Below are 114,268 nucleotides of genomic sequence, written 5' to 3'. Positions count from 1 at the left end.
GACGCCGAGCCGGTCCACCGCCGCCGGGTCGGCCAGGTCGATCCCGACCGCCCGGCCGCCGGCCTCGGCGGCCACCGCCTCGGCCGCCGTCACGTCGCGGTCCAGCACCACGACCGTCGCGCCGGCCGCCGCCAGGCGCAGGGCACAGGCCCGTCCGATGCCGCCGCCACCACCTGTGACCAGCGCGGTGCGACCGGTCAGGTCGACGTGTACGACGTGGGGGACCGCCACGGGTTCTGCCGTCATGGCGCATGAACGTACGAGCCGGTTGCCCCCTGGCACATGGGGCGGCGACACATACTCCACCGCCCGCCTGTGTGGTGCGCCGGGTCACCGTCCGCACCCGGCGTGTCCGGCGGTCCCGGCGTCGGCGGGCACCAGTAGGGTGTGTCGAACACACGTACTGCTGGCGGCTCGGGGAGGAGGCGGCGTGCGCGTGCTGGGCGTCGACCCGGGGCTGACCCGGTGCGGGGTCGGCGTGGTCGAGGGCGTGCCGGGCCGTCCCTGCACGCTCGTGGCCTACTACGTGGTCTACACCGACCCGGAGGACGACCTCGCGCTGCGCCTGCTGCACCTGGACCGCTCGCTGACCGACCTGGTCACCGAGCACCGGCCGGACGCGGTCGCGGTGGAGCGCGTGTTCAGCCAGCACAACGTCCGCACCGTGATGGGCACCGCGCAGGCCAGCGGCGTCGCGGTGCTCGCCGGGGCCCGGGCCGGGCTGCCGGTGACGACGTACACGCCGAGCGAGGTCAAGGCCGCGGTGACCGGGTCGGGGCAGGCGGACAAGAAGCAGATGACCACCATGGTCACCCGGCTGCTGCGGCTGCCCGAGCCGCCGAAGCCGGCCGACGCCGCCGACGCGCTGGCGCTGGCCATCTGTCACGTGTGGCGCGGCGGCACCCGGTCCAAGCTGGCCGAGGCCGCGCAACGGGCCCGACGAGGAGGGACGCGATGATCGCGAGCGTACGCGGCACGGTGACCGCCACCGGCCCGGATCACGCGGTGGTGGAGGTGGGTGGCATCGGCCTGGCCGTGCAGTGCGCTCCCGGCACGATCGCCGACCTGCGCGTGGGCCAGCCCGCCCGGCTCGCCACCAGCCTTGTCGTCCGGGAGGACTCGCTCACCCTCTACGGCTTCGCCGACGACGACGCCAAGCAGCTGTTCGAGCTGCTCCAGACCGCCAGCGGGGTCGGTCCCCGGCTGGCCCAGGCGGTACTCGCCGTGCACACGCCGGACGCGGTCCGCAAGGCCATCGCCAACGCCGACACCGCGGCGCTGACCCGGGTGCCCGGCATCGGCAAGAAGGGCGCCGAGCGGCTGGTGCTGGAACTGCGCGACCGGGTCGGCCCGGTGCCGGTGGGCGCCGACGGCGCGGCCGGGGTGACCGCGGGCGCCTGGCCGGAGCAGGTCCGCCAGGCCCTCGTCGGCCTCGGCTGGACGACCGGCCAGGCCGAGCAGGCGGTGGCCGCGGTGGCGGAGACCGTCGACGGCGAGACCCCGCCGGTGCCGGTGCTGCTCAAGCAGGCGATCCGCCTCCTGGGCCGGACCCGATGACCGGAGAGAACCTGGTCTCGGCGTACGTGAACGACGCCGAGCGGGACGCCGAGGCCAGCGTCCGGCCGAAGCGGCTGGCCGAGTTCATCGCCCAGGACCGCGTCCGCGACCAGCTCGACCTGCTGTTGCAGGGCGCGATGCGGCGCGGCTCGCCGCCGGACCACATCCTGCTCTCCGGTCCGCCCGGCCTCGGCAAGACCAGCCTGGCCAACATCGTCGCCGCCGAGCTGGGCACCGGGATCCGGGTGACCAGCGGCCCGGCCATCGAGCGTTCCGGCGACCTGGCCGCGATCCTGACCGGCCTCGCCGAGGGCGACGTGCTGTTCATCGACGAGATCCACCGGATCGCCAAGCCGGCCGAGGAACTGCTCTACAGCGCCATGGAGGACTTCCGCGTCGACGTGGTCGTCGGCAAGGGCCCGGGTGCCACCGCCATCCCGCTCGACGTGGAGCCGTTCACGCTCGTCGGCGCCACCACCCGCTCCGGCCTGCTGACCGGCCCGATGCGCGACCGGTTCGGCTTCGTCGCGCACCTCGACTTCTACGCGCCGGCCGACCTGGAGACGCTGCTGCACCGGTCGGCCCGGATCCTCGGCGTGCCGATCACCGCCGACGGGGCGGCGGAGGTCGCCGGCCGGTCCCGGGGCACCCCGCGCATCGCCAACCGGCTGCTGCGCCGGGTCCGCGACTACGCGGAGGTCCGCGCCGACGGCGTGGTCACGCTGGAGACCGCACGGGCCGCGCTGACCGTCTACGACGTGGACGCGCTCGGCCTGGACCGGCTCGACCGGGCGGTGCTGACCGCGCTCGTCGACTCGTTCCGGGGCGGACCGGTAGGCCTGTCCACGCTCGCCGTGGCGGTGGGCGAGCAGCCGGACACGGTCGAGGAGGTCTGCGAGCCGTTCCTGGTCCGGGCCGGGCTGCTGGCCCGGACGCCCCGCGGCCGGGTGGCGACCGAGGCCGCTTGGCGCCATCTGGGCCGTACGCCCCCGAATGGTACATTTGGTGCGGATGCCCCTCCGGGGCCCGATCTGTTCTCGGTGCAGACCGATCAGCCGTGATCCGTTCGTGATCTGTGCCGCATTCGGTCTTCTCAGGAGCAGGGACTAGACTTCGCCGCGGTTTGTACAGGACGTGAGAATCCGCTTCCGCTGCGGCGCCCTCCGGCGCCGGGGCGGACGCCAACCGGAAGGTCTACACCGTGCTTTACGCAGCAGCGAGTGGCGGGGGAGCCGGCAGTCTGACGCCGATCCTCATGATCGCTCTGCTCTTCGTCGTCATGTACTTCATGATGATCCGTCCGCAGCAGAAGCGCCGCCGCGAGGCCGAGCAGATGCAGGCCGCCCTCTCCCCGGGCGACGAGGTGGTCACCATCGGCGGCCTGCACGGCACGGTCACCGCGGTCGAGGACGAGACGGTCCTGCTCGAGGTCGCCCCGGGCGTGCAGACCCGGTACGCCCGCCCCGCCGTCGCGCGGGTGATCAAGCGCGCCGAGGCGCCGGCGGCCGAGACGATCACCGAGGAAGCCGAGCCGGTCAAGGAGTGACCACCCGTCCCGGACGGGGCAGCGGATTCATCCGTACAAGTGGATAGTTGGGGTCGGCGCGCGGCGTCGGCATCCGGCCGGGCCGTGCGGCGCCCCCGCGCCGCGCTCCAGTCGGCGTGCCGTCCTCCGGTGCCGACCCGCCGGAGCAGTCGGGCGGACACCCCCGGCCCGACAGTTGTCGCCGCCGTGGAAACGGCGCGACCGTACAGGGAGACAGGACAGCCGTGGCACCACCTCAGGGACAGATGCGGCCCGGACGGCAGCTCGCCGTGCTCGGGCTCATCTTCGTCGTCCTCTATCTATTGGTGTTCTTCTCGGGCGGCGCCAGCGGTGGCTGGAAGGACCGGCTGGAGCCACGGCTCGGCCTGGACCTCGTCGGCGGCACCCGGCTGACGCTCGAGGCCACCAACACGGTGGACGGCAAGCCCCCGACCGCCGACAACCTCGAGGAGGCCCGCCAGATCATCGAGAGCCGGGTCAACGCCTACGGCGTGGCCGAGGCCGAGGTGGTCACCGAGGGCAACCGCAACATCGTCATCTCCCTGCCCGGCCAGAACCGCGACCTGACCGACGTCGGTGAGGCCGCCGAGCTGCGCTTCCGCAAGGTGCTCAAGGCCACCGACGGCAGCGGTGCCGCCGCCGCGCCCGCGCCGGTCCCGAGCGCGACCCCGTCCGGTGCCGCCAGCCCGACGCCGTCGGGCAGCGCGTCGCCGAAGGCGAGCACGAGCCCCAAGGTGAGCGGATCGCCGAGCGCCGGTGGGCAGGGCGGCATGGCCCCGGCCTCTCCGTCGGCGACGCCGAGCGCCGCCGCGCCGAGCGCGAGCCCGAGCGCCGCCGCGCCGAGCCCGAGCGCCAGCGCCGAGCCGGTGCCGCAGAGCATCGAGCAGCAGCGCAAGGCCGTCGAGCAGAAGGTCGGCGCGGCCGCCTGGGCCGCCGCCTCGGGCCTGCAGGCCCCGGCGGACCTGACCACCGACCCGTCGCTGGCCGACAAGCTCAAGCCGTTCGGCACGCTCTCCCCGCAGGAGATCGCGGTCCTGCCGGTGGAGATGCAGTTCAACGTCCCGACCATCACCTGCGCCCAGCTCGACGCGCGGCCCGCCGCCTCGATCAAGGACGAGAAGCAGAAGGCGGTCGCCTGCGAGTCCGGCGCGAAATACCTGCTCGACGTGGCGAAGGTGCTCGGCACCGACGTCAAGAACGCCTCCGCCCAGCTCGACCAGACCAGCTCCTGGGTGGTCAGCCTGAACTTCACCGGCAGCGGCCAGGAGAAGTGGACCGCGCTGACCCGCGAGGCGTTCAACAACGAGGGCCAGGCCTGCGACCAGACCGCACTCGGCCAGGACGGCAAGTGCCGGGTCGCCGTGGTGCTGGACAACGAGATCGTCTCGTCCCCGGAGATCCAGGGCGTGCTGACCGGTGACTCGCAGATCACCGGAAGCTTCGACAACAAGGCCGCGAACGCGCTCGCCAGCCAGCTGCGCTACGGCGCGCTGCCGGTGACGTTCGAGCCGCAGGAGCAGCAGAACGTCACCGCGACGCTCGGTGACAGCCACCTCAAGGCTGGTCTGCTGGCCGCCGGCATCGGCATGCTGCTGGTCATCATCTACTCGTTCTTCTACTACCGGCTGCTCGGCTCGGTCATCTTCCTGAGCCTGGTGCTCTCCGCGCTGCTGGTGTTCGGCGCGCTGGTGGTGCTCGGCCGGTCGATCGGCTTCACGCTCACGCTCGCCGGCATCGCCGGCATGATCGTCTCGCTGGGCGTCGCGGCGGACTCGTTCGTCATCTACTTCGAACGATTGAAGGACGAGATCCGGGAGGGCCGCAGTCCACGCAGCGCGGTGCCGCGCGCCTGGATCCGCGCCCGCCGGACGATCATCTCGGCGAACGCCATCACGCTGATGTCGGCGGTGGTGCTCTACATCGTTTCCGTCGGCGCGGTGAAGGGCTTCGCCTTCGCGCTCGGCCTGGCGACAGTGCTCGACCTGGTCGTCGTGTTCCTGTTCCGCCACCCGATCATGACGATGTTCGCCCGGACCCGGGCGTTCCTGTCGCCGCGGGTCAGCGGTCTGGGCCGGGCGCTGCCGGCCCGGTCGGCCGAGCCGGGCACCGCCCGCAACCCGCGTGTGAAGGAGGCCTGAGATGGCTAAGAGCGGTCTGGCCGCCCGGCTCTACCGGGGCGAGGCGGATCTCAACATCGTCGGGCGGCGCAAGCTGTGGTTCGGCGTAGCCGGCGTGCTCGTGCTGATCGCCGTGCTGAGCTTCGCGATCAACGGCTTCAAACTGGGCATCGAGTTCGCGGGCGGCAACTCGTTCCAGGTGCCGGCGAGCGTCGGCACGCTGGACCGCGCCGAGCAGGTCGTCGACGAGGTGCTGGCCGACGAGGCGCCAGGCGTCGAGGTGGTCAGCGCGCAGAAGGTCGGCGGCACCAGCGGCGAGTTCTACGAGATGCGGACCGGCCAGCTCTCCGCGGAGCAGGCCAACGCGGCCAAGACCGCGATGGCGCAGGAGTTCGGCATCCAGGCCGACCAGATCAGCGGCAGCCAGGTCTCCGAGGCGTGGGGCAGCCAGGTCACCTCCCGCGCCTTCCTCGGCCTGCTGATCTTCATCGCGGTGGTGTCGATCTACCTGGTGCTGCGCTTCGAGTGGCGGATGGCGGTCGCGGCGATCGTCTCGCTGCTGACCAACCTGGCCCTGACCGCCGGCATCTACTCGCTCGTCGGCTTCGAGGTCACCCCGTCGACGATCATCGGCTTCCTCACGATCCTGGGCTTCGCGCTCTACGACGTGGTGGTGGTCTTCGACAAGGTGCAGGAGAACACACGCGGCATCACCGCGAACAACAACGTCACCTACGGCGAGGCGTCCAACCTGGCGCTCAACCAGAGCCTCATGCGGTCGCTGAACACCTCGGTGGTGGCGCTGCTGCCGGTCGGCGGTCTGCTCTTCATCGGCGCCGGCCTGCTCGGCGCGGGCACGCTGAAGGACCTCGGCCTGGTGCTGTTCGTCGGTATGGCGGTGGCGTTCCTGACCTCGATCCTGCTGGCCACGCCGCTGCTGGTGCTGCTGAAGAACATGGACCCGCGGATCAGCGCGCACAACAAGCGTGTGCTGTCCCGCCGGGCCGCGATCGCCAAGGGCGAGATCACGCCGAAGGGTCGGCCGGCGACCGCGCCGGCCGCCGACGCGCCGATCGACGCGGAGGCGGCCGCGCTGGCCGGCGCCGCACCCAAGGTGGGCGCCCGGCCCGCGGGCAAGCGCCCCAGCGGCGCCCGTGGCGGCCGTCCCGCCGGGGGCGGCGGCAACCGGCCCGGCGGCAAGCGCCGCTGACCGCGGGGCCGGACGGAATCGGTCCGACGGCGTCCGTCATGCTGTTGTCACGGCATGACGGACGCCGTCGTCGTTTCGAGAGGACATGGGACGAACCGTGACGGAGACCCACACCACAGGGGTACGGGGAGACAGCGGCCCGGAGGTCGCCCAGCTCGTCGCCAACCGGCTGCTGGACGTGCCGGACTTCCCCAAGCCGGGTGTCGTGTTCAAGGACCTGATGCCACTGTTCGCCGACGGTGAGGCGTTCCGGGCGGTGATCGACGGCATCATCGCGTACCACGGGCCGGACTCGTTCGACACCGTCGCCGGCATCGAGGCGCGCGGGTTCGTGCTGGCGGCAGCAGTCGCGTACGCCACCGGCGTGGGCGTGGTGCCGGTGCGCAAGGCCGGCAAGCTGCCCCGCGCCACGCACTCGGCGTCCTACGCCCTCGAATACGGCGAGGCGACGCTGGAGGTGCACCAGGACGCCTTCACCGCCGGCCACCGGGTGCTGGTGCTCGACGACGTGCTCGCCACCGGCGGCACCGCCGAGGCCACGCTCGACCTGGTGGAACGCGCCGGCGGGACGGTGGCCGGGTTCACCGTGCTGCTGGAACTGGGCTTCCTGGAGGGCCGTAAGCGGCTGGCCCAGCGTCCGGTCCATGCCCTGCTGACCGTTTGACCAGGCCGCGCCGGTCGGGCCGGTCGGCGCCGACCGTCCGGGGGAGCGGTGGCGTACCCTGCGTACGGGTAGCATTGCCCTTTGCCCGCCCCGGCCGAGCTGTCCGGAGCGGCGAAGGCGCCGGGGCCCGGCCCCGGTGACCGCGTGGAACAAGACCGGCCTCCGGGCCGGTTGAACCAGACGTCGGCCGGACGGCCGGCGCATCCCGGCGAGCGGTGAGGAGGCCGGTGTCCCACGATGTCGTCCCTCCGGTGGAGGGCACGGTGCACCCGACAGGCGACGCGGACGGCTCGGTGACCGAGCGCAGCGGCAACCCGCCGGCCCGGGCGACCGGCGCCACCGGCGGCGCGTCCGACGCGACGGCCGACGGCGGGGCGGTCGTGGTGCCGTTCCCCACCGAGGGTTCCACCGAATCCACGCCCGGCAGCGGCTTCGCCCTCTCCAACGCGCCCACCGGCCGGCGGGTACGCGCCCGGCTGGCCCGGTTCAACGCGCCCTGGCAGACCTCGCAGGTCAGCGAGGTGCTGGAGCCGCTGATCGCGACGCACCGGGAGAACCACCCAAAGGCCGACGCGCGGCTGCTGCAGCGCGCGTTCGACACGGCCGCGCGGTGGCACTCGGGGCAGTACCGCAAGTCCGGCGACCCCTACATCACGCACCCGCTCGCCGTGGCGACCATCCTGGCGAACCTGGGCATGGACACCACCACGCTGGTCGCGGCGCTGCTGCACGACACCATCGAGGACACCGAATACACGCTCGATGCGATGCGCGCCGACTTCGGCGGTGAGGTCGCGCTGCTCGTCGACGGCGTCACCAAGCTCGACAAGGTCAAGCTCGGCGACGCGGCCAAGGCCGAGACCATCCGCAAGATGGTCGTGGCGATGGCGAAGGACCCCCGGGTCCTGGTGATCAAGCTGGCCGACCGGCTGCACAACATGCGGACCCTGACCTTCCTGCCCCGCCCGAAGCAGGAGCAGAAGGCCAAGGAGACGCTGGAGATCCTGGCCCCGCTGGCGCACCGCCTCGGTATGAACACGATCAAGTGGGAGCTGGAGGATCTGGCCTTCGGCACGCTGTTCCCGAAGCGGTTCGAGGAGATCAACCGGCTGATCGGGGAGCACCAGCCGCAGCGCGAGGCGCTGCTGCGTCAGGTGACGCAGAAGGTGTCCACCGACCTGAAGGCCGCCAAGATCAAGGCGGAGACGACCGGCCGGCCGAAGCACCTCTACTCGATCTACCAGAAGATGATCGTGCGGGGGCGCGACTTCAACGACATCTACGACCTGGTGGGTGTGCGGATCCTGGTCGACACGGTTCGGGACTGCTACGCGGCGCTGGGGGTCATCCACGCCAACTGGCAGCCGGTGCCGGGCCGGTTCAAGGACTACATCGCCATGCCCAAGTTCAACATGTACCAGTCGTTGCACACGACTGTCATCGGGCCCACCGGCAAGCCGGTGGAGATGCAGATCCGCACGTACGCGATGCACCGCACCGCCGAGTTCGGCATCGCCGCGCACTGGAAGTACAAGGAGCACAAGGGCACCCCGGTGGTGGGCCCGCCGGCGCACATCGACGAGATGACGTGGCTGCGGCAGCTGCTGGACTGGCAGCGCGAGGCGGCCGACCCGAGCGAGTTCCTGGACGCGCTGCGGTTCGACCTGTCCAGCCAGGAGGTGTACGTCTTCACCCCCAAGGGCGACGTCATCCCGCTGCCGACCGGGTCGACGCCTGTCGACTTCGCGTACGCGGTGCACACCGAGGTCGGGCACAAGTGCATCGGCGCACGGGTGAACGGCAAGCTGGTGCCGCTGGAATCGACGCTGTCGAACGGCGACGTGATCGAGATCTTCACGTCGAAGTCCGACACGGCCGGGCCGACGCAGGACTGGCTCGGCTTCGTCAAGAGCCCGCGGGCGCGTACGAAGATCCGCCAGTACTTCAACAAGGAGCGGCGCGAGGAGGCGATCGAGGCCGGCAAGGACGCGATCGTCAAGGCGATGCGCAAGCAGGGCATGCCGTTGCAGCGGATGCTCACCTCGGACGCGCTGATGGCGATCGCCCGGGACCTGCACCTCGCCGACGTGGCCTCGCTGTACGCGGCGGTCGGCGACAGCCAGGTCTCCGCGCAGTCGGTCGTACAGAAGCTGATGGCCTCCTACGGCGGCGAGGAGGGCGCGGCGGAGGACATCGCCGAGACCGCCGTCGCCACCCGGCCGCCGCGCAGCCGGCAGAGCAGCGCCGACCCGGGTGTGGTGGTCCGCGGCGTCAGCGACGTCTGGATCAAGCTGGCCCGCTGCTGCACGCCCGTACCGCCGGACTCGGTGTTCGGGTTCGTCACCCGCTCCGGCGGGGTGAGCGTGCACCGGGACGACTGCGCCAACGCCGAGGACCTGCGCGCCCAGCCCGAGCGGGTGGTCGAGGTGAGCTGGAAGCTCACCTCCGCCTCCACGTTCCTGGTGGCCATCCAGGTCGAGGCGCTGGACCGGCACAAGCTGCTCGCTGACGTGACGAGGGTGCTGTCCGAGGAGCGGGTGAACATCCTCTCCGCGACCGTCACCACCACCCGCGACCGGGTGGCGGTCAGCCGGTTCAGCTTCGAGATGGCCGACCCGAAGCACCTCGGGCACCTGCTGGCCGCGGTCCGCAAGGTCGACGGCGTGTTCGACGCGTACCGGGTCACCTCGGGGGCCTGAGCCACCACGCACGCGAAAGCGCCCGTCGGCTGCGATCAGCCGGCGGGCGCTTCGTCGTCGTACGGGTGCGGTCAGCCGCCCTCGACCGGGCTCATCGTCACCTTGGTCATGGTGATCTCCTTCTTCGGGTGACCACCGCCGGCCTGCTTGGCGAACGCGCCGTCGTCACCGGCCGCGGCGACCTGCTTCACCACGTCCATGCCGCCGGTGATGGTGCCCAGCACGGTGTAGTTCGGGTCGAGCGGCGAGTCGCCGTACACGATGAAGAACTGGCTGCCGGTGCTGCCCGGCTGGCCGGAGTTGGCCATCGCGATGACACCCTCCGGGTACGGCGGGCGCTTGTCGGTGGGGAGGTTCTCCTCGGCCAGGTTGTACGACGGGCCGCCGGTGCCGTCGGTGTCCCGCCAGCCCTTGCCGGTGGCGCTCGGGTCGCCGCACTGGAGCACTTTGATGCCCTCGGTGACGAGCCGGTGGCACTTGGTGTTGTCGAAGAAGCCCTTGCTCGCCAGGTGCGTGAAGCTGCCGGCGGTGCAGGGCACCTTGGTGCGGTCGATCTTGGCGGTGATCGGGCCCAGGTTGGTGTCGATGGTCATCGTCTGGGTGCCCTTGCCCGGCTGCTGGGCCGGCGGCAGGCCGACGTCCTTGATCTGCGCCGGACGGCCCTCCTTTGGCACCTCCGTGTACGCGCACTGGACGGCCCCGGCGGCGGCGGTGGTGCCCTGCTCGTCGTCGTCGTCGCCGAGCGCGGCGACGAGCCAGACCGTGCCTGCTACGACGAGCACCAGCACCGCCGCGGCCCCGACGATCGCCTGGGTCTGCCGGCGCTTACGGGCCCGGCCGGCCCGTTCCGCCATCTCCCGCTCGAGCTTGGCCCGCGCCGCCGCGCGCTGGCGGTCTCTGGTGGACGTCACGGTCACTCCTCACCTGCTGCGTATGGGTTCGGCACGCGCGCCGCCGGGTCAGCCGACGGCCCGCCGCCTGCTCGCCTGTGTTCTCAGCCCGCGCTGGCGCTGGGCGACGGCGCGGGACTGCCGGCCGGCGCCGCACCGGGCTCGCCGACGGTGACGCTCTGGACCAGCACCTGCGTCTTCGGCTTGACCTTGGCGCCGTTGCCATTGTCCACCGTCGGCATGGCGCCGATCTTCTCCACCACGTCGAGCCCGCCGGTGACCTTGCCGACCACCGAGTAGGCCGGCTTGGCCGGGCTGGCGTCCTTGAAGAAGATCAGGAACTGGCTGCCGTTGCTGCCGGGCGGGTTGCCGATCATGGCGACCGTGCCCTTCGGGTACGTCGCCGGCTGCCCGGGCGCCGGCGAGGCCGACGGGCTGGGCTCCGCCGCGGCCGGAACGTTCTCGTCGTAGAACGAGTAGGTCGGGCCGCCGAGGCCGGTGCCGGTCGGGTCACCGCAGCGCAGCGCGCCCTCGGCGGTGATCTCGTGGCAGGTGGTGTTGTCGAAGAACGACCGGCCGGCCAGGTAGCTCAGGCTCGCCGCGCCGCACGGCGCGTCGGTCTGGTCCAGTTCGACGGTGATCGGCCCACCCTGGTTGGTGGTGATCGTCATCGGGCGGGTGCCGGAGGTGGGCAGGCCGGTGGTGGGCGGCTCGCCGACGTCCTTGAGGTTGGTGTTGACGGCGCCGTCCTGCGCGGTCCAGAGGCAGACGTCGTCGGCGGTCTTCTTCTCCGGCTCGGAGTCGAACGCGCCGAGCGCCCAGGCGGAGCCGGCCACGATCAGTACGAGCACCACCGCGGCGCCCACGCCGGCCCGGATCTGCCGGCGCCGCTTCGCGGCCGCCGCCCGCCGGGCGAGCTGCCGGTCGAGCTTGGCGCGCGCCAGTTTGCGCTGCCGGTCCCTGCTGGAAGCCACGCGCGCTCCCCTTCCTCTGCCTGATCGCCGCCGGCGCCGGGCGCCGTCCGCCGTTCCGATCGGGGTGCGCCACGCCACACGCCCGCCAGAGTGTACGGGTAGCGACTGTGAATGTGGTGTACGAGGTCCCGCCGTCTCAGACCGGCCGGGGCGGACGGGCCGGTGGCGGACGGAACCCGCTGGCCCCTGCGACTAGGCTGCAGGGGGACGACGACCGGACGGAAAGGGGAGCGACGTGCTCGTGGCCGGCTTTCCCGCGGACGCCTTCGGCACCAACTGCTACGTGGTGGCGACCGCTCCGGGGGAGCAGTGCGTGGTGGTCGACCCCGGCATCGGGGTGCTCGACCGGCTCGACGCCGTGCTCGCCGAGCACCGCCTGCACCCGGCCGCCGTGCTGCTCACCCACGGCCACCTCGACCACACGTTCTCCGTCGCCCCGGTCTGCGGCGCGCGGGGCATCCCCGCGTACGTCCACCCGGACGACCGGGAGCTGCTGGCCGACCCGAGCAAGGCGCTGTCGATGGACCTGACCCAGCTGTTCGGCGGCCGGCTGCCGTACGCCGAGCCGGACGACGTGGCCGAGCTGACCGACGGCGCGACGCTGTCGCTGGCCGGGTTGGAGATCACCGTCGACCACGCACCAGGCCATACCGGCGGGTCGGTGCTGTTCCGGTTGCCCGGCGCCGGCTCGCCCTGGGAGGCGGAGCAGATCTGCCTCTCCGGTGATGTGCTGTTCGCCGGCTCGATCGGCCGTACCGACCTGCCGGGCGGCAGCATGCCCCGGATGCTGTCCAGCCTGCGGGAGAAGGTGCTCCCGCTGGCCGACGACACGGTCGTCCTGCCCGGCCACGGCCCCGCGACCACGATCGGCCGCGAGCGCGCGACCAACCCGTACCTCGTCGAGGTGGCGGGCACCGGCGGCGCGCGCCCGGCCGCGCCCACCCGAGGCCTCTAGACCCTCACCCGCGCCCGCGCGGGTTCTCAAGGAGTTCGTGATGAGCAAGCCCACGCCCATTTCCGGCTTCCCCGAGTGGACGCCGGCGCAGCGGATGATCGAGCAGTTCGTGCTCGACCGGATCCGCGCCACGTTCGAGCTGTACGGCTTCGCCCCACTGGAGACCCGTTCGGTCGAGCCGTTGGACCAGCTCCTGCGCAAGGGGGAGACCTCCAAGGAGGTCTACCTGCTGCGCCGGTTGCAGGCCGACACCGACGGTCCGGCCGGTGACGACGCGCTCGGCCTGCACTTCGACCTGACCGTGCCGTTCGCCCGCTACGTGCTGGAGAACGCCGGCAAGCTCCAGTTCCCGTTCCGCCGCTACCAGATCCAGAAGGTGTGGCGGGGTGAGCGCCCCCAGGAGGGCCGCTACCGGGAGTTCCTCCAGGCCGACATCGACATCGTCGACCGGGACACCCTGCCGGCCCACTACGAGGCCGAGATGCCGCTGGTCATCGGTGACGCCCTGCGGTCGCTGCCGATCCCGCCGGTGCGGATCCAGGTCAACAACCGCAAGATCTGCGAGGGCTTCTACCGGGGCATCGGGCTGACCGACGCCGAGGCGGCGCTGCGCGCCGTCGACAAGCTCGACAAGATCGGCCCGGCCGGGGTGACGGAGCTGCTGGCGAGCACCGCCGGGGCGAGCGAGGCGCAGGCCAAGGCCGTGCTGTCGCTGGCCGAGATCTCCGCGCCGGACGCCTCCTTCGCCGACGCGGTGCGCGGCCTCGGGGTGAGCGACCCGCTGCTGGACGAGGGCGTCGCGGAGCTGACCGCCGTGGTGGAGACCGCCGCCGCGCACGCGCCCGGCCTCTGCGTGGCCGACCTGCGCATCGCGCGGGGCCTGGACTACTACACGGGTACGGTCTACGAGACGCAGATGATCGGCTACGAGCGGTTCGGCTCGATCTGCTCCGGCGGCCGGTACGACAACCTGGCCAGCTCCGGCAACGTCCGGTTCCCCGGCGTGGGTATCTCGATCGGGGTGACCCGGCTGCTCGGTCTGCTGTTCGGCGCCGAGGCGCTGTCGGTGTCCCGTTCGGTGCCGACCTGCGTGCTCGTGGCGGTCACCGCCGAGGAGGACCGGGCAGCCAGCGACGCGGTAGCGGCGGCCCTGCGCTCGCGCGGTGTGCCGACCGAGGTGTCCCCGTCGGCGGCCAAGTTCGGCAAGCAGATCCGGTACGCCGAGCGGCGTGGCATCCCGTACGTCTGGTTCCCGGGCGCGGACGGCGACGAGGTCAAGGACATCCGTTCCGGCGAGCAGGTGCCGGCCGCGGCGGGCGAGTGGACGCCGCCCCGGGCGGACCTGAAGCCGCTGGTCGGCCCGGCCGGCACTGGCGTCTGAAGGCGTTTCGACCTACGGTGGCGTAAGTTACGCCACCGTAGGGAGAACGTCGTGACCGTGCTCAGCCAGACCGCTCTGCTCACCGAACTCGAGCCGGTGGTCGAGAAGAACCTCGACCGCCACCTGTCGCTGGCCAAGGAGTGGTTCCCGCACGAGTACGTGCCGTGGAGCGAGGGCCGCACCTTCGACGGCCCGCTGGGCGGCGAGGCCTGGTCGCCGGAGGACTCGACGCTGCCCGAGGTGGCGCGTACCGCGCTGATCGTCAACCTGCTCACCGAGGACAACCTGCCCTCGTACCACCACGAGATCGCCACCCTGTTCGGGCGTGACGGCGCGTGGGGCACCTGGGTGCACCGGTGGACCGCCGAGGAGGGGCGGCACGGCACGGCGATCCGCGACTACCTGACCGTGACCCGGGCGGTGGACCCGGTGGCGCTGGAGCGGGCCCGCATGGTGCACATGTCGGCCGGCTACCAGAACGTCCACGACCAGGAGATGCTGCACTCGCTGGCGTACGTGTCGTTCCAGGAACTGGCGACCCGCATCTCGCACCGCAACACCGGCCGGGCCACCGGCGATCCGACGTGCGAGGCGCTGCTGGCCCGGGTCGCGGCGGACGAGAATCTGCACATGGTCTTCTACCGCAACCTGCTCGGCGCGGCGTTCGAGCTGGCGCCGTCGCAGGCGATGCGTGCCGTCGCCGACGTGCTCGCCAACTTCCAGATGCCGGGTGTCGGCATCGACGGCTTCGCCCGCAAGTCGGTGGCGATCGCGCTGGCCGGGATCTACGACCTGCGCCAGCACCGTGACGAGGTGGTGATGCCGGTGCTGCGCCAGTGGAACCTGTTCGACGTGACCGGCCTGAACGCCGACGGCGAGGCCGCCCGCGACCAGATCGCCGCCCACCTGGACACCCTGGAGACCCAGGCGTCCCGCTTCGAGGAGCGCCGCGCCGCCCGAGCCGCCCGCACCGCCGCCAAGGCCTGACGCCCGCCCCTCACTCCCGCGCGATCTTGCACTTACGGCCCCCGCGAATGCCGCGAAACCGGCACTGCGGGGGCCGAAACTGCAAGATCGCCGAGAACAGGGGCGGCGGCGGTCAGGGGAGGGGGAAGATGAGGCAGGTCGAGGTGGCGTGGGCCACCAGGCGGTCGGCCGGGTCCGTCAGGCGGGCCTCGGCCAGGGCGGTACGGCGGCCCCGTTGGAGCACGGTGCCCTCGCAGCGCAGCGTGCCGGTGTCGACTGTCACCGGGCGCAGGAACTTCACGTTGAGGTCCAGCGACGTGTAGCCGACCCCGGCCGGCAGCGTGGTGTGCACGGCGCACGCCGCGGCGGTGTCGAGCAGCGTGGAGAGGACGCCGCCGTGGACGGTGCCGAGCGGGTTGTAGTGGAACTCCTGCGGCAGCAGTTCGACAGCGACGCGCCCCTCCTCGGCCTCCATCCGGGACATGTCGACGAGGTGCATGATCGGCGGCGCGGCCAGCTCGCCGACGATCATCGCCTGCATCAGTTCCAGGCCGCTGCGCCGGCCCAGGTGTGCGGCGCCGGCCGCCGGGTCGGACCAGGTGAACGTACGGGTGCGCTCCTGCGTCTGCGTCATGGACTCAGCCTCGCAGCGCGTTGCTGAGTCTGTCAATCAGACCTAGCCTGGCGGCATGAGACCCGCGGCACTGGACTGGTCGGTGGAGAACTGCACCATCGCGCGCGCGATGGAGATCCTCGGCGAGCGGTGGACCCTGGTCGTGCTGCGCGAGGTCTTCAACGGCGTACGCCGGTTCGACGACATGCGGGTGCGCACCGGCATCCCGCGCCAGGTGCTCACCAACCGGCTCGCCATGCTCGTCGAGCGCGGCGTGCTGCGCCGGGTGCCGTACCGCGAGCCGGGCAGTCGGCCGCGCCAGGAGTACCGGCTCACCGAGATGGGCCTGGACCTGTGGCCCGTGCTCGTCGCGGTGCTCGGCTGGGGTGACCGCTACCTGGCCGACCCGGAGGGCTCGCCGCTGAGTGTCGCGCACCGCGACTGCGGCGCCGAGGTCCGGGTCGCGTTGCGCTGCGCCGAGGGGCACGAGATCACCGAGGCGCGGGACGTGCTGCCCCGCCCGGGCCCGGGGGCCCGCAGCCGCAACCTCTGAATCGGCTCTGACAGATGATGTCGATGTTGTTGCTCCGGCGTTACATCGGGCGCTGGTGCGAATCCGGGCAAAGCCATGTCTTGCTTACGATCTTAAATGTGTGAATACTTTGGGCACCCGGGCGGTTTCCCCAGGTCGCCCGGGTTGTCCTCGGGCGCGCCCCCATGACAGCGCCCGTTCACCCCCATTCGGAGGTTGTTACATGCGACCCACGAGGTCCACGCTCCGCCGCGCCGCCGCAGTAGCCGTCGCCGGCACCCTGGTCACCGGCTCGCTGCTCGGCGCACCCGCGCAGGCCGCCCCCACGGCCCTCTCGCCGGACGCCGCCGCCACCCTCGTCGAGAAGCTCGGCGCCCGCGCGGCCGGGACGTACGCCGACGCCAGCGGCAAGATGGTCGTCGCGGTGACCGACACCGCGACCGCCCGCCAGGTGCGGAACGCCGGCGCCATCCCGAAGATCGTGGCGCGCGGCGCGGACAAGCTCAACGCCGCCACCAGCGAGCTGGAGCGCTCCGCGAAGATCCCCGGCACCGCCTGGTGGACCGACCCGGCCACGAACCAGGTCGTCGTCTCCGTCGACAGCACCGTCACCGGCGCCAAGCTGGAGCGGGTCAAGGCCGCCGCCGCCCGGCACAACGGCGCGATCCGCATCGAGGCCGAGGCCGGCACGCTGAGCACCCGGATCTCCGGCGGCCAGGCGATCTACGCCAGCGGCGGCCGGTGCTCGCTCGGCTTCAACGTGCGTAGCGGTTCGACGTACTACTTCCTCACCGCCGGGCACTGCACCAACATCGGCTCGACCTGGTACTCCAACTCCAGCCGCACCACCGTGCTCGGCACCCGGACCGGCACCAGCTTCCCGGGCAACGACTACGGCATCGTCCGGCACAGCAACTCGGCCAACGCGGCCGGCAACGTCTCGCTCTACAACGGCAGCTTCCAGGACATCACCTCGGCCGGCAACGCGTACGTCGGCCAGTCCGTCCGCCGTTCCGGCAGCACCACCGGCCTGCGCAGCGGCAGCGTCACCGCGCTCAACGCGACCGTGAACTACGCCGAGGGCAGCGTCTCCGGCCTCATCCGCACCAACGTCTGCGCCGAGCCCGGCGACAGCGGCGGCTCGCTGTTCAGCGGCACCACCGCGCTGGGCCTCACCTCCGGCGGCAGCGGCAACTGCTCCTCCGGCGGCACGACCTACTTCCAGCCGGTCACCGAGGCGCTCAGCCGCTACGGCGTGAGCGTCTTCTGATCCGCGCACCGCAGTGGACGGGCCGCCGGTCACCCGGCGGCCCGTTCCGCGTACCCGGTCAGGCGCCCGCTCCGAGGCGGCCCGGACCGACCGGCGGCCCGTCCGGGCGCGGCGGCTCCGCCGGCTGGGCCGTCCAGTGCCGGTGGGCCCGCCGGGCGGACAGCACCGCCGCCAGCGGCCAGAGCGTCACCGCGAGCGCGGCCACCCGCTCGGCCAGCCCGGTCCGGGAGCCGCCCGTCACCTCGGCCACCGACCAGCCGAACAACGCCAGCAGGACGGCCGTCACGGCCAGCGCCACCGGCCGGCGGAACGCCCACGGCGGCCGGCCCGCCGGGGAGGCGGCCACCTCGCGCGGCACTCTGCGGGGCAGCCGCAGCGCCGTACCGGCCGGCCACAGCGACAGCGCGAGCACCGCCACGGTGGCCACCACGCCGTGCGCCGGGGAGCCACCCACCTGCGGCCGGGGGAACGCGATGAGCGCGACGGTGGACACCCCACCCACCGCGAGCAGGAAGCGACTGGGCAGCCCGGCGGCGTGCAGCGCGGCGGCGGTGGCGCAGTAGCAGCAGCCGAGCAGTACCAGCGCGCCGCCCATCAGCCACGGATCGGTGGCGCCCTCGCCGGCCAGCTCGCTGATCGTGTCCCGCACCGGGTCGTACCCCGGCCCCTGGCGGGCGCCCGCCACCGTCCAGCCCGCCACCAGCAGCGCGGGCGCGGCGGCCGCGGTGGCCACGGCCCAGCTCGGTACGGCACGCACCCGGTCACGGTAGACCGCCGGACCCGGCCCGCAGGGCGCTTTCGCCACCGCCGAGGCGGACCGGCTCGACGGGTGCCCGGGAGCGGGCCCGCCCGCCCTGACAGAATGCGGGGGAGCAGTGAGTGGACCAGATTGAGGAGACGCCAGCCGTGATCCGTACCCACAATGCCGGAAGCCTGCGCGCCGCGGACGCCGGCTCGACGGTGACGCTCGCCGGGTGGGTGGCCCGCCGGCGCGACCACGGCGGTGTCATCTTCGTCGACCTGCGTGACGCCTCCGGCGTCGTGCAGGTGGTCTTCCGCGAGGAGGACGCGCACGCGCTGCGCAACGAGTTCTGCGTCAAGGTCACCGGCGAGGTGACCCGCCGCCCGGAGGGCAACGAGAACCCGGACCTGCCCACCGGCGAGGTCGAGGTGACCGCGACCGCGCTGGAGGTGCTCTCCGAGGCCGCGCCGCTGCCGCTGCCGGTGGACGACCAGATCGAGGCCGGCGACGACATCCGGCTCAAGTACCGCTACCTGGACCTGCGCCGGGGCGGCCCGGCCAAGGCCATGCGGCTGCGCTCGCGGGCCAACCAGATCGCCCGCGGCGTGCTGCACGAGCGGGACTTCCTGGAGATCGAGACGCCGACGCTGACCCGCTCCACCCCGGAGGGTGCCCGCGACTTCCTGGTGCCGGTGCGCCTGCAGCCCGGCAGCTGGTACGCGTTGCCGCAGTCGCCGCAGCTGTTCAAGCAGCTGCTCATGGTCGGCGGCATGGAGCGGTACTACCAGATCGCCCGCTGCTACCGCGACGAGGACTTCCGCGCCGACCGGCAGCCGGAGTTCACCCAGCTCGACATCGAGATGTCGTTCGTCACCGAGGACGACGTGATCGACCTGGGCGAGGCGATCGTCTCGGCGCTGTGGAAGGACCTCGCCGGCTACGAGATCTCCCGGCCGATCCCGCGCATCACCTGGCACGACGCCATGTCCCGGTACGGCTCGGACAAGCCGGACCTGCGCTACGGCGTCGAGCTGACCGAGCTGACCGACTACCTGCGCGGCACCGAGTTCCGGGTGTTCGCGGGCGCGATCGACGCGGGCGGCTACGTCGGCGCGGTGGTCATGCCCGGCGGCGCGTCGCAGACCCGCAAGGAGCTGGACGGCTGGCAGGACTGGGCCAAGGCGCGCGGCGCGCGCGGCCTGGCGTACGTGGTGCTGGACGCCGAGACCGGCGAGCCGCGCGGCCCGGTGGCGAAGAACCTGTCCGAGGCGCACCTGTCCGGCCTGGCCGACGCGGTCGGCGCGAAGCCGGGCGACGCGGTCTTCTTCGCCGCCAGCACGAACACCCGCGAGGCGCAGGAGCTGCTCGGCGCGGCCCGCATCGAGATCGCCAAGCGGTCGAACCTGGTCGACGAGAGCGCCTGGGCGTTCTGCTGGGTCGTGGACGCGCCGATGTTCGAACGCACGGACGAGGGCGGCTGGACCGCCGTGCACCACCCGTTCACCTCGCCGAACGCCGAGTGGGTGGACCGGTTCGAGGACGCGCCGGACCGGGCGCTGGCCTACGCGTACGACATCGTCTGCAACGGCAACGAGATCGGCGGCGGCTCGATCCGTATCCACCGCGGCGACGTGCAGCAGCGGGTGTTCGACCTGCTCGGCATCACCGCCGACGAGGCGCAGGACAAGTTCGGCTTCCTGCTGGAGGCGTTCAAGTACGGCGCCCCGCCGCACGGCGGCATCGCGTTCGGCTGGGACCGGGTCTGCATGCTGCTGGCCGGCGCGGACTCGATCCGCGAGGTGATCGCGTTCCCGAAGACCCGGGGCGGCTTCGACCCGCTGACCGGCGCGCCCACCCCGATCACCGGGCAGCAGCGCGCCGAGGCCGGCATCGACGCCAAGCCGAAGGCCCCGACCGGCCCGCACGCCGGCACCGCCGGCCCGGCCGCCCCGGTGGCCGACCCCGTCTGATCCTCGCTCTCCGGAACTGGCCCGCGTCATGATGACGCGGGCCTTTTTCGATCTTCGGGGGAGACGACATGAACCTGCTCGTGGTGGGAGCCAGCGGTTTCCTCGGCACCGAGGTGTGCCGGCAGGCGGTCGCCGCCGGGCACCGGGTCGCCGGCACGTACCACCGCGCCGCCGTCGCGGTGCCCGGCGTCGCGCCGCACCGGCTCGACGTGACCGACCGCGCCGCCGTGCGTGAGCTGCTGACCCGGGTACGCCCCGACGCTGTCGTCGCCACCCCCTACCGGTACGACGAATGGGCGGTCACGGCGGACGGGGCGGCCCACATCGCGGTGGCCGCCGCCGAGGTGGGTGCCCGGCTGGTGCACCTGTCCAGCGACGCGCTGCACGCCGGGCGTCCGAAGCCGTATGCGGACGAGGACGTGCCCACGCCGCTGCACCCGTACGGGGCGGCGAAGGCGGCGGCGGAGACGGCGGTGCGGGCGGTGGACCCGGGCGCGGCGCTGGTGCGGACGTCGCTGATCGTGGGGGAGGGCAGCAAGCAGATCCAGCTCTGCCGGGACGCGCTGGCCGGCCGGGCCACGCTGTTCACCGACGAGCTGCGCTGCCCGGTGCACGTGGCCGACCTCGCCGCCGCGGTGCTGGAGCTGGTGCCGGGCGAGTACGCCGGGCTGCTCAACGTGGCCGGGCCGGACGCGGTGAGCCGCGCCGAGCTGGGGCTGCTGGTGGCCCGGCACGACGGGGCGGACGCGGGCGGGCTGCGGACGACCACCATCGCCGCCGCCGGGCTGCACCGGCCGGGCGAGGTGGTGCTGGACTCCACCCGGGCGGCGGGGCTGCTGCGGACCCGGCTGCGGGGCGTCGCCGAGCTGTACGGCTAGTTGCACAGAATCTTTGCAAGCATCTTGTGCATGGAAAGTGTGCACAGATATTGTGCATCGCATGGAGGAGAAGAAGGAGCGCACCGTACGCATCGACCACCGCCAGGTCCGCGCGCTGGCCCAGCCGCTGCGCATGCGGCTGATCGGGGCGCTGCGCGTGGTGGGCCCGTCCACCGCCACCGCCCTGGCCGAGATGCTCGGTACCAACAGCGGCGCGACCAGCTACCACCTGCGCCAGCTCGCCGAGGTCGGCCTCGTGGTCGAGGACCCCGACCTCGGCACCGGCCGGCAGCGCTACTGGCGGGCCGCGCACGACGTCACCAACTGGGAGTCGAGCGACTTCGACGACGACCCGGACGCGCGCGCCGCGATCGAGTGGATCGAGGCGGACTACGTCCGCTTCTTCGCCGGGCACGCCGAACGCTGGTTCGCCCAGCGGCACCAGTGGTCGCCCGCCTGGCGCGACGGGTTCGGCATGGGCGACTTCTTCATGCGGATCCCGGTGGACCGCCTGGAGGCCATCAAGGAGGAGGTCTTCGCGCTCTTCGAGCGGCACCGCGACGAGACCGACCCGGACGACCCCGACGCCGAGACGGTGCAGCTCTACCTCGCCGCCTTCCCGATGGACGCGGCGTTGCCGCGGACCACCCCGCCGTCCACTGAGGAGAAGTCGTGACCGCGCTGTCCGTACGCCAGATCCGGATCCGCTACCTCACGCTGTACGGCCTGCGCTGGCTACCGAGCGGCCTGCTCATGCCGGTGATGATCCTGCTGATGCAGGAGCGCGGCCTCACGCTCTCCCAGATCGGCCTGGTCGCCACCGCCCAGGGCCTCGTGGTGCTGGCGCTGGAACTGCCCACCGGCGGCTTCGCCGACGCGCTCGGCCGCAAACCGGTGCTGGTCGCGGCCTGGGCCGTCGGCCTCGGCTCGCTGGCGCTGATGGCGGTGGCCGACTCGTTCTGGATGTTCTTCCTGGTCTGGGCGCTGCAGGGCATCTACCGGGCGCTCGACAGCGGCCCGATGGAGTCCTGGTACGTCGACGCCACGCTCGCCGTCGACCCGAAGGCCGAGTACGAGCGCGGCCTCGGCTGGGCCGGCACCGTCGTCGGTGTCGCCATCGGCGCGGGCGCCCTGCTCAGCGGCGGCCTGGTCGCGCTCGGTCCGATCGGCCCGGTCAGCGCCCTCGCGCTGCCGGTGATCGTCGCCGCCGTGCTCCAGGCCGTCTCCATCGTGGCGCTGCTCGCGCTGATGGCCGAGCGGCGGCCCGCGTCCGGCCCGGCCGCGCTGCGCGCCTCGGTGGTCGATGCGCCCCGCATGGTCGGGCAGGCCGTCGGGCTGCTGCGCCGCAACCGGGTACTGCTGGCCCTCGTCGCCGTCGAACTGTTCTGGGGCTTCGGCATGGTCACCTTCGAGTCGCTGCTCCCGGTACGCCTCGCCGAGGTGCTCGACGACCCGGCCCGCGCGGCGGCGCTGCTCGGCCCCGCCGGTACGGCGGCCTGGCTCGCCAACGCCGCCGGCGCCGCGCTCACCCCGTTCCTGCTGCGCCGCCTCGGCGCCGCCCCCGCTGCCGCGCTGATGCGCATCCTGCAGGGCGTGACTGTGGTCGGCATGGGCCTGCTGGCCGGCCCGGTCGGCATCCTCATCGCGTACCTCGCCTGCTACGCCGTGCACGGCGCGTCGAACCCGCTGCACATGGGACTGCTGCACCGGCAGGTCGACGGCCCGTACCGGACCAGCGTGCTCTCGCTGAACTCGATGGCCGCCCAGCCGGCCGGCGCGCTCGGCGCGGTCACGCTGACCGCGCTGGCCGACGCCACGAGCGTCAGCGTCGCGATGTTCGTCGGCGCGGTGGTGCTCGCCGTGGCCGCGCCGCTCTACCTGCCGGCCTGGCGCGCCGCCCGCCGTGCCCGCTCTTCGGTCGAGGTGGCGCCGGAGGTGACGGGCGGCGGCCCCGGCCACGCCGGCCCGCCCCTCGACCCCGCCCCCGCGGTGGCCGCGCCCGCTCCCGCCGGCCGCGACTGAGCCGACCGGCCGGGTGGAACGTCATGGGTGTCTCGGACGCCGTTTGACACCCATGACGTTCCACCCACGCGGTCGGGGCGTCGCGTGTCAGGCGAGTTTGACGGAGGTGCGGCGTTCGGCGGCGGTGAAGCCGAGCCGGCCGTAGAGCCGGATCGCGCCCACGTTGTCCGGGTAGACACCCAGCGCCACGGTGTCGTACCGGCCGAACAGGGCATCCGTCATCCCGGCGGTCAGCGCCGCGCCCAGCCCTCGGCCGCGAAGCCCGGGCGCGACAGTCAACCCGGCCAGGAAGCCGATGTCGCCGCGGCTGCGATCGGCGCCGCAGGCGAGCAGGCGGTCACCGTCGCGGATGCCGTACCAGTCGACGATGCCCGGCTCGCCCGGTCGCGAGGTGGTGGCCGGGAACGCCTCCTCGATCAACGCGGCCAGGGCGGGGTGGTCGGCGGCGGTGAGGCGTACCACCCGCTCCTGCTCCGGCCGGCGCGGCGGCGGCGCGGTGGTCCAGAGGAAGTCCCACTCGGTCAGCCGGGCCACCGGCAGCCGCGCGGCCACCTCGTCCGGATCGGCGTGCGACAGGTTGATCGACTGACCGGCCCGCAGCGTCCCGTCCGCCCGGTGGGCGGCGAAGACGTCGAGCGCCGGGCCGGGTGCGCCGACCGCGCCGCCGGCCGACCACTCGCCCGGCGGGAGCAGCCATCCGACCGCGCCGGCGTGCCGCCATCCGCGCGCGGCCTGGTCGCGCCGCAGCGCGTGCCGGGCGTACGGGTGGCGGCCGGCCGCGTCGAGCAGCGCGTCCCGCCCGGTCAGCGATTCGTCGACCGTGATCATTCCGCCAGCGTACGAGCATCCCCGCTGGTACCGAGGGTTGAGGCACCGCCTGTTCCACGGTGGAGATTGACGAACAGACCGATTGGGTACATCCGTCGCCGACCTGCTGGGAACCCCCACCGGAGGAACGACATGCTCGCCATTCTCGCGGCCATCGTGTTCGGTTTCGCGCTGCTGCTCGACTTCATGAACACCGACCTCGGCGCCCCCGATCTGTTCAGCACCTCGACCCTCATGCTCATCGGCTTCCTGCTGCTCTCGCTCTACCTGGCCGGCGTCGGCTCCGGCCCGCGCGGCGGCGGTGGCGGCCGGTGGTACCGGGGCCGGCGGCCGGGTCGCGGCTGACCGGAAAAGACCACCCCGGGCCGGGGCGGCGGCGCGATTCCGGCGTCGTCGGCCCGGCCCGGTACTGTCTTCGTGATGGAATCGGACGCCCTCTTCAGCCTCGGCGAGCCGGCCGGCGCACCCGCGGGCGCGGGCGGCGCCGACGGCTTCACCGACGCCCGGGCGGACTCGCCCCTGCCGGTCCGGATGCGGCCGGCGGGCATCGACGAGCTGGTCGGGCAGGAACACCTGCTCGCGCCGGGAGCGCCGCTGCGTCAGCTGGTCGAGGGCGCGACGCCGATGTCGGTGATCCTCTGGGGTCCGCCGGGCAGCGGCAAGACCACCATCGCCCACCTCGTGGCCCGGGCCACCGACCGGCGGTTCGTGGCGATGTCCGCGCTGACCGCCGGCGTGAAGGACGTCCGCGCCGTGATCGACACCGCCCGCCGGCAGCGGCGGTCCGGCGGCCCGCCGACGGTGCTGTTCATCGACGAGGTGCACCGGTTCAGCAAGACCCAGCAGGACTCGCTTCTCGCCGCGGTCGAGGACCGGACCGTCACGCTGCTGGCGGCGACCACGGAGAACCCGTACTTCTCGGTCATCTCGCCCTTGCTGTCGCGCTGCGTGCTGCTCACCCTCCAGGCCCTCGACGACGACGACGTCCGCGGCCTGCTGCGCCGCGCGGTCGCCGACGAGCGCGGACTCGGCGGCGCGCTGGTCCTGGCCGAGGAGGCGGAGGACCACCTGGTCCGCCTCGCCGGAGGCGACGTGCGCAAGGCGCTCACCGCGCTGGAGGCGGCCGCGGCCACCGCTACCGCGCTCGGCACCGGCCGGATCGACCTGGCGGTGGCCGAACAGGCGGTCGACGTGGCGGCGGTGCGATACGACCGCGACGGCGACGCCCACTACGACGTGACGAGCGCGTTCATCAAGAGCATGCGCGGCTCGGACGTGGATGCGTCACTGCACTGGCTGGCCCGGATGCTGGTGGCCGGTGAGGACGCCCGGTTCATCGCCCGCCGGTTGGTGATCTTCGCCAGTGAGGACGTCGGCATGGCCGATCCCACCGCGCTGACAGTGGCCACCGCGGCCGCCCACGCGGTCGAGTACGTGGGCCTGCCCGAGGCGCAGCTCAACCTGGCCCAGGCGGTCATCCATCTGGCCACGGCGCCGAAGTCGAACTCGGCCACCACAGCGATCGGCGCCGCCGTCGCCGACGTTCGCGCGGGTCGGGGCGGTCCGGTGCCGCGCGGGCTGCGCGACGCCCACTACTCCGGCGCGCGGGGCCTCGGTCACGGCCGCGGCTACCGCTACCCGCACGACGACCACCGGGGGGTGGTCACCCAGCAGTACGCTCCGGACGACCTCGTCGGCACCGACTACTACCAGCCCAGCGGGCACGGCGCGGAGCGGGCGGTGGCCACCCGGCTGCCGCTGCTGCGCCGGATCGTACGCGGGCTGCCGGCTCCGGCGACCCGGGCGGAGGCCGGCGCCCCGGCCACCGCGAACGGGGCCCGGGTGGGGGGCGGCGAGCAGGCCAGCGGGGCGAGTGAGGGCGGCAGCGACGCCGCCGAGGGGGGTCAGTAGTGATGGCGCGTGGTCCGGAGCGGCCGGCGGACGGCCCCGACGAGCGGCGCGACCCGCGGGGCAAGGGCCGCCGATGGGGACGCGGCCGGGCCGAGCCCGAGCTGGACCCGACTGTCGTCGGCGAGGAACTCGGCTGGATCGACGACCTGCGCACCGCCAAGCACCAGGGCGGTGAACTCGGGCCGGACGGTGACGTCCCGGCGCCGCACCCCGGCCCCGACCCGTCCTGGCCGGCCGCCGAGCCGCGTCGCCCGGCCCCCGCGCCGGGCCCCGCCCCCGGCATGCCGCCCGCCGGCCGACCGGCTGCGCCGCCCTCGGCACCGGGCCCGCAGCCGCCCTCGGCCGGTCAACCGGGTACGCCTGCGCCCGCAGGCCGGTCCGGTCCGCCGCCGGCAGGCCCGCAGGCGCCCGGCCGTCCCGTGCCGCCCCAGGCAGGCGCGCCCCAGGCTCCCGGCCGTCCCGTTCCGCCATCGGCCGGCGCACCGCAGGCCCCAGGCCGTCCCGTGCCGCCACCGGCCGCCGCGCCCCAGGCTCCCGGCCGGCCTCACCCGAGCGGGCCCGCTCCGGGCGGCCGCACCGACCCGACGATGCCGCCCGTGACCGGCCGTGCCGGACCGGCGGCGCCCCCGGCCGCGGGCCGCACCGGCGGACCCGGTAACGACCTCCCTCCGGCCCCCGGCCGTCCGGGCATCGACCCGCCTCCTCCGCAGCGACGGTCCGGTGCGGACATCGCCGCACCGGCCGGCCGGCCCGGCATGGACACGCCCCCGGCCGCCGGGCGTCCGGCGGGGGCGATGCCGCCGGGAGCCCGCCCGCCGGTCGAGGACGCGCCTGCCGGTCGCCCCGGCCCGGAGACGCCGCCCGGCGGCCGTCACGGTCCGCGTCCCCCGGTCATGCGCCGCCCCGACGCGCCCGCTCCCGCCGCCCCGCCGGTACGCCCCGGCGGTCCCGAGCCGGGTGCCCCGCGCCGGGCCGCCGACGGTCCCTGGCCCGGCGGCCCCGAAGCCGCCGCCCCGCGCCGCCCGGTCGACGGTCCGTGGCCGGGTGTGCCCGAGGCGCCGCGTCCGCCGGATGCGCCGTACCGCCGCCGCCCGGACGGACCCACCGGTCAGCAGCCACCGGTCACCGGCACCCGCACGCCGTCGGGGGCGCCGTCGCCCGGCCGCGTGCCCGCCGACGCGGGCCGGCCTTCCGCGGACGGCGACACCCGCGTACCGCCGGCGCCCCGCGGCGGGCACGGCGCCGGGCCCGAGGGCCCGCACCCGGCCGACCCGACGATCCCGCCGCCCGCCGGACGACGGGCCCGCCCCGACGACACCGCCGGCATCCAGCCGGTCTCCGGTGCGGGCCGCCGAGCGCGTGCCGACGGCGTTCCGCCCGGCACCCGGCCCGTCTCCGGTGCCGGCCGCCGCGCCGCGCCGGAAGGCGTCGCACCCGGCGCGCCGGCCGGGCGAGCAGTTCCGGACGCCGCCCCGGTCTCCGGTGGCGGGCGCCGTGCCCGGCACGACGAGCCCACCGGCGGTCACCACCTGCCCGCACCCGGCGCCGAACCCGCAGCCACGCCCGGCCGGCGGGCCGCCCCGGATCGCTCCCCGGTCGTGCCGCGCAGCGGCAACGCACCGGACGTGCCGGGCGCGCCCGTGTCCGGCAGCCCGGCGACCGGCCCGACCTCGCCCACCGGCCGTCGCGGCGCGCCAGCCGGCCGCGGCTCCGCGCCCGACACGGCCGGCGGCCGGAGCGGCGCACCCGACACGGCCGGCGGTCGACGGAGCGCACCCGAGGTACCCGGCGCCCGGCGGGCCGCGTCCGACGAGCCGGGTGGCCCCGGTGTCGCCGCCGAGACGCCCGGCCGACGGGCCGCCCGTGACGATGCCGGTGAGCAGCGGCCGCAACGGCCCGAACGCCCCGCCGACTGGCTGCGGCAGGCCGGTCGTTCGCCGCACACCGACCCCGCCATGCCGGTCACCCGCCGTCCGGCCGGCCCAGCCGCCGAGGAGCCGCCCGGCCGTTCCGGTGGCCCCACCGGCCGGGCCGGTGTCGCAGTGCCGCCGGTGCGTCCCGAACCGGGTACGCCGTCCCGGCGACAGGGGCAGCCCGGCCCCGATGTGCCGGCGCGCGCCGAACCGGCGGCCCGCCCCGACCAGTCCGGCCCGGGCATGCCCCCGGCCCGGCCTCAGCCGTCCGACCCGCCGTCCACCCGGCCCGGCCCGGCCCGCGGCGCTGCCCGTCCCGGTGTCGCCGCCGTCCCCGGTGGCGGACCGGCCGGCCCGGTCGAGCCTGGCCCGCGCGGCGACCTCGATCGCACGGGCGGGATTCCGGCCGGCGGTGGCCGTCCCGGTGGTGCTCCGGCCGGCCCGGCCGGACCCGGTGGCGACGGCCGTGGGGTGGCCCGCCCCGACGACATCTCCCGGCCCGGCGCCGGGCCCCGACCGCCGGTGCCCCCCGGCGCCCGAGGACCGGCGGGCGACGCCCCGATGCCGCCCGGCGCGCCGGTGGCCGCCCGCGCGGCCGCGGGTGTGGCCCGTCCGGTCGCGCCGGACGACCGGCCCGCCGGGCGGGCGACACCACCCGGACCGGAGACGGGCCGGCCCGGACCGGGCGGCCCGGCGACACCGGCGGCGGCCCGGGCGGCTGTGGTCGTACCCCCGGGGGAGCCGGCGGGGCCACGGCCCGGCGGTCCCGGACCGGCCGACAGCGGCGCGGAGGCCGGTGGCCTGCGTGGCGCGCGGTCCGAGCTGCGCCGGCAGATGCGCGAGCGCAGCCGGCTGCGGCTGGGCATCCTCGCCCTGGTCAGCCTCGTGCTGCTGGGTGCGGTGCCGCTCTACTTCGGGATGCGGACGCTCAGCCGCGACCCGGTCTTCGACACCCTCGACGAGCTCTCGGTGCCCGCCTGGGCGCAGAGCAACACGGTGGACAACGTCAGCGGCAGCCGCTGGTGCCTGCAGGACTGCCGCCTGCGCGAACGGTCCGTCGAGTCGGAGCAGGGGTGGAAGGAGACCGTCGCGGTCTACGAGAAGGCGCTGGCCGGGGACGGGTGGCGGCGCTGGAAGGTCGACCGTTGCCCGGACGAGAAGGTCCCTGGCAGCTACACCTGCTGGCGCCGGGACGAACTCACGCTCGACCTGTGGGTACGCGACCGCACCTGCACGCCCCCGCCGATCGACGGAGCGCCCGCGCCGTCCACGCCCGCCGAGCCCGCAGCGGCGGCGTGCACCGGCTCGTTGGTGTCGGTGAAGGTGCGCAACGCGATCGATGACGAGCGCACCGGACCGACACCGACCACCGATCCGTCACTCACCGGTGAGGATCCCTACCCGACGCTGACCGACGACCCGCTGGGCGAGGTGACCCCCTCACCGTCGTGAGCCGACTTCCATCACGGACGGTAGGGTCTGGGGCTGGCACGCCCGTCCGTGCCCGGTGACCGGGTCGGCGTGGCGCGAAGTGGGTAGGTACGGTCGCGCGTTCCGGGGCGTCGGGTTCCGGGACACTGCTTGAGGAGGACTTTCGCGTGAGTGGTGGAGAGATCGCTGCGCTGATCGCGGCCGGCGCGTTCCTGATGCTGGTGCTCGTGCTGGCGGTGCCGATCCTGCGGCTGCGGCACACCGTGGACGCGACGACCCGCATGATCACCGACGTGAACGAGCGCACCGCGCCGCTGCTCGGTGACGTGAACGCCACGGTGAAGAACGTCAACGTGGCGCTGGAGCAGGTGCAGACCTCGCTGGACGGGGTGAACCTCCAGCTCGCCAAGGTGGACACCATGACCAGCCACGCGCAGAACGTCACCGCGAACGTGGCGAACCTGGCCACCGTGGTCTCCGCCGCCGCCGCGAACCCGCTGGTCAAGGTGGCCGCGTTCGGCTACGGCGTGCGCCGGGCCGCCTCCGCCCGCCGGCACGCCGAGACCGAGCGCGAGGTGCGCGACACCATCAAGCAGCAGCGTCGCGCCGCCAAGCGCGGCAACCGCTGACCCCGACCGGCGTACGCGGGAAGGATGAGAACATGAGGCGGTTGTTCTGGCTGGGCATCGGGCTGGCCGTGGGCGTCCTGGTGGTGCGCAAGGCCACCCGGACCGCGCAGGCGTACACCCCGGCCGGCATCGCCAGCGGGCTGTCCGAGTCCGCCGGCGGTCTGGTCGAGTCGCTCCGGGCGTTCGTGGACGACGTCCGGGTCGGCATGGCCGAGCGTGAGCAGGAGATCCACGAGGCCTTCGCCCGCGGCGAGGTGTACGACGACCAGTTCGCCGAGCTGCGGGAGGACCCGCGGATCGGCGACCGAGAGATTTTCCCGGAGGACCACCAGCGATGAAGACGGCGGAGATCAAGCGGCGGTTCCTCGCCCACTTCGAGGCGAACGGGCACACCGTGGTTCCGTCCGCTCCGCTGCCCGCCATCAGCGACCCGAACCTGCTGTTCATCAACGCGGGCATGGTGCAGTTCGTGCCCTACTTCCTGGGCCAGCAGACCCCGCCGTACGCGCGGGCGACGAGCGTGCAGAAGTGCATCCGGACGCCTGACATCGACGAGGTCGGCAAGACCAGCCGGCACGGCACGTTCTTCCAGATGAACGGCAACTTCTCCTTCGGTGACTACTTCAAGTCCGGTGCGATCCCGCTCGCCTGGGACCTGGCCACCAAGTCGGTCGAGGCGGGCGGTTTCGGACTGGACCCGGAGCGGATCTGGGCCACCGTCTACCTGGACGACGACGAGGCGTACGACATCTGGCGTGCCACCGGCGTGCCGGCCGATCGGATCGTGCGCCGCGGCAAGGCTGACAACTTCTGGTCGATGGGCATCCCCGGCCCGTGCGGCCCCTGCTCCGAGCTGTACTACGACCGCGGCCCGGCCTACGGCCGCGAGGGCGGTCCGGAGGTCGACGAGGACCGTTACCTGGAGTTCTGGAACCTCGTCTTCATGCAGTTCGAGCGCGGCCCGGGCACCGGCAAGGAGGACTTCCCGATCCTCGGTGACCTGCCGGCGAAGAACATCGACACCGGCATGGGCCTGGAGCGGATGGCCTCGCTGCTGCAGGGCGTGGACAACCTCTACGAGATCGACGAGGTCAAGCCGATCCTCGACCGGGCGGCCGAGCTGACCGGCAAGCGCTACGGCGTGCACTCGGGTCACGCGGCCAACGAGTCGCACCCGGACGACGTGCGCCTCCGGGTCATCGCCGACCACGTGCGCACCTCGCTGATGCTCATCGGCGACGGGGTGACCCCGTCGAACGAGGGCCGGGGCTACGTGCTGCGGCGGATCATGCGCCGTGCGATCCGGGCGGTGCGGCTGCTGGGCTACCAGGACCGGGCGCTGCCGGAGCTGCTGCCGGTGGCCCGCGACTGCATGGCGCCGTCGTACCCGGAGCTGGCCGAGGACTTCGGCCGGATCTCCCAGTACGCGTACGCCGAGGAGGACGCGTTCCTGGCCACGCTGCGCGCCGGCACCACGATCCTGGACACCGCCATCGCCGAGACCAAGTCGGCCGGCAAGGCGGCGCTCTCCGGTGACAAGGCGTTCCAGCTGCACGACACGTACGGCTTCCCGATCGACCTGACCCTGGAGATCGCGGCCGAGCAGGGGCTGCAGGTCGACGCGGAGGGCTTCCGCCGGCTGATGGCCGACCAGCGCAGCCGGGCCAAGGCCGACGCGCAGGCGCGCAAGACCGGGCACACCGACGTGTCGGCCTACCGGTCGGTGCTCGACGGCGGCGGGCCGGTGGAGTTCACCGGCTACACCGAGCTGAGCCGGGAGTCACGGGTCCGCGCGCTGCTGTCCGGCGGCGCCGCGATCTCCGCGGCGGTCGAGGGCGACACGATCGAGCTGGTGCTCGACACCACCCCGTTCTACGCCGAGGGCGGCGGCCAGCAGCCCGACCAGGGGCTCATCACCGTCGGCGGCGGCCAGGTCGAGGTCTTCGACGTGCAGCAGCCGGTGCCCGGCCTGATCGTGCACCGGGCCAAGGTGGTGCGCGGCGAGGTCCGCTCCGGGGAGACCGGGTACGCCGAGATCGACGTGTCCCGCCGCCGGGCGATCTCCCGCTCGCACACCGCCACGCACCTGGTGCACCAGACGATGCGCAACTTCCTCGGCGAGTCGGCGACCCAGGCGGGTTCGCTCAACGCGCCGGGCCGGCTGCGGTTCGACTTCAACACCCCGACGGGTGTGGCGCCGAGCGTGCTGCACGACGTCGAGCAGCAGGTCAACGAGGTGCTGCTGGCCGACCTGGAGGTGCACGCGTTCGTCACCAGCCAGGAGGAGGCCCGCCGGATCGGGGCGATGGCCCTGTTCGGCGAGAAGTACGGCGAGCGGGTCCGGGTCGTCGAGGTCGGCGACTACGCCCGCGAGCTGTGTGGTGGCACGCACGTGGCCCGCTCCGCCCAGCTCGGCCTGGTGAAGATCCTCTCCGAGGCGTCTGTGGGTTCCGGCGTCCGCCGCATCGAGGCGCTCGTCGGCATGGACGCGTTCGGCTTCCTGGCCCGTGAGCACCTGCTGGTGTCCCGGCTGGCCGAGCTGTTCCGGGTGCCCGGCGAGCAGGTGGCCGACCGGGTGGAGCAGACCGTCACCCAGCTGCGCGACGCGGAGAAGGAGCTGGAGAAGCTGCGCGCCCAGCTCGTGCTCGGCGGGGCCGGTGCCCTGGCGGCGCAGGCGAAGGACGTGCGCGGCGTCGCGTACGTCGGCACCGAGGCGCCGGAGGGCGCGGCCGCGAACGACGTGCGGACCCTCGCCCAGGAGATCCGGGGCCGGATCGACGCGGCCCGCCCGGCGGTGGTCGCGGTGGCCGCCCGGGCCAACGGCAAGGCGTCGCTCGTGGTGGCCGTCAACCAGGCCGCCCGGGGGCGGAACCTGAGCGCGAAGGACCTGGTCAAGGCGGCGTTCTCCGGCCGCGGCGGCGGCAGCGACGACCTGGCCCAGGGCGGCGGCCTGCCCGCGACGGAGGCGCCGAACCTGCTGGTCACCGTCGAGCGGGCGGTCGCCGGCACGGCATGAGCGAACGCACCGAGCGAAGCGAGGGCCGTGAGGGCATGCCCAGCCGGCACGGCATGAGCGAACGCACCGAGCGAAGCGAGGGCCGCGAGCGCATGCCCGGCGATACGGCATGAGCGCAACGATCGACGCCAGGGCGGACCACCCGGTCCGCCCTGGCCCGTACCGGCGGGGAGGTGTCCGCTCGTGACCGAGCTGTCCCGTGGCGTCCGGCTGGGCGTCGACGTCGGCCAGGTCCGGGTGGGGGTGGCCCGCTGTGATCCGCACGGCATCCTGGCCACGCCTTTGGTGACGCTGGCCCGTGACCTGACCGCCGAACCGGACGCGGTGCCCGGCGACATGGCCGAGCTGGTCCGGCTCGCCGCCGAGCACGAGGCGGTGGGGATCGTGGTCGGGCTGCCGGTCAACCTGGCCGGAAAGCACGGCCCCGCGGCGGCGAACGTATCAGCATATGCCAGCCGATTGGCTGATGTAATGAGGCCGATTCCGGTGACGCTGACGGACGAGAGGATGTCTACCGTCGTCGCGAGTCGTAGGCTGGCCGAACGGGGCGTCCGGGGAAAGCGCCAACGAGCGGTGGTCGACCAGGCCGCCGCGGTGGAGATTCTGCAGAGCTGGCTGGACGCACAGCGGAGGCGGACGCAATGATCGACGATCTTGATCTGGGGTTCGACGAGCCGGACAGGGGGGAGAAGGGCCGGCACCGGCGCGGCGCGGTGCGCCGACGCCAGGGCAAGTCCGGCGGCGGCCGGGGCAAGACCCTGCTCGCCCTCGCCCTCGCGCTGGTCCTGCTCGGCGGCATCGGCGGCGGTGCGTTCTACGGCTTCGACCGGGTCCAGAACTACTTCGTCACACCCGACTACGACGGCTCCGGCACCGGCGAGGTGACCGTCGAGATCAAGCAGGGCGCGTTGATCGCCGACATGGCCGACGCGCTCGTCGCCGCCGACGTGGTGAAGAGCACCAAGGCGTTCATCGAGGCCGCCGAGGAGAACTCGCGCAGCAAGAACATCCAGCCCGGCACGTACAAGCTGCGCAAGCAGATGAGCGGTGACGCGGCGGTCGCGGCGATGCTGGACCTCAAGAACAAGATCGTCAACGGGATCACCATCCCCGAGGGCCTCACCGCGAAGACGGTCTACAAGCGGCTCTCCGAGAAGACCGACATCCCGGTCAAGGACTTCGAGGCCGCGGCGAAGGACCCGGAGGCGCTCGGCGTACCGGACTGGTGGTTCAAGCGTTCCGACGGCAAGAAGGTCAACCCGTCGATCGAGGGCTTCCTCTTCCCGGACACCTACGAGATCCCGCCGAAGGCCACCGCCGAGACGATCCTCAAGCTGATGGTGGACAACTTCCTTACCGTCACCTCCGGCATGCAGTACGCCGAGAAGGTGCAGAAGGAACGCGGCGGCATCACCCCGTACGAGGCGCTGATCGTCGCCTCGCTCGCGCAGGCCGAGGCCGGCAACAAGGTCGACCTGGGCAAGGTCGCCCGGGTCGCGTACAACCGGGTCTACGGCGAGTTCCCCTGCAACTGCCTGGAGATGGACGTCACCGTCAACTACTACCTGGAGCTGACCGGGCAGAAGACCAAGGCATCCAAGGACATGACCGCCGCCGAGCTGGACAACCCGAAGAACCCGTACAACCGCAAGCTGCGCGGGCTGGTCCCCTCGCCGATCAACAACCCCGGCAAGGAGGCGCTGGAGGGCGCGCTGAGCCCGCCGGACGGCAAGTGGCTCTACTTCGTGGCGATCAGCAAGGACGGCCGCTCCGCGTTCGCCGAGACCTACGCCGAGCAGAAGCGCAACGAGCAGAAGGCCAAGGAGGCCGGGATCATCTGATGGCCGATCCCCGCCGCGCCGCGGTGGTCGGCAAGCCGATCGCCCACTCGCTCTCCCCGGTGATCCACACCGCCGGGTACGCGGCGGCCGGGCTGACCGGCTGGTCGTACACCCGGATCGAAGCCGGCGCCGACGAGCTGCCCGGCCTGGTCGCGGGCCTCGGCCCGGAATGGGCCGGGCTGTCGGTGACCATGCCGGGCAAGGAGGCGGCGCTCGCGCTGGCCGACGAGGTCTCGCCGGTCGCCGCCGCCGTCGGCGCCGCCAACACGCTGGTACGCCGGCCCGACGGCACCTGGTACGCGGACAACACCGACGTCACCGGCATGGTCGAGGTGCTCACCGGCGCCGGCTGCGTGGCCGGGGCGGTGGTCACCGTGCTCGGCGCGGGTGGCACCGCCCGGGCGGCCATCGCGGCGGCGGCCCGGATCGGGGCGGCCGAGGTGACTGTGGTGGCCCGCCGCCCGGAGGCGGTCGACGAGCTGCGTCCGGTCGCGGCGGCCGCCGGCGTTCCGCTGGCCGGGGCCGAGTGGGACGGCGCGCCCGCGCACGCCCGCGCCGACCTGGTGATCTCCACGGTGCCGAAGGGCGTGGCCGACCCGCTCGCCGACAACTTCGACTGGCGGCCCGAGTCGGTCTTCTTCGACGTGGTCTACGACCCGTGGCCGACGCCGCTCGCGGCGGCGGCGCTGGCCGCCGGGTGCCGGGTGGTCTCCGGGCTGGATCTGCTGCTGGCCCAGGCGTACGGCCAGTTCGAGCAGTTCACCGGTGTCCCCGCGCCGCGCGCCGCGATGGCCGACGCCCTGGCACGGGAACGGGTCGGCGCCGGACCGGCGTGACCGGTGCGCGGACGGGCCCGTCCGCAGGGCGGGATGCGGCGGGCGGCGTACGCCGGCGACCACCGGGCGTGACACACTGACCGTCGTGTTGCGCTGGCTGACTGCAGGTGAATCGCACGGACCCGCCCTCGTCGCGATGCTGGAGGGCGTACCCGCCGGCATCGAGGTGACCACCGGGGAGATCTCCGGCGAGCTGGCCCGGCGCCGGCTCGGCTACGGCCGGGGCGCCCGGATGTCGTTCGAGCAGGACGAGATCGAGATCATCGGCGGGCTCCGGCACGGGGTGACGCTCGGCAGCCCGGTGGCGATCCGGGTCGGCAACTCCGAGTGGCCCAAGTGGCGCACCGTGATGGCCGCCGACCCGGTCGACCCGGAGGAACTGGCGAACCAGGCCCGCAACGCGCCGCTGACCCGGCCCCGGCCGGGCCATGCCGACCTGGCTGGCATGCAGAAGTACGGGCACACCGACGCCCGGCCGATCCTGGAGCGCGCCAGCGCCCGGGAGACCGCCGCCCGGGTCGCGGTGGGCACCGTCGCCAAGGCGCTCGTGCGTCAGGCGCTCGGCGTCGAGATCGTCTCGCACGTGGTCGAGCTGGGTCCGGTGGCGGTCAAGCCGGGCCTGCGCCCCACGCCGGAGGACGCCGCGCGCATCGACGCCGACCCGCTGCGCTGCCTTGACGCCGAGGCCAGCGCCCGGATGGTCGCCGAGGTCGACGCCGCGAAGAAGGCCGCCGACACGCTCGGTGGCGTGGTCGAGGTGCTCGCGTACGGGGTGCCGCCGGGCCTGGGCAGCCACGTCCAGTGGGACCGGAAGCTCGACGCCCGCCTCGCCACCGCGCTCATGTCGATCCAGGCGATCAAGGGCGTGGAGATCGGCGACGGCTGGCAGCAGGCCCGCTCGCGCGGTTCGGAGGCGCACGACGAGATCGTGCCCACCGCCACCGGCGTGCGGCGGATCACCGACCGGGCCGGTGGCCTGGAGGGCGGCATCACCACGGGTGAGCCGCTGCGGGTGAAGGCGGCCATGAAGCCGATCTCGTCGCTGAACCGGGCGCTCGCCACCATCGACGTGACCACCGGCGAGCCGGCCACCGCGATCAACCAGCGTTCCGACGTGTGCGCGGTGCCGGCGGCGGCCGTGGTGGCCGAGGCGATGGTCGCGCTGGTGCTGGCCGAGGCGGCGGTGGAGAAGTTCGGCGGCGACTCGGTCGCCGAGATGCGCCGCAACCTGACCGGTTACCTCGACAGCCTGGTGATCAAATGAGCACCCGGCCGGTCTGCGTGCTGGTCGGGGCACCCGGCTCCGGCAAGACCACAGTCGGCACGGCGCTCGCCGAGGCGCTCGGCGTCGGCTTCCGGGACACCGACGCCGACATCGAGGACCTCGCCGGCAAGCCGATCCCGGAGATCTTCGTGGACGAGGGGGAGGAGCACTTCCGTACCCTCGAACGGGCCGCCGTGGCGGCGGCGCTCGCGTCGCACGCGGGCGTGCTTGCGCTCGGCGGCGGCGCGGTCCTGGCCGAGGAGAACCGGGCCGCGCTGATCGGCCACACGGTGGTGCACCTGTCGGTGGAGCTGCCGGACGCGCTCAAGCGGGTCGGTCTGGGTGCCGGCCGGCCGCTGCTCGCGCTGAACCCGCGCGCCACGCTCAAGCACCTGCTGGACCAGCGCCGCCCGCTCTACGCCGAGGTGGCGACCGCGACCGTGGTCACCGACGGGCGTACGCCGCAGGAGCTGGCCGCGGAGATCGCCGCGCTGCTCAAGCCCTGACACCCGCCCCGCCGCGCCTGGCTCCCGCCCTCGGTGGAACGCCGTGGGTGTCTCCGGGGCGTTATGACACCCGTGGTGTTCCACTCGTCGGCTGATGCCGTGGTGGGTGGAACGTGGTGGGTGTCTCCTCGGCCTCTTGGCACCCGTGGCGTTCCAGCCGGCGCGCATGACGTCGGTGGGTGGAACTTCGTGGGCGGGTGAGAAGGCGCGTCGGCCAGGTCCGGCCGGTCAGGCGTTTGCGGCGACGGTCCCGGCCGCGCGGCGGCGGCGCTTGGCCGGTTCGGGCCGCCAGGTGGCGAGCAACGCCAGCGCCAGCGCGATCTCGGCCAGGTCGCCCAGGTAGTACATGAGCGTGGCCCCGGCCCGCAGCTCGGCGGCGGTGGCCGGCACGTCGACGAACAGCCCGGCGTAGAGCAGCTGAGCGATGGTGGCGTGCGCGGCCACCCCGAACCCGATCACCACGAGCCGGACCGGTACGCGTGGGCGGTGCGGTCCGGGATCGGGACCGGCGATCGACCAGGCGAACAGGCAGCCGCTGAGCAGGAAGTGCGCGTTCACCAGCGTGTGCAGGGCCGGGTTGTCGAGGGTGGCCCGGTACAGCGGGGTGAGGTAGAGCAGCCACAGCCCGCCCGCGGTGAGCACCAGGCCGGTCACCGGGTGGCCGAGGACCCGCGCGACCGGGTGCCGCAGCAGGTGGACCAGGGCCCGGCCGGTACGCCGGTCCAGCGTGCGCAGCAGCAGCGTGACCGGGGCGCCGAGCACCAGCGCCAGCGGCGCGAGCATGCCGATCAGCAGGTGCTGCCACATGTGCCCGACGAAGTCGCCGGCCGGCCAGAGCAGCCCGGTCACCAGCAGCAGCGCGCCCAGCCCGAAGCTCGCCATGCGGGCGTGCGGCCAGCCCGGCCCGCCCGGGTCGCGCAGCCGCAGCGCGGCGGCCAGGTACGCCCAGAACAGCGCCGCCGGGACCAGCGCGGTCGCCGGGAAGCCGCCGTCGGCGTGCCCGGCGTGGGCCAGGCTCACCGGCGCTCCGGCGCGCAGAGGTCCACTGCGCGGGCCCGGCGCTGGATCGCCCAGCCGACTGCGATCAGCACCACGCCGAGGGCCAGGAACCCGAGGTCCCACCAGAGCTGGTTCGGGCCGCCGCGTACGTGGTGGATGCCGAGCAGGTGGTGGTCGATGACGCCTTCGACCAGGTTGAACAGGCCCCAGCCGATCAGCGCCCAGCCCCACAGCATCGGCGAGCGCCACAGCCGGCCCCGGGAGCTGGTCACCCGGGAGTAGAGCAGGGCCAGGCCGGTCAGCACCGCCACCCAGGTGACCACGTGGAACAGGCCGTCCCAGAGCGTGTTCATCTGCAACCCGGGCACGGTGTCCACCGGGTACTCGCGTACGCCGACCCGGTCGCTGCCGGTGCTGCTGAGCATGTGGTGCCACTGGAGGACCTGGTGCAGGACGATGCCGTCGACGAAGCCACCGAGCCCGACGCCGAGGATCGTGGCGGGCAGCCGGATGCTCGTCGCGGATTCCGGTCGGGTTGCGTGTGCCGTCGTCTCGCTCATTCCGGCCGCCCTACCCGCGGTGCGGCCGGGCAAACACCCAGCCGGTGGACAACGGCCGCGCGAGGGCGGCGCGCTGGACTAGGCTGCCCGCGATGGACGAGGTGACCCGGATTCCGGTCGGCGGCGAGCGGCCGTACGACGTGCTCGTGGGACGTGACCTGCTGGACCCGCCGCCCCGGCTGCTGCCGGGCGCCGAGCGGGTGGCCTTCCTGCACGCGCCGCCGCTCAAGGCGCTCGCCGACCGGCTCGCCGACGCGGTTCGCGAGGGCGGCGTGACGCCGCTGCTGATCGAGGTGCCGGACGCCGAGGCGGGCAAGCACGTCGACGTGGCGGCGGCCTGCTGGGACCGGCTCGGTGACGCCGGGTTCACCCGTACCGACGCGGTGGTCGGGGTGGGCGGCGGCGCGGTCACCGACCTGGCCGGCTTCGTCGCGGCGACCTGGCTGCGCGGCGTGCGCTGGGTGCCGGTCGCCACGTCGCTGCTCGGCATGGTCGACGCCGCCGTGGGCGGCAAGACCGGCATCAACACCGCCGCCGGCAAGAACCTGGTCGGCGCGTTCCACCCGCCGGCCGGCGTGCTGGCCGACCTGGCGACGCTGGACAGCCTGCCCCCGGCGGACCTGGCCGCCGGGATGGCCGAGGTGGTCAAGTGCGGGTTCATCGCCGACCCGGTCATCCTCGACCTGGTCGAGCGGGATCCGGCCGCCGCGCTGGACCCGGCCGGGCCGGTGCTGCGGGAACTGGTCGAGCGCGCGGTCCGCGTGAAGGCCGACGTGGTCGCCGGAGACCTGCGCGAGTCCGGGGTACGCGAGGTGCTCAACTACGGGCACACCCTGGCGCACGCGATCGAGAAGGTGGAGGGCTACCGCTGGCGGCACGGCCACGCGGTCGCGGTCGGCCTGGTCTACGCCGCCACGCTGGCCCGGCTCGCCGGTCGCCTCGACGCGGCCGACGCCGAGCGGCACCGCCGGGTGCTGACCGCGCTCGACCTGCCCACCGGCTACCGGGCCGACGCCTGGCCGGAGCTGCTCGCCGCGATGCGGGTGGACAAGAAGGCCCGGGGCAGCCGGTTGCGGTTCGTGGTGCTCGACGGGCTCGCCCGCCCGGCGATCCTGGAGGCGCCGCCGGACGACCTGCTCGCCGCCGCGTACGCGGAGATCAGCTCGTGAGGGTGTACGTGCTCAACGGACCGAACCTGGGCCGCCTCGGCACCCGCCAGGTCGACGTGTACGGGGTGACCAGCTACGCCCAGCTCGTGGCCGACTGTGAGCGGCACGGCCGGGAGCTGGGCCTGGACGTGGAGGTCCGGCAGACCGACGCCGAGCACGAGATGCTGGCCTGGCTGCACGAGGCGGCCGACGAGGCGGCGGCGGTGGTGCTGAACCCGGCCGCCTGGTCGCACTACTCGGTCGCGGTGCGGGACGCCTGCGCCATGCTGCGCGGCCCGCTGGTCGAGGTGCACATCTCCAACATCCACGCCCGGGAGGAGTTCCGGCACCACTCGGTGGTCTCCGCGGTGGCCACCGGCGTGATCTGCGGCCTGGGTGTGGACGGCTACCGGCTGGCGCTGCACCACCTGGCCGCCCGGCTCGCCGCAGGAGCCTGAGCCGGTCCGTTCCGTGGCGCGAGTCCGATTCGACAGAGCGAGTAGACTTGGACGGTCTGTCCGCCAATTGATGATCAAGGCAGGAAATGGCCACCACCAACGACCTGAAGAACGGCCTGGTACTCAACCTGGACGGCGAGCTGTGGGCCGTCGTCGAGTTCCAGCACGTCAAGCCCGGTAAGGGTGGTGCCTTCGTGCGCACCACGCTGAAGAACGTGCTGTCCGGCAAGGTGGTCGACAAGACCTTCAACGCGGGCACCAAGGTCGAGACCGCGACCGTGGACAAGCGCACCATGCAGTACCTGTACGCCGACGGCGAGGACTACGTCTTCATGGATCTGGAGACGTTCGACCAGATCACCGTCCCCGGCGGCACCGTCGGCGAGGCCGCCAACTACCTCCTCCCCGAGGCCGAGGCGACCGTCGCCACCCACGAGAGCGTGCCGCTGTACATCGAGCTGCCGACCTCGGTCGTGCTCGAGGTCACCTACACCGAGCCGGGCCTGCAGGGCGACCGGTCGACCGGCGGCAACAAGCCGGCCACCGTCGAGACCGGCGCCACAGTGCAGGTGCCGCTGTTCATCACCACCGGTGAGAAGATCAAGGTCGACACCCGCGACGGCCGTTACCTCGGCCGAGCCTGATGGCCGAGGGCCCCAAGCAGCAGATGCCGGCGCGCCGCAAGGCGCGCAAGCGGGCGCTGGATGTGCTCTTCGAGGCCGACCTGCGGGACCGCCCGCCGGTCGAGGTGCTCGCCGGTTACCTGGAACGGATCGAGCAGCCGCGCCCCGACCACCTCGGCTACGCGGTCGGGCTGGTCGAGGGCGTGGCGGCGCACCTCGACCGGATCGACGAGACGATCGCCAGCTACGCCGAGGGGTGGACGCTGGAGCGCATGCCGGTGGTCGACCGCAACCTGGCCCGGATCGCCGTGTACGAGCTGCTCTACGTCGACGAGATCGACGACGCGGTGGCGATCAGCGAGGCCGTGGAGCTGGCCCGGCAGATGTCGACAGACGACTCGCCCCGCTTCCTCAACGGCATCCTCGGCCGGATCGCCGAGTACGCCACGCGCTGACGCGCCGCGACGACGAAGGGCCCGTGCCGGTAGGCACGGGCCCTTCCTGTCGTACGGGGTGTCAGGACGCGAAGAACGCCCGCGGGTCGGCGACCAGCACGCCGTGCTCGGTCAGCCGCTCGATCAGGCCCGACGGCGAGGCGTCGTAGACGATCGCGAGGGCGCGCAGGTCGTCGGCGCGGATCGAGAGCACCCGGCCGTTGTAGTCGCCGCGCTGCTGCTGGATGGCGCGCGCGTAGCGGGCCACGTACGCGAGGTCCTCGGAGGCCTCGTCGTAGAGCCGCTCCAGGTCCAGCACGATCTTGCTGGTGGGCTCGTGACGCACCCCGCTGCCGTCGGGCAGCAGCTCCGAGACGGGAACGCGGTAGAAGTCGGCCAGCTCCGCCAGGCGGGACACGGTGACGGCGCGGTCGCCGCGCTCGTACGAGCCGACCACCACGGCCTTCCACCGCCCGTTCGACTTCTCCTCCACCCCCTGCAGGGACAGGCCCTGCTGCTGGCGGATGGAGCGCAGGCGGGCGCCCAGCGACTTGGCGTATTCAGAGGGCATTCGGACACTCCCAGTGCTGTTCGGGTTCTCCGAGCTATCGCTACGGAGCGTGACGGTACGGGGATTGCGACAAGTGGTCAAGTGTTGCCGTGCACGAGGTCCGGCACCCACGTGTGGCTTGTCCCCATTTCGCCGGGCTGACCAGCAGGTCAGGACCGGCGGCGGGTGGCCCGGTGACCGCTGGTAACGTGGCGTGAAGCCCCGGTCCGGGCCCCGCGCGGGCCTGCCGGAGCAGAACAGACGTCCTTTAACGACCCGTCCCGTGAGGCGGGGAAGGAGGTCCGCCGTGGCCTACCCACCGGCTGCCCACTCGTCGCCGCCGCGACAACCCTCGGTGAAGGTGATCCTCGCCGCAGCGGACGTGTCGCGGGTGGTCGACCGCATCGCCCACCAGATCCTGGAGAAGACCCAGGGCGCCGCCGGCACCGTGCTGCTGGGCATCCCCACCCGGGGCGTGCCGCTGGCCCACCGCCTCGCCGCCCGGATCAGCACCTTCGAGGACGTCACCGTCCCGGTCGGCGTGCTCGACATCACGCTCTACCGCGACGACCTGCGCCGGCACGCCACCCGCGCGGTCGGCCCGACCGACCTGCCACCCGGCGGGATCGACGGCAAGCGGGTGATCCTCGTCGACGACGTGCTGTTCTCCGGCCGCACCGTGCGGGCCGCGCTGGACGCGCTCAGCGACGTCGGCCGCCCGGCGTCCGTGCAGCTCGCGGTCCTGGTCGACCGCGGCCACCGCCAGCTGCCGATCCGCGCCGACTACGTCGGCAAGAACATCCCCACCGCGCTGGCCGAGAACGTCAAGGTCACCCTCGCCGAGACCGACGGCACGGACGAGGTCAAGTTGTACGGGGGTACACCCGCATGATCCGGCACCTGCTCTCCGGCGCCGACCTGGACGCCGACACCGCCACCCTGGTCCTGGACACCGCCGCGGAGATGGCGACGGTGGCCGGGCGCGAGGTCAAGAAGCTCCCCGCGCTGCGCGGGCGCACCGTGGTCAACCTCTTCTACGAGGACTCCACCCGGACCCGGATCTCGTTCGAGGCGGCCGCCAAGCGGCTCAGCGCCGACGTGATCAACTTCTCCGCCAAGGGCTCCAGCGTGGCCAAGGGGGAGAGCCTGAAGGACACCGCGCTCACGCTCCAGGCGATGGGCGCGGACGCGGTGGTCGTCCGGCACCCCGCCTCCGGCGCCCCGCACCGGCTCGCCGAGTGGGTGGACGGGTCGGTCGTGAACGCCGGTGACGGCACCCACGAGCACCCCACCCAGGCGCTGCTCGACGCGTACACGATGCGGTCCCGGCTGGGCCGGCTCGACGGCCTGCACGTGGCGATCGTCGGCGACGTGCTGCACTCCCGGGTGGCCCGCTCGAACGTGCTGCTGCTGTCCACGCTCGGCGCGAAGGTCACCCTGGTCGGCCCGCCCACGCTCATCCCGGTCGACATCGCCGCCGCCCTGGCCCCCGGCACCGACGTCTGTTACGACCTCGACACCGTTCTCCCAGGTGTGGACGTGGTGATGATGCTGCGGGTGCAGCGCGAGCGGATGGGTGACTCCTACTTCCCGTCGGCCCGCGAGTACGCCCGTCGCTACGGGCTCGACGGGCCGCGCATGCGCCGGCTGCCCGAACACGCGATCGTCATGCACCCCGGCCCGATGAACCGGGGCATGGAGATCACGCCCGAGGTGGCCGACTCGCCCCGCTCCACCATCGTCGAACAGGTCGCCAACGGGGTCTCCGTGCGGATGGCCGTGCTCTACCTGCTGCTCGGAGGGAACAACCGGTGACCGCGTACCTCATCAGAAGCGTCAGCATCGTCGGCGGCGAGCCGACCGACCTGCTCATCCGCGACGGCGTGGTGGCCGGTACGGGCCGCGGGCTCGCCGCGGGCGACGCCACGGTCGTCGACGCGACCGGCCTGGTCGCGCTGCCCGGCCTGGTCGACCTGCACACCCACCTGCGCGAGCCCGGCCGGGAGGACGCCGAGACCGTCGAGTCCGGCTCCCGGGCGGCGGCGCTCGGCGGCTACACGGCGGTGTGCGCGATGGCGAACACCTCGCCGGTCGCCGACACCGCGGGCGTGGTCGAGCAGGTCTGGCGGCTCGGCCGGGAGGCCGGCCTGGTCGACGTGCAGCCGATCGGCGCGGTCACCGTCGGGCTGGCCGGCGAGCGCCTGGCCGAACTGGGCGCGATGGCCGACTCGGCCGCCGAGGTGCGGATCTTCTCCGACGACGGGCACTGCGTGTCCGACCCGCGGCTGATGCGCCGGGCGCTGGAGTACGTCAAGGCGTTCGACGGCGTGATCGCCCAGCACGCCGAGGAGCCCCGGCTCACCGAGGGCGCGCAGATGCACGAGGGCGAGGTGTCCACCCGCCTCGGCCTGACCGGCTGGCCGGCCGTCGCCGAGGAGGCGATCATCGCCCGCGACGTGCTGCTCGCCGAGCACGTCGGCAGCCGCCTGCACGTCTGCCACGTCTCCACCGCCGGCAGCGTCGAGGTGCTGCGCCAGGCCAAGGCGCGCGGGGTACGGGTCACCGCCGAGGTGACGCCGCACCACCTGCTGCTCACCGATGCCAAGGCGGAGAGCTACGACCCGGTCTTCAAGGTCAACCCGCCGCTGCGCACCGCCGCCGACATCGCCGCGCTGCGGGAGGCGCTGGCCGAGGGCGTGATCGACATCATCGCCACCGACCACGCGCCGCACGCCGTGGAGGACAAGGAGTGCGAGTGGGCGTACGCCCGGCCGGGCATGCTCGGCCTGGAGACGGCGCTGTCGATCGCGCTCGACGTGTTCGGCCCCCGCTGGGACCTGATCGCCGAGCGGATGTCCCGCACGCCGGCCCGGATCGCCGGGCTGGCCGGGCACGGCCTCGACCCGGCGCCCGGCGTACCGGCCAACCTGACCCTTGTCGACCCGGCCGCCCGGCGCGTCATCGAACCGGCGGAGCTGGCCAGTCGCAGTCGCAACACCCCGTACGCACGCATGACGCTGCCGGGTCGCATCGTGGCGACCTTCCTGCGCGGCGAGCCGACGGTCCTGGACGGAAAGGCTGTCAAGTGATCCGAGCGAGGAACGTAGCGGAGCGGAGTCCCGCAGTCCGGATCGAAGGGGGCGCAGCATGGTGAAGCGTAGATCGGCGATTCTCGTCCTCGAGGACGGGCGCACGTTCCACGGCGAGGCGTACGGCAGCGTCGGGGAGACCTTCGGCGAGGCGGTCTTCAACACCGGCATGACCGGCTACCAGGAGACGCTCACCGACCCGTCGTACCACAGGCAGGTGGTGGTGCAGACCGCGCCGCACATCGGCAACACCGGCGTCAACGGCGAGGACGACGAGTCCGACCGGATCTGGGTGGCCGGGTACGTGGTGCGCGACCCGGCCCGGATCAGCTCCAACTGGCGGGCCGGCGGCGGCCTGGAGGACCGGCTCGCCGCGGAGGGCGTCGTCGGCATCAGCGGCGTGGACACCCGGGCGCTGACCCGGCACCTGCGCGAGCGCGGCGCGATGCGCGTCGGCATCTCCAGCGTCGAGGACGACCCGGCCGCGCTGCTGGAGCGGGTGCGCCGCTCGCCGCAGATGGTCGGCGCGAACCTGTCCGACGAGGTGACCACCGCCAAGCCGTACGTCGTGCAGGCGCAGGGCGAGCACCGGTTCACGGTGGCCGCGGTGGACCTGGGCATCAAGCGCAACGTGCCGCGCCGGCTCGCCGCCCGCGGCGTCACCACCCACGTGCTGCCCGCCGGGTCGACCATCGAGGACCTGCTCGCCACCGGCGCGGACGCTGTCTTCTTCTCGCCCGGCCCGGGCGACCCGGCGACCGCCGACGGCCCGGTGGCGCTGGCCCGGGAGGTGCTGACCCGGCGGATCCCGCTGTTCGGCATCTGCTTCGGCAGCCAGATCCTCGGCCGGGCGCTCGGCTTCGGCACCTACAAGCTGGGGTACGGCCACCGCGGCATCAACCAGCCGGTGCTCGACCGGGCCACCGGCAAGGTCGAGGTGACAAGCCACAACCACGGCTTCGCGGTGCAGGTGCCGGGTGCCGGGGACGGCGCGGTGGTGCCGGATCAGGTGATCCAGACCGAGTTCGGCGGTGTCCAGGTGTCACACGTCTGCCTCAATGACAACGTGGTCGAGGGGCTGCGGGCCGTGGACGTGCCCGCCTTCACCGTCCAGTACCACCCCGAGGCGGCGGCCGGCCCGCACGACGCGGACTACCTCTTCGACCGTTTCGCAGAGCTGATCGAGGGGCGCAAGAATGCCTAAGCGGACCGACCTCAAGCACGTCCTGGTGATCGGCTCCGGGCCGATCGTGATCGGACAGGCCTGCGAGTTCGACTACTCCGGCACCCAGGCCTGCCGGGTGCTGCGCAGCGAGGGGATCCGGGTCAGCCTGGTCAACTCGAACCCGGCGACGATCATGACGGACCCGGAGTTCGCCGACGCCACGTACGTCGAGCCGATCACCCCGGAGTTCGTCGAGCTGGTCATCGCCAAGGAGCGCCCCGACGCGCTGCTGCCGACGCTCGGCGGGCAGACCGCGCTGAACACCGCTGTCGCCCTGCACGAGGCGGGCGTGCTGGAGAAGTACGGCGTCGAGCTGATCGGCGCGAACATCGAGGCGATCAACCGGGGCGAGGACCGCCAGCTGTTCAAGGAGATCGTCGCGAAGGCCGGCGTACGGCTGGGCCTGGACGATCCGTCGGCGCTGGTGCCGCGGTCGCGGGTCTGCCACTCGATGGACGAGGTCCGCGAGACGGTCGCCGACCTGGGCCTGCCGGTGGTCATCCGGCCGTCGTTCACGATGGGCGGCCTCGGGTCCGGCATGGCGCACACCGACGAGGATTTGGAGCGCATCGCCGGGTCCGGCCTGGCGGCCAGCCCGGTGCACGAGGTGCTCATCGAGGAGAGCGTGCTCGGCTGGAAGGAGTACGAGCTCGAACTGATGCGCGACCGCCACGACAACGTGGTGGTGGTCTGCTCGATCGAGAACGTCGACCCGATGGGCGTGCACACCGGCGACAGCGTCACCGTCGCCCCGTCGATGACGCTCACCGACCGGGAGTACCAGCGGCTTCGTGACCTCGGCATCGCGGTGCTGCGCGAGGTCGGTGTGGACACCGGCGGCTGCAACATCCAGTTCGCGGTGAACCCGGCCGACGGCCGGATCGTCGTGATCGAGATGAACCCGCGGGTGTCGCGTTCCTCGGCGCTGGCGTCGAAGGCCACCGGCTTCCCGATCGCGAAGATCGCCGCGAAGCTCGCCATCGGCTACACGCTCGACGAGATCCCCAACGACATCACGCTGAAGACGCCCGCGGCGTTCGAGCCGACGCTCGACTACGTGGTGGTGAAGATCCCCCGGTTCGCGTTCGAGAAGTTCCCCGGCGCCGACCCGGAGCTGACCACCACGATGAAGTCGGTGGGCGAGGCGATGAGCCTGGGCCGCAACTTCACCGAGGCGCTGAACAAGGCGATGCGCTCGATGGAGACCAAAGCATCGGGTTTCTGGACCACTCCGGACCCGGACGGCGCCACGAAGGAGAACACCCTCGCCGCGCTGCGCACGCCGCACGACGGCCGGCTCTACACGGTCGAGCGGGCGCTGCGCCTCGGCGCGTCGATCGCCGAGGTGTCCGAGGCGTCCGGCGGCATGGACCCGTGGTTCCTGGACCAGATCGCCTCGCTGGTCGAGCTGCGCGCCGAGATCGTGGACGCGCCGGTGCTCGACGCCGCACTGCTGCGCCGCGCCAAGCGGGCCGGCCTGTCCGACCGGCAGCTCGCCGCGCTGCGTCCCGAGCTGGCCGCCGAGGACGGCGTCCGGACGCTGCGGCACCGGCTCGGCGTCCGGCCGGTCTACAAGACGGTGGACACCTGCGCGGCCGAGTTCGAGGCGACCACGCCGTACCACTACTCGACGTACGACTCGGAGACCGAGGTGGCGCCCTCGGCGCGGCCGAAGGTGCTCATCCTGGGCTCCGGGCCGAACCGGATCGGTCAGGGCATCGAGTTCGACTACTCGTGTGTGCACGCCGTCCAGGCCCTCCGGGCCGTGGACTACGAGACCGTCATGGTCAACTGCAACCCGGAGACCGTCTCCACCGACTACGACACCGCCGACCGGCTCTACTTCGAGCCGCTGACGTTCGAGGACGTGCTGGAGGTCTGGCACGCCGAGGACTCCTCCGGCAAGGAGGCGGGCGGCCCCGGCGTCATCGGGGTGATCGTGCAGCTCGGCGGGCAGACTCCGCTGGGCCTGGCGCAGCGGCTCAAGAACGCCGGCGTGCCGATCGTCGGCACCTCCCCGGAGTCGATCCATCTGGCCGAGGAGCGCGGCGCGTTCGGCGCGGTGCTGGCCCGGGCCGGGCTGCGCGCGCCCGCGCACGGCATGGCCACCTCGTACGACGAGGCGAAGGCGATCGCCGACGAGATCGGGTACCCGGTGCTGGTCCGCCCCTCGTACGTGCTCGGCGGGCGCGGCATGGAGATCGTGTACGACGACGCCACGCTGCGCGACTACATCGGCCGCGCCACCGCCATCTCGCCGGACCGCCCGGTGCTGGTGGACCGGTTCCTGGACGACGCCATCGAGATCGACGTGGACGCGCTCGTGGACGCCGACGGCGACGTCTACCTGGGCGGCGTGATGGAGCACATCGAGGAGGCCGGCATCCACTCCGGCGACTCGTCCTGCGCGCTGCCGCCGATCACCCTGGCCGGCTCGCACCTGGCCCAGGTGCGGCACTACACCGAGCAGATCGCCCGCGGCATCGGTGTGCGCGGCCTGCTCAACGTCCAGTACGCGCTGCAGGGCGACATGCTCTACGTGCTGGAGGCCAACCCGCGCGCCTCCCGGACCGTACCGTTCGTCTCGAAGGCCACCGCGGTGCCGCTGGCGAAGGCGGCGGCCCGGATCGCGCTCGGCGCCACCGTCGCGCAGCTGCGCGCCGAGGGGATGCTGCCGCCCACCGGCGACGGCGGCACCATGCCGGCCGACGCGCCGATCGCGGTCAAGGAGGCGGTGCTGCCGTTCAAGCGGTTCCGCACCCCTTCGGGCAAGGGCATCGACGTGCTGCTCGGCCCGGAGATGAAGTCCACCGGCGAGGTGATGGGCATCGACACCGGCTTCGGGCAGGCGTTCGCCAAGTCGCAGGCCGCCGCGTACGGGTCGCTGCCCACCGCCGGGAAGATCTTCGTCTCGGTCGCCAACCGGGACAAGCGCGGCATGATCTTCCCGATCAAGCGCCTGGCCGACCTGGGCTTCGAGATCGTGGCCACCACCGGCACGGCCGAGGTGCTGCGCCGGCACGGCATCGCCTGCGAGCAGATCCGTAAGCACTACGAGTCGGGTGAGGGCGCGGACGCGGTGTCGCTGATCCTCGGCGGGGACGTGGCGCTGGTGGTGAACACGCCGCAGGGCTCCGGGGCGAGCGCCCGTTCCGACGGGTACGAGATCCGCAGCGCGGCGGTGAGCGTGGACATCCCGTGCGTCACCACGGTTCCCGGCGCCGCCGCCGCGGTAATGGGCATCGAGGCCCGCATCCGAGGCGACCTGAAGGTCCGCCCCCTGCAGGACCTGCACGCAGCCCTGCGGGCCGGCGAGTGACACCGCGCCTTCACGCGCCGATCATGAGGTTGGCGGCGATGTGGATCTCCAAATCCGCCGCCAACCTCATGATCAACGGGGAGACCGGGGAGACCGGGCGAGGGGGCGCGGCGTGATCTTCGAGAAGGTGGTGCGGCCCCGGCTGTTCTCGCTCGCGGGCGGGGACGCCGAGGGGGCGCACGAGTGGACCCTGGAACGGCTGGCCGCGGTGTCGCGGCAGCCGGCCGTTCTCGCGGCGCTGCGACGGGCGTACTTCCGGTCGGCGCCGCGCACCGTGTTCGGGGTGCGCTTCCCCAACCCGGTCGGACTGGCGGCCGGGATGGACAAGAACGGACTCGCGTTGCCGGCCTGGCCGGCGCTGGGCTTCGGCTTCGTCGAGGTCGGCACCGTGACCGCGCACGCCCAGCCGGGCAACCCCCGGCCCCGGCTGTTCCGGCTGCGCGACAGCGAAGCCGTGATCAACCGGATGGGCTTCAACAACGCCGGTGCCGAGGCGCTGGCGGACCGGCTGGCCGCGTTGCCGCGCCCGCTCGGTGTGCCGCTGGGCATCTCGCTCGGCAAGTCCAAGGTGACCCCGCTGGACGAGGCGGTCGAGGACTACCTCGCCTCGTACCGGGCGCTCAAGGACCACGGCGACTACTTCGCGGTCAACGTGTCCTCACCGAACACTCCCGGGCTGCGGTCGCTTCAGGACCGGTCCCATCTGGACGCCCTGCTCGCCGCGCTGGTGGGGGAGAAGCCGGTGCTGGTGAAGATCGCCCCGGACCTGACCGAGCCGGCCGTGGCCGAGCTGCTGGAGGTGTGCCTCGACCGGGGCGCGGCCGGGGTCATCGCCACGAACACCACGCTCGCCCGCGACGGGCTCGCCCCGGCCGACCGGGAGCGCGCCGCCGAGGCCGGCGGGCTGTCCGGCCGGCCGCTCACCGCCCGGGCCCGGGAGATGGTCGCGTTCGTGCACCGCGAGACCGGGGGCCGGCTGCCGGTGATCGGGGTGGGCGGCATCCTGCACCGGGACGACGCGACACGCATGTTCGACGCCGGCGCCTCCCTGCTCCAGCTCTACACCGGCTTCATCTACCGCGGCCCCGCCCTGACCCGGGCCATAACAACCCGAACCACCCGACCCTGACCCACCCACCCCACCCCCGCACCGCCCCCACCCCCGCGCGATCTTGCGCTTTCGGCCCCGGCATACCGCCCATTCCGGGCCCGGTCGGGGCACCAACTGCAAGATCGCGGGGGAGAGCGGGGGAGGGAGGGGGAAGGGCGGGGGCGAAGGAGGAGGAGACGTGACGCCTGAGGAGATTCTGGAAGCCGACCGGCGGCACGTGTGGCACCCGTACGCCGCGATGCCTCCCGCCGGCGCGCCGTACGTGGTCGACGGCGCCGCGGGGGTGCGGCTGCGGCTCGCCGACGGGCGGGAACTCGTCGACGGCATGTCGTCGTGGTGGGCGGCGATCCACGGCTACCGGCACCCGGTGCTCGACGCCGCGGTGACCGACCAGCTCGGACGGATGAGCCACGTGATGTTCGGCGGGCTCACCCACGAGCCCGCGGTACGCCTGGCGCGCACGCTCGTCGAGCTGACCCCGGACGGCCTGGAACACGTCTTCCTGGCCGACTCCGGCTCGGTCAGCGTCGAGGTGGCGGTGAAGATGTGCCTGCAGTACCAGCGGGCGCTGGGACGCCCGCAGCGCCGCCGGCTGGGCACCTGGCGGGGCGGCTACCACGGCGACACGTTCCACCCGATGAGCGTGTGCGACCCGGAGGGCGGCATGCACCACCTCTGGGGCGACGTGCTGCCCCGGCAGGTGTTCGCGCCGGTGCCGCCGCCCGGCTTCGACGCGGCGCCGGACCCGGCGTACGAGGCGGCGCTGGTGGACGCGGTGGAGCGGCACGCCGACGAGCTGGCCGCGGTGATCGTGGAGCCGGTGGTCCAGGGCGCCGGCGGGATGCGGTTCCACCACCCGCACTACCTGCGCGTGCTGCGCGAGGTGACCAGCCGGCACGGCATCCTGCTGGTGTTCGACGAGATCGCCACCGGCTTCGGCCGGACCGGCCGGATGTTCGCCGCCGAGCACGCCGGCGTCGCCCCGGACGTGCTCTGCGTCGGCAAGGCGCTCACCGGCGGGTACCTGACGCTCGCCGCGGCGCTGTGCACGCCCGAGGTGGCGCGGGCGATCTCCGCCGACGGGGTGCTGGCGCACGGGCCGACGTTCATGGGCAACCCGCTCGCCTGCGCCGTCGCCAACGCCTCCCTGGACCTGCTGCGGGCCGGGGACTGGGCGGGACGCGTGGCGGGCATCGCCGACGGCCTGCGGACCGGTCTGGAGCCGTTGCGGGACGCGCCCGGCGTGGCCGACGTCCGCGTGCTCGGCGCGATCGGGGTGGTGCAGCTCGACCACGAGGTGGACCTGCCCCGGGCGACCGCCGCGGCGGTGGCCGAGGGGGTGTGGCTGCGCCCGTTCCGGGATCTCGTCTACACGATGCCGCCGTACGTCTGCGACGCCGCGGACGTGGCGCGGATCGCGGCCGGAGTGGCCGCGGCGGTCAAGGCCGGCTGAGCCCGGCCGGATACGACAGGGCGCGACGGAAGGCCCGTCGCCCGGACACGCCAGGCGGCCCGGAGCCGCCGGGAGAGGGAGAGACGTGATGGAGACGTTCGGCGCCCGTCTGCACCGGGCCGTGGCGGAACGAGGGCCGCTCTGCGTGGGCATCGACCCGCACCCCGGGTTGCTGGCCGCCTGGGGCCTGACCGACGACGTGGCGGGCCTGGAGCGGTTCTGCCGCACGGTGGTGGAGGCGATCGGTGACCGGGTCGCCGTGGTCAAGCCGCAGTCGGCGTTCTTCGAGCGCTTCGGCGCCCGCGGTGTCGGTGTGCTTGAGTCAACTATCCGACAGTTGCGAGATTTGGGAGCGCTCACTCTGCTTGACGTGAAGCGCGGCGACATCGGCTCGACAGTCGCCGCGTACGCGTCGGCGTACCTCGACCCATCCAGCCCTCTGTATGTCGACGCGGTCACCGCGAGCCCCTACCTGGGAGTAGGTTCGCTCGCCCCGATGTTCTCCACCGCCGCCGAGCACGGCGGCGGGGTCTTCGTCCTGGCGCTCACCTCCAACCCGGAGGGTGCCTCCGTGCAGCGCGCCGTGGGCGCCGACGGGCGCACCGTCGCGCAAACCGTGATCGACGAGATTTCCCAGCTCAACAGGGGTGCGGAACCACTCGGCAGTTTTGGTCTGGTGGTCGGGGCGACGATCGGTGAGACGGGTCACGATCTGGACTCGGTGAACGGTCCGCTGCTCGCGCCAGGGCTGGGCGCACAGGGTGGAACGCCCGCCGGGTTGCGTACCGTGTTCGGCGCCGCGCTGCCGTCGGTGCTTCCCTCGTACTCCCGGGAGGTGCTCGGCGCGGGCCCCGACCCGGCCGACCTGCGGGCCGCCACCGAGCGGGTGCTGGCCGACTGCCGGGCCGCCCTGGGCGCGGCGGACTGACTGACGGCTCGGTCACTTTGGGTTGATCATCGCGCGTCCACGTTGCCGAAATCTCCGTTGACCGCTAGTTTTCCCCGCGCTGGGAACCACGGACCCCTTTGGTTGCCAGCGACACCACGTTTCACAGATGCGGTGGGGCGCTCAGCCCGCCGTACTAGGGACCTGAGGAGAACTGGTGCCGCTCCCGTCACTGACCCCCGAGCAGCGCGCTGCCGCGCTGGAGAAGGCCGCGGAGATCCGCAAGGCCCGCGCTGAGCTGAAGGAGCAGCTCAAGCAGGGCAAGACCACCCTCGCCACCGTCCTCGAGCGGGCCGAGTCCGACGACGTCGTGGGCAAGCTGAAGGTTTCGGCCGTGCTCCAGGCGATGCCGGGCATCGGCAAGATCCGGGCCACCCAGATCATGGAGAAGCTCAAGATCGCCGACAGTCGTCGCCTGCGCGGCCTCGGCGAGCAGCAGCGCAAGGCTCTGCTCGGAGAGTTCGCCGCCAACTGAACGGCCCGCCGTGTAGAAACAAGCGGTGAGCACGGATGACGAGGCGCGCTCGGCGGCTCGGCTCACTGTCCTGTCCGGTCCCTCCGGGGCCGGCCGGAGCAGTGTCGTCGAGGCGGTCCGGGCGCGCCTTGCGTCTGTCTGGGTGCCGGTGGTCGCCACCACCCGCCCACCCCGTCCGGACGAGCGCGACGGCGTCGACCGCGTCTTCCTCGACGCGCCCGGCTTCGACCGGCTGATCGCCGCCGGGGAGCTGCTGGAGTGGTGCCGGATCGGGCCGTACCGCCGGGGGGTGCCCCGGGCCGGGGTGCGGACGCGGCTCGCCGAGGGCCGGCCGGTGCTGCTGCCGCTGGACCTGGGCGGCGCCCTGGCGGTACGGGCGGCGGCGCCCGGCACCCGGCTGGTGCTGCTCGCGCCGCCGGCGTACCGGGCGGACCCGGACGTCGCGGCCGTCTTCGCCCACGCCGTGGCACACGACCACACCGAGCGCGCCGCGGCGGAGCTGGTAGGATTGCTCGGTTCGTCCTTCCTGGCTCCGGCCCGACCGCCCGCGGGCGGCGCACGAGACGCAGAGGTTTAATTCGTGGGATCCATCGCCACCAACCCCGAGGGCATCACCAACCCGCCGATCGACGAGCTGCTCGAGAAGACCACCTCGAAGTACGCGCTGGTCATCTTCGCCGCCAAGCGCGCCCGGCAGGTGAACGCCTACTACAGCCAGCTCGGTGAGGGTCTCCTGGAGTACGTCGGCCCGCTGGTGGAGACCACCCCGCAGGAGAAGCCGCTCTCCATCGCCATGCGCGAGATCAACGCGGGCCTGCTCACCGCCGAGCCGACCGACCAGCCGTAACCGCGCCCGCGCCGATGCCCGCCGAGATCGTCCTCGGGGTCGGCGGCGGCATCGCCGCCTACAAGGCGTGTGAGCTGCTCCGGCTCTTCACCGAGTCGGGTCACCGGGTCCGGGTGGTGCCGACCGCCTCGGCGCTCCGCTTCGTCGGGGCGCCGACCTGGGCGGCCCTGTCCGGCCGGCCGGTCGCCGACGACGTCTGGTCCGACGTGCACGAGGTGCCGCACGTGCGGCTCGGGCAGCACGCCGACCTGGTCGTGGTCGCACCGGCCACCGCCGACCTGCTCGCCAAGGCCGCCCACGGCCTCGCCGACGACCTGCTCACAAACACGCTGCTGACCGCGCGCTGCCCGGTGCTGCTGGCCCCGGCCATGCACACCGAGATGTGGGAGCACCCGGCGACCGTGGCGAACGTGGCCACGCTGCGCTCGCGCGGCGTCCGCGTGATCGAGCCCGCAGTGGGCCGGCTCACCGGGCGGGACACCGGCAAGGGCCGGCTGCCCGACCCGGCGGAGATCTTCGCGGTGGCCCGCCGGGCCCTGGCCCGCGGCGCCGAGGCCGAGGCCGACCTGGCCGGCCGGCACGTGGTGGTCACCGCCGGGGGCACCCGCGAGCCGCTGGACCCGGTCCGGTTCCTGGGCAACCGGTCGTCCGGCAAGCAGGGGTACGCGTTCGCCCGCGCCGCCGTCGCCCGGGGCGCCCGGGTCACGCTCGTCGCGGCGAACGTGGCGCTGCCCGACCCGGCCGGGGTGGACCTGGTCCGGGTGGGCACGACCGAGGAACTGCGCACCGCCACGCTCGCGGCGGCAGCCGACGCGGACGCCGTGGTGATGGCCGCCGCGCCCGCCGACTTCCGGCCCGCCAGCTACGCCAGCGGGAAGATCAAGAAGTCCGACGACGGCGTCGCGCCGACCATCGAGCTGGTCACCAACCCGGACATCGCCGCCGAGCTGGGGCGCGTCCGCCGTCCCGGGCAGGTGCTCGTGATCTTCGCGGCCGAGACCGACGACGCGGAGGCCAACGGCCGGGCCAAGCTGGCCCGCAAGGGGGCCGACATGATCGTGGTCAACGAGGTCGGCGTGGACAAGGTCTTCGGCGCCGACACCAACGCGGCCACCGTGATCGGTGCCGACGGTGCCGTGCACCGGCTGCCCGAGCAGCCCAAGGAGGCCCTGGCCGACGCCGTCTGGGACCTCGTCTGTCCGCGGCTGCCGTCACGTTCCTGACGGTTGGTCGACCCGCGTTCATCGGGTCACGGCGGAACGACGGTGACTAAACTGCCGCCGAGCGACCTTTAAAAGTCTTCACATGCTTAGGAGTGCCGTGACACGTCTCTTCACGTCCGAATCGGTCACGGAGGGCCACCCGGACAAGATCGCCGACCAGATCAGTGACGGCATTCTCGACGCCCTGCTCGCCCAGGACCCGCACAGCCGGGTCGCGGTGGAGACGTTGATCACCACCGGTCAGGTGCACGTGGCCGGCGAGGTGACCACCAAGGCGTACGCCGACATCCCGACCATCGTCCGCGAGACCATCCTCGGCATCGGCTACGACTCGTCGAAGAAGGGCTTCGACGGCGCGTCCTGCGGCGTCAGCGTGTCCATCGGCGCGCAGTCGCCGGACATCGCCCAGGGCGTCGACAACGCCTTCGAGCTGCGTACCGGCGGGTCGGAGAGCGCGCTGGACGCGCAGGGCGCCGGCGACCAGGGCATGATGTTCGGCTTCGCCTGCTCCGAGACCCCCGAGCTGATGCCGCTGCCGATCGCGCTGGCGCACCGGCTGGCCCGCCGGCTCGCCGCGGTCCGCAAGGACGGCACGATCCCGTACCTGCGGCCGGACGGCAAGACGCAGGTGACCATCGAGTACGACGGGCTGCGCCCGGTCCGGCTCGACACCGTCGTCGTGTCCAGCCAGCACGCCGCGGACATCTCGCTGGAGTCGCTGCTCACCCCGGACATCCGCGACCATGTCATCGCCCCGGAGCTGGAGGGGCTCGGCCTGGACACCGAGGGCTACCGGCTGCTGGTCAACCCGACCGGGCGGTTCGAGATCGGCGGCCCGATGGGTGACGCCGGCCTGACCGGCCGGAAGATCATCGTGGACACGTACGGCGGGTACGCCCGGCACGGCGGCGGCGCGTTCTCCGGCAAGGACCCGTCGAAGGTCGACCGGTCGGCCGCGTACGCGATGCGCTGGGTCGCCAAGAACGTCGTGGCGGCCGGGCTGGCCGAGCGGTGCGAGGCGCAGGTCGCGTACGCGATCGGCAAGGCGCACCCGGTGAGCCTCTTCATCGAGACGTTCGGCACCGAGACCGTGCCGGTCGCCTCGATCGAGAAGGCCGTGGCCGAGGTGTTCGACCTGCGTCCGGCCGCCATCATCCGGGACCTGCACCTGCTGCGCCCGATCTACCAGCAGACCGCCGCGTACGGCCACTTCGGCCGGGAGCTGCCGGAGCTGACCTGGGAGGGCACCGACCGGGCCGCCGACCTCAAGTCGGCCGCGGGAGCCTGACCACCACCACGCGCCGCGACCGGCGACCCGCACCGGGGTCGCCGGTCGCGCGCGTCTGCGTGGACGTGCCGCTGCCGCACCTGGACCGCCCGTTCGACTACCTGGTGCCGGAGGCGCTCGACGCCGACGCCCGGCCCGGGGTGCGGGTGAAGGTGCGCTTCGCCGGGCAGCTCGTCGACGGCTGGCTGCTGGAGCGCGCCGAGTCGTCCGCGCACCCGAAGCTCGCGTACCTGGAGAAGGTCGTCTCCCCGGTGCCGGTGCTCTCCCCGGAGGTGGCGCGGCTGGCCCGCGCGGTCGCCGACAGGTACGCCGGCAGCCTCGCCGACGTGCTGCGGCTGGCGGTGCCGCCCCGGCACGCCCGCGCCGAGAAGGCCGTCACCGCCGCGGCCGCGCCCGACGTCGGCCCCGCCGACGGCACCGAACCCACCGGCAGCCCCGCCGACGGCACCGCGCCCGACGGCGTACCGGCCGAGGCCGCCGACGCCCGGCCGGGTGCCCGGGCGGAGGTGGACCCGCGCGGCTGGCGGGACTACCCGGCCGGTCCGGCGCTGCTGCGCGCGCTCACCGACGGCAAGCCCGCCCGCGCGGTCTGGTCGGCGCTGCCGGGGGAGGACTGGGCCGACAGGTGCGCCGACGCGGTCGCCGCCACGGTGGCCGGCGGCCGGGGCGCGGTGGTCGTGGTGGCCGACGCCCGCGACCTGGACCGCCTCGACGCCGCCCTGACCGCCGTGCTCGGCGCGGGGCGGCACGTCCGGCTCACCGCCGCCGACGGTCCGGCCCGCCGCTACCGGGCCTTTCTCGCCGCCCGCACGGGCGAGGTGGACGTGGTGATCGGCACCCGGGCGGCGATGTTCGCCCCGGTGCGGCGGCTCGGCCTGGTGGCGATCTGGGACGACGGCGACGACCTGCACGCCGAACCGCGCGCGCCCTACCCGCACGCCCGCGACGTGCTGCTCACCCGGGCGCAGCTCGGCGACATCGCCGCGCTGGTCGGCGGGTACGCCCGTACCGCCGAGGCGCAGTTGCTGGTGGAGACCGGCTGGGCGCGCGAGGTGGTGGCCGACCGGGCGGTGGTGCGCGCGCGTACCCCGGCCCTGGCCCCCACCGGCGACGACCCGCAACTGGCCCGCGACCCCGGCGCGGCCTCGGCGCGGCTGCCGAGCCTGGCCTGGACCACCGCCCGGGACGCGCTGCGCGCGGACCTGCCGGTGCTGGTGCAGGTGCCGCGCCGCGGTTACGTGCCGTCGGTGGCCTGCGCCGACTGCCGCGCCCCGGCCCGCTGCCCGCACTGCGCCGGGCCGCTCGCGCTGCCGTCGGCGCAGGGCACGCCCGCCTGCCGCTGGTGCGGGCGGGTCGCAGCCGCGTACGCCTGCCCGGAGTGCGGCGGGCGGCGGCTGCGCGCCTCGGTGACCGGCGCCCGGCGGACCGCCGAGGAACTGGGCCGGGCGTTCCCCGGCGTGCCGGTGCGGACCTCGGGGCGGGAGGAGGTGCTGGCGAGCGTGCCGGGTGGAGCCGGGCTGGTGATCGCCACCCCGGGCGCCGAGCCGGTCGCCGAGGGCGGCTACGGCGCGGTGCTGCTGCTCGACTCGTGGGCACTGCTGACCCGGGCCGACCTGCGGGCCGGAGAGGAGGCGCTGCGGCGGTGGATGGCCGCCGCCGCGCTGGCCCGGCCCGGTACGGCAGGTGGCCGGGTGGTGGTGGTCGCCGACGGCGCGCTGGCCCCGGTGCAGGCGCTGCTGCGCTGGGACTCCGCCTGGTTCGCGGCCCGGGAACTGGCCGAGCGGCGCGAACTGGGCTTCCCCCCGGCGGTCCGGATGGCGAGCGTCACCGGTGCGGCCGAGGCGGTGGCCGACCTGCTCGCCGGCGCCCGGCTGCCGGGTGACGCCGAGGTGCTCGGCCCGGTGCCGGCCGACGAGGGCCGGGAGCGGATGCTGGTCCGCGTGCCCCGGTCACGGGCCGCCGCGATGGCCGAGGCACTGCACGCCGCCGCCGGGCAGCGCAGCGCCCGCAAGGCGGCCGACCCGGTACGGCTCCAGGTCGACCCGCTCACGCTGTTCTGATCGACGCGCCCGTGACAGTGCGCACGCGGACCCTCGCGCACGGTCGTGACCTGGGGTTTGCCGCACACCTGGTCCGGCAATCGAGTAGCGGGCGGTGATAGCATCGCCCGTCATGCCCAGCCGCGCGGTTTTCCCGTGCGGGACGCGGCGCGGCGGGTGCCAGAGCACGTCGGGCCGACACGGATTCGATGTCGTCAGTCAGCCGGTGAGCAGGGGTGGACCAGTCGTGACCGTTCGTCAGTCGATCGTCTTCAACGGTGACCTCGGCAGTGGCAAGAGCACCGTCTCGGTCGAGATCGCCAAGCGGCTCGGGCTGCGCCGGGTCAGCGTCGGCGACCTCTACCGCCAGATGGCCCAGGAGCGGCAGATGACCGCCCTCCAGCTCAACCTGCACGCCGAGCTGGACCAGGCCGTCGACGGGTACGTCGACCAGCTCCAGCGCGACATCGCCGCCTCCGGTGAGTCCCTGGTCATGGACTCCCGCCTGGCCTGGCACTTCTTCACCGACGCGCTCAAGGTGCACATGATCACCGAGCCGACCGAGGCGGCCCGGCGCGTGCTCGCCCGGCCGTCCGGCCCGGCCGAGAGCTACACCTCGCTGGAGGAGGCGCGGGCCAAGCTGCGCGAGCGCAGCGAGAGCGAGCGCGGCCGGTTCATCGTCCGGTACGGCGTCGACAAGGCCCGCCTGCGCAACTACGACCTGGTCTGCGACACCACCCGGGCCGACCCGGAGCAGGTCATCCAGCACGTCATCGACGTCTACGAGGGCCGCCTCGGCGCGGACGTGCTGCGGGCCGGCCGGCCGCTGCTGCTGCTCGACCCGAACCGGGTGTACCCCACCGAGGACGTGTCGACGCTGCGCGGCCTCTGGGACGCCGACGCCGCTGCCGAGACGGCCGGCAACGGCGCGGAGCCGGAGCCGCTGAGCATCGGCTACACCGGCGAGTACTTCTTCGTCGTCGACGGGCACCGGCGGCTGAGCGCGGCGGTGCGCGGCGGCCTGCCGATGGTCGCGGCCCGGCTGGTCGCCGAGGTGGACGAGCCGGTGGTCGGCGGGATCAGCGCGCTCGACTTCTTCACCGCGCAGGCCCGCCCGGGGCTGATCCACGACTGGGAGGACGCGCACGGCATCACGCTGCCGCTGCCGGAGCACGCGCTGCTCGGCGGCGGCCCGGTGCTCGCCGGGGAGCCGGGCGCCGGCGTCTGACCGCCGGGGACACCGCCACCTCGCCGGCACGGGTTCACCCGATCCGGCGGGCCGGAGCATGATGAAGGCCTCCGATGCCTGGGGAGGCGGAATCGTGGATCCGACCGACGCGCTCGCGTTGCTGATGTCCCCCGAGGGTCGTCTCGACCCCTATCCGACGTACGAGCGGCTGCGCGCGCACGGTCCGGTGGTCCAGGCCGGGCCGGTCTTCTACGTGGTCACCGGCTACGCCGAGGCCGACGCGATCCTGCGCGACCCGCGCTTCGGTGTGATGGACGACGCGCTGCGCGACCAGTTCATGCCGGGCTGGCGGGAGAGCCCGGCGGTGCTGTCGATCTCCCGGTCGATGCTGCGCACCAACCCGCCGGACCACAGCCGGATGCGGCGGCTGGCCGCCGGCGCGTTCACCCCGCGCCGGATCGCCGCGATGCGCGACGTGGTGCGGGCGCAGGCCGACGAGCTGGTCGACGCGATGCTCGCCGCCGACGGGCCGGTCGACTTCATGGCCGCGTTCGCGTACCCCCTGCCGGTCGGCGTGATCTGCGCGCTGCTCGGCGTGCCGGCGGCGGACCGGCCGCTGTTCCGGCGCTGGGCCACCGACCTGACCGGCGTGCTCGAACCGGAGATCACCGCCGACGAGCTGGCGGTGGCCGACCGCGGCGCGACCGAGCTGCGGGACTACTTCACCGAGCTGGTGGCGGCCCGCCGCCGGGCCCCGGCCGACGACCTCACCACCGCGCTGGTCCAGGCCCACGACGGCGGCGACCGGCTCTCCGGCGACGAACTGCTGGCCAACCTCATCGTGCTGCTGGTGGCGGGCTTCGAGACCACCACCAACCTGCTCGGCAACGGCCTGGTGGCGCTGCTGGAGCATCCGCGCGCCGCGGCGGCGCTGCGCGAGCGGCCCGACCTCGCCCCCGCCTACGTCGACGAGCTGCTGCGCTACGACTCGCCGGTGCAGCTCACCTCGCGGATGAGCACCGCGCCGTCCCGCTACGGCGACGTCGACCTGCCGCCGGAGAGCTGGGTCATCGTGCTGCTCGGCGCGGCCAACCGTGATCCCCGCCGCTATCCGGATCCGGCCCGCTTCGACCCGTGGCGGGCGCAGATCGCGCCGTTGTCCTTCGGCGCCGGGCCACACTACTGCCTCGGTGCGGCGCTGGCCCGGCTGGAGGCGCAGGTGGCGTTCCCGCTGCTGCTGCGCCGGCTGCCCGGGCTGGCGGTGGCGGGCCGGCCCGAGCGGCGGGTCCGGCTCACCCTGCGTGGTCACGCCACGTTGCCGGTGACAGCGGGGCGGGAGGCGGCCCCGGTCACCGTTCCCGGTACGCGACCCGGGGCGGCCGGGCCGACTCCGTAGACTGGACGCGCATCGTTCGACCCAGACAAGGAGCCACGCCGAGTGACCGTCCAGCCCATCCGTCTGTTCGGCGATCCGGTGCTGCGCACGCCGGCCGACCCGGTCGTCGACTTCGACGCCGAGCTGCGCAAGCTGATCGCCGACCTGACCGACACGATGCGCGAGCAGAGCGGCGCCGGCCTGGCCGCGCCGCAGCTCGGGGTGGGCCTGCGGGTGTTCACCTTCGACGTCGACGACGTCCTCGGCCACCTGGTCAACCCGGTGCTGGAGTTCCCCGACGAGGAGGAACAGGACGGCCCGGAGGGCTGCCTGTCCATCCCCGGGCTCTACTTCGACACCAAGCGCCGGCAGAACGTGATCGCCAAGGGCTTCAACGGCTACGGCGACCCGCTGCAGATCGTCGGCACCGGCCTGATGGCCCGCTGCGTGCAGCACGAGACCGACCACCTCGACGGCGTGCTCTTCGTCGACCGGCTCGACGCGGCCGGCCGCAAGGAGGCCATGAAGGCGATCCGCCAGGCCGAGTGGTACGACCGGGCCGCGCCGCCGACGGTCAAGCTCAGCCCGCACGCCGCCGGCAACCCGTTCGGTCTGGGGCGGTGACCCGGATGCGCCTGGTCTTCGCCGGCACGCCGGCCGTCGCCGTACCGGCCCTGGACGCGATCGCCGCCTCCGGGCACGAGCTGCTCGCCGTGGTCACCCGCCCCGACGCCCCGGCCGGGCGGGGCCGGGGACTGGTCCGCTCGCCGGTCGGCGCGTGGGCCGACGCGCACGGCGTCGAGGTGCTCACCCCCGCCCGTCCGCGCGAGCCGGAGTTCCTCGACCGGCTGCGCGAGCTGGCGCCGGACTGCGTTCCGGTGGTCGCCTACGGCGCGCTGGTGCCGCCGGTCGCGCTGGAGATCCCCCGGCACGGCTGGATCAACCTGCACTTCTCGCTGCTGCCCGCATGGCGCGGCGCCGCGCCGGTGCAGCACGCCGTGCTGCACGGCGACGAACTGACCGGGGCCAGCGTCTTCGAGCTGGAGGCGGGGCTGGACACCGGTCCGGTCTACGGCACCGTCACCGACGAGATCCGGCCCGCCGACACCTCCGGTGACCTGCTGGAGCGGCTCGCGCACTCCGGCGCCGGGCTGCTTGTCGCCGTGCTCGACGCGATCGGCGCCGGCACCGCCCGGGCCGTGCCGCAGCCGGCCGACGGCGTCTCGCTCGCCCCGAAGCTGACGGTGGAGGACGCCCGGGTCCGCTGGGGTGACCCCGCGTTCGCGGTGGACCGGCGCATCCGCGCCTGTACGCCCGCGCCCGGCCCGTGGACGACGTTCCGCGACGACCGGGTCAAGCTCGGCCCGGTCACGCCGCTGCCCGACGGCCCGGAGCTGAAGCCGGGGGAGCTGCACGTGGAGAAGTCGGGCGTGCTCGTCGGTACCGCCACCACGCCGGTGCGCCTCGGCGAGGTGCGCGCCGCCGGCAAGAAGGCAATGCCCGCCGGCGACTGGGCGCGTGGCGCCCGGGTCACCGCCGGCGAGGTGTTCGCGTGACGGGGCCGCAGCGCCCGGACCGGCCCGTCGAGGGCGAGCGTCCCCGGGGGTACGCGCGTGAGCACGGCGACCGGCGGGGCGGGGACCGGTTCGGTGGCGACCGGCGGGGCGGGGACCGGTTCGGTGGGGACCGGCGGGGCGGGCGTCCGGTCCGTCCGGCGGTCGACCTGCCCCGGCAGATCGCGTACGAGGCGATCGCGGCGGTGCACCGCGACGACGCGTACGCCAACCTGGTGCTCCCGGCGATGCTGCGCGAGGCCGGGCTGACCGGCCGGGACGCCGCGTTCGCCACCGAGCTGACCTACGGCACGCTGCGGCACACCGGCACGCTGGACGCGATCGTCACCGACGCGGCCGGGCGGGACGTGCAGCGCATCGACCCGCCGGTGCGCGACGCGCTGCGGCTCGGGGCGTACCAGATCCTGCACACCCGGGTGCCCGCGCACGCCGCGGTGTCCTCCACTGTGGACCTGGTCCGATCGGTGGGGCCGGGCGCCACCGGGTTCGCCAACGCGGTACTGCGGGAGATCACCACCCGGGACGCCGACGCCTGGGTGGCGAAGCTCGCCCCGGCGCAGGAGACCGACCCGATCGGGCACCTCGCGCTGGCGTACAGCCATCCGCAGTGGATCGTGCGGTCGTTCGCCGAGGCGCTCGGCGGCGACATGGGCGAGACGACCCGGCTGCTCATCGAGGACAACGAGCGCCCGCCGGTGCACCTGTGCGCCCGGCCGGGCCTGGCCGATCCGGTGGCGCTGGCCGACGAGGTGGGCGGCGCGCCCGGCGCGTTCTCGCCGTACGCGGTCTACCTGCCCGGCGGCGCGCCGGGTGACCTGCCGGCGGTGGCCGACGGCCGCGCGCACGTGCAGGACGAGGGTTCCCAGCTGGTGGCGGACGCGCTGACCGCGGCGCCGCTGGACGGCCCGGACGGCCGCTGGCTGGACCTGTGCGCCGGTCCAGGTGGCAAGTCCGGCCTGCTGGGCGCGCTCGCCGCGATCCGTGGCGCGCGGCTCACGGCGGTCGAGGTGGCCGAGCACCGGGCACGGCTGGTGGAGCAGGCGACCCGAGGGCTGCCGGTGACGGTGCTGCACACCGACGGGCGCAGCGTGGGCAGCGATCCGAAGCTGCCGGAGGAGCACTTCGACCGGGTGCTCGTGGACGCGCCGTGCACCGGGCTGGGCGCGCTGCGCCGCCGCCCGGAGTCGCGGTGGCGCCGCCAGCCGTCAGACCTACCGCCGCTGACCCGGTTGCAGCGGGAACTGCTCACCGCCGGGCTGCGGGCGGCCCGGCCGGGTGGCCTGGTCGCATACGTGACCTGCTCGCCGCATGTGGTGGAGACGCACGTGACGGTGACCGAGGCGGCTCGGCGGTGCGGTTTCGGTGTCGACTTCGTCGACGCGCGGCCGCTGCTGCCGGCCGGCATGCCGGGTCTGGGCGACGGCCCCACGGTGCAGCTGTGGCCGCATCGCCACGGCACCGACGCCATGTTCCTGGCGGTCCTCCGCCGGGTCTGACCCACCCCTCTTCGCAGTCGATCGAGGAGTTCGTGTCCCCGGCGCCGCCGTGCCCGGACACGAACTCCTTGATCGTCATGCGGCGAAATGGGGAGGGATGGAGCGTGTGCGGCATCCCGGTGGGGGGAGGGGGCCGGTGGGATGTGACAGCCCGTTGACTGTGCGATCGATACATGTAACTGTTCCGATCACCGGTCCCGGCACCCCCGCCCGCCGAACCCCCACGAGGAGTCTCCATGAGACGCAGAACGCCGACCACGAGCCTCGCGCTCGCCCTCGTCGCCACCCTGACGACGGCGAGCCTGGCCGGCACCGCCTCCGCCGCGCCCGCTCCGGCCCCCGCCCCCGCCCCGGCCGCCGCCGCGCTCGCCGCGCCGGACGTCTCCCTGAGCAACATCCAGGCCCACCTCACCCAGTTCAACTCCATCGCCACCAGCAACGGCGGCAACCGGCGCTCCGGCTCGGCCGGCTACACGGCGTCGGTCAACTACGTCAAGGGCAAGCTCCAGGCCGCCGGCTACACGGTCACCGAGCAGAACTGCTCCACCTGCACCTACCCGGGCAACAACCTGATCGCCGAGTGGCCGCAGGGCCCCTCCGACCAGGTCGTCATGTTCGGTGCCCACCTGGACGGCGTCGCCGCCGGCCCCGGCATCAACGACAACGCCTCCGGCTCGTCGGTGCTGCTGGAGAACGCGCTGGTGCTGGCCGCGCAGAACCCGACCATGACCAAGCGGGTCCGGTTCGCCTGGTGGAACGGCGAGGAGCAGGGCCTGCAGGGCTCCAAGCACTACGTCAACCAGCTCAGCTCCACCCAGCGCGGCTACATCAAGGGCTACTACAACTTCGACATGGTGGGCTCGCCCAACGGCGGCTACTTCATCAACCGGATCACCTCGGCCACCGCCGCGCCGCTGAAGGCGTACTGGGACTCGTTCGGCATCTCGCCGGAGGAGAACACCGAGGGCCAGGGCCGCTCGGACGACTACTCGTTCGCCAACGCCGGCATCCAGACCTCCGGCTACGCGGCGGGCGCCAGCTACACCAAGACCTCGGCGCAGGCCAGCAAGTGGGGTGGCACCGCGGGCGCGGCGTACGACGGGTGCTACCACCGCTCCTGCGACAACACCGGCAACATCAACACGACCATCCTGAACCGGGCCGCGGACGGCGTCGCGTACGCGATCTGGCAGCTCGCGGTCGGCGGCGGCACGCCGACAAACGACTTCTCCGTCTCGGTGAGCCCCACCTCCGGCAGCGTCGCCCGGGGCGGCTCCACCACCGCCACGGTCAGCACCGCCACCACCGCCGGCAGCGCGCAGACCGTGGCGTTGTCCGCCAGTGGCGCCCCGAGCGGCGTCTCGGTGAGCTTCAGCCCGTCCTCGGTCACCTCGGGCGGCTCGGCCACCATGACCGTCACCGCCTCGTCGACGGCCACCACCGGCACGTTCACGCTCACCGTGACCGGCACCGGCTCGGCCACCCGCACCGCGAGCTACACGATCACGGTGACCGGCGGCAGCGGCGGCTGCACCGGTGGCCAGCTGATCGGCAACAGCAGCTTCGAGTCCGGCACCACGCCGTGGACGGCCAGCTCGGGCGTGATCACCAACAGCTCGAGCCAGGCGGCCCGCACCGGGTCGTACAAGGCGTGGATGAACGGATACGGCTCCTCGCGTACCGACACGCTCTCCCAGTCGGTCACGCTGCCGTCCGGGTGCAGCAGCTACACGTTCTCGTTCTGGCTGCACATCGACTCGGCCGAGACGACCACCTCGACCGCTTACGACAAGCTCACCGTGCAGGTCGGTTCGACCACGCTGGCCACGTACTCGAACCTGAACAAGGCGACCGGCTACACCCAGCGCACCTTCAACCTGGCCGCGTACGCGGGTCAGACGGTCACGCTGAAGTGGACCGGGGTCGAGGACTCCTCGCTGCAGACCAGCTTCGTCGTGGACGACGTGACGCTGCAGGTCGGCTGAGCGGTACCGGGCGGGGTGGGCGCCGGCCCGTCCCGCCCGGTTCTCAGTTGATCGGCAGCGCCTTGGCGCCCGCGCCCTTGACCGAGCGGGTCAGCGACCGTCCGGAGACCCACAGGAAGCACTGCACGCCCCGGTCGCCGTCGCGCCACTGCTCCTCGTACGGGTGGTAGATGATGGTGCCGGCCCGGTACTGCATGTTGCCGTCGTTCGGCAGCCCGGCGTACTTGGCGATCAGGCCGCGGCAGGCCTTGTGCGCGCGCAGCGGCGTGCGGTCGAACTCCGCGTAGCTGATGTCCGGCGCCTGGTAGACGCCGACGAACTCGGCGTGGTGCTTGCTGGTGCAGGCCACCGGCCGCATCGACTGCACCTTGTCCTTGCTCAGCTTCGGGTTGAAGCAGCCGAGCGCGAGCTTCGAGCCGGGCTTCAACGCCCCCCGCAGGCTGCCGGTGCGCTGGGACACGGCGCCCTCGTCCAGATCGCTGATCTCGGCGACGTCGCAGCGGTACCAGCGGGCCCCGCCGGACCACGCGAGCGCCGACGGGAAGACCACCGCCAGGCGCAGCCGCCCGGAGCGCCAGTCCGCGCCGACGGCGCGGGTGACCTGGCGGGCGCACTCGGCGTGCGCGGCACGCATCCCCGCCGAGCCGGTACGCGGCGGCGCGGAACGCTCCGCCTCCGCGCCGGTCATCGTGCCGACGTGCAGCGTCTCGGTGCGGTGCGGGGTGGCGCAGTCGACCGGCTGGTAGCCGCTGAGGTAGCCGACGTCGGCGACAGTGGGATGACAGGCGCCGGACTTCGGCACGAACCCGACCGGCGCGGCGAACGCGGGCCAGTCGTCGACCAGGTCCCGGTCCACTCCGGCCGGCGCGGCACAGCCGCCGAGCGCCAGCGCCAGCGCCGCGCCCACGGTGACCGCCACCCGCCATCGCCGCATCCCGACCGACCTCCCCCGCGCATCCGGCGCCGTCCGGTCACCCGGTACGCCTCGGCGGTGGAGCATACGGCAGCCGATCAGGTGACCGGGAGTCCCTCGGGGCCGGCGCCGCGCACCGATCGGTTCAGCTTGCGGTCGTCACTCCACAGGAAACAGCGCACGCCCCGGTCGCCCTCCTCCCACTCCCGCTGCGACGGCGGGTAGAAGATGGACCCGGCCCGGTACGGCAGTTCGGCGTTGTCCGGCACCTCGGCGAACGCGGCGATGAGCGTCATGCAGCGCCGGTGCGTGGCGGGCGCGCCCTTGGTGAACTCCGCCCAGCTCATGTCGCGTTCCTCGTACACGCCGACGAACTCCGCCCGGTGCGGTTCGGTGCACAGCACCGGGGCCATGTAGTTGAGGTTCTGGCCGATCAGCTTCGGGTCGAAGCACCTGTGCACCAGCGGGTTGTCGCCGACGAGCGCGCCGCGCAGGCTGCCGACCCGGTTGACCGGGCGGGTGTTGTCGATGCTGTCGGTCTCGGCCAGGTCGCAGCGGAACCAGCGGGCGCCGGACGTCCAGGCGGTGACGGTGGGCAGCGCGATGTTCAGCGTCAGCCGGGCGGCCCGCCAGTCCCCGCCGATCATCTCCCGGGCCCGCTGGTCGCACTCTGCGCGCGCGGTCCGCAGCGCCGGCGAGCCGGGTTCCGGGCGCACGCCCTGCGCCGCCGGTCCGCTGAACCGGCCGACGTGCACGGTCTCGGCCAGGTGGCTGCCCGCGCAGTTGACCGTCTCGTAGGTGGCGGCGGCCACCACGGTGCTCAGCCGGGGCAGGCAGGCCTCGGTCGCCGGGACGAACAGCTGCGGCACCGGCAGCGCCGCCCAGTCGTCGATCAGGTCGCCGTCGGCCCGATGCACCTGAGCGCAACCCGCGAGCACCGCAGTCGCCGCGCCGGCCAGCGCGAGCACGTGGAGCCACCGTCGCATCGTCCGCCCCTTCCGGGAGAGATGACAGCCGGTCGTCATAGGCCCGACCGGCGTCCCCCGCGCCCGGGCGTGCAGCATACGTGACCGTCCCTGTAGGAGTTTCGTCATCTTTCAATCGATCGGCCAGTCACCGGCGACTATTCGTGCCGACTTTCTCCCCGGACGGCCGGACGGTGCACCGCGGGTGACGGAAGGATCACCGCTGGTCGCTCCGGGAGCCGTGCCGCTACCTCCGGATCACCGCGTTCGTACACTGGCCCCGTGACCGTACCGCCGCCGATCGTCGCGCCCAGCATCCTGGCCGCCGATTTCGCCCGCCTCGCCGACGAGGTCCGTGCCGTGGAGCCCGCCGCCGACTGGCTGCACGTCGACGTCATGGACAACCACTTCGTACCCAACCTGACCATCGGGCTGCCGGTGGTGCAGAGCCTGCGCGCCGTCACCGGGATCCCGTTCGACGTGCACCTGATGATCGAGGATCCGCGCCGCTGGGCGCCCGGGTACGCCGACGCCGGGGCGTACAACGTCACGTTCCACGCCGAGGCGTGCGACGACCCGGTGGCGCTGGCGAAGGACCTGCGCTCGGCCGGGGCGAAGGCCGGGCTGGCGATCGACCGGGACACCCCGATCGAGCCGTACCTGGAGCTGCTGCCGAGCTTCGACACGCTGCTGATCATGACGATCAAGGCCGGCTTCGGCGGCCAGCGTTTCCTGCCGCAACTGCTGGACAAGGTGCGCGCGGCCCGCCGGCACGTCGACAGCGGGCACCTGGAGCTGCGCATCGAGGTCGACGGCGGCATCGCCGCGGACACCATCGAGCAGGCCGCCGCGGCCGGCGCCGACGCGTTCGTCGCGGGCACCGCCGTCTACGGCGCCGACGATCCCGCGGAGGCGGTGCGCCGCCTGCGGGGCCTGGCGGAACGCGCGATGACCGGGGCCTGAGATGGACCCGGCCGGCGAGCGACCCGACGTGATCCTCGTCGTCGACGACGACGAGGACATCGCCCGCTTCGTCGAGTTCAACCTGCGCCTGCACGGCTTCGAGGTGCTGCACGCCGCCGACGGCCAGGAGGCGCTGGAGGTCATCGAGCGGCAGCGGCCCGACCTCGCAGTGGTCGACCTGATGATGCCGCGCATCGACGGGCTGGAACTGACCCGGCGGCTGCGCGCCGACCCGATGACCTCGGCCCTGCCGGTGATCATGCTGACCGCCAAGGGGATGACCCAGGACAAGGTCAACGGGCTCAGCGTCGGCGCGGACGACTACCTGGTCAAGCCGTTCGACACGCTGGAACTGGTGGCCCGGGTCAACTCCACGCTGCGCCGCAACAAGGAGTTCCGGGAGGTCTCGCCGCTGACCGGACTGCCCGGCAACAGCCGGATCCGGCGGGAGATCAGCGACCGGGTCCGCAACGGCGTCGACTACGCCGTCGGCTACATCGACATCGACCGGTTCAAGAGCGTCAACGACCGGTACGGCTTCGTGCGCGGCGACGAGTTCATCTCGGCGCTGGCCCGCAGCCTGCACCGCGCGGTGGTGTCGATCGGGATGCCGCCGGCGTTCCTCGGCCACGTCGGCGGCGACGACTTCGTCATCGTCTGCGCCCCCAGCCAGGTCCGGCCGCTGACCAGCCGGGCCGTCGTCGACTTCGAGAAGGCCGCGGACGCGCTGTACGACGCCACCGACCGGGAACGCGGCTTCGTCGAGCTGAAGGACCGGCGCGGCAACATCCGCCGCGCCGCGCTGGTGACGCTCTCCATCGGCGTGTCGCTGTCCGATTCCGGCAAGCGGTTCACCGACCCGCTGGAGGCGATCGCGGTGGCCTCGGAGATGAAGACGGTGGCCAAGAGCCAGCCAGGCTCGTACGTGGCGGTGGACCGCCGGCGCGGCGTCACCTGAGGCGGTCCTGTGAGGTAGCTCGCCTCTGTGGCGCACGCCCGGGCGGAACGTGTAAGACTTCCCGTATACCCACCACGCGCTGGCGGGGCTCGGTGAAATTCCGAACCGGCGGTGATCCACGGTCCGACCGTGGTAAGCCCGCGACCCGGACGGCTTCGGCCGGACGGTGGACCTGGTGAGAATCCGGGGCCGACGGTTGGGGTGCGGCTCGTCCGCCCCCAGAAAGTCCGGATGGGAGACAGCGCGCGGAACGGGGGAGGCCCCTGCCGGCCGCTGAGCACCCTCAGCCGCCGCGTGGGCTCCCCGGGGTCGGCGTCGCCGTCCCCGGGTTCCCGCCGCCGCGTGTCCGCGGCTTTCCTGCCGCTGTTCCCGAACCGCCCGCGCGCGACCGGCGAGCGGGAGGACAGGCGGCCATGGCGAGCGTCTCCGTCGACGAGGCGATGCGTCGTGCCATCGAACTGGCCGCGCGCGGCCTCGGCACCACCAGCCCCAACCCGGTGGTCGGCTGCGTGCTGCTCGACACCGAGGGCGAGGTCGTCGGCGAGGGCTTCCACGCGTACGCCGGTGGCCCGCACGCGGAGATCGTCGCGCTGGCCCAGGCCGGCGCGCGCGCCCGCGGCGGCACCGCTGTGGTCACCCTGGAACCCTGCGACCACACCGGCCGCACCGGCCCCTGCAGCCACGCGCTCATCGCCGCCGGGGTGTCCCGCGTGGTGATCGCCGTGCCCGACCCCAACCCGGTCGCCTCCGGCGGCGCCGCCACGCTGCGCGCCGCCGGGGTCCAGGTCGCTCTCGGGGTACGCGCCCAGGAGGCCGAGGCCGGCAACGTGGCCTGGCTCACCTCGATGCGCCGCGGCTGGCCGTACGTGATCTGGAAGTACGCGGCCACGCTCGACGGGCGTTCCGCCGCCGCCGACGGCACCAGCATGTGGATCACCTCGGAGGCGGCCCGGGTCGACGTGCACGCGCTGCGCGGCACCGTCGACGCGGTGCTCGCCGGCGTGGGCACCGTGCTCACCGACGACCCCCGGCTGACCGCCCGCAACCTGCGCGACGGCACGCTCGCCATCCGGCAGCCGCTGCGGGTGGTGGTGGACAGCTCGGGGCGTACCCCGGCCGACGCCCGGGTCCGCGACGGCGCCGCCCGCACCTGGGTGGCCACCGCCGCGGAGGTCGGCGCCGGCCCGGACGGCCGGGTCGACCTGGCGGCGCTGCTGGCGGAGCTGCACCACCGCGGCGTGCGGGCCGCGCTGCTGGAGGGCGGGCCGACGCTGGCCGGCGCGTTCCTCGCCGCGGGCCTGATCGACAGGATCGTCGGGTACGTGGCGCCGAAGCTGCTCGGCGCCGGTCCGACCGCGCTGCTCGACGCCGGCGTGAGCACCATCGCCGACGCCATCGATCTGGAGATCACCGACGTTACGCGGGTCGGTCCCGACCTGCGGATCACCGCGCTGCCCCGGAAGAGGGAGGGCTGACATGTTCACCGGCATCGTCGAGGAACTGGGCGAGATCGTCCGGAGCACCGAGACCGGCGACGACTCCGCGCTGGTCGCCATCCGTGGCCCGCTCGTCACCTCGGACGCCCGGCACGGCGACTCCATCGCCGTCAACGGCGTCTGCCTCACCGTTGTCGACGTCGACGGCGGCGTGTTCACCGCCGACGTGATGGGCGAGACGCTGCGCCGTACCGCGCTCGGCGCGCTGCGCCCCGGCGACCCGGTCAACCTGGAACGGGCCGCCGTGCTGAACAGCCGCCTCGGCGGCCACCTGGTGCAGGGCCACGTCGACGGCGTCGGCGAGATCGTCGCCCGGGAGCCCGCAGCGCAGTGGGAGACGGTCCGGTTCCGGCTGCCCGACGGGCTGGCCCGGTACGTGGTGGAGAAGGGCTCGATCACCGTCGACGGCGTGTCCCTGACCGTCGCCGAGGCGGGCGACGACTGGTTCTCGGTCGGTCTGATCCCCACCACGCTGAAGCTCACGGTGCTCGGCACGAAGCAGGTCGGCGACCCGGTCAACCTGGAGGTCGACGTGCTGGCCAAGTACGTCGAGCGGCTGCTCGGCGACCGGAGCGTGGGGGGTGCCCGGTGATGGGCCCGCTCGGCTGGCTGCTCGACGCCCAGGTGCACGTGGCCGGCTCGCCGGTGCTGGTCCGGGAGATCGTCGGCAACGTCTTCGGGCTCGGCTCGGCGCTGCTCGGGCTGCGCCGCGTGGTCTGGGCCTGGCCGGTCGGCATGATCGGTAACGCGCTGCTGCTCACCGTGTTCCTCGGCGGCGTCTTCGTCACCCCGCAGGCGCACGACCTCTACGGCCAGGCCGGCCGGCAGGTCTTCTTCTTCGCCGTCAGCGTGTACGGCTGGTGGCGCTGGTCGCGCAACCGGCGCGCCGGTGGCGGGGACGAGCCGGCCGTGGTGCCGCGCTGGGCCACCTGGCCGGAGCGGCTCGGCCTGCTCGTCGCGGCCGTCGCCGGCACCGCCGCCGCGTACCCGGTGCTCGCCGCGCTCGGTTCGTGGGGGCCGCTGCCCGATGCCTGGATCCTGGTCGGCAGCCTGCTCGCCACGTACGGCATGGCCCGCGGCTGGGTCGAGTTCTGGCTGATCTGGATCGCCGTCGACGCGGTCGGCGTACCGCTGCTGCTGCGCGGCGGCTTCTACCCGTCGGCCGCCATGTACCTGGTCTACGGCGCGTTCTGCGCGGCCGGCCTGTACAGCTGGTGGCGCACCTCCCGGGCCGTCGCGACCGCGCCCGCCCCGATCCCGGCGACGTACTCGGAGGCCGTGGCATGAGCACGTTCGGTTCGATCGAGCAGGCGGTCGCGGACATCGCCGCCGGGCGTCCGGTGGTGGTGGTCGACGACGAGGACCGCGAGAACGAGGGCGATCTGATCTTCGCGGCCGAGCTGGCCACCCCGGAGCTGGTCGCGTTCATGGTCCGCTACACCTCCGGCTACATCTGCGTGCCGCTGACCGAGGACGAGTGCGACCGGCTCGACCTGCCGCCGATGCACCACACGAACCAGGACCGGCGCGGCACCGCGTACACGGTGACGGTGGACGCCCGCGAGGGCGTCAGCACCGGCATCTCGGCCGCCGACCGGTCGCACACCATCCGGCTGCTCGCCGACGCCGCCACCGGCCCGACCGACCTGGCCCGGCCCGGCCACGTGGTGCCGCTGCGCGCCCGCGCCGGCGGGGTGCTGCGCCGCCCCGGGCACACCGAGGCGGCGGTGGACCTGACCCGGATGGCCGGGCTGCGCCCGGCCGGGGTGCTCTGCGAGCTGGTGAACGACGACGGCACCATGATGCGCCTGCCGGACCTGGAGAAGTTCTGCGCCGAGCACGGGCTGACGCTCGTCACCATCGCGGACCTGATCGCACATCGGCGGCGTACCGAGAAGCAGGTCGAGCTGGCCGCCGAGGCCCGGATGCCCACCCCGTACGGCGTGTTCAAGGCGCTCGGCTACCGCGCCGAGCACGACCCGGCCGAGCACGTCGCGCTGGTCATGGGCGACCTGGGCGACGGGCGGGACGTGCTGGTGCGGGTGCACTCCGAGTGCCTCACCGGCGACGTGTTCGGCTCGCTGCGCTGCGACTGCGGGCCGCAGTTGCAGGCGTCGCTGGCCCGGGTCGCCCAGGAGGGCCGAGGCGTGGTCCTCTACGTGCGCGGGCACGAGGGCCGGGGCATCGGCCTGCTGCACAAGCTGCAGGCGTACCAGCTCCAGGACCAGGGCCGCGACACCGTGGACGCGAACCTCGACCTCGGGCTGCCGGCCGACGCCCGCGACTACGGCACCGGCGCGCAGATCCTCTACGACCTGGGCGTCCGGTCGATGCGGCTGCTGACGAACAACCCGGCCAAGCGGGCCGGGCTGGAGGGGTACGGCCTCACCGTGACCGGCCGGGAGGGGCTGCCCGTGCGGTCCAACCCGGAGAACGTGCGCTACCTGCGCACCAAGCGGGACCGGATGGGGCACCTGCTGGACGGACTGGACGAGGTGACCGAGGCGCCGATGGGCCGCCCGGTCGCCGGTGACGAGATCGGAGCGTAGGGCGATGGCGGGTTTCGGTGAGCCGGGCGTGACCGCGGTGGACGCCGCCGGGATGACCGTCGGCGTGGTGGCCGCCCGGTGGCACGGCGACCTGACCGACCACATGACCGAGCGGGCCGTGGCCGCCGCGCAGGCCTGCGGGGCGCGGGCCGTGGTGGCCCGGGTGGCCGGTTCGGTGGAGCTGCCGGTGGTGGCCCAGGCGATGGCCCGCCGCTTCGACGTGGTGGTCGCGCTCGGCGTGGTGGTACGCGGCGCAACGGCGCACTTCGACTACGTCTGCCAGTCGGTCACCGAAGGGCTGACCCGGGTGGCGCTGGACGAGGGCAAGCCGGTGGCGCACGGTGTGCTCACGGTCGACACCATCGAGCAGGCCCGGGATCGGGCCGGGCTGCCCGGCTCGGCCGAGGACAAGGGCTGGTCGGCGACGGTCGCCGCGCTGGACGCCGCGCTTGCCGTCCGCGCGCTGGACGCCCAGTCCGCCCACCGGGTCGGCTTCGCCTGACCCACCGGCGTCCCGGAGCGCGCGCCCAGCCCGGCGATCATGAAGTTGACGGAGACAAAAAGGACAGCGATTGCCGCCAACTTCATGATCGGCGCGTGGCGGGGAGGACGGGGAGGCAGCGCGGTGACGGAGATCGGGTACGCGGACCTGCCGGGGCTGCGGATGGCGTACCGGATCTGGGGCCCCGCCGACGGCCGCCCGCTCGTGGCACTGCACGGCGGCACGGGATCGGGGGAGAGCTGGGCCGCCCTCGCGGCCGCGCTCCGCGCCACCACCCGCACGTACGCCCCCGACCTGCGCGGCTACGGGGCCACCGGGCCTGCCGACGCGTACTCGCTGGAACTGGTCCGCGACGACGTACGAGGACTGCTCGACGCGCTGGCGCTGACCCGGGTCACGGTGCTGGGCCACTCCTCCGGCGCGGTGGCCGCCCACCTGCTCGCCCGGGCGTCTCCGGACCGGGTGGCGGCGCTGGTGCTCGTCGAACCGCCGCCACCGGTGCCGCTCGGCCTGCGGCTGCCACCTCGGCCGGCCGGCCCGCTGCCCTATGACTGGGCCGCCCGCGAAGCGGTCGTCGCGGAACTCAACGCCCCGCCTCCCACGTGGTGGGAGGAGTTGACCGAGATCACTGCGCCCACCCTGGTGGTGGCCGGTGGTCCCGCCAGCCACCTGCCGCAGCACGAGCTGGCGCGGATGGCGGCCCGGATCCCCGCCGCCCGCCTGGTGACAGTCGAGGCCGGTCACGCGGTGCCGGCCGCGCGCCCCGCCGAGCTCGCCACCGTGGTGCGGGACTTCCTCGCCGCGCTGCCCGGGTGAGCCGGACGACGCGGGTGGACCCGGTGGGCGTGCTCACCCGGGGCGGCTGGAAGAATCGCCTTCCGTGAAGACGTTCGAGGAGTTGTTCGCCGAGCTGCAGGCCAAGGCCGCCGCCGGCACCCCGGGCTCGGGCACTGTCGAGGCGCTCGCCAAGGGCGTGCACTTCATCGGCAAGAAGGTCGTCGAGGAGGCGGCCGAGTCGTGGATGGCCGCCGAGCACGAGGGCCCGGAGCGGGCCGCCGAGGAGATCTCCCAGCTGCTCTACCAGGCGCAGGTGCTGATGCTCGCCACCGGCCTGGAGCTGAAGGACGTCTACCGACATCTCTGAGTGCCCGTCCGCTGATCATCCGATCGAACGAAGGAGCACTCCCATGCTGCGTGTCGCAGTACCCAACAAGGGCGCCCTGGCCGAGTCGGCCGCCGGGATGCTGCGCGAGGCGGGCTACCGCCAGCGCACCGACCCGAAGGACCTGGTCTGCCGGGACGAGGCCAACGACATCGAGTTCTTCTACCTGCGTCCCAAGGACATCGCCACCTACGTCGGCTCCGGCGACCTGGACGTCGGCATCACCGGCCGTGACCTGCTGATCGACTCCGGCGCGCCGGCCGAGGAGATCGTCGACCTCGACTTCGGGCGGGCCACCTTCCGGTTCGCCGCCCGGCCCGACGACGTGGCGTCGGTCCAGCAGCTCGGCGGGCACCGCATCGCCACCGCGTACCCGGGTCTGGTCGAGCGGCACCTGGCCGAGCTGGGCGTCAAGGCCGACGTGATCCGCCTGGACGGCGCGGTGGAGAACGCCATCCGCCTCGGCGTGGCCGACGTGGTCGCCGACGTGGTGGAGACCGGCGCGACGCTGCGTCAGGCCGGCCTGGTGGTGTTCGGCGAGCCGCTGCTGCGCTCCTCGGCGGTGCTGGTCCGCCGCGCGGGTGCGCCCGGTGGCCCTCAGCAGGAGCAGTTGCAGCGTCGGCTGCACGGCGTCCTGGTCGCCCGCCGGTACGTGATGCTCGCCTACGACGTGCCGGCCGGCCTGCTGGACCGGGCCAGCTCGCTGACCCCCGGCATCGAGTCGCCCACGGTCTCGCCGCTGCACCGGGAGGGCTGGGTCGCGGTGCAGGCGATGGTGCTCCGCGACGACGTGCACCGGATCATGGACGAGCTGTACGAGCTGGGCGCCCGCGCGATCCTCGTCACCAACATCCACGCCTGCCGGCTGTGAGGCCGCTGCCGCTCCCGGCCGCGCTCGCGGTGGTCGTCCTGGGTGGCGTGGCTTCGGCCGCGCAGGGCGCGGTCAACGCCGAGATGGGGGAGCGGACCGGTGCCCCGGTCCTCGGCGCGGTCGTCAACAACCTCGGCGGCTGCCTGCTGGTGCTGGCCGGGATCGTGACCCTGCCGTCGATGCGCGCCGGGCTGGCCGGGCTGCGCCGCTCCGGGCTGCCGTGGTGGGCGTACCTGGGCGGGGTCGGCGGCGCGGTGATCGTGCTGGTCGCCCCGGTGGTGGTGCCGGTGCTCGGGGTGGCGGTGTTCACGATCGCCCAGGTGGCCGGTGGCAGCCTCGGCGGCCTCGCGGTGGACCGGGCCGGGCTGGCCGCGACCGGGCGGATGCCGCTCACAGTGCCCCGGGTCGGCGGCGCGGTGCTCGGCGTCGGCGCTGTCGCGCTCGCGCAGCTCGGCCGCCCGGTCGGTGACCTGGCGGTCGGGCTGGTGCTGCTCTGCGTCCTGGGCGGGCTGGCGGTGGCCGGGCAGTCCGCGCTCAACGGGCGGGTCGCCGCCTCGGTCGGCCCGGCGGCCGGGCTCGCCGTGAACTTCGCGGTCAGCACCGTGGTGATCGGTGCGGTCGCGGCGCTGACCGGCGCGCTCGCGAGTCAGCCCCGCTGGCCCGGCCAGTGGTGGCTCTACCTCGGCGGCGTCCTCGGCGTCGGCATCGTGCTCTCGCTGCTGGTCGGGGTACGCGCCGCCGGCGTGCTGCGGACCGGCCTGGCGCTGGTGGCCGGGCAGCTCGGCGGCGCGCTGCTGCTCGACCTGGTCCTGCCCGGCGGCCCCGGTGTCCGGCTGCCGGTGCTGGCCGGCGCCCTGCTCACGCTGCTCGCCGTGGTGGTCACCGGGCTGCGCCGGCGCGGCCCGGACCGTGTGGCGGCCGAAGGCGCGCGTGAACCGGATGGCAGACTGGTCGGGTGAGCGATTCCGTGGTGACCGTGCGACCCCGCCGCGTCCGGGTCGTCTGCTGGGTGTCGGCCGTCACGCTGATCGTGGTGTTCAGCCTCGTCGCGACGTCGCTGACCGGCGCCACCGGCAACGGCTACGGCACGTTCCAGCGTGGCGACCAGTTCGCCATGATCGGCCTGGGTGTCTTCGGCGCGCTCGGCTTCCTGCTGTTCACCCGCCCCCGCGTGATCGCCGACGCCAAGGGCGTCCGGGTGCGCAACGTGTTCAGCTCGTACGAGCTGCCGTGGGAGGTCGTCCGCGGTGTCCGGTTCGACCGGGGCGCACCGTGGGCCAGCCTGGAGCTGCACGACGACGACCTGCTGCCGATGGTCGCGTTGCAGGCCGCCGACAAGGAGAGCGCGGTCGAGGCGGTCCGCGCGCTGCGCCGCCTGCACCAGGCGCACCTGGCGGCGCTGTCCGCCGGGCAGTCGGCACCCCGCTGACCAGCGAGCCCGGTTTGGGCGGGCCTGGGCCGAGGGTGTAGTGTTGCGGAGTCGACCAGACTGCCCCCGTCCCTGACGCGCGGGCGGTCGAGAAGCGGAGCGCCCGCTCCCACCCGAGTCGCCGCCACGGTGGCCGGGTCCGGTCCCCGGTTTCGGGCACGTCCCGACGCCGGATGCGCGATCCTGTGATCGTGCCGACCGGTCGAGTGGGCCCTGGCATACGCCGGGGCCTTCTGCTTTCCGGGTCGGCTCCCACCCGGGAGCCCACGGAGTCGGCACCGTAGGAGACTCGACTCGAGGAGGCCCCATCAGCGTCGAACCACGCGTGAACGAGCAGATCCGGGCACGTGAGGTCCGACTGGTCGGCCCTGAGGGTGAGCAGGTGGGCATCGTCCCGCTTGAGCGCGCCCTGCAGCTGGCCGCGGACGTCGACCTGGACCTGGTCGAGGTTGCGCCGATGGCGCGCCCGCCGGTGTGCAAGCTCATGGACTTCGGCAAGTTCAAGTACGAGAGCGCACTGAAGGCGCGCGAAGCGCGGCGTAACCAGCAGCAGACCGTCATCAAGGAGATGAAGCTCCGGCCGAAGATCGACCCGCACGACTACGAGACCAAGAAGGGTCACGTGGTGCGGTTCCTCAAGGCCGGCGACAAGGTCAAGGTGACGATCATGTTCCGCGGTCGCGAGCAGAGCCGCCCGGAGCTGGGTTACCGGCTCCTGCGCCGGCTCGAGTCCGAGATCACGGACCTGGGATACGTCGAGGCCGCGCCGAAGCAGGACGGCCGAAACATGATCATGGTTCTCGCTCCGCACCGGGCCGTCAAGGCCTCCGCGGTCGCCGCCACGGCGTCCCGCGGTGGACCGCGCGACCGGGCGGCGGAGGAACCGGCCGCTCCGGCCGGCGAGACCCCGGCGGCCGGCGACACCGCAGCAGCCGGCGAGACCGGCACGACCGCTGAGACCAGCGGCCAGTAACAGGGGAGAAGACGTTCCAATGCCGAAGATGAAGAGCCACACGGGTATGGGCAAGCGGGTCAAGGTGACCGGCAAGGGCAAGATCGTTGCCCAGCAGGCCGGCCTTCGCCACAACCTGGAGAAGAAGCCCAGCACCCAGACCCGTCGGCTGACCGGCACCGTCGAGCTGGCCAAGGCCGACACCAAGCGCATCAAGAAGCTGCTCGGCCGCTGACGCGAGCCACCTGAACCGAAGAAGGAGTTGAGATGGCACGCGTCAAGCGGGCTGTGAACGCCCAGAAGAAGCGTCGTACCCTGCTGGAGACCGCGAGCGGTTACCGCGGTCAGCGCTCCCGGCTGTACCGCAAGGCCAAGGAGCAGGTGCTGCACTCGATGCAGTACTCCTACCGGGACCGTCGCGACCGCAAGGGCGACTTCCGGCAGCTCTGGATCCAGCGGATCAACGCCGGCGCCCGGGCCAACGGCCTGACCTACAACCGCCTGATCCAGGGCCTGCGCCTGGCCGGCATCGAGGTCGACCGGAAGATCCTGGCCGACATGGCCGTCAACGACGCCGCCTCGTTCGCGGCGATCGTCGAGCTGGCTCGCGCCGCCGTGGCGGCCGAGGGCACCGGTGGCGCCGCGGCTCAGGCCGCCTGACCCACCCCGTACGGCACAGATCGAGGCGTCTCCCATGCAGTCACGTTCGCAGGGGAGGCGCCTCGACGCCGTTCCCGGACCGTTCACCCCGCGTACCCCCAGGGTCGTGGCGGCCCGCCGGCTGCAGCGCCGGCGCGACCGCGACCAGGCCGGCCGGTTCCTGGCCGAGGGACCGCAGGCGGTCCGGGAGGCGCTCGCCCGCACCGGCACCGTGGTCGAGCTGTTCGGCACCCCGGCGGCGCTCGACAGGTACGCCGACCTCGCGGCCGCGGCCGCCCGGGCCGACGTGCCCGTCTCCGAGGTGACGGACGACGCGCTGGCCGCGCTGGCCGAGACCGTCGCGCCGCAGGGCCTGGTGGCGGTGTGCCGGCACCTCGACGTACCCCTGGAACAGGCAGTGGCGCGCGCGCCGCGACTGGTAGCGGTGCTCGCCGGCATCCGCGACCCGGGCAACGCCGGCACCGTGCTGCGCACCGCCGACGCGGCGGGCGCGGGTGCTGTGGTCTTCGCGGGCGAGGCGGTCGACCCCTACAACGGCAAGTGCGTGCGGGCCTCCGCCGGCAGCCTCTTCCATGTCGACGTGGTGCGCGCCGCCGACCCGCTCGCCGCCGTCGAGGCGCTGCGTGCCGGCGGCCTCACGATCTTCGCCACCACCGGGTACGGCGACAGCGACCTCGACGACCTCGCCGACTCGGGACGGCTGGCCGCCCCCACCGCGTGGCTGTTCGGCTCGGAGGCGCACGGCCTGCCCGAGGAGCTGACCGGCGCCGCCGACGCCCGGGTCCGGGTGCCGCTGCACGGGCGCGCGGAGAGCCTGAACCTGGCTGCGGCCGCCGCAGTCTGCCTGTATTCTTCCGCCAGAGCACTGCGTGTCCCCCGGGGCACGCGAGAGACAGCAGGGGAGTCCGCCTCGTCATGAACGCGCCACGGCGTTCGTTTAGCCAGCCCGCCGGTGTCGGCGGGCGGCGGGCCTGACCTTCCCCCTGCACGACTCCCCACCGGCGGGCTGCGGCGAAGCCGCGCGTCCGTAGACTCGCCTAGCCACCCGCGAGGGTCGGCGCCGCCGTGAGGGAGTGCCCGTTCACCATGAGCTACCGCAACGATCCGTACGACCCGAAGCAGGTCGCCCTGCTCGACCCGGACGCCCTGGCCGGAGCAGTGGCCGACGCCGAGAAGGCGTTCGCCGAGGCCGCCGACCCGGACGCGCTCACCGCGCTGCGCCCCGCGCACCTCGGTGACCGGTCCCCGGTGTCGCTGGCGCGCCGGGAGATCGGCGCGCTGCCGCCGGCCGCGAAGGCCGACGCCGGCAAGCGGGTCAACGAGGCCCGCCGGGCGATCGAGTCCGCGTACGCCGCCCGGCAGGAGATCCTGGACCGGGAACGGGCCGCGCGGGTGCTGGTCGAGGAGCGGGTCGACGTGACCCTGCCGTACGACCGCCGGCCGCGCGGCGCCCGCCACCCGCTGAGCGTGCTGATGGAGCAGATCAGCGACCTGTTCATCGGCATGGGCTACGAGGTGGCCGAGGGCCCCGAGGTCGAGCTGGAGTGGACCAACTTCGACGCGCTGAACATCCCGGCCGACCACCCGGCGCGCGGCCTGATGGACACGTTCCACATCGCACCCGAAGGCTCGGGCCTCGTTCTGCGCACGCACACGTCGCCGGTGCAGGCGCGCACCATGCTCAGCCGCAAGCCGCCGATCTACGTGGTGGTGCCCGGCCGGGTCTACCGCACCGACGAGCTGGACGCCACCCACGCGCCGGTGTTCCACCAGGTCGAGGGCCTGGTAGTGGACAAGGGCATCACCATGGCGCACCTGCGCGGCACGCTCGACCACTTCGCCCGGGCCATGTTCGGCGAGGGTGCGAAGACGCGCTGGCGGCCGCACTACTTCCCGTTCACCGAGCCGTCGGCGGAGTTCGACGTGTGGTTCCCGGAGCACCGGGACGGTCCGCAGTGGGTCGAGTGGGGCGGCTGCGGCATGGTCAACCCGCGGGTGTTGCGCGCCTGCGGCATCGACCCGGAGGTCTACTCCGGATTCGCGTTCGGCATGGGCATCGACCGGACCGTGATGGTCCGGCACGGCGTCAGTGACATGCGGGACATGGCCGAGGGCGACGTGCGGTTCACCCGCGCGTTCGGCGCCTGAGCTACGGGAACGGTGGTTTAACAGTCATGCGAGTCTCTGTCAGTTGGCTGCGGGAGTACGTGGACCTGCCGGCCGACCTGCCCACCGGCGACCTGGAGCAGGCGCTGGTCGACCTCGGCATCGAGGTCGAGTCCGTGGTGGACCTGCGCGAGTCGGTCACCGGCCCGCTCGTCGTCGGCGAGGTCCTGGAGATCGAGGAGCTGACCGGCTTCAAGAAGCCGATCCGCTTCTGCCGGGTCGACGTCGGCGCCGCGAACGGCACCGGTGAGCCGCAGGAGATCGTCTGCGGGGCGCGCAACTTCGCCGTGGGCGACAAGGTCGTGGTGATCCTCCCCGGCGGTGTGCTGCCCGGCGGGTTCGCGATCGGCGCGCGCAAGACGTACGGGCGCAACTCCCACGGCATGATCTGCTCGGCGCAGGAGCTGGGGCTCGGCGACGACCACGCGGGCATCGTCGTGTTGCCCGAGGACGTCAAGGCCCAGCCCGGCGACGACGCCCGGCCCGTCGTCGGCCTGGACGACGTCGTGGTCGAGATGGAGATCACCCCGGACCGCGGGTACGCGCTGAGCGTGCGCGGCATCGCCCGAGAGCTGTCGCACGCGCTCGGCGTGCCGTTCCGCGACCCGGCCGACGCGCCCGCGCCCGGCGCGACCGCCGAGCCCGCGTACCCGGTGGAGGTCCGCGACACTGTCGGCTGCGACCGGTTCGCGGCGCGGATGGTGCGCGGCGTCGACCCGACAGTCGAGACGCCCGGCTGGATGCGGCAGCGGCTCACGGTGGCCGGGGTGCGCAGCATCTCGCTCGCCGTCGACATCACCAACTACCTGATGCTCGAACTCGGCCAGCCGATGCACGCCTTCGACGCGGACCGGATCGCCGGCACGCTCGTGGTGCGCCGTGCCGAGGCGGGGGAGAAGCTGACCACGCTGGACGGGGTCAACCGCACGCTGTCCGCCGAGGACCTGGTCATCTGCGACGACTCGGGTCCGATCTCGCTGGCGGCGGTGATGGGCGGCGAGACCAGCGAGGTGCTCGCCTCCACCACGAACGTGCTGTTCGAGGCGGCGCACTGGGATCCGGCCACCGTCGGCCGTACCGCACGGCGGCACAAGCTGTTCAGCGAGGCGGCGAAGCGGTGGGAGCGGGGCGTCGACCCGGCGCTGCCGCTGGTCGCGCTGGAGAAGGCGGTCCGGCTGCTCACCGACCTCGCCGGCGGCACCGCGGGCGAAGAGGTGCTCGACATCGACCACGTCGCGCCGCGTACGCCCGTGACGCTGCCGGTGGACCTGCCGTCGCGCCGCGTCGGCGTGACGTACTCGCCGGACCGGGTGGTGGAGCTGCTGGAGCAGGTCGGTTGCACCGTCACCCGCGGCACCGACCGGCTCGCCGAGGACCCGGGCACGGTGGGCACGGCCGCCGGTGCCGGCTCGGGTGCCGGTGAGGTGCTGACCGTGACGCCGCCGAGCTGGCGGCCCGACCTGACCGACCCGGCCGACCTGGTGGAGGAGGTGGTACGCCTCGACGGCTACGACCGTGTGCCGTCGGTGCTGCCCACCGCGCCGCCCGGCCGGGGCCTGACCTGGCAGCAGCAGCGCCGCCGGGCCGTCGCCCGCTCGCTCGCCGAACGCGGCTACGTCGAGGTGCTGGCGCAGCCGTTCGTCGCGCCGGAGCTGGTCGACCAGCTCGGCCTGCCCGCCGACGACCCACGCCGCCCCGCGGTACGGCTGGCGAACCCGCTGTCGGAGGAGGAGCCGCTGCTGCGCACCACGCTGCTCGGCCCGCTGCTCGGCATCGTCAAGCGTAACGTCGGCCGGGGCCAGCGGGACGTGGCGATCTACGAGATCGGCACGGTCTTCCACCCGCGCCCCGGCGCCGGTGCTCCGCCCGCGATGGGCGTGGACCGACGGCCCACCGACGAGGAGTTCGCCGCCGCCGACGCGGTGGTGCCCGCCCAGCCGCGGCACGTCGCGGTGGCGCTCACCGGCGAGATCGAACCGGCCGGCTGGTGGGGTGCGGGCCGCACGGCCGGCTGGGCGGACGCGGTCGAGGCGGGCCGGGCGGTGCTCGACGCCGCCGGCATCCCCGCCGACCGGGTGACGGTACGGGCCGGCGAGCGGGCGCCCTGGCACCCGGGCCGCTGCGCCGAACTGGTGGTGGACGACGTGGTCGTCGGCCACGCCGGTGAGCTGCACCCGGCCGTGCTGGCCGCGCTGGAGCTGCCCCGGCGTACCAGCGCAATGGAACTGGACCTGGACGCGCTGCCCGCCGCGCCGCTGGCGGCCGGCCCGACCATCTCCACGTTCCCGCCGGCCCTGATCGACGTGGCGTTGGTGGTGGACGAGTCGGTGCCGGCCGCCGAGGTGCGGGCGGCACTGGTCGAGGGCGCTGGCCCGCTGCTGGAGGACGTGCGCCTGTTCGACGTCTACACCTCCGAGCAACTCGGCGAGGGACGCAAGTCGCTGGCGTACAAGCTGACGTTCCGCGCCCCGGACCGGACCCTCGCGGGCGAGGAGGCGGTGGCGGCGCGCGACGCGGCCGTCGCGGTCGCCGCCGAGCGCTTCGGCGCCACCCTGCGCGGCGCCTGACGCCCTGCCCGTCGTGGAGTTGCGGCCCGGAACCGGGCCGCAACTCCACTGCAGGCGAGAGGCCGCCTCATTCCTATGCACTCGGCTGTATGACCTTGCGGTGGCGTGGCCTCGGCGGGTAACCTTCTCTGCATAGTCATGCGGAGGTGGGTATGGGCATTCGGGTTGCTGTTGCCGGGGCGAGTGGATACGCCGGGGGCGAACTGCTGCGCCTGCTCGCCGGTCACCCCGAGTTCGAGCTGATCACCGCCACCGCGCACAGCCAGGCCGGTCAGCCCGTCAGCGCCGTACACCCGCACCTCGCCGGCCTGGACCTCGTGTTCGCCGCGACCGAACCGGCGACCCTGGCCGACGCGGACCTGGTCTTCCTGGCCCTGCCGCACGGGCAGTCCGCGGCGCTCGCCGCGGCGCTGCCCGATTCGGTCAAGGTGGTCGACCTCGGCGCTGACCACCGGCTGCGCGACGCCGGCGCCTGGTCCCGCTACTACGGCGGCGAGCACGCCGGCGCCTGGACCTACGGGCTGCCCGAGCTTCCCGGCGGGCGGGCCGAGATCGCCGCCGCGACGCGGGTCGCCAGCACCGGCTGCTACGCGGTGGCGACCACGCTGGCGCTGGCGCCGCTGGTCGCCGCCGGCGCGGTACGCCCCGACGACGTGGTGGTGGTCGCCGCCTCCGGCACCTCCGGCGCGGGCCGCGCCGCAAAGGCCCACCTGCTCGGCAGCGAGGTGATGGGCGACCTGACCCCCTACAAGGTCGGCGCGCACCAGCACGTGCCGGAGATCAAGCAGGCCACCGGCGCGACCGACCTGTCCTTCACCCCGGTGCTCGCGCCGATGCCCCGGGGGATCCTGGCCACCGTCACCGCGGTGCCCACCGGCGACGCCGACCCGCGCGCGGTGCTGGCCGCCGCCTACGCCGACGCGCCGTTCGTGCACGTGCTGCCCGAGGGATCGTGGCCGCACACCGCGGCCACCGCCGGGTCGAACTCCTGCCACCTCCAGGCGACTGTCGACGTCGACTCGGGCCGGGTGATCGTGGTCAGCGCGATCGACAACCTGGGCAAGGGCGCGGCCGGCCAGGCCGTGCAGAACGCCAACCTGATGGTGGGTCTCCCGGAGACCACCGGTCTGTCCGTGTTTGGAGTGGCCCCGTGAGCGTCACCGTCCCCCGTGGGTTCCGCGCCGCAGGTGTCGCGGCCGGACTGAAGTCCTCCGGCGCCGCCGACGTCGCCCTCGTGATCAACGACGGCCCGGACGCCGGTGTGGCCGGTGTCTTCACCGCCAACCGGGTCAAGGCCGCGCCGGTGCTGTGGAGCCAGCAGGTCGTGCACGGCGGCGTCGTGCGCGCCGTGGTGCTCAACTCCGGCGGCGCGAACGCCTGCACCGGCCCGGCCGGCTTCCAGGACACCCACGCCACCGCCGAGCACACCGCCGCCGCGATCACCGCGGCGAACGCCCGGCTGATCGTCGGCGCGGGCGAGGTCGCTGTGTGCTCGACCGGCCTGATCGGCGAGCGGCTGCCGATGGACAAACTGCTTCCCGGCGTACGCGATGCGGTGCGCGGCCTGTCCCGCGACGGCGGCCCGGCGGCCGCCGAGGCCATCATGACCACCGACACCCGGCCCAAGACGACTGTGGCGCAGGGTACGGGCTGGACCGTCGGCGGCATGGCCAAGGGCGCGGGCATGCTCGCCCCGGCCATGGCCACCATGCTCTGCGTGCTCACCACCGACGCGGTGGCCGGGCCTGATGCCCTGGACGCCGCGCTGCGCGCCGCCACCCGGATCACGTTCGACCGGATCGACTCCGACGGCTGCATGTCCACGAACGACACGGTGCTGCTGCTCGCAAGCGGCGCCTCCGGCATCGAGCCGACCGCCGAGGAGCTGACCGCCGCGGTCACCGCCGCCTGCCACGACCTGGCCCAGCAGCTCCTGGCCGACGCCGAGGGCGCGACCAAGGAGGTCGCGATCGAGGTGGTCGGCGCGGCGAGCGAGGACGACGCGGTCGAGGTGGGCCGCACGGTGGCCCGCAACAACCTGGTGAAGACCGCGCTGTTCGGCAACGACCCGAACTGGGGCCGGATCCTCGCCGCGGTCGGCACCACCGCCGCCGTGTTCGAACCGGACGGCGTCGACGTCGCGGTGAACGGCATCTGGGTGTGCCGGGGCGGCGCCGCCGCCGAGGACCGCGCCAAGGTGGACCTCACCGGCCGCGGCGTCACGGTCCGGATCGACCTGCACGCCGGCACCGACGCGGCCACCATCTGGACCAACGACCTGTCCCACGCGTACGTCCACGAGAACTCGGCCTATTCCACATGAATCTGAGTGCTGACCTCACCAGGGCCCAGGCCAAGGCCGCCACGCTGATCGAGGCGCTGCCCTGGCTGGCCCGTTTCTCCGGCGCCACCGTCGTGGTCAAGTACGGCGGCAACGCCATGGTCGAACCGGAACTCCAGCGCGCCTTCGCCGCCGACATGGTGTTCCTGCGCTACGCCGGCCTGAAGCCGGTAGTGGTGCACGGCGGCGGCCCGCAGATCTCCGCCATGCTCGGCCGGCTGGGCATCGCCAGCGAGTTCCGCGGTGGCCTGCGGGTCACCACCCCGGAGGCGATGGACGTGGTCCGGATGGTCCTGGTCGGTCAGGTCGGCCGGGAACTGGTCGGGCTGATCAACGCGCACGGCCCGTACGCGGTCGGCCTCTCCGGTGAGGACGCCGGACTGTTCACGGCGGTGCGCCGCCCCGCGTACGTGGACGGGGAAGCGGTCGACGTGGGCCAGGTCGGCGACGTGGAGTCGGTGAACGCCTCGGCGGTCACCGACCTGATCGAGGCCGGCCGGATCCCGGTCATCTCGACAGTCGCGCCGGATGCCGACGGGGTGCTGCACAACCTCAACGCGGACACCGCCGCCGCCGCGCTCGCGGTCGCGCTGGACGCCCGCAAGCTGGTCGTGCTGACCGACGTGCCAGGCCTGTACGCCGACTGGCCCGACACGTCCAGCCTGGTCAGCGAGATCACCGCGGACGACCTGGCGAAGCTGCTGCCGTCCCTGGAGTCGGGCATGGTCCCGAAGATGGAGGCCTGCCTGCGGGCGGTGCGCGGGGGAGTGCCGGCCGCGCACGTCGTCGACGGCCGGGTCGCCCACTCCACGCTGCTGGAAGTGTTCACGTCGGAGGGCTTCGGAACGATGGTGATCGACTCATGAGCACGCTCGTGCAGCGGTGGAACGCCACCATGATGGACAACTACGGCACGCCGCCGCTGGCGCTCGTCTCCGGCTCCGGCGCCGTCGTGACCGACGACACCGGCCGGGAGTACGTCGACCTGCTCGGCGGCATCGCCGTCAACGCGCTCGGCCACGCCCACCCGGCGGTGGTGGCCGCCGTCAGCAAGCAGGTCGCGACGCTCGGGCACGTGTCGAACCTGTTCGTCGCCGAGCCGCCGGTGGCGCTGGCCGAACTGCTGCTCGCGCTGGCCGGCCGCCCGGGCCGGGTGTTCTTCGCCAACTCGGGCGCGGAGGCCAACGAGGCCGCGTTCAAGCTGTCCCGGCTCACCGGCCGCCGGCACGTGGTCGCCACCCACGGCGGCTTCCACGGCCGGACAATGGGCGCGCTGGCGCTGACCGGGCAGCCGGCGAAGGCCGACCCGTTCCGCCCGCTACCAGGCGACGTCACACACGTGCCGTTCGGCGACGCCGACGCGCTGGCCGAGGCGGTCACCGACGACACCGCCATGCTGATCATCGAGCCGATCCAGGGCGAGAACGGCGTGGTCGTCCCGCCGCCCGGCTACCTGGCCGCGGCCCGGCGGATCACCGCCGCGCACGGCGCGCTGCTGGTGCTCGACGAAGTGCAGACCGGCATCGGCCGCACCGGCCACTGGTTCGCCCACCAGGCCGACGGCGTCGAGCCGGACGTCGTCACGCTCGCCAAGGGTCTCGGCGGCGGGCTGCCGCTGGGCGCCTGCCTGGCCTTCGGCCGGGCCGCCGACCTGCTCACGCCCGGCTCGCACGGCACCACGTTCGGCGGCAACCCGATCAGCTGCGCCGCCGCGCTCGCGGTCGTCTCCACGATCGCGCACGAGGGCCTGCTCGACCACGTCAAGCGGGTCGGCGAGCGGCTGCGGCGCGGCGTCGAGGCGCTCGGGCATCCGCTGGTCCGCGAGGTGCGCGGCGCCGGGCTGCTGCTCGGCATCGTGCTCGACCAGCCGGTCTCCGCCGCCGCCGCGGTGGCGCTGCGCGAGGCGGGTTTCCTGGTCAACCCGGTGCAGCCGGACGTGGTCCGGCTCGCCCCGCCGCTGATCCTCACCGCCCCCCAGGCCGACGCGTTCGTCGCCGCGCTGCCGGCCGCGCTGTCCGCCGCCGCGCCGCCCACTTCCACAGACGCCGCCACGCCGGCCGGCATCGCCGCGACCGCCGAGGCCACCGCGCCCGACGCCACGACCCCGACGGAGGCTCCCGCATGATCCGCCACTTCCTGCGCGACGACGACCTCACGCCCGCCGAGCAGGCCGCCGTGCTCGACCTCGCCGCCCGGATGAAGGCCGACCGGTACGCGCACCAGCCCCTGACCGGGCCGAAGTCGGTGGCGGTGCTGTTCGACAAGCAGAGTCTGCGTACCCGGATCTCGTTCGACGTGGGCATCGCCGAACTGGGCGGGCACCCGCTCGTGGTGGACACCCAGGTCACCCACTTCGGCCGGGGCGAGACGCTCGGCGACGCCGGCCGGGTGCTGTCCCGCTACGTCGCCGCGATCGTGCTGCGCACCCACGGCGACGACCGGATCGCCGAGGTCGCCGAGCACGCCACGGTGCCCGTCGTGAACGCGCTCACCGACACGTACCACCCCTGCCAGCTGCTGGCCGACCTGCTCACCGTGCGGGAGCGCTTCGGCGGCACCGCCGGGCGGATCGTGACGTACGTGGGCGACGCGGCGAACAACATGGCCCACTCGTACCTGCTGGCCGGGGCGACAGCCGGGATGCACGTGCGGATCGCCGGTCCGGAGGGGTTCCAGCCGGACCCGGAGATCGTGGCCCGCGCCGAGAAGATCGCCGCCACCACCGGCGGGTCGGTGCAGCTGTTCACCGACCCGATCGAGGCGGTACGCGGCGCGCACGTCGTCGCCACCGACACCTGGACGTCGATGGGGCAGGAGGACGACGGGCTGGACCGGATCACCCCGTTCCGGCCGTACCAGGTCAACGCCGCGCTGCTCGGCCACGCCGACGCCGACGTGATCGTGCTGCACTGCCTGCCCGCCCACCGGGGCGAGGAGATCACCGACGAGGCGCTCGACGGCCCGCACAGCGCGGTGTTCGACCAGGCGGAGAATCGGCTGCACGCCCAGAAGGCGCTGCTGACGTTTCTCCTGGAGGAATCCGCATGACCGCTCCGCTGACCCGCGCCGCGCGGCACGCCCGCATCGTCGAGCTGATCCGCGACACCCCCATCCACTCGCAGACCGAGCTGGCCGACCTGCTCGCCGGGGACGGCATCCAGGTCACCCAGGCCACGCTGTCGCGCGACCTGAAGGAACTGGGAGCGGTGACCGCGCGGGGCGGCGACGGGCGGGGCGTCTACCTGATCCCGGAGGACGGCCACCGGCCGCTGCGCGACGCCGAGGGCGCGCCGGCCCGGCTGATCCGGCTGCTGCGTGAGCTGCTGAACGGCGTCGACTCCAGCGGCAACATCGCGGTGCTGCGCACCCCTCCGGGCGCAGCGCAGTATCTCGCCAGCGCGCTGGACCGGGCCGGCCTGTCCGAGATCGTCGGCACCATCGCCGGCGACGACACCATCCTCGTCGTGGCCCGTGAGGCCGACGGCGGCGCCGCGCTGGGTGAGCGGCTCGCCGCCTGGGCCCGCCGCGACGACACAGTCGAAGGGGGCACCTCGTGACCGAGCGGGTCGTGCTCGCGTACTCCGGGGGCCTGGACACCTCGGTTGCGATCCCGTACCTGGCCGAGCGGACCGGCGCTGAGGTGATCGCGGTAGCCGTGGACGTCGGCCAGGGCGGCGAGGACATGGCCGTGATCCGGCAGCGCGCGCTCGACTGCGGCGCGGTCGAGTCCGAGGTGGTGGACGCGCGCGACGAGTTCGCCGCCGACTACTGCCTGCCGGCGATCCGGGCCAACGCCCTCTACATGGACCGCTACCCGCTGGTGTCCGCGCTGTCCCGGCCGCTGATCGTCAAGCACCTGGTCGCGGCGGCGCGTGCCCACGGCGGCACGATCGTGTCGCACGGCTGCACCGGCAAGGGCAACGACCAGGTCCGGTTCGAGGTCGGCCTGGCCGCCCTCGCGCCGGACCTGACGGTCGTCGCGCCCGCCCGGGACTTCGCCTGGACCCGGGACAAGGCGATCGCGTACGCGCAGGAGAAGGGGCTGCCGATCGACGTGTCGGCGAAGTCGCCGTACTCGATCGACCAGAACCTGTGGGGCCGGGCCGTCGAGACGGGGTTCCTGGAGGACATCTGGAACGCCCCGGTCGAGGACCTCTACGCCTACACCGAGGACCCGGCGTCGGAACGCGACCCGGACGACCTGGTGATCACCTTCGACGGCGGCGTACCGGTCGCCATCGACGGCGAGACGGTCACGCCTTACCAGGCGATCCGGGAGCTGAACCGGCGGGCCGGGGCGCACGGCGTGGGCCGGCTCGACATGGTCGAGGACCGACTGGTCGGCATCAAGAGCCGAGAGGTGTACGAGGCGCCCGGCGCGCTCGCCCTGATCACCGCCCACCAGGAGCTGGAGGCGGTGACAGTCGAGCGGGATCTCGCCCGGTTCAAGCGCGGCGTCGACCAGCGCTGGGGTGAGCTGGTCTACGACGGTCTCTGGTTCTCGCCGCTGAAGCGCGCGCTGGACGCGTTCATCGACGACGCCCAGCGGCACGTCACCGGCGAGGTACGGCTGCGGCTGCACGGCGGCCGGGCGGTCGTCACCGGCCGGCGCTCCGAGGCGAGCCTCTACGACTTCGGCCTTGCCACCTACGACACCGGCGACACGTTCGACCAGTCGCTGGCGAAGGGATTCGTACGACTGTGGGGACTGCCCAGCACGATGGCCGCACAACGGGACGCCCGGATGGGAGGGGCCTGATGGGGGGCACCACAATGGGTGGGGTGGACGACAAGAGCCTGACCGAGAACAGCGCCCCCGCCAACCGGACGAGCCTCTGGGGCGGCCGGTTCGCCGGCGGTCCCGCCGAGGCGCTCGCGCGGCTGTCGGTGAGCGTCCAGTTCGACTGGCGCCTCGCCCCGTACGACATCGCCGGTTCCCGCGCGCACGCCCGGGTCCTCGCCGGCGCCGGCCTGCTCGACCCGGACGAACTGGGCCGGATGCTGGCCGCGCTGGACGACCTGGAGGCGGCCTGCGCCTCCGGTGCGTTCCGCCCGACCGTTGACGACGAGGACGTGCACACCGCGCTGGAACGCGGCCTGCTGGAGCGGCTCGGCAGCCTCGGCGGCAAGCTGCGCGCCGGCCGGTCCCGCAACGACCAGGTCGCCACCGACCTGCGGCTCTACCTGCGTGACCACGCCCGCGGCGTGGCGGCCCGGCTGGTCGAGCTGGCCGAGGCCCTCGTCGAGCAGGCGGAGCGGCACGTGGACACCGCCGCCCCGGGCATGACGCACCTGCAGCACGCCCAGCCGGTGACGTTCGGGCACTGGCTGCTGGCCCACGTGCAGCCGCTGCTGCGCGACCTGGAGCGGATGCGCGACTGGGACGAGCGGACCGCGATCAGCCCGCTCGGCGCGGGCGCGCTGGCCGGCTCGGGGCTGCCGCTGGACCCGGTGGCGGTCGCCAAGGAGCTGGGTTTCCGCACCTCGTTCGCCAACTCGATGGACGCGGTCGCGGACCGCGACTTCGTGGCCGAATTCCTGTTCGTCACCGCCATGATCGGCGTGCACCTGTCCCGCCTCGGCGAGGAGGTGGTGCTCTGGACGTCGCAGGAGTTCGGCTGGGTCGAGCTGGACGACGCCTTCGCCACCGGATCGTCGATCATGCCGCAGAAGAAGAACGCGGACATCGCCGAGCTGGCCCGGGGCAAGTCCGGCCGCCTGGTCGGCGGTCTGATGAGCGTGCTCACCATGCTCAAGGGCCTGCCCATGACGTACGACCGGGACATGCAGGAGGACAAGGAGCCGGCGTTCGACGCGGTCGACACGCTGGAGCTGCTGCTGCCGGCGCTGGCCGGGATGATCTCCACGATGACGGTCCGGGTGGACCGCCTGGTGGCCAGCGCGCCGTCGGGTTTCTCGCTGGCCACCGAGGTCGCCGACTGGCTGGTCCGGCGTAACGTGCCGTTCCGCGACGCGCACGAGATCACCGGCAAGCTGGTGGCGCTCTGCGCGGCCCGCGACTGCGCGCTGGACGAGGTGTCCGACGCCGACCTGGCCGCGGTGAGCGAGCACCTGGACCCGTCGGTGCGCGACGTGCTGTCGGTGCGCTCGGCGCTGGCCGCCCGCATCACGCCCGGCTCCACCGGCCCCGGCCCGGTCGCCGACCAGCTCGCCGCCGCGGCGGACAAGCTGACCGGCTGGCGGGATTGGGCCGCCGAGCGGGTCGTCCCCCGCTGACCTGCGCCGCTGATCCGGGGTAGGCATCCGCCTGCCCCGGACCAGTTCCGCGCCCCGCGCCCCGCCCCGCGCCGAGATCTTGGTACGAAATGGCCCCCATAGGGGCGCAAAGCTTCCAAGATCTACAACGGTCCTGCTAAGTGGAACGCGGATCCTGTTCTGAGGGACGTTGTTTCTCCGGTCAGCCGGCGGGGCGCTCGCGTTTCGGGAGCTTGGCGACCACCGCGTCGTACGACCCGTCGACCGCCTCGATCAGCTCGTCGTCCGGGATGCCGCCGGAGAGCCGCAGCGTGTTCCAGCCCGACCGGCCGATGTAGGGGGAGGGGCGCGCGTCGGCCGGGAACCGGTGCAGCCACTCGTCGGCCACCTCCCGGGACGCCCCGCACTTCACCCCGACCCGGGCCTCACCGTCGGGGGAGCCGAGGAACGCGAAGATGCGGCTGCCCACCTTCACCACCTCGTCACCCTCCCACGGCCGGTCGAGCCAGGCTCCCGGCTTGGCCAGGCAGTAGGCCAGCATCTCCTCGCGCCTCATCGCGTCCTCCCGTGCCGTCGTCCGGCACAGTCTCGCCCGCCGCTGTGACAGTGCGCGCCGGCGTCAGTCGCCGGTGCCGGTGCGGACGGTGAGCCGCTCGTAGCGCTGCCGGGCCGCCTGGGCGCTGCCCAGCCCCAGCCCGAAGGCGATCGCCTGCCAGGTCATGCCCCGGCCGCGGGCCACCTGCAGCAGCCCGGCCTCCAGCGCGTCCACCTCGGCCCGTACGTGCGGGATCAGCGTCAGCGCGGCCATCAGGTCGGCCTGGTCGACCGGCTTCTCACCCTCGTCCAGCTCGGCGCCACCGGCGAGCGCCATCACCAGCGTGGCCGCCTCGTACGCGTCGGGCACGTCGGGGTGGGCGTAGCGCCGGCGGCGGGAGTTGGTGCCGGCGTGCCGCTCGGCGATCCGCAGCAGCGCCGCGTAGTTGCGGTGCGCCCGGGCCTGGGCAGCATCCGGAGCGGTGAACGGGTCGTTGTCCACGGTGACCATGTCGTCCATCCCACACCCACGAATGGTCTGTTGTCAACACCCCGTTGAAAGCCCTTCGTGTAAAACACCGTGACCTCAACGCATGGTGAAGGGTCGGCGCGTCATGCCACCACAGACGCGCCGCGGGGTGTCCCGGGTTGCCGGAACGGCCGATTCAGGCCGGAGAGTTCCGCACCGGGGCGGCCGGAGCGGGCCGACGCCGCGGGGCGTGCCGCCGGTAGACGCTCACGCTCGGCTCGTCCGCCAGCCAGAACCGCCACGGCAGGTCGTGCGCGGCGGCGACCCCGACGCGCGGCCCGGCCACGATCCGCGCCGGGTCGACCGGGCTCGCCGGTGGCGTCAGCAGCAGCGGGCCGCTGCCGTCGATCGCCGAGGTGCCGTTCGCGTCGCGCCCGAGCCCGAGCGCGGTGACCAGCCGGGCCGGCCCGCGGGCCAGTTCCCGGTCGGCGGCGCGCGGCCGGCGCTCGCGGGCGATCTCGACGCCGTCGACCACCTCGCCCGCGCGCAGCAGCACCGCCGCCGCCTCGCCGTCGCGACCGCAGACGATGTTCGCGCACCAGTGCATGCCGAACACGAAGTACACGTAGACGTGCCCGGCGGGCCCGAACATGACCTTGTTGCGCGGCGTCGGCCCGCGGTGGGCGTGCGACGCCGGGTCCTCGCCGGTGCCCGCGTACGCCTCGACCTCGGTGAGCCGGACGGTGACGCCGCCGGCCGACACGGTCCAGCCGAGCAGCGTCCGCGCGGTCTGCGCGACCTGCGCGGCGGGCGCGGAGAGCCAGGGGTACGTCATCGCGGCAAGGGTAGTCGGCGGGTGGCGCGTGATTCGGGCCACGCCGGGGCGGGCGGCCACCGGAATAGTTGACTCGTCAAATATGTTGTGAGGAGCGATCCCGGGCCGACCGGTCCGGACCCCACGCGAGGAGCTGGTCATGCAGTTCGGAGTCTTCACCGTCGGTGACGTCACCGTCGACCCCACGAACGGGCGACTGCCGTCCGAGCGTGAGCGGATCAAGGCCATGACCGCCATCGCGCTCAAGGCCGAAGAGGTCGGCCTCGACGTCTTCGCCACCGGCGAGCACCACAACCCGCCGTTCGTGCCGTCGTCGCCGACCACCATGCTCGGCTGGATCGCCGCGCGTACCGAACGGCTGCTGCTGTCGACATCGACCACGCTGATCACCACGAACGACCCGGTGAAGATCGCCGAGGACTACGCGATGCTCCAGCACCTGGCCGACGGCCGGGTGGACCTGATGATGGGCCGCGGCAACACCGGGCCGGTCTACCCGTGGTTCGGGCAGGACATCCGCAACGGCATCCCGCTGGCCATCGAGAACTACGACCTGCTGCACCGGCTGTGGCGCGAGGACGTGGTCGACTGGAAGGGCCGGTTCCGTACGCCGCTGCAGTCGTTCACCTCGACCCCGCGCCCGCTCGACGGCGTACCGCCGTTCGTCTGGCACGGCTCGATCCGCAGCCCGGAGATCGCCGAGCAGGCCGCGTACTACGGCGACGGCTTCTTCGCCAACCACATCTTCTGGCCCAAGGAGCACACCCAGCGGATGGTCGGCCTCTACCGGGAACGGTTCGCGCACTACGGCCACGGCTCGCCGGACCAGGCCATCGTCGGCCTCGGCGGGCAGGTCTTCATGCGCCGCAACTCCCAGGACGCGGTACGCGAGTTCCGCCCCTACTTCGACAACGCCCCGGTCTACGGGCACGGCCCGTCGCTCGAGGAGTTCACCCGGGAGACGCCGCTCACAGTCGGCAGCCCGCAGCAGGTCATCGACCGCACGCTGGGCTTCCGCGAGTACGTCGGCGACTACCAGCGGCAGCTGTTCCTGATCGACCACGCCGGACTGCCGCTGAAGACGGTGCTGGAGCAGCTCGACCTGCTGGGCGAGGAGGTGGTCCCGGTGCTGCGCAAGGAGTTCGACTCGCTGCGTCCGGCACACGTGCCGGAGGCGCCCACCCACGCGAGCCTGCTCGCCGCCCGCGACGCCGCCCCGGCCGGGGAGCAGCGATGACCGGCCGTACCCTCGCTGTCGTCTCGGCCGGTCTCGGCCAGCCGTCGTCGACCCGTCTGCTCGCCGACCAGCTCGCCGCGGCCGCCCGCGACGAGCTGGCCGGCCGCGGCGCCACTGTGGAACTGCGCGTGGTCGAGCTGCGCGAGCACGCCCACGACGTGGTGAACCACCTGCTCACCGGCTTCGCGCCGGCCGCACTGCGGCGGACGCTCGACGAGGTGGCCACCGCCGACGGGCTGATCGCGGTGACGCCGATCTTCAACGCGTCCTACAACGGGCTGTTCAAGTCGTTCTTCGACGTGGTCGACCGCGACGCGCTGGCCGGCAAGCCGGTGCTGCTCGGGGCGACCGGCGGCACCGCCCGGCACTCGCTGGCGCTGGAGCACGCCGTCCGGCCGATGTTCACGTATCTGCGGGCGGCGACACTGCCCACGGCGGTGTTCGCCGCGCCGGAGGACTGGGCCGGCGACGACGGCGACAGCGCGCTGCGGTCCCGGATCCGCCGGGCCGGAGCCGAGCTGGCCGAGCAGGTGGACCGCCGCCCGCCCGCGACCGGCCCGGCCGACCCGTTCGCGCTCACCACCGACTTCGCCGACCTGCTCGCCGGCCGCGACCCGTCCTGACGCCGGGCGGATCGGCGGACCGGACCGGACCGGGCCGGACCCTGCCGGCCGCGCGGCGCGTCAGTCGTCGGCCGGCTCGGGCCGGTGGGCGACGAGCACCGGGCAGTGGGAGTGCTGCACCAGCGCCTGGCTGACCGAGCCGAGCAGCAGCCCGGCGAAGCCGCCCCGGCCCCGGGAGCCGACCACCACGAGCGACGCCTCGCCGCTGGCCTCCACGAGCGCGGTCTCCGGCGAGGCGGCGGTCACAGCCCGCTCCGTCACGCGCAGGCCCGGGTGCGCGGCCCGGACCCGGTCCGCGGCCTCCACCAGCAGCCCCGCCGCCTCGGCCCGCTCGGCGGTGGACGCCTCCGCCGCGACCTCCGGCGCCACCGCGCCGCGTTCCGGCGACCGCACGTGCATCAGCACCAGCTCCGCGTCGCGCCGGTCGGCCTCGTCCGCGGCCAGCTCGATCGCGTACGCGGCCGAGTCGGAACCGTCCACGCCGACCAGCACCGGACCGTCCACCGGGATCGGCTGCTCCTCCGGGCGGACGATCAGCACCGGGCAGTGCCCGTGCTGCGCGAGCTGCCCGCTGACCGAGCCGAGCAGCAGGCCGGCGAAACCGCCCACGCCCCGGCTGCCCACCACGACCAGCTCGGCGCGGCGGGACTCCTCGACCATCGTGGCGCCGGGGCCGCCGGCGACCTGGCGCACCTGCACCCGCAGGCCCGGGTGCCGCTCGGCCAGGTCGGCGGCGACCGAATCCAGCATCTTCTCCGACTCCGCGGTGGGAGCCGGCACCCCCAGGTCGTACGGGTTGAGCGGCACGCCGTAGCCCATCGGGTGCAGGTAGCCGTGCACGAGCAGCAGCGGCCGGGAACGGGCGACGGCGGTCGCGGCGGCCAGGTCGGCGGCGGCCAGGCTGGACGGCGATCCGTCCACTCCCGCCACGACGGGTCGGTTCATCTGGTGCTTTCCCTCCGGTCGGCTCAGGCCATTGTGGCGGTACCGGCCCCGCCCGGGCCGGGGAACCGGCTCAGTGGGTCCGGTCGCCCCGGTGCCGGACGACGGCGAGCGGGCTGTGGCAGTGGTGCAGCACGGCGTGGCTGACCGAGCCGAGCAGCAGCGCACCGAGGCTACCGCGCCCGTGTGCGCCGACCACCGTCAGCTGCGCGCCGACGGACTCCTCGACGAGCACCCGGGACGGGGTGGCGGCGGCGACCAGCTTCGGCCGTACCGTGACCTCCGGGTAGCGCTCGGCCCAGCTGGCGATCGCCTCGGCCAGCACCCGCTGCTCGTCGGCGCGCAGCTCCTGCGGGTCGTACGCCAGCGGCACGACGTCGCCGAACGCCTCCCGGTAGGTCACCGGCTGCGGGTACAGCCAGGTGTGCACCACGACCAGTTCGGCGCCGCGCGCCGCGGCCTCGGCGAACGCGAACCCGACCGCCGCGTCCGACAGCGCCGAGCCGTCCACGCCGACCACCACCGGGCCGTCGGCGCGGGCCTCACCCCGGGCCACGAGCACCGGGCAGTCCGCGCGGGCGGAGAGCTGCACCGCGGCGGAGCCGACGAGCAGTTCGGCGAAGCCGCCCAGTCCCCGGTGGCCCAGCACGAGCAGCGCGGCGTCGCGGCTCTCCCGCAGCAGGACCGCCGCCGGCCCGCCGTCGACGACAGCGCCGGTCACCGCCAGCTCCGCGTCGACCTTGCGGGCCTCGTCCACCGCCTCCTCGACCAGCTTCTCGGCCTCCTGGCGCAGCTCGATGTCGGGCAGCACCGGGGCGACCATGCCCAGCGGCGTGCCGACCAGCGGCCACAGGAAGGCGTTCACCACCCGCAGCGGCCGGTGCCGCAGCACCGCCTCGCGTGCGGCCAGCCGTACCGCGTCCAGCGCGGACGGGGAGCCGTCCACGCCCACCACGACGGGGGCACCGGTTCTGTCGGTCATCACGTCCTCCTTCGGTTCCCCCTCAGCCTGCGCCGACGGCTCCCACCTGGGCAGAGTCGATCCGCCCGGCACGGCCGGGACCATCGGCCCCTACCGGCCGGGGCGGTGGCGGGGTGGAATGGAAGCCAGTGCTCCCCTCCTGTCGACCCTGGAGGCGCGATGACCCCGCTGGAGATGCTCCGCGTCCACCCCTTCCTGGCCGGGCTGCCCGACGAGTGGCTGCCCCGGCTCACCGGGTACGCCCGTCCGGTGGTCTGGCATCCCGGGCACCGGCTGTTCCGCGCCGGCCAGCCGGCCGACCGGTTCTGGCTGGTCCGCGGCGGCCAGGTGGCGCTGGACTTCCCGGTGCCGGGCCGCGGCGACGTGGGCATCGAGACGATCGGGCCGGGCGGGGTGCTCGGCTGGTCCTGGCTGTTCCCGCCGTACCGCTGGCAGTTCGGCGCGGTCGCCACCCAGCGCAGCACCGCTGTGGAACTCGACGCCGACGGGGTACGCCGGCTGATGGAGTCCGACGACACGCTCGGCCGTCAGCTCACCACCCGGTTCATGAGCGTGGTGGTGGACCGGCTCCAGGCGTCCCGGGTCCGGCTGCTCGACCTGTACGGCTACCCGACGGCCGCGGCCAGCTAGGGCTCAGCGGTCGCGGACGACCAGCTCGTCCACCTCGAGCCGGCCGATGCGCAGCTCGCGGATCACCGCGCGGCGCACGGCGAGCCGGCCGACCACGAGCGAACCCACCGCCACGGCGCCGAGCGCGAACGCGCCGAAGGCCAGCGCGCCGATCGCGCTCGCGCCGAGCGCCCGCGCGCCCGTCGCACCGGCGCCGGTGGCCTGCGCCCCGACGGCCCGCGCCCCGGTGGCCTGCGCGCCGGTCGCGGCCAGCGGGCGGACACGGGCGATCGGGCGCAGACGAGACATGCCCCGATCCTAGTGGTGTCATGGCGGGCCGGTCAGGTGACGGTGAGGCCCCGGGCGGCGAACTGGCCGCGTACCCGGGCCAGCAGGTCGGCATCCGGCGGCTCGGTGTCCGCCAGCGGGAAGGTCAGGCCCAGTTCGGCGTACTTGTGCGCGCCGAGCCGGTGGAACGGCAGCACCTCGACGCGCTGCACCGTGGCCAACCCGGCGGCCACGTCGGCCACCCGCTCCACCTCGTCGGCCGCGTCGGTCAGGCCGGGCACCAGCACGTACCGGATCCAGATCGGCGTACCCCGGTCGGCCAGCCGTTGCGCGAAGCGCAGCGTCGGCGCGAGCCGGCCGGTGCCGGTGACCCGGCGGTACGTCTGCGGGTTACCCGCCTTGACGTCGAGCAGCACCAGGTCGGTGGCGTCCAGCAACGCGTCGTCGGCGCGGACGCCGAGGAAGCCGGACGTGTCCAGCGCGGTGTGCAGGCCGAGGTCGTCGTGGCAGCGGCGCAGCAGTTCCCGGGTGAACGCCGGTTGCAGCAGCGGCTCCCCGCCGCTCACCGTGACGCCGCCGCCCGCCACCTGGATGAACCGGCGGTACCGGCCGGCGAGCGCGATCATCTCCTCCACGCTGCGGCGGCGGCCGCTGCGGCCGTACCAGGTGTCCGGGCTGTGGCAGTAGCGGCAGCGCAGCGGGCAGCCGGCCAGGAAGACCACGAACCGGGTGCCCGGCCCGTCCACCCCGACCGAGGTGTCCCACGAGTGCACGGCGCCGGTGACGGCACCCGGCGCCGCCGCAGTGACCTGCGGCGGCGCCGGCGGGCGGCCGTTCACAGCGACCCGTGGAAGGTCCGCGACACCACGTCGCGCTGCTGCTCCGGCGTGAGCCGGACGAAGTTCACCGCGTACCCGGAGACCCGGACGGTGAGCTGCGGGTACCGCTCCGGGTGCGCCATCGCGTCCAGCAGCGTGGCCCGGTCCAGCACGTTGACGTTGAGGTGGAACCCGCCGGCGTCGGCGTAGCCGTCGAGCACCCCGGCCAGGTTCGCGATCCGCTCGTCGCGGGTGTGGCCCAGGCCGTCCGGCGTCACGGTGCCGGTCAGCGAGATGCCGTCGCGGGCCGCGTCGTACGGCAGCTTCGCCACCGACAGCGCCGAGGCGACCAGGCCGTGCGTGTCGCGCCCGTTCATCGGGTTCGCCCCGGGCGCGAACGGCTCACCGGCGCGCCGGCCGTCCGGCGTGTTGCCGGTGTGCTTGCCGTACACCACGTTCGAGGTGATGGTGAGCACCGACATGGTCAGCTCCGCGTCGCGGTAGGTGCGCTGCCGGCGCAGCTTCTCCGCGAACGTCTCGACCAGCCACACCGCGATCTCGTCGGCTCGGTCGTCGTCGTTGCCGTACGTCGGGAACTCGCCCTCGACCGCGTAGTCGACGGCCAGGCCGGTGTCGTCGCGCAGCACCTTCACCCGGCCGTACCGGATGGCCGACAGGCTGTCCACGGCGACCGACAGGCCGGCGATGCCGGTGGCCATGAACCGGCGCACCGGGTGGTCGTGCAGCGCCATCTCCAGCCGCTCGTAGGCGTACCTGTCGTGCTGGTGGTGGATCACGTTCAGCGCGTCCACGTACGTCTCCGCGAGCCAGTCCAGCGTCCGGTCGTACGCGGCCAGCACCTCGTCGTATTCGAGCGTCTCGCCGCCCACAGGCGCGGCCGGCGGGGCGACCTGCGTGCCGGTCAGCTCGTCCCGGCCGCCGTTGATCGCGTACAGCAGCGCCTTCGCCAGGTTCGCCCGGGCGCCGAAGAACTGCATGTCCCGGCCGACCCGCATGGCCGACACGCAGCAGGCGATAGCGGTGTCGTCGTCGTACGCCGGGCGGATCAGCTCGTCGTTCTCGTACTGGATGGCGCTGGTGTCCAGCGACACCTGGGCGCAGAACCGCTTGAACCCCTCCGGCAGCCGTGGCGACCAGAGCACCGTCAGGTTCGGCTCCGGCGCCGGGCCGAGGTTGTAGAGCGTCTGGAGGTAGCGGAACGCGGTGCGGGTGACCAGCGGCCGGCCGTCCGCCCCCATCCCGCCGAGCGACTCGGTGACCCAGGTCGGGTCGCCGGAGAACAGCTGGTCGTACTCGGGGGTGCGCAGGAAGCGGATGATCCGCAGCTTGATCACGAAGTCGTCGATCAGCTCCTGCGCGCCGCTCTCGTCCAGCCGCCCCTCGGCGATGTCCCGCCGCAGGTACGCGTCGACGAACCCGGCGGTGCGCCCGAGCGACATCGCGGCGCCGTTCTGCTCCTTCGTGGCCGCCAGGTAGGCGAAGTAGAGCCACTGGATCGCCTGCGCGCCGGTGGCGGCCGGGCGGGAGATGTCGAAGCCGTACGAGGCGGCCATCTCCCGCAGCTCACCGAGCGCGCGGATCTGCTCGGCCAGTTCCTCCCGGTCGCGGATCACGTCGTCGGTGCTGCGCCGCTCGTCCAGCGCCGCCTTGAGTGCGCGGCGCTCCTCGACCAGCCGGTCCACGCCGTACAACGCCACCCGGCGGTAGTCGCCGATGATCCGCCCGCGCCCGTACGCGTCGGGTAGTCCGGTGATGACGTGCGACCGCCGCGCCGCCAGCACGCTCTCCGGGTACGCGTCGAAGACCGCGTCGTTGTGGGTGCGGCGGTACCGGGTGAAGATCTCGTGCACGCGCGGGTCCGGTTCGCGGCCGTACGCGCGCAGCGCCGTCTCCACCATCCGCAGCCCGCCGGCCGGCATGATCGCCCGCCGCAGCGGCGCGTCGGTCTGCAACCCGACGATCAGCTCCCGCTCCCGGTCGATGTACCCGGGTGCGTGCGAGGTGATCGTCGACGGGGTGGCCGCGTCGACGTCGTACACGCCGCGCCGCCGCTCCTCGCCGAACATCTCCCGCAGCCGGTCCCACACGGCGAGCGTGCGCGGCGTCGGCCCGGCGAGGAACGACGCGTCCCCGGTGTACGGCTCGTGGTTGTGGCGGACGAAGTCGGCCACGTCGATCGTCTCCTGCCACGCTCCGGCGTGGAATCCGCGCCAGGGGGCCAGGGGTTCGGTGGCGGTCATGTCGGTCCCTCTCCGGGCGTCGGCGGTGCCCCGGTCCCCGCGGGTGCGGGGACCGGGGCGGGGGTCAGGGTTGGAGCACGAGCCGGGCGGCGACCCGGCCGGCGAGGACGTCGTCCACCGCGTCGTTGATGTCGTCCAGCTTGCGGGTCTCGTAGACGACCCGGGTGCGGCCTGCGGCGTGCAGCGCGAACACCTCGGCCAGGTCGGCGCGGGTGCCGACGATCGAGCCGAGCACCGTGATGCCCTTGAGTACCGTCTCGAAGACGGGCAGGGTGATCGCGTTGTCGGCCGGCAGCGACACCAGCACCAGCCGGCCGCCGCGCCGCAGCGAACGGTGGGCCTGCTCGATCACCCGAGGGCTCGCGGCCAGCACGATCGCCACGTCCACGCCGCCCAGCGCGGTGATCCGCTCGACCGGGTCGGTGGTGGCGGCGTCGACGGTGTGCGCGGCGCCCAGCGAGGTGGCCAGTTCCAGCTTCTCGGCGGTCACGTCGACCGCCACCGTCTCGGCGCCGAAGATCTGCGCGTACTGCTGGGCGAGGTGACCCAGGCCGCCGATGCCGAAGATCGCCACCCGCTCGCCCGGCCGCACCCCGGCGACCTTGACGGCCTTGTACGTGGTGACGCCCGCGCAGGTCAGCGGCGCGGCCTCGAACGGGTCCACGCCGTCCGGCACGCGTACCGCGTAGCGGGCCGAGGCGACCGCGTACTCGGCGTGCGCGCCGTCGATGCTGTAGCCGGTGTTGCGCTGCGACTCGCACAGCGTCTCCCAGCCGGTCACGCAGTACGCGCAGGTGCCGCAGGCCCAGCCCAGCCAGGGCAGCGCGACCCGGTCGCCGACGGCGTGCTCGGTGACGCCGGGGCCGACCCGCTCGACCAGGCCGACGCCCTCGTGACCGGGGACGAACGGCGGGGCAGGCTTCACCGGCCACTCGCCGCGGGCGGCGTGGATGTCGGTGTGGCAGAGTCCGCTGGCTTCGACGCGGACCAGGATCTCGCCCGGGCCGACCTCCGGCACGGGACGCTCGGTGATCTCCATCGGACGGTCGAACGCGGTGACGACACTGGCGCGCATCGGGGGCCTCCCTCGGTCTCGTTCTCACCCTCAGCGTCGTCCGTCCGGGCGCTGCCGGGCAGGGGCGCAGGACCGCGATGACCCGGGACCAACGGCCCGTCCGAGGCCGGAACGGCGGTACGGCCGCCGGTGACGTACCGGCGGCCGTACCCCTGGGGTGCTCAGCGGTCGACGACCAGGCGGCGGGCCCGCAGCAGGCGCGCCCACCAGGGCCTGTGGTCCGGGCGCAGCCGGGGCGCCGGCACGCCGCGCAGGCTGACCCATCCGCCCGGCCCCATCGTGACGGTGCCGACCGACGGCGGGCGGCGCCGCGACCACACCGCCACGGCGGCGGTGAGCGCCGCGACCGCGAACGCGCCGGTGGCGGCCGCGACGAGCTGGTCGGGTTCGACCACGCGGCGGTAGCGGACCCGGCCGCCGGCCGCGACGAACACGCCGACCGGGCGGCCGTCGTGGTTCACCGGAACCAGCGCGGTGTCCCCGGGCAGTTCCAGCACCGGGCCGACCGGCCCGGCCGGCGTCGCGGCCGGGGTGGGGGCGGGCGTCGCGGCCGGCGGCGGCGCGGGCCGGGGGAGCGGCGTGACAGCCGGTCCGGTCGGGTTGAAGATGGCGGTCATGGTGCTGCCCTCCTAGCGGGAGTCGGACTTCTCGGTGCGGGCCTCGACGGCGGCCCGGCCGGCGGCCAGCCGCGCCACCGGCACCCGGTACGGCGAGCAGGAGACGTAGTCGAGCCCGGCGTCGGCGAAGAACCCGATCGACTCCGGGTCGCCGCCGTGCTCACCGCAGACGCCGACGGTCAGGTCCGGCCGGGCCGCCCGCCCCTCGGCGACGGCGAGGCGGACCAGCCGGCCCACGCCCGTGGCGTCGATGCTCTCGAACGGCGACACCGGGAAGATCCCCCGTTCCAGGTACGTGGAGAAGAACGCCCCCTCCACGTCGTCCCGGGAGAACGCCCAGGTCATCTGCGTCAGGTCGTTGGTGCCGAAGGAGAAGAAGTGCGCCTCGGCGGCGATGTCCCCGGCGGTCAGCGCCGCCCGGGGCGTCTCGATCATGGTGCCGACCGGGATGTCCGGTGCATCAGGCACCTCGGCCAGCACTCGCCGAGCCTCGTCCGCCACCGCGGCGAGTTCCCGCACGTCGCCGACGAGCGGCACCATGATCTCCGGGCGCGGGTCAGCGCCTGCCCGGACCCGCTGCGCGGCCGCCTCGGCCAGCGCCCGCACCTGCATCGCGAACAGGCCCGGCACCACCAGTCCGAGCCGTACGCCGCGCAGCCCCAGCATCGGGTTCGTCTCGTGCATCCGGCGCACCGCCGCCAGCAGCACGCCGTCGTGGCCCGGTTCCTCGCCGCGCGCCTGTGCGCCCGCCACCCGGGCGGTCAGCTCGGCGAGCGGAGGCAGGAACTCGTGCAGCGGCGGGTCGAGCAGCCGGACGGTGACCGGCAGCCCGTCCATCGCGGTGAGCAGCCCGAGGAAGTCGGCCCGCTGCAACGGCAGCAGCTCGTCCAGCGCCGCGCCGACCTCGGCCGGGCCGTCGGCCAGGATCAGCCGCTCGACCAGTTCCCGGCGCTCGCCGAGGAACATGTGCTCGGTGCGGCACAGCCCGATCCCGGCGGCGCCGAGCTCACGGGCCCGGCGGGCGTCGTCCGGCGTGTCGGCGTTGGCGCGGACGCCGAGCGTGCGCACCGCGTCGGCGTGCCCGAGCAGCCGGTGCACGGCGGTGACCAGCGGGTCCGCCTCCGGCCGCAGCTCACCGGTCAGGTACCGGGCCACCGGGGACGGCTGCACCGGCACCTCGCCGAGCCAGATCCGCCCGCTGGTGCCGTCGATCGAGATCACGTCGCCGGCCCGCACCACCCGGTCGCCCACCGTGAACTCGCCGCGCTCGACGTCGATGCCCAGCGCCTCGGCGCCGCACACGCAGGTCCGGCCCATGCCCCGGGCCACCACCGCGGCGTGCGAGGTCTTCCCGCCGCGCGAGGTGAGCACCCCGGTCGCGGCGATCATGCCGGGCAGGTCGTCCGGGTTGGTCTCCGGGCGGACCAGGATCACCGGCCCGTCGGCCGCCGCCGCGGCGGCCGAGTCGAACACGACCCGCCCGACCGCGGCGCCGGGCGAGGCGCCGACGCCGACCGCGAGCGGCTCGGGCGCGCCGGCCGTGTCGAAGGCCGGGAACATCAGCTGGGCGAGCTGCGCCCCGGTGACCCGGGTGAGCGCCTCGTCCGCAGTGATCAGGCCTTCCTCGGCCAGCTGCGCGGCGATCACGAACGCCGCCGCCGCGGTGCGCTTGCCGACCCGCGTCTGGAGCATCCACAGCCGGCCGCGTTCGATGGTGAACTCGACGTCGCACAGGTCGCGGTAGTGCCGCTCCAGCGTCGCCATGATCTCCCGCAGCCGGTGGAAGCTGACCGGGTCCAGCCGCTCCAGCTCGGTCAGCGGCACCGTGTTGCGGATGCCCGCCACCACGTCCTCGCCCTGCGCGTCGGTCAGGTAGTCGCCGTACACGCCGGGAGCGCCGGTGGCCGGGTCGCGGGTGAACGCCACACCGGTGCCGGAGTCCGGGCCGAGGTTGCCGAACACCATCGCCATCACGTTGACGGCGGTGCCCAGGTCGTCCGGGATGCGCTCCTGCCGCCGGTAGATCCGGGCCCGCTCCGAGTGCCAGGACTCGAACACCGCGCGCACGGCCAGGAACAGCTGCTCGTGCGGGGCCTGCGGGAAGTCGTGCCCGACGTGCCGGACGAAGATCTTCTTGTACGTCTCGACCAGGTCGCGCAGCTGCCCGGCGCCCGGCCCGTCCGGCCCGGCGGTGGCGCGCAGGGCGGCCAGCTCGTGCTCGAACTCGTCGGCCGGGATGCCGTGCACGGTCCGGCCGAACATCTGGATCAGCCGCCGGTACGAGTCCCAGGCGAACCGCTCGTCACCGGTGCGGGCGGCCAGCCCGGCGACGGTGGTGTCGTTGAGCCCGATGTCGAGGATCGTCTCCATCATCCCCGGCATCGAGTACCGCCCGCCGGAACGCACCGCCAGCAGCAGCGGGTCACCCGGGTCGCCCAGCCACCGGTCCAGCCGCGCCTCCACCTCCCGCAGGTGCGCGTTGATCTCCTCGTACAGGCCGTCCGGCGGCGCGCCGGTGGCCAGGTACGCCCGGCACGCGTCGGTGGTGACGGTGAACCCGGGCGGCACCGGCAACCCGAGCCGGGTCATCTCGGCGAGGTTCGCGCCCTTGCCGCCGAGCAGGTCGGCCCGGCTGCGGTCACCCTCGATGAAGTCGTAGACGTACTTCGACATGGTCCGGCCTCCTCGACTGCGTCGTTCCACCTCCTTGGTAACCGGGCCGCCCGGCGGCGCGGCAGGGCCGGACGGGACACACACCGGGCCGGAGGTCCCGAGAGTGTCGGTGGGTGCCCGTATCGTTCCGGCCGTGACCAACGAGGTGCTGCTCCGCCCGGTGCGCGACGACGACCTGCCCGCCTTCTTCGCCCACGAGCAGGACCCGCAGGCGAACTGGATGGCCGCGTTCGGCCCGAAGGACCCGTCCGACCGGGCCGCGTTCGATGCACACTGGGCGCGCATCCGCGCCGACGAGCGGATCGTCAACCGCGCCGTCACCGTCGACGGCCGCTTGGTCGGGCGGGTCGCCGCGTTCCCGGTCGGCGAGCAGACCGAGGTCAGCTACTGGATCGACGCGGCCCACTGGGGGCGGGGCCACGCCACCGCCGCGCTGCGCGCGCTGCTGCGCGAGGTGCCGCACCGGCCGCTGCACGCCCGCGCCGCGAAGGACAACGCCGCCTCGCTCGCGGTGCTGCGCAAGTGCGGCTTCGTCGTGGTCGGCGAGGACTCCGGGTACGCCCCGTCGCGCGGCACCGAGGTCGAGGAGTACGTGCTGGAGCTGCCCGCCGAGGGGCCTGACCAGGCAGACCGCTAGTCTCCCCGGGTGAACTGGCTGGAACTCGTCGGCTGGGCCGGCTCCGCGCTGCTGGTCTGGTCCCTGCTGCAGACCCGGATCCTGCGGCTGCGCGCGCTCAACCTGGTCGGCTGCCTCATCCTGATCGGCTACAACACCGCGGTGCAGGTCTGGCCGATGGTCGGGCTGAACGTGGTGCTCGCCGTGATCAACGTCTGGTACCTGCGCAAGTTGCTGGCCACCCGGCACGACGAGCAGACCTACCAGGTGGTCGAGGTCGGCACCGGCGACGCCTTCCTGGCGCACACGCTGCGGGTGCACGCCGCCGACATCGCCCGGTTCAACCCCGGCTTCCACTGGGACCCGGCCGCCGCCGACCGCTCGGCGTTCCTTGTGGTACGCGCCGACGAGGTGGTGGGCGTGATGCTCTCGCACGCCGAACCGGGCGGGGTGGCCCAGGTCGACCTGGACTACGTGACCCCGCCGTTCCGCGACTTCACGCCGGGGGAGTTCGTCTACCGGCGCAGCCGGCTGTTCACCGACCGGGGCTTCCGCCGGGTGGTCAGCCCGCCCGGCATGATCGCCCCCTACTACCACCGGCTCGGGTTCCGCCCGGAGGGCGGCGCGTACGTGCTCGACCTGCCGGTCCCCGCCACGCACGGGTGAACCGGACACCCGCCGTCCGGCGCTCAGTGATCGCACAGGATTCAGGCGCGGGCCCGCGGGGCAACAGAGGGCCACGCCGACCGGATCTACCGGCCGGCGAGTCGGCCATCGGCCGACCCGGATCGGGCCGAGGGAGATAACCGGTCGTGCAGAGCTACTGGAGCCAGCTTGCCCTGGTCGGTGTGCTGGTGATCCTCAACGCGGTGTTCGCCGGCAGCGAGATGGCCCTGGTGTCCCTGCGCGACAGCCAGGTGCAGCGGCTGGAGCGCAGCAGCCGCGGCGGACGGACCCTCGCCCGTCTCGCGAAGGACCCGAACCGGTTCCTGGCCACGATCCAGATCGGTATCACGCTCGCCGGGTTCCTGGCCTCCGCCGCCGCCGCGGTGTCCCTGGCCCGGCCGCTCGTCCCGCTGCTGGGCGTCTTCGGCAACGCCGCCGAGACCGTCGCCATCGTCGCTGTCACGCTGGTACTCACGTTCGTCACGCTCGTCTTCGGTGAGCTGGCACCGAAGCGGATCGCCATGCAGTCGGCCGAGCGGTGGGCGCTGCTGGTGGCCCGCCCGCTGGACGTGCTGTCCAGCATCACCCGGCCCGCCGTCTGGCTGCTGGGCGCCACCACCGACCTGGTGGTACGCCTGTTCGGTCTGGACCCGAAGGCCGAGCCGGACGAGATCGGCCCGGACGAACTGCGCGACATCGTGGCCGGCAACCACGGCTTCACCAAGGAACAGCGCACGATCATCGCCGGCGCGGTGGAGATCGCCGACCGGCAGTTGCGGGCGGTGCTCGTACCCCGGTTGCAGGTCTTCACGCTCGACAGCGGCACCACGGCGGAGGCCGCCCGGCTCGTCCTCGCGGCGACCGGCCACTCCCGGGCGCCGGTGGTGCGCCACGGCGGCCTGGACGAGGCGGTGGGCGTGATCCACCTGCGGGACCTGGTCGGCGTCTCGGACGACCGGCCGGTCGACGAGATCGCCCGACCGCCGATGCTGCTGCCCGACTCCCTGCCGGTGGTCGACGCGCTGCGCCAGTTCAAGGCCGAACGCCAGCACATCGCGCTCGTGGTCGACGAGCGCGGCGCGGTCGACGGGATCGTGACGCTGGAGGACATCCTGGAGGAGATCGTCGGCGAGATCTACGACGAGACCGACCGGGACCTGCGCGCCGTACGCACCGAGGCCGACGGCACGCTGGTGCTGCCCGGCACGTTCCCGGTGCACGACCTGACCGACCTCGGCGTGGAGCTGCCGAACCGGCCCGCCGGCGACTACACCACAGTCGCCGGGCTGGTGCTGATCTGCCTCGGGCACATCCCGACGGTGGCGGGGGAGCAGGTGACCGTGGACGGCTGGGAGCTGGCGGTGGCCGACGTCGACCAGCGGGCCATCACCGAGGTGCACGTGCGCCGTCACCGCCGCGGCGAGCAGTCGGCGGACGACGATGCGGCGACCGGCAGTCCGGACGACGACGCGGCCGACCCGGCCGACGCCCCCGAACTCGACGACGCCCGCCGCTGACCGGCGCCGGGCGGTCGCCTCACCGGTGTCCGGAACGCCTGGCGCGCCGCCGCCCGGCTTCCGGGGCCCGGCGTCCGCGACCCGGTTCAGCGGTCTCCGGCCGGCGGGCCGAACGGGAAACCGGGCACCGGCGGGAGCAGCTGTACCGCGTCGGCGGGCAGCTGACGGGTGCTCCGCCCGACCAGCCGGGCGATCACCCGCAGCAGCCACGGCCCGGACGGGTGCAGCTCCGGCCCGATCAGCCGGCTGATCACCCGGGTCCACCAGTGCCCGGCGACGATCACGTCGGTGATCCGCAGCCGGTCCGGCGGCCACCCGCCGCGCACCACCACGTCCACCACCCGGCCCAGCCGCCGCCCGTGCAGGTCGTACGCGGTGCGGCCGAGCAGCTCACCCGCTCGCACGGCCGGACCCCGGAATGCGTTCGATCAGGTGCCGGCGCAGCCACGCCTCCACCGGTGACGGCGGCAGGTCCGCCGCCGGGCAGCGCAGCCGCACCGCGCTGTCCACCCGGGCGACCTGCGACAGCGGTACGCGCAACGGCGGCACCGGCGGGTCGTCGGTGAACCGGTCCGCCACCGCCACCAGCAGCCGCCCGACCCGCCCGCCGATCCGCTCCCCGAGCGCGCCCTGCCCGGTGAGCAGGCAGTCCACGTACGGGTAGCCCTCGTCGTCGACGGCGAACGCGATGTCGTCGACGCGCCCGACCAGCCGCCCGTCAACGTCGACGATCTGCCGGTCGAGCAGCCGCTTGGCGAGCTGAACCCTCATGGCCCCATCCCCGTCATGATCGCCAGCGGGATCGCCGCCACCGAAGCGGCGACGATGAGCAGCAGGAACACCGCGCCGAGCAGGTTCATCCACCGCCCGTTGACCCGGTCGCCGAGGTACCCGCGGTCGTTGGCGACCACCAGGATCGGCAGGTACGTCAGCGGCAGCACCACAGCGCTCAGCACCAGCATGTACTCGGTCAGCCGCACCGGGTCCACAGTCGTCATCAGCATCACCACACCGAGCAGCAGACCGACGAGCAGCACGCTGTGGAACCGGGCCGCCTCCCGCGGGCGGACCCGCTTGCCCCATTGCCATCCGAAGTACTGCGCCGCCGCGTACGCCGCCGACAGTCCCGTCTCCAGCGCCGCCCCGAACGTCACCGCGAAGAACGCCAGCACCGTGGCGGCCAGGCCGGCGCCGCCGAGCGCCGTCGCCACCGGCCGCGCCACCTGGTCGAGCGTGCTCAGCGACGCCTCGGACGGGTGGTAGGCCACCGTCGCCACGGCGACCAGCGACAACGCCAGGAACCCACCCACCGGGAAACCGATCAGCACGTTCGAGCGGGCCCGCGCCAGGTCCGCCGCGCCCCACCGCTCCTCCACGCCGCCGGAGGAGAAGAAGAACACCTCGTACGGGCTCACAGTCGAGGCGAACAGCGCCACCGCCACGAACCAGTACAGCGGCCAGCCGTGCCCGGACGCGCTGACCTGCCACACGCCCTGCCCGAGTGCCGGCCAGTCGGTCGGCAGCGCCACCAGCGCGACAGCGAACACCAGCAGAGCCAGCCCGGCCAGGCCGAAGATTCGCTCCATCAGCTCGAAGCGCAGCCGCCACAGCACCAGCCAGACCGCCAGCGCTGCGAGCGGCACCCAGAACAGGTGGCTCAGCCGGGTCGCCAGTTGCAGCGCCAGCGCCACCCCGCCCAGCTCCGCGGCGAGCGTGACGACAGTGACCAGCCACGACGCGACCAGGTTGAGCAGCGCCACCCGCGGCCCGAGCCGCTCCCGGACCAGGTCGAAAACCGCCCGTCCGCTCACCGCCGCGATCCGGCCGGCCATTTCCGCGTACGCGCAGATGCCGACCACCCCGACCAGCAGCACCCAGGTGTGGGCCATGCCGAACAGCGCGCCGGCCTGACTGGCCGCCACCAGGTCACCGATGTCGACGAAGCCGCCGACGGCCGACAGCACGCCGAGCGTGGCGGCGAACAGCTTCCTCACGTCGGGCCGGGAGCGGACGTCCTCACCGAGGCGACGATATCGCCGTCAGCGCCCGGTTTCGGGCGAATGCGTCAGGAGGCGGTGAGGTTCTGCAGCCGCACCTGACCGCGGGCCACCAGCCGGCCGTCGGCGTCGGTGATCTCCACGAGCCAGAGCTGCTGACTGCGGCCCCGGTGCACCGGCGTGCCGACGGCGGTCAGCTCGCCGTCGCGCACCGCGCGCAGGAAGTCGGTCTGGTTCGACACCCCGACGACGTTGCCCTTGTCGCCCAGCCAGAGCGCGCCGCCGATGCTGGCCGCCGTCTCCACCACCGAGCAGTAGACGCCGCCGTGCTGGATCCCGTACGGCTGGTGCAGCTCCGGGCGCACCTTCCAGCGGATCACCACCCGTTCCCCGCTGACCTCGTCGAACGTCAGGCCCAGCAGGGCCACGAAGCCACCGGTCAGGTTCGGCATGTCCACCGCGGTTCCTCCTCGCGTTCGACGGCGCCGCCAGCCTAGTCGGCCGTACCTCGGCAAACCCGGTACGGGCCGGGCCCGGTGATGGGGGAGAATCGGTGACCGTGACCGACAGCAACCTCCCGCAGGGGCGGGACTCCCTGACCGACGACCTGCTGTGGCGGGGCCTGATCCAGGACTCGACCGGCCTCGACGAACTGCGCGAGCTGCTCGACGGCGGGAGCACCACCTTCTACGTGGGCTTCGACCCCACCGCGCCGAGCCTGCACATCGGCAACCTGATGCAGGTCGTGATGGCCCGCCGGCTCCAGCAGGCGGGGCACCGGCCGCTGCTGCTCGTCGGTGGCGCCACCGGGCAGATCGGCGACCCGAAGGAGAGCGCGGAACGGACGCTGAACCCGCCCGAGGTGATCGCCGGCTGGGTGGAGCGCATCCGCGAGCAGCTCTCGCCGTTCGTCACGTACACCGGGGAGAACGCGGCGCAACTCGTGAACAACCTGGACTGGACCGGCGAGATGTCGGTGGTCGAGTTCCTCCGGGACGTCGGCAAGCACTTCCCGGTGAACAAGATGCTCGCCCGCGAGGTGGTCAAGGCGCGGCTGGAGACGGGCATCAGCTACACCGAGTTCAGCTACCAGCTCCTCCAGGCGAACGACTACTTCGAGCTGCACCGCCGGCAAGGCTGCCGGCTCCAGTACGGCGGCTCCGACCAGTGGGGCAACATCACCGCCGGGGTGGACTACATCCGGCGGCGCGGCGCCGGGCCGGTGGAGGCGTTCACCACGCCGCTGGTGACCAAGGCCGACGGCACCAAGTTCGGCAAGAGCGAGACCGGCACGGTCTGGCTCGACCCGCAGATGACCAGCCCGTACGCGTTCTACCAGTTCTGGGTCAACGCAGACGACCGCGACGTCAGCCGCTACCTGCGGTACTTCAGCTTCCGCTCCCGTGAGGAGCTGGAGGAGCTGGAGAAGGCGACAGCGGAGCGCCCGCAGGCGCGCCTGGCCCAGCGGGCGCTCGCCGAGGAGCTGACCACGCTGGTGCACGGCGAGCGGGAGATGGCGCAGGCGGTCGCCGCGAGCCAGGCGCTGTTCGGGCGCGGCTCGCTCGACGAGCTGGCCCCGGAGACGCTGCGTGCCGCGCTGACCGAGGCCGGCCTGGTGCACCTCGACGAGCTGCCGGACGTGGCCGGCCTGCTCAAGGAGTCGGGCCTGGTGCCGAGCATGAAGGAGGCACGGCGGGTCATCGCCGAAGGCGGCGCGTACGTCAACAACACGCGTATCTCCGAGGTGGACGCCACCGTGTCGGCGGGCGACCTGCTGCACGGCCGTTACCTCGTACTGCGCCGGGGCAAGCGCTCGTTCGCGGGCGTCGAGCTGCGCGGATAGCCGCCTGTCGACTGTGTGACGCGGGACGCGCCCAGCGGATTTGACGATCACTCCGCTGGGCGCGTAACTTTCTCTCTGCCAGCGCGGAACGGACGAAACAGGGCGAAAGACCTGGAAGGCCGGAGCGCAGGACCTGAGAACCGGGTGGTGCCCCGGATTCGCCGGGAGGCGGATTTGGCGAGGCGGAACCGACCGGGTAAGGTTGTCGGCCGGTAGGGAAACGGACGAGCCAGCGGGAAACCGCGGGCGGCCGGCCTACCGAATTCCTCGGAAGGACCGACGGAAGTCGGTTGAATCGGGGTGCCCGGTAAAAGGGTGATGCACGACAAACCGGTTGACACCGGTTTGACACGGCAGAAACCACCGGGTAACGTAGTAAAAGTGCCCGG

110 protein-coding genes, 1 pseudogene and 1 riboswitch (1 of these 112 cut by a window edge) are annotated in these 114,268 nt (G+C 73.6%); of the genes and pseudogenes, 85 read left to right on the top strand and 26 right to left on the bottom strand.

Going from position 1 to position 114,268, the window contains the following annotated elements:
- On the bottom strand, positions 1-246 hold the 5' end (the start) of the coding sequence (locus IRY44_RS26370; RefSeq protein WP_194802905.1) for a 3-hydroxybutyrate dehydrogenase. It extends 537 nt beyond the left edge of the window; the window shows 246 of its 783 coding nt (coding positions 1-246); its start codon is at positions 244-246; its stop codon lies beyond the left edge, outside the window.
- A 184-nt stretch (positions 247-430) separates the two neighbouring features.
- Between IRY44_RS26370 and ruvC the strand changes: the two genes are divergently transcribed.
- From ruvC to IRY44_RS26330, 8 genes are all read left to right on the top strand, one after another.
- Positions 431-958 carry a crossover junction endodeoxyribonuclease RuvC gene (gene ruvC / locus IRY44_RS26365; RefSeq protein ID WP_194802904.1) on the top strand — a complete coding sequence of 176 codons (528 nt, stop codon included), beginning with the start codon at positions 431-433 and terminating at the stop codon, positions 956-958.
- A complete protein-coding gene (gene ruvA, locus IRY44_RS26360) occupies positions 955-1,557 on the top strand; it encodes a Holliday junction branch migration protein RuvA (RefSeq protein ID WP_194802903.1) in 603 nt (200 codons plus the stop codon). Before ruvC ends, ruvA begins: the two co-directional genes overlap by 4 nt.
- The gene (ruvB, locus tag IRY44_RS26355) at positions 1,554-2,618 is read left to right on the top strand and encodes a Holliday junction branch migration DNA helicase RuvB (RefSeq protein WP_194802902.1); all 1,065 of its coding nucleotides are present in this window, start codon (positions 1,554-1,556) and stop codon (positions 2,616-2,618) included. Before ruvA ends, ruvB begins: the two co-directional genes overlap by 4 nt.
- Positions 2,619-2,758: 140 nt before the next feature.
- Entirely contained in the window at positions 2,759-3,103 is a 345-nt protein-coding gene (gene yajC, locus IRY44_RS26350; protein ID WP_135239395.1) for a preprotein translocase subunit YajC, read from the top strand.
- Between the two features lie 224 nt (positions 3,104-3,327).
- A complete protein-coding gene (gene secD, locus IRY44_RS26345) occupies positions 3,328-5,241 on the top strand; it encodes a protein translocase subunit SecD (protein WP_194802901.1) in 1,914 nt (637 codons plus the stop codon).
- Position 5,242: 1 nt separating this feature from the next.
- Positions 5,243-6,430 (top strand): protein translocase subunit SecF, encoded by a 1,188-nt coding sequence (secF, locus tag IRY44_RS26340; protein WP_194802900.1) that lies wholly within the window; start codon positions 5,243-5,245, stop codon positions 6,428-6,430.
- A gap of 97 nt (positions 6,431-6,527) precedes the next feature.
- Positions 6,528-7,094, top strand: coding sequence for an adenine phosphoribosyltransferase (locus IRY44_RS26335; RefSeq protein WP_194802899.1), 567 nt, complete (start codon positions 6,528-6,530; stop codon positions 7,092-7,094).
- Between the two features lie 227 nt (positions 7,095-7,321).
- Complete coding sequence (locus IRY44_RS26330; protein WP_370585018.1) at positions 7,322-9,793, top strand: bifunctional (p)ppGpp synthetase/guanosine-3',5'-bis(diphosphate) 3'-pyrophosphohydrolase; 2,472 nt, start codon at positions 7,322-7,324, stop codon at positions 9,791-9,793.
- Positions 9,794-9,864: 71 nt separating this feature from the next.
- Here the strand turns inward: IRY44_RS26330 and IRY44_RS26325 are convergent, their stop codons facing one another.
- Positions 9,865-10,704 carry a peptidylprolyl isomerase gene (locus IRY44_RS26325; RefSeq protein WP_194802898.1) on the bottom strand — a complete coding sequence of 280 codons (840 nt, stop codon included), beginning with the start codon at positions 10,702-10,704 and terminating at the stop codon, positions 9,865-9,867.
- An 83-nt stretch (positions 10,705-10,787) separates the two neighbouring features.
- Positions 10,788-11,657, bottom strand: coding sequence for a peptidylprolyl isomerase (locus IRY44_RS26320; protein WP_194802897.1), 870 nt, complete (start codon positions 11,655-11,657; stop codon positions 10,788-10,790).
- A gap of 235 nt (positions 11,658-11,892) precedes the next feature.
- On the opposite strand from IRY44_RS26320, the gene IRY44_RS26315 reads away from it, so the two are divergent.
- Genes IRY44_RS26315 through IRY44_RS26305 form a run of 3 tightly spaced genes read left to right on the top strand, consistent with a single transcriptional unit; the run spans position 11,893 to position 14,980 of the window.
- Positions 11,893-12,612: an MBL fold metallo-hydrolase gene (locus IRY44_RS26315; RefSeq protein ID WP_194802896.1), complete on the top strand. Its 720-nt coding sequence runs from the start codon at positions 11,893-11,895 to the stop codon at positions 12,610-12,612.
- A gap of 40 nt (positions 12,613-12,652) precedes the next feature.
- Positions 12,653-13,993: a histidine--tRNA ligase gene (hisS, locus tag IRY44_RS26310; protein ID WP_194802895.1), complete on the top strand. Its 1,341-nt coding sequence runs from the start codon at positions 12,653-12,655 to the stop codon at positions 13,991-13,993.
- A 51-nt stretch (positions 13,994-14,044) separates the two neighbouring features.
- On the top strand, positions 14,045-14,980 hold the full coding sequence (locus IRY44_RS26305; protein ID WP_194802894.1) for an acyl-ACP desaturase: 936 nt from the start codon (positions 14,045-14,047) through the stop codon (positions 14,978-14,980).
- 112 nt (positions 14,981-15,092) lie between these two features.
- Here the strand turns inward: IRY44_RS26305 and IRY44_RS26300 are convergent, their stop codons facing one another.
- On the bottom strand, positions 15,093-15,593 hold the full coding sequence (locus IRY44_RS26300; protein WP_194802893.1) for a PaaI family thioesterase: 501 nt from the start codon (positions 15,591-15,593) through the stop codon (positions 15,093-15,095).
- A gap of 55 nt (positions 15,594-15,648) precedes the next feature.
- Here IRY44_RS26300 and IRY44_RS26295 point away from each other — a divergent pair, with 55 nt between their 5' ends.
- Complete coding sequence (locus tag IRY44_RS26295) at positions 15,649-16,125, top strand: helix-turn-helix domain-containing protein (protein ID WP_194802892.1); 477 nt, start codon at positions 15,649-15,651, stop codon at positions 16,123-16,125.
- A gap of 202 nt (positions 16,126-16,327) precedes the next feature.
- Positions 16,328-17,374: a S1 family peptidase gene (locus IRY44_RS26290; protein WP_194802891.1), complete on the top strand. Its 1,047-nt coding sequence runs from the start codon at positions 16,328-16,330 to the stop codon at positions 17,372-17,374.
- A gap of 58 nt (positions 17,375-17,432) precedes the next feature.
- Here IRY44_RS26290 and IRY44_RS26285 read toward each other — a convergent pair whose 3' ends face one another.
- Entirely contained in the window at positions 17,433-18,131 is a 699-nt protein-coding gene (locus IRY44_RS26285; protein WP_269696560.1) for a DUF998 domain-containing protein, read from the bottom strand.
- Between the two features lie 149 nt (positions 18,132-18,280).
- On the opposite strand from IRY44_RS26285, the gene aspS reads away from it, so the two are divergent.
- The 4 genes from aspS (at position 18,281) to IRY44_RS26265 (ending at position 22,986) form a co-directional block, all read left to right on the top strand.
- A complete protein-coding gene (aspS, locus tag IRY44_RS26280) occupies positions 18,281-20,086 on the top strand; it encodes an aspartate--tRNA ligase (protein WP_194802939.1) in 1,806 nt (601 codons plus the stop codon).
- A gap of 68 nt (positions 20,087-20,154) precedes the next feature.
- Complete coding sequence (locus IRY44_RS26275) at positions 20,155-20,964, top strand: sugar nucleotide-binding protein (protein ID WP_194802889.1); 810 nt, start codon at positions 20,155-20,157, stop codon at positions 20,962-20,964.
- Positions 20,965-21,025: 61 nt separating this feature from the next.
- Positions 21,026-21,640 carry a helix-turn-helix transcriptional regulator gene (locus IRY44_RS26270; RefSeq protein WP_194802888.1) on the top strand — a complete coding sequence of 205 codons (615 nt, stop codon included), beginning with the start codon at positions 21,026-21,028 and terminating at the stop codon, positions 21,638-21,640.
- Positions 21,637-22,986, top strand: coding sequence for an MFS transporter (locus IRY44_RS26265; RefSeq protein WP_194802887.1), 1,350 nt, complete (start codon positions 21,637-21,639; stop codon positions 22,984-22,986). Before IRY44_RS26270 ends, IRY44_RS26265 begins: the two co-directional genes overlap by 4 nt.
- 87 nt (positions 22,987-23,073) lie before the next feature.
- On the opposite strand, the gene IRY44_RS26260 is transcribed toward IRY44_RS26265, so the two are convergent.
- Positions 23,074-23,814, bottom strand: coding sequence for a GNAT family N-acetyltransferase (locus IRY44_RS26260; protein WP_194802886.1), 741 nt, complete (start codon positions 23,812-23,814; stop codon positions 23,074-23,076).
- Between the two features lie 132 nt (positions 23,815-23,946).
- Between IRY44_RS26260 and IRY44_RS26255 the strand changes: the two genes are divergently transcribed.
- From IRY44_RS26255 to IRY44_RS26205, 11 genes are all read left to right on the top strand, one after another.
- Positions 23,947-24,159: a hypothetical protein gene (locus IRY44_RS26255; RefSeq protein ID WP_018785054.1), complete on the top strand. Its 213-nt coding sequence runs from the start codon at positions 23,947-23,949 to the stop codon at positions 24,157-24,159.
- 75 nt (positions 24,160-24,234) lie between these two features.
- Entirely contained in the window at positions 24,235-25,725 is a 1,491-nt protein-coding gene (locus IRY44_RS26250; protein WP_194802885.1) for a replication-associated recombination protein A, read from the top strand.
- 2,747 nt (positions 25,726-28,472) lie between these two features.
- Entirely contained in the window at positions 28,473-29,090 is a 618-nt protein-coding gene (locus IRY44_RS26245) for a hypothetical protein (protein WP_135243889.1), read from the top strand.
- A gap of 146 nt (positions 29,091-29,236) precedes the next feature.
- Positions 29,237-29,698 (top strand): DUF948 domain-containing protein, encoded by a 462-nt coding sequence (locus tag IRY44_RS26240; protein WP_194802884.1) that lies wholly within the window; start codon positions 29,237-29,239, stop codon positions 29,696-29,698.
- Positions 29,699-29,730: 32 nt separating this feature from the next.
- Positions 29,731-30,036, top strand: a complete 306-nt coding sequence (locus IRY44_RS26235; protein ID WP_013285491.1) for a hypothetical protein — start codon at positions 29,731-29,733, stop codon at positions 30,034-30,036.
- A complete protein-coding gene (gene alaS, locus IRY44_RS26230) occupies positions 30,033-32,714 on the top strand; it encodes an alanine--tRNA ligase (protein WP_194802883.1) in 2,682 nt (893 codons plus the stop codon). Before IRY44_RS26235 ends, alaS begins: the two co-directional genes overlap by 4 nt.
- Positions 32,715-32,897: 183 nt before the next feature.
- Entirely contained in the window at positions 32,898-33,359 is a 462-nt protein-coding gene (gene ruvX, locus IRY44_RS26225) for a Holliday junction resolvase RuvX (RefSeq protein ID WP_194802882.1), read from the top strand.
- Positions 33,356-34,555 carry an endolytic transglycosylase MltG gene (mltG, locus tag IRY44_RS26220; protein WP_194802881.1) on the top strand — a complete coding sequence of 400 codons (1,200 nt, stop codon included), beginning with the start codon at positions 33,356-33,358 and terminating at the stop codon, positions 34,553-34,555. The genes ruvX and mltG overlap by 4 nt, the downstream gene beginning before the upstream one ends.
- The gene (locus IRY44_RS26215) at positions 34,555-35,391 is read left to right on the top strand and encodes a shikimate dehydrogenase (RefSeq protein WP_194802880.1); all 837 of its coding nucleotides are present in this window, start codon (positions 34,555-34,557) and stop codon (positions 35,389-35,391) included. The genes mltG and IRY44_RS26215 overlap by 1 nt, the downstream gene beginning before the upstream one ends.
- A gap of 85 nt (positions 35,392-35,476) precedes the next feature.
- Positions 35,477-36,655: a chorismate synthase gene (aroC, locus tag IRY44_RS26210; RefSeq protein WP_194802879.1), complete on the top strand. Its 1,179-nt coding sequence runs from the start codon at positions 35,477-35,479 to the stop codon at positions 36,653-36,655.
- A complete protein-coding gene (locus IRY44_RS26205) occupies positions 36,652-37,161 on the top strand; it encodes a shikimate kinase (RefSeq protein WP_194802878.1) in 510 nt (169 codons plus the stop codon). The genes aroC and IRY44_RS26205 overlap by 4 nt, the downstream gene beginning before the upstream one ends.
- Positions 37,162-37,389: 228 nt before the next feature.
- Here IRY44_RS26205 and IRY44_RS26200 read toward each other — a convergent pair whose 3' ends face one another.
- Both IRY44_RS26200 and IRY44_RS26195 read right to left on the bottom strand, forming a co-directional pair.
- A complete protein-coding gene (locus IRY44_RS26200; RefSeq protein ID WP_194802877.1) occupies positions 37,390-38,181 on the bottom strand; it encodes a cytochrome c oxidase assembly protein in 792 nt (263 codons plus the stop codon).
- The gene (locus IRY44_RS26195) at positions 38,178-38,720 is read right to left on the bottom strand and encodes a DUF2243 domain-containing protein (RefSeq protein WP_194802876.1); all 543 of its coding nucleotides are present in this window, start codon (positions 38,718-38,720) and stop codon (positions 38,178-38,180) included. The genes IRY44_RS26200 and IRY44_RS26195 overlap by 4 nt, the downstream gene beginning before the upstream one ends.
- A 92-nt stretch (positions 38,721-38,812) precedes the next feature.
- Between IRY44_RS26195 and aroB the strand changes: the two genes are divergently transcribed.
- The 4 genes from aroB to nusB all read left to right on the top strand — a co-directional run bounded on the left by aroB (position 38,813) and on the right by nusB (position 41,404).
- The gene (gene aroB / locus IRY44_RS26190) at positions 38,813-39,889 is read left to right on the top strand and encodes a 3-dehydroquinate synthase (RefSeq protein WP_194802875.1); all 1,077 of its coding nucleotides are present in this window, start codon (positions 38,813-38,815) and stop codon (positions 39,887-39,889) included.
- A complete protein-coding gene (gene aroQ, locus IRY44_RS26185; RefSeq protein WP_194802874.1) occupies positions 39,886-40,326 on the top strand; it encodes a type II 3-dehydroquinate dehydratase in 441 nt (146 codons plus the stop codon). The genes aroB and aroQ overlap by 4 nt, the downstream gene beginning before the upstream one ends.
- An 86-nt stretch (positions 40,327-40,412) precedes the next feature.
- Positions 40,413-40,970, top strand: coding sequence for an elongation factor P (gene efp / locus IRY44_RS26180; RefSeq protein WP_013285503.1), 558 nt, complete (start codon positions 40,413-40,415; stop codon positions 40,968-40,970).
- 23 nt (positions 40,971-40,993) lie between these two features.
- The gene (gene nusB / locus IRY44_RS26175; RefSeq protein WP_174361785.1) at positions 40,994-41,404 is read left to right on the top strand and encodes a transcription antitermination factor NusB; all 411 of its coding nucleotides are present in this window, start codon (positions 40,994-40,996) and stop codon (positions 41,402-41,404) included.
- Positions 41,405-41,465: 61 nt separating this feature from the next.
- Here the strand turns inward: nusB and IRY44_RS26170 are convergent, their stop codons facing one another.
- Entirely contained in the window at positions 41,466-41,954 is a 489-nt protein-coding gene (locus IRY44_RS26170) for a transcriptional regulator (protein ID WP_013285505.1), read from the bottom strand.
- Between the two features lie 286 nt (positions 41,955-42,240).
- Between IRY44_RS26170 and pyrR the strand changes: the two genes are divergently transcribed.
- The 20 genes from pyrR to IRY44_RS26070 all read left to right on the top strand — a co-directional run bounded on the left by pyrR (position 42,241) and on the right by IRY44_RS26070 (position 66,567).
- Positions 42,241-42,825: a bifunctional pyr operon transcriptional regulator/uracil phosphoribosyltransferase PyrR gene (gene pyrR, locus IRY44_RS26165; protein ID WP_194802873.1), complete on the top strand. Its 585-nt coding sequence runs from the start codon at positions 42,241-42,243 to the stop codon at positions 42,823-42,825.
- Positions 42,822-43,748, top strand: coding sequence for an aspartate carbamoyltransferase catalytic subunit (locus tag IRY44_RS26160; RefSeq protein ID WP_194802872.1), 927 nt, complete (start codon positions 42,822-42,824; stop codon positions 43,746-43,748). Before pyrR ends, IRY44_RS26160 begins: the two co-directional genes overlap by 4 nt.
- Complete coding sequence (locus tag IRY44_RS26155; RefSeq protein WP_194802871.1) at positions 43,745-45,022, top strand: dihydroorotase; 1,278 nt, start codon at positions 43,745-43,747, stop codon at positions 45,020-45,022. The genes IRY44_RS26160 and IRY44_RS26155 overlap by 4 nt, the downstream gene beginning before the upstream one ends.
- Before the next feature lie 61 nt (positions 45,023-45,083).
- Positions 45,084-46,226 (top strand): glutamine-hydrolyzing carbamoyl-phosphate synthase small subunit, encoded by a 1,143-nt coding sequence (gene carA / locus IRY44_RS26150; RefSeq protein WP_194802938.1) that lies wholly within the window; start codon positions 45,084-45,086, stop codon positions 46,224-46,226.
- Positions 46,219-49,566: a carbamoyl-phosphate synthase large subunit gene (carB, locus tag IRY44_RS26145; RefSeq protein WP_194802870.1), complete on the top strand. Its 3,348-nt coding sequence runs from the start codon at positions 46,219-46,221 to the stop codon at positions 49,564-49,566. Before carA ends, carB begins: the two co-directional genes overlap by 8 nt.
- Positions 49,567-49,678: 112 nt before the next feature.
- The gene (locus IRY44_RS26140; RefSeq protein ID WP_194802869.1) at positions 49,679-50,695 is read left to right on the top strand and encodes a quinone-dependent dihydroorotate dehydrogenase; all 1,017 of its coding nucleotides are present in this window, start codon (positions 49,679-49,681) and stop codon (positions 50,693-50,695) included.
- A 160-nt stretch (positions 50,696-50,855) separates the two neighbouring features.
- Positions 50,856-52,130: an adenosylmethionine--8-amino-7-oxononanoate transaminase gene (locus tag IRY44_RS26135; protein WP_194802868.1), complete on the top strand. Its 1,275-nt coding sequence runs from the start codon at positions 50,856-50,858 to the stop codon at positions 52,128-52,130.
- Positions 52,131-52,218: 88 nt separating this feature from the next.
- Positions 52,219-53,058 carry an orotidine-5'-phosphate decarboxylase gene (pyrF, locus tag IRY44_RS26130; protein WP_194802867.1) on the top strand — a complete coding sequence of 280 codons (840 nt, stop codon included), beginning with the start codon at positions 52,219-52,221 and terminating at the stop codon, positions 53,056-53,058.
- A 175-nt stretch (positions 53,059-53,233) separates the two neighbouring features.
- Positions 53,234-53,551 carry an integration host factor, actinobacterial type gene (gene mihF, locus IRY44_RS26125; RefSeq protein WP_013285515.1) on the top strand — a complete coding sequence of 106 codons (318 nt, stop codon included), beginning with the start codon at positions 53,234-53,236 and terminating at the stop codon, positions 53,549-53,551.
- A 25-nt stretch (positions 53,552-53,576) separates the two neighbouring features.
- Positions 53,577-54,128 carry a guanylate kinase gene (locus IRY44_RS26120; protein ID WP_194802866.1) on the top strand — a complete coding sequence of 184 codons (552 nt, stop codon included), beginning with the start codon at positions 53,577-53,579 and terminating at the stop codon, positions 54,126-54,128.
- Positions 54,129-54,131: 3 nt separating this feature from the next.
- Positions 54,132-54,398 carry a DNA-directed RNA polymerase subunit omega gene (gene rpoZ, locus IRY44_RS26115; RefSeq protein ID WP_013285517.1) on the top strand — a complete coding sequence of 89 codons (267 nt, stop codon included), beginning with the start codon at positions 54,132-54,134 and terminating at the stop codon, positions 54,396-54,398.
- Between the two features lie 14 nt (positions 54,399-54,412).
- The gene (gene coaBC, locus IRY44_RS26110; RefSeq protein ID WP_194802865.1) at positions 54,413-55,621 is read left to right on the top strand and encodes a bifunctional phosphopantothenoylcysteine decarboxylase/phosphopantothenate--cysteine ligase CoaBC; all 1,209 of its coding nucleotides are present in this window, start codon (positions 54,413-54,415) and stop codon (positions 55,619-55,621) included.
- 97 nt (positions 55,622-55,718) lie between these two features.
- On the top strand, positions 55,719-56,909 hold the full coding sequence (gene metK, locus IRY44_RS26105; RefSeq protein ID WP_262015716.1) for a methionine adenosyltransferase: 1,191 nt from the start codon (positions 55,719-55,721) through the stop codon (positions 56,907-56,909).
- 59 nt (positions 56,910-56,968) lie between these two features.
- Positions 56,969-58,969, top strand: coding sequence for a primosomal protein N' (locus IRY44_RS26100; RefSeq protein WP_194802863.1), 2,001 nt, complete (start codon positions 56,969-56,971; stop codon positions 58,967-58,969).
- A gap of 226 nt (positions 58,970-59,195) precedes the next feature.
- Positions 59,196-60,176, top strand: coding sequence for an AAA family ATPase (locus IRY44_RS26095; protein WP_194802862.1), 981 nt, complete (start codon positions 59,196-59,198; stop codon positions 60,174-60,176).
- 94 nt (positions 60,177-60,270) lie between these two features.
- Entirely contained in the window at positions 60,271-61,533 is a 1,263-nt protein-coding gene (locus tag IRY44_RS26090; protein ID WP_194802861.1) for a cytochrome P450, read from the top strand.
- Between the two features lie 42 nt (positions 61,534-61,575).
- Positions 61,576-62,136 (top strand): peptide deformylase, encoded by a 561-nt coding sequence (gene def, locus IRY44_RS26085; protein ID WP_194802860.1) that lies wholly within the window; start codon positions 61,576-61,578, stop codon positions 62,134-62,136.
- Positions 62,137-62,141: 5 nt separating this feature from the next.
- Positions 62,142-63,068 carry a methionyl-tRNA formyltransferase gene (gene fmt / locus IRY44_RS26080; RefSeq protein ID WP_194802937.1) on the top strand — a complete coding sequence of 309 codons (927 nt, stop codon included), beginning with the start codon at positions 62,142-62,144 and terminating at the stop codon, positions 63,066-63,068.
- A complete protein-coding gene (locus IRY44_RS26075) occupies positions 63,065-64,582 on the top strand; it encodes an RsmB/NOP family class I SAM-dependent RNA methyltransferase (protein ID WP_194802859.1) in 1,518 nt (505 codons plus the stop codon). Before fmt ends, IRY44_RS26075 begins: the two co-directional genes overlap by 4 nt.
- 236 nt (positions 64,583-64,818) lie before the next feature.
- Positions 64,819-66,567 carry a M28 family peptidase gene (locus IRY44_RS26070; protein WP_194802858.1) on the top strand — a complete coding sequence of 583 codons (1,749 nt, stop codon included), beginning with the start codon at positions 64,819-64,821 and terminating at the stop codon, positions 66,565-66,567.
- Positions 66,568-66,610: 43 nt separating this feature from the next.
- Here the strand turns inward: IRY44_RS26070 and IRY44_RS26065 are convergent, their stop codons facing one another.
- Together IRY44_RS26065 and IRY44_RS26060 are read right to left on the bottom strand one after the other, a co-directional pair.
- Positions 66,611-67,501 carry a septum formation family protein gene (locus tag IRY44_RS26065; RefSeq protein WP_194802857.1) on the bottom strand — a complete coding sequence of 297 codons (891 nt, stop codon included), beginning with the start codon at positions 67,499-67,501 and terminating at the stop codon, positions 66,611-66,613.
- Positions 67,502-67,578: 77 nt separating this feature from the next.
- Positions 67,579-68,466 (bottom strand): septum formation family protein, encoded by an 888-nt coding sequence (locus IRY44_RS26060; protein WP_194802856.1) that lies wholly within the window; start codon positions 68,464-68,466, stop codon positions 67,579-67,581.
- Between the two features lie 261 nt (positions 68,467-68,727).
- Between IRY44_RS26060 and rpe the strand changes: the two genes are divergently transcribed.
- From rpe to argH, 26 genes and pseudogenes are all read left to right on the top strand, one after another.
- Complete coding sequence (gene rpe, locus IRY44_RS26055; RefSeq protein ID WP_128137820.1) at positions 68,728-69,408, top strand: ribulose-phosphate 3-epimerase; 681 nt, start codon at positions 68,728-68,730, stop codon at positions 69,406-69,408.
- A 1-nt stretch (position 69,409) separates the two neighbouring features.
- On the top strand, positions 69,410-70,366 hold the full coding sequence (locus tag IRY44_RS26050; RefSeq protein WP_194802855.1) for a response regulator: 957 nt from the start codon (positions 69,410-69,412) through the stop codon (positions 70,364-70,366).
- Positions 70,367-70,440: 74 nt separating this feature from the next.
- Positions 70,441-70,613: riboswitch (FMN riboswitch) on the top strand.
- Between the two features lie 166 nt (positions 70,614-70,779).
- Positions 70,780-71,841 carry a bifunctional diaminohydroxyphosphoribosylaminopyrimidine deaminase/5-amino-6-(5-phosphoribosylamino)uracil reductase RibD gene (gene ribD, locus IRY44_RS26045; protein ID WP_194802854.1) on the top strand — a complete coding sequence of 354 codons (1,062 nt, stop codon included), beginning with the start codon at positions 70,780-70,782 and terminating at the stop codon, positions 71,839-71,841.
- Between the two features lies 1 nt (position 71,842).
- Positions 71,843-72,608: pseudogene (locus IRY44_RS26040) on the top strand (riboflavin synthase).
- Entirely contained in the window at positions 72,493-73,149 is a 657-nt protein-coding gene (gene pnuC, locus IRY44_RS26035; protein WP_370585017.1) for a nicotinamide riboside transporter PnuC, read from the top strand. Before IRY44_RS26040 ends, pnuC begins: the two are co-directional and overlap by 116 nt.
- Positions 73,146-74,411, top strand: coding sequence for a bifunctional 3,4-dihydroxy-2-butanone-4-phosphate synthase/GTP cyclohydrolase II (locus tag IRY44_RS26030; RefSeq protein ID WP_194802851.1), 1,266 nt, complete (start codon positions 73,146-73,148; stop codon positions 74,409-74,411). The genes pnuC and IRY44_RS26030 overlap by 4 nt, the downstream gene beginning before the upstream one ends.
- Positions 74,412-74,415: 4 nt before the next feature.
- Entirely contained in the window at positions 74,416-74,913 is a 498-nt protein-coding gene (ribH, locus tag IRY44_RS26025; protein ID WP_091424378.1) for a 6,7-dimethyl-8-ribityllumazine synthase, read from the top strand.
- Positions 74,914-75,036: 123 nt separating this feature from the next.
- Positions 75,037-75,729: an alpha/beta fold hydrolase gene (locus tag IRY44_RS26020; RefSeq protein ID WP_269696567.1), complete on the top strand. Its 693-nt coding sequence runs from the start codon at positions 75,037-75,039 to the stop codon at positions 75,727-75,729.
- 46 nt (positions 75,730-75,775) lie between these two features.
- On the top strand, positions 75,776-76,057 hold the full coding sequence (locus tag IRY44_RS26015; RefSeq protein ID WP_198039659.1) for a phosphoribosyl-ATP diphosphatase: 282 nt from the start codon (positions 75,776-75,778) through the stop codon (positions 76,055-76,057).
- 43 nt (positions 76,058-76,100) lie between these two features.
- Entirely contained in the window at positions 76,101-76,946 is an 846-nt protein-coding gene (hisG, locus tag IRY44_RS26010; RefSeq protein ID WP_194802850.1) for an ATP phosphoribosyltransferase, read from the top strand.
- Positions 76,943-77,905: a DMT family transporter gene (locus IRY44_RS26005; RefSeq protein WP_194802849.1), complete on the top strand. Its 963-nt coding sequence runs from the start codon at positions 76,943-76,945 to the stop codon at positions 77,903-77,905. Before hisG ends, IRY44_RS26005 begins: the two co-directional genes overlap by 4 nt.
- Complete coding sequence (locus IRY44_RS26000; protein ID WP_194802848.1) at positions 77,902-78,375, top strand: PH domain-containing protein; 474 nt, start codon at positions 77,902-77,904, stop codon at positions 78,373-78,375. The genes IRY44_RS26005 and IRY44_RS26000 overlap by 4 nt, the downstream gene beginning before the upstream one ends.
- Positions 78,376-78,700: 325 nt before the next feature.
- The gene (infC, locus tag IRY44_RS25995; protein ID WP_043324929.1) at positions 78,701-79,348 is read left to right on the top strand and encodes a translation initiation factor IF-3; all 648 of its coding nucleotides are present in this window, start codon (positions 78,701-78,703) and stop codon (positions 79,346-79,348) included.
- A 19-nt stretch (positions 79,349-79,367) separates the two neighbouring features.
- A complete protein-coding gene (gene rpmI, locus IRY44_RS25990) occupies positions 79,368-79,562 on the top strand; it encodes a 50S ribosomal protein L35 (RefSeq protein WP_007075851.1) in 195 nt (64 codons plus the stop codon).
- Between the two features lie 32 nt (positions 79,563-79,594).
- The gene (gene rplT, locus IRY44_RS25985) at positions 79,595-79,987 is read left to right on the top strand and encodes a 50S ribosomal protein L20 (RefSeq protein WP_043324928.1); all 393 of its coding nucleotides are present in this window, start codon (positions 79,595-79,597) and stop codon (positions 79,985-79,987) included.
- Positions 79,988-80,021: 34 nt separating this feature from the next.
- Positions 80,022-80,906 (top strand): RNA methyltransferase, encoded by an 885-nt coding sequence (locus IRY44_RS25980; protein ID WP_194802847.1) that lies wholly within the window; start codon positions 80,022-80,024, stop codon positions 80,904-80,906.
- Positions 80,907-81,073: 167 nt separating this feature from the next.
- Positions 81,074-82,135: a phenylalanine--tRNA ligase subunit alpha gene (gene pheS / locus IRY44_RS25975; RefSeq protein ID WP_013474913.1), complete on the top strand. Its 1,062-nt coding sequence runs from the start codon at positions 81,074-81,076 to the stop codon at positions 82,133-82,135.
- 26 nt (positions 82,136-82,161) lie between these two features.
- Entirely contained in the window at positions 82,162-84,720 is a 2,559-nt protein-coding gene (locus IRY44_RS25970) for a phenylalanine--tRNA ligase subunit beta (protein WP_194802846.1), read from the top strand.
- A gap of 152 nt (positions 84,721-84,872) precedes the next feature.
- Positions 84,873-85,874, top strand: coding sequence for an N-acetyl-gamma-glutamyl-phosphate reductase (argC, locus tag IRY44_RS25965; protein WP_194802845.1), 1,002 nt, complete (start codon positions 84,873-84,875; stop codon positions 85,872-85,874).
- Complete coding sequence (gene argJ / locus IRY44_RS25960) at positions 85,871-87,043, top strand: bifunctional glutamate N-acetyltransferase/amino-acid acetyltransferase ArgJ (protein WP_194802844.1); 1,173 nt, start codon at positions 85,871-85,873, stop codon at positions 87,041-87,043. The genes argC and argJ overlap by 4 nt, the downstream gene beginning before the upstream one ends.
- Positions 87,040-87,927 (top strand): acetylglutamate kinase, encoded by an 888-nt coding sequence (argB, locus tag IRY44_RS25955; protein WP_194802843.1) that lies wholly within the window; start codon positions 87,040-87,042, stop codon positions 87,925-87,927. Before argJ ends, argB begins: the two co-directional genes overlap by 4 nt.
- The gene (locus IRY44_RS25950) at positions 87,924-89,186 is read left to right on the top strand and encodes an acetylornithine transaminase (RefSeq protein WP_228532821.1); all 1,263 of its coding nucleotides are present in this window, start codon (positions 87,924-87,926) and stop codon (positions 89,184-89,186) included. The genes argB and IRY44_RS25950 overlap by 4 nt, the downstream gene beginning before the upstream one ends.
- Positions 89,183-90,109, top strand: a complete 927-nt coding sequence (argF, locus tag IRY44_RS25945; RefSeq protein WP_194802842.1) for an ornithine carbamoyltransferase — start codon at positions 89,183-89,185, stop codon at positions 90,107-90,109. The genes IRY44_RS25950 and argF overlap by 4 nt, the downstream gene beginning before the upstream one ends.
- On the top strand, positions 90,106-90,618 hold the full coding sequence (locus IRY44_RS25940) for an arginine repressor (protein WP_071095704.1): 513 nt from the start codon (positions 90,106-90,108) through the stop codon (positions 90,616-90,618). Before argF ends, IRY44_RS25940 begins: the two co-directional genes overlap by 4 nt.
- On the top strand, positions 90,615-91,820 hold the full coding sequence (locus IRY44_RS25935) for an argininosuccinate synthase (protein ID WP_194802841.1): 1,206 nt from the start codon (positions 90,615-90,617) through the stop codon (positions 91,818-91,820). The genes IRY44_RS25940 and IRY44_RS25935 overlap by 4 nt, the downstream gene beginning before the upstream one ends.
- 14 nt (positions 91,821-91,834) lie before the next feature.
- Positions 91,835-93,298, top strand: coding sequence for an argininosuccinate lyase (gene argH / locus IRY44_RS25930; RefSeq protein WP_194802935.1), 1,464 nt, complete (start codon positions 91,835-91,837; stop codon positions 93,296-93,298).
- A 181-nt stretch (positions 93,299-93,479) separates the two neighbouring features.
- On the opposite strand, the gene IRY44_RS25925 is transcribed toward argH, so the two are convergent.
- The 3 genes from IRY44_RS25925 to IRY44_RS25915 all read right to left on the bottom strand — a co-directional run bounded on the left by IRY44_RS25925 (position 93,480) and on the right by IRY44_RS25915 (position 95,115).
- The gene (locus IRY44_RS25925) at positions 93,480-93,833 is read right to left on the bottom strand and encodes an MmcQ/YjbR family DNA-binding protein (RefSeq protein ID WP_194802840.1); all 354 of its coding nucleotides are present in this window, start codon (positions 93,831-93,833) and stop codon (positions 93,480-93,482) included.
- Positions 93,834-93,896: 63 nt separating this feature from the next.
- A complete protein-coding gene (locus IRY44_RS25920) occupies positions 93,897-94,331 on the bottom strand; it encodes a DNA-binding protein (protein WP_228532820.1) in 435 nt (144 codons plus the stop codon).
- Between the two features lie 145 nt (positions 94,332-94,476).
- A complete protein-coding gene (locus IRY44_RS25915) occupies positions 94,477-95,115 on the bottom strand; it encodes a DNA-3-methyladenine glycosylase (RefSeq protein WP_194802839.1) in 639 nt (212 codons plus the stop codon).
- Positions 95,116-95,254: 139 nt separating this feature from the next.
- On the opposite strand from IRY44_RS25915, the gene IRY44_RS25910 reads away from it, so the two are divergent.
- Both IRY44_RS25910 and IRY44_RS25905 read left to right on the top strand, forming a co-directional pair.
- A complete protein-coding gene (locus IRY44_RS25910) occupies positions 95,255-96,352 on the top strand; it encodes an LLM class flavin-dependent oxidoreductase (protein WP_194802838.1) in 1,098 nt (365 codons plus the stop codon).
- Positions 96,349-96,975, top strand: a complete 627-nt coding sequence (locus IRY44_RS25905; RefSeq protein ID WP_194802837.1) for a CE1759 family FMN reductase — start codon at positions 96,349-96,351, stop codon at positions 96,973-96,975. The genes IRY44_RS25910 and IRY44_RS25905 overlap by 4 nt, the downstream gene beginning before the upstream one ends.
- Before the next feature lie 60 nt (positions 96,976-97,035).
- Here the strand turns inward: IRY44_RS25905 and IRY44_RS25900 are convergent, their stop codons facing one another.
- Together IRY44_RS25900 and IRY44_RS25895 are read right to left on the bottom strand one after the other, a co-directional pair.
- Entirely contained in the window at positions 97,036-97,920 is an 885-nt protein-coding gene (locus tag IRY44_RS25900) for a universal stress protein (protein ID WP_194802836.1), read from the bottom strand.
- Positions 97,921-97,990: 70 nt separating this feature from the next.
- Complete coding sequence (locus tag IRY44_RS25895; protein WP_194802835.1) at positions 97,991-98,899, bottom strand: universal stress protein; 909 nt, start codon at positions 98,897-98,899, stop codon at positions 97,991-97,993.
- Between the two features lie 159 nt (positions 98,900-99,058).
- Here IRY44_RS25895 and IRY44_RS25890 point away from each other — a divergent pair, with 159 nt between their 5' ends.
- Positions 99,059-99,529, top strand: coding sequence for a cyclic nucleotide-binding domain-containing protein (locus IRY44_RS25890; RefSeq protein ID WP_013285560.1), 471 nt, complete (start codon positions 99,059-99,061; stop codon positions 99,527-99,529).
- 3 nt (positions 99,530-99,532) lie between these two features.
- On the opposite strand, the gene IRY44_RS25885 is transcribed toward IRY44_RS25890, so the two are convergent.
- The 6 genes from IRY44_RS25885 to ppdK all read right to left on the bottom strand — a co-directional run bounded on the left by IRY44_RS25885 (position 99,533) and on the right by ppdK (position 107,240).
- A complete protein-coding gene (locus IRY44_RS25885) occupies positions 99,533-99,817 on the bottom strand; it encodes a hypothetical protein (RefSeq protein WP_194802834.1) in 285 nt (94 codons plus the stop codon).
- A gap of 32 nt (positions 99,818-99,849) precedes the next feature.
- Positions 99,850-100,635, bottom strand: coding sequence for a pyruvate formate-lyase-activating protein (pflA, locus tag IRY44_RS25880; RefSeq protein WP_194802833.1), 786 nt, complete (start codon positions 100,633-100,635; stop codon positions 99,850-99,852).
- Entirely contained in the window at positions 100,632-102,875 is a 2,244-nt protein-coding gene (gene pflB / locus IRY44_RS25875; RefSeq protein ID WP_194802832.1) for a formate C-acetyltransferase, read from the bottom strand. The genes pflA and pflB overlap by 4 nt, the downstream gene beginning before the upstream one ends.
- A 64-nt stretch (positions 102,876-102,939) precedes the next feature.
- Positions 102,940-103,950 carry an alcohol dehydrogenase AdhP gene (gene adhP / locus IRY44_RS25870; protein ID WP_194802831.1) on the bottom strand — a complete coding sequence of 337 codons (1,011 nt, stop codon included), beginning with the start codon at positions 103,948-103,950 and terminating at the stop codon, positions 102,940-102,942.
- Between the two features lie 161 nt (positions 103,951-104,111).
- The gene (locus IRY44_RS25865) at positions 104,112-104,567 is read right to left on the bottom strand and encodes a hypothetical protein (RefSeq protein WP_194802830.1); all 456 of its coding nucleotides are present in this window, start codon (positions 104,565-104,567) and stop codon (positions 104,112-104,114) included.
- A 12-nt stretch (positions 104,568-104,579) separates the two neighbouring features.
- Positions 104,580-107,240, bottom strand: a complete 2,661-nt coding sequence (gene ppdK / locus IRY44_RS25860; protein ID WP_194802829.1) for a pyruvate, phosphate dikinase — start codon at positions 107,238-107,240, stop codon at positions 104,580-104,582.
- Positions 107,241-107,373: 133 nt separating this feature from the next.
- Here ppdK and IRY44_RS25855 point away from each other — a divergent pair, with 133 nt between their 5' ends.
- From IRY44_RS25855 to IRY44_RS25845, 3 genes are all read left to right on the top strand, one after another.
- On the top strand, positions 107,374-107,877 hold the full coding sequence (locus IRY44_RS25855; protein WP_194802828.1) for a GNAT family N-acetyltransferase: 504 nt from the start codon (positions 107,374-107,376) through the stop codon (positions 107,875-107,877).
- Between the two features lie 9 nt (positions 107,878-107,886).
- Positions 107,887-108,522, top strand: a complete 636-nt coding sequence (locus IRY44_RS25850; protein ID WP_194802827.1) for a hypothetical protein — start codon at positions 107,887-107,889, stop codon at positions 108,520-108,522.
- A gap of 146 nt (positions 108,523-108,668) precedes the next feature.
- Entirely contained in the window at positions 108,669-110,039 is a 1,371-nt protein-coding gene (locus tag IRY44_RS25845) for a hemolysin family protein (protein ID WP_194802826.1), read from the top strand.
- A gap of 86 nt (positions 110,040-110,125) precedes the next feature.
- On the opposite strand, the gene IRY44_RS25840 is transcribed toward IRY44_RS25845, so the two are convergent.
- The 4 genes from IRY44_RS25840 to IRY44_RS25825 all read right to left on the bottom strand — a co-directional run bounded on the left by IRY44_RS25840 (position 110,126) and on the right by IRY44_RS25825 (position 112,494).
- Positions 110,126-110,443, bottom strand: coding sequence for a PRC-barrel domain containing protein (locus IRY44_RS25840; RefSeq protein ID WP_194802825.1), 318 nt, complete (start codon positions 110,441-110,443; stop codon positions 110,126-110,128).
- A complete protein-coding gene (locus tag IRY44_RS25835; protein WP_194802824.1) occupies positions 110,430-110,810 on the bottom strand; it encodes a hypothetical protein in 381 nt (126 codons plus the stop codon). The genes IRY44_RS25840 and IRY44_RS25835 overlap by 14 nt, the downstream gene beginning before the upstream one ends.
- Positions 110,807-112,033: a divalent metal cation transporter gene (locus IRY44_RS25830; RefSeq protein ID WP_194802823.1), complete on the bottom strand. Its 1,227-nt coding sequence runs from the start codon at positions 112,031-112,033 to the stop codon at positions 110,807-110,809. The genes IRY44_RS25835 and IRY44_RS25830 overlap by 4 nt, the downstream gene beginning before the upstream one ends.
- Before the next feature lie 71 nt (positions 112,034-112,104).
- On the bottom strand, positions 112,105-112,494 hold the full coding sequence (locus IRY44_RS25825) for a PaaI family thioesterase (protein WP_370585016.1): 390 nt from the start codon (positions 112,492-112,494) through the stop codon (positions 112,105-112,107).
- A gap of 101 nt (positions 112,495-112,595) precedes the next feature.
- On the opposite strand from IRY44_RS25825, the gene tyrS reads away from it, so the two are divergent.
- Complete coding sequence (gene tyrS, locus IRY44_RS25820; RefSeq protein ID WP_194802932.1) at positions 112,596-113,879, top strand: tyrosine--tRNA ligase; 1,284 nt, start codon at positions 112,596-112,598, stop codon at positions 113,877-113,879.
- Positions 113,880-114,268: the final 389 nt, after the last annotated feature.

Origin of the sequence: Micromonospora sp. ANENR4 (genome assembly GCF_015354395.1) — a bacterium.
GTDB classification, from domain to species: Bacteria; Actinomycetota; Actinomycetes; order Mycobacteriales; family Micromonosporaceae; genus Micromonospora; species Micromonospora aurantiaca.
The sequence above is the reverse complement of the archived record's forward strand: the minus strand, read 5'-3'. Positions and strand labels throughout refer to the sequence as shown.

What these genes read in the sequence shown, in the direction of transcription:
- ruvA (WP_194802903.1), top strand. Translation starts at nt 955, where the DNA reads ATGATCGCGAGCGTACGCGGCACGGTGACCGCCACCGGCCCGGATCAC.
- ruvB (WP_194802902.1), top strand. Translation starts at nt 1,554, where the DNA reads ATGACCGGAGAGAACCTGGTCTCGGCGTACGTGAACGACGCCGAGCGG.
- secF (WP_194802900.1), top strand. Translation starts at nt 5,243, where the DNA reads ATGGCTAAGAGCGGTCTGGCCGCCCGGCTCTACCGGGGCGAGGCGGAT.
- hisS (WP_194802895.1), top strand. Translation starts at nt 12,653, where the DNA reads ATGAGCAAGCCCACGCCCATTTCCGGCTTCCCCGAGTGGACGCCGGCG.
- IRY44_RS26300 (WP_194802893.1), bottom strand. Translation starts at nt 15,593, where the DNA reads ATGACGCAGACGCAGGAGCGCACCCGTACGTTCACCTGGTCCGACCCG.
- IRY44_RS26295 (WP_194802892.1), top strand. Translation starts at nt 15,649, where the DNA reads ATGAGACCCGCGGCACTGGACTGGTCGGTGGAGAACTGCACCATCGCG.
- IRY44_RS26290 (WP_194802891.1), top strand. Translation starts at nt 16,328, where the DNA reads ATGCGACCCACGAGGTCCACGCTCCGCCGCGCCGCCGCAGTAGCCGTC.
- IRY44_RS26275 (WP_194802889.1), top strand. Translation starts at nt 20,155, where the DNA reads ATGAACCTGCTCGTGGTGGGAGCCAGCGGTTTCCTCGGCACCGAGGTG.
- IRY44_RS26270 (WP_194802888.1), top strand. Translation starts at nt 21,026, where the DNA reads ATGGAGGAGAAGAAGGAGCGCACCGTACGCATCGACCACCGCCAGGTC.
- IRY44_RS26260 (WP_194802886.1), bottom strand. Translation starts at nt 23,814, where the DNA reads ATGATCACGGTCGACGAATCGCTGACCGGGCGGGACGCGCTGCTCGAC.
- IRY44_RS26255 (WP_018785054.1), top strand. Translation starts at nt 23,947, where the DNA reads ATGCTCGCCATTCTCGCGGCCATCGTGTTCGGTTTCGCGCTGCTGCTC.
- IRY44_RS26250 (WP_194802885.1), top strand. Translation starts at nt 24,235, where the DNA reads ATGGAATCGGACGCCCTCTTCAGCCTCGGCGAGCCGGCCGGCGCACCC.
- IRY44_RS26245 (WP_135243889.1), top strand. Translation starts at nt 28,473, where the DNA reads ATGCGCGAGCGCAGCCGGCTGCGGCTGGGCATCCTCGCCCTGGTCAGC.
- IRY44_RS26235 (WP_013285491.1), top strand. Translation starts at nt 29,731, where the DNA reads ATGAGGCGGTTGTTCTGGCTGGGCATCGGGCTGGCCGTGGGCGTCCTG.
- alaS (WP_194802883.1), top strand. Translation starts at nt 30,033, where the DNA reads ATGAAGACGGCGGAGATCAAGCGGCGGTTCCTCGCCCACTTCGAGGCG.
- mltG (WP_194802881.1), top strand. Translation starts at nt 33,356, where the DNA reads ATGATCGACGATCTTGATCTGGGGTTCGACGAGCCGGACAGGGGGGAG.
- IRY44_RS26215 (WP_194802880.1), top strand. Translation starts at nt 34,555, where the DNA reads ATGGCCGATCCCCGCCGCGCCGCGGTGGTCGGCAAGCCGATCGCCCAC.
- IRY44_RS26205 (WP_194802878.1), top strand. Translation starts at nt 36,652, where the DNA reads ATGAGCACCCGGCCGGTCTGCGTGCTGGTCGGGGCACCCGGCTCCGGC.
- IRY44_RS26195 (WP_194802876.1), bottom strand. Translation starts at nt 38,720, where the DNA reads ATGAGCGAGACGACGGCACACGCAACCCGACCGGAATCCGCGACGAGC.
- aroB (WP_194802875.1), top strand. Translation starts at nt 38,813, where the DNA reads ATGGACGAGGTGACCCGGATTCCGGTCGGCGGCGAGCGGCCGTACGAC.
- efp (WP_013285503.1), top strand. Translation starts at nt 40,413, where the DNA reads ATGGCCACCACCAACGACCTGAAGAACGGCCTGGTACTCAACCTGGAC.
- nusB (WP_174361785.1), top strand. Translation starts at nt 40,994, where the DNA reads ATGCCGGCGCGCCGCAAGGCGCGCAAGCGGGCGCTGGATGTGCTCTTC.
- IRY44_RS26170 (WP_013285505.1), bottom strand. Translation starts at nt 41,954, where the DNA reads ATGCCCTCTGAATACGCCAAGTCGCTGGGCGCCCGCCTGCGCTCCATC.
- IRY44_RS26160 (WP_194802872.1), top strand. Translation starts at nt 42,822, where the DNA reads ATGATCCGGCACCTGCTCTCCGGCGCCGACCTGGACGCCGACACCGCC.
- carB (WP_194802870.1), top strand. Translation starts at nt 46,219, where the DNA reads ATGCCTAAGCGGACCGACCTCAAGCACGTCCTGGTGATCGGCTCCGGG.
- pyrF (WP_194802867.1), top strand. Translation starts at nt 52,219, where the DNA reads ATGGAGACGTTCGGCGCCCGTCTGCACCGGGCCGTGGCGGAACGAGGG.
- coaBC (WP_194802865.1), top strand. Translation starts at nt 54,413, where the DNA reads ATGCCCGCCGAGATCGTCCTCGGGGTCGGCGGCGGCATCGCCGCCTAC.
- fmt (WP_194802937.1), top strand. Translation starts at nt 62,142, where the DNA reads ATGCGCCTGGTCTTCGCCGGCACGCCGGCCGTCGCCGTACCGGCCCTG.
- IRY44_RS26070 (WP_194802858.1), top strand. Translation starts at nt 64,819, where the DNA reads ATGAGACGCAGAACGCCGACCACGAGCCTCGCGCTCGCCCTCGTCGCC.
- IRY44_RS26065 (WP_194802857.1), bottom strand. Translation starts at nt 67,501, where the DNA reads ATGCGGCGATGGCGGGTGGCGGTCACCGTGGGCGCGGCGCTGGCGCTG.
- IRY44_RS26060 (WP_194802856.1), bottom strand. Translation starts at nt 68,466, where the DNA reads ATGCGACGGTGGCTCCACGTGCTCGCGCTGGCCGGCGCGGCGACTGCG.
- IRY44_RS26050 (WP_194802855.1), top strand. Translation starts at nt 69,410, where the DNA reads ATGGACCCGGCCGGCGAGCGACCCGACGTGATCCTCGTCGTCGACGAC.
- ribD (WP_194802854.1), top strand. Translation starts at nt 70,780, where the DNA reads ATGGCGAGCGTCTCCGTCGACGAGGCGATGCGTCGTGCCATCGAACTG.
- IRY44_RS26030 (WP_194802851.1), top strand. Translation starts at nt 73,146, where the DNA reads ATGAGCACGTTCGGTTCGATCGAGCAGGCGGTCGCGGACATCGCCGCC.
- ribH (WP_091424378.1), top strand. Translation starts at nt 74,416, where the DNA reads ATGGCGGGTTTCGGTGAGCCGGGCGTGACCGCGGTGGACGCCGCCGGG.
- hisG (WP_194802850.1), top strand. Translation starts at nt 76,101, where the DNA reads ATGCTGCGTGTCGCAGTACCCAACAAGGGCGCCCTGGCCGAGTCGGCC.
- rpmI (WP_007075851.1), top strand. Translation starts at nt 79,368, where the DNA reads ATGCCGAAGATGAAGAGCCACACGGGTATGGGCAAGCGGGTCAAGGTG.
- rplT (WP_043324928.1), top strand. Translation starts at nt 79,595, where the DNA reads ATGGCACGCGTCAAGCGGGCTGTGAACGCCCAGAAGAAGCGTCGTACC.
- IRY44_RS25980 (WP_194802847.1), top strand. Translation starts at nt 80,022, where the DNA reads ATGCAGTCACGTTCGCAGGGGAGGCGCCTCGACGCCGTTCCCGGACCG.
- pheS (WP_013474913.1), top strand. Translation starts at nt 81,074, where the DNA reads ATGAGCTACCGCAACGATCCGTACGACCCGAAGCAGGTCGCCCTGCTC.
- IRY44_RS25970 (WP_194802846.1), top strand. Translation starts at nt 82,162, where the DNA reads ATGCGAGTCTCTGTCAGTTGGCTGCGGGAGTACGTGGACCTGCCGGCC.
- argC (WP_194802845.1), top strand. Translation starts at nt 84,873, where the DNA reads ATGGGCATTCGGGTTGCTGTTGCCGGGGCGAGTGGATACGCCGGGGGC.
- argB (WP_194802843.1), top strand. Translation starts at nt 87,040, where the DNA reads ATGAATCTGAGTGCTGACCTCACCAGGGCCCAGGCCAAGGCCGCCACG.
- IRY44_RS25950 (WP_228532821.1), top strand. Translation starts at nt 87,924, where the DNA reads ATGAGCACGCTCGTGCAGCGGTGGAACGCCACCATGATGGACAACTAC.
- argF (WP_194802842.1), top strand. Translation starts at nt 89,183, where the DNA reads ATGATCCGCCACTTCCTGCGCGACGACGACCTCACGCCCGCCGAGCAG.
- IRY44_RS25940 (WP_071095704.1), top strand. Translation starts at nt 90,106, where the DNA reads ATGACCGCTCCGCTGACCCGCGCCGCGCGGCACGCCCGCATCGTCGAG.
- argH (WP_194802935.1), top strand. Translation starts at nt 91,835, where the DNA reads ATGGGTGGGGTGGACGACAAGAGCCTGACCGAGAACAGCGCCCCCGCC.
- IRY44_RS25925 (WP_194802840.1), bottom strand. Translation starts at nt 93,833, where the DNA reads ATGAGGCGCGAGGAGATGCTGGCCTACTGCCTGGCCAAGCCGGGAGCC.
- IRY44_RS25920 (WP_228532820.1), bottom strand. Translation starts at nt 94,331, where the DNA reads ATGGACGACATGGTCACCGTGGACAACGACCCGTTCACCGCTCCGGAT.
- IRY44_RS25915 (WP_194802839.1), bottom strand. Translation starts at nt 95,115, where the DNA reads ATGACGTACCCCTGGCTCTCCGCGCCCGCCGCGCAGGTCGCGCAGACC.
- IRY44_RS25910 (WP_194802838.1), top strand. Translation starts at nt 95,255, where the DNA reads ATGCAGTTCGGAGTCTTCACCGTCGGTGACGTCACCGTCGACCCCACG.
- IRY44_RS25905 (WP_194802837.1), top strand. Translation starts at nt 96,349, where the DNA reads ATGACCGGCCGTACCCTCGCTGTCGTCTCGGCCGGTCTCGGCCAGCCG.
- IRY44_RS25900 (WP_194802836.1), bottom strand. Translation starts at nt 97,920, where the DNA reads ATGAACCGACCCGTCGTGGCGGGAGTGGACGGATCGCCGTCCAGCCTG.
- IRY44_RS25895 (WP_194802835.1), bottom strand. Translation starts at nt 98,899, where the DNA reads ATGACCGACAGAACCGGTGCCCCCGTCGTGGTGGGCGTGGACGGCTCC.
- IRY44_RS25890 (WP_013285560.1), top strand. Translation starts at nt 99,059, where the DNA reads ATGACCCCGCTGGAGATGCTCCGCGTCCACCCCTTCCTGGCCGGGCTG.
- IRY44_RS25885 (WP_194802834.1), bottom strand. Translation starts at nt 99,817, where the DNA reads ATGTCTCGTCTGCGCCCGATCGCCCGTGTCCGCCCGCTGGCCGCGACC.
- pflB (WP_194802832.1), bottom strand. Translation starts at nt 102,875, where the DNA reads ATGACCGCCACCGAACCCCTGGCCCCCTGGCGCGGATTCCACGCCGGA.
- adhP (WP_194802831.1), bottom strand. Translation starts at nt 103,950, where the DNA reads ATGCGCGCCAGTGTCGTCACCGCGTTCGACCGTCCGATGGAGATCACC.
- IRY44_RS25865 (WP_194802830.1), bottom strand. Translation starts at nt 104,567, where the DNA reads ATGACCGCCATCTTCAACCCGACCGGACCGGCTGTCACGCCGCTCCCC.
- ppdK (WP_194802829.1), bottom strand. Translation starts at nt 107,240, where the DNA reads ATGTCGAAGTACGTCTACGACTTCATCGAGGGTGACCGCAGCCGGGCC.
- IRY44_RS25835 (WP_194802824.1), bottom strand. Translation starts at nt 110,810, where the DNA reads ATGAGGGTTCAGCTCGCCAAGCGGCTGCTCGACCGGCAGATCGTCGAC.